Here is a 111,916-nt window from a genome sequence, read left to right as displayed (position 1 = left end):
CGCGCTCGACGACGACCCGGACCGGGTCGGTCGGGGCGAGGTTCCAGGAGGGTGGCAGCAGACGCGCGTCCTGCGCGACGGTGCCGGCCGAGACCGCGAAGGCGTCGGCGAGATCCTGGGCCTCCCGGAACGAGGCATAGCGTCCGCACATGGGCACAGCATGCCCCGCTGCCCCGACACCGAGCTCGCCCCGGCGGCGTCGCGGGCTGGGAAGGACATCCGATCGAAACGATCCGATGTCATACTCGTGCGGTGACCACGACGCCCGACCAGCAGCTCGCGCCGCACCGTGAGCGGACGGCGGGCTTCGTCCTCCTGGTCGGTCTGCTGAGCCTGCTGCCCGCGGTCACCACCGACATGTACCTGCCCTCGCTGCCGGATGTCGCACGCGACCTGGGCACCACCCAGGCGGGTGCACAGTTCACGATCACCGGCATGCTCATCGGGGGCGCGCTCGGACAGCTCGTCGCCGGGCCGTTGTCCGACCGGCTCGGCCGGCGCCTCCCGGTGCTCATCGGCGTGAGTCTGCACGTGGTCATCTCGCTGCTGTGCGTCGTCGCCGGCACGATCGACCAGCTCGCGACGCTGCGGGTGGCCCAGGGCCTGGCGAGCGCGGGGTCGACGGTCGTGGCGATGGCCGTGATCCGGGACCGCTACACCGGTGCCGAGGCCGCGCGGCTGATGTCCCGGCTGATGCTCGTGATCGCTGTCGCCCCGCTGCTCGCGCCGACGGTCGGCAGCGTCATCGCGCACCAGTGGGGCTGGCGTGCCGTCTTCGTCGCGCTCGCGCTGCTCGGTGCCGGCCTGCTGGCCGTCGTCGGTAGGTTCCTGCCCGAGACCCTGCCGGCCGAGCGGCGGATCGCGCACGGCGTCGTGGCTTCGCTGCGGGGGTACTCCGGGCTGCTCGCCGACCGGCGCTTCGTCGCGCTCGCGGTGATCCCCGGGCTCGGGATGGCGGTGATCATCAGCTACGTCGCCGGCTCGCCCTTCGTGCTCCAGCAGGAGTACGGGCTCTCGACCCAGGAGTTCGCCCTGGTCTTCGCGATCGGCGGGACGGCGATGCTGACCGGCTCCCAGGCGAACGCCGCGCTGGTCAGGCGGGCCGGACCGGTGCGCCTGCTGCGGGTCGCGCTGCCCGGGACGACCCTGCTCGGCGGGTGCCTCGTGTGGGTCGCGGCGACGCACGCGGGCGGCATCGTCGGCCTCGTCGGCGCGCTGTGGCTGATGATGGCGACCCTCGGCTTCGTCATGGCCAACGCCTCGGCGCTGGCGATGACCCGGCACGGTGAGCGGGCCGGCTCGGCGGCCGCGGTGATCGGCTTCCTCCAGGCGGGTCTGGCGGGCGCGGTCAGCCCACTGGTCGGGCTGCTCGGCGGCGACGCGGTGGCGATGACCGGCACGATGCTCGGCAGCATGGTGGTCGGTCTGCTCGTGCTCGCGTTCGGGACGCCCGCCTACCGTCGGGACGGCTGGCTGGCCATGGGCGGAGCCTGACCGCGCCGCCCTACCCTGGGGGCATGACGCCCCAGCGCACCGGCACCGGGTCCGAGGTCGGTCCCTGGTTCCAGGCGGGCCGCTGGCGTGACGTCGCGCGGGCCGCAGGTCTGGTCTCGGCCGACGGGGACGTCCGCCCGACGGTCTTCGCCGAGATGTCCGCGCTGGCCGCACGCACCGGCGCGGTCAACCTGGGCCAGGGCTTCCCCGACGTCGACGGCCCGGCGCACGTCGCGCAGGCCGCCGTCGCCGCGATCCTGGCGGGGCACAACCAGTACCCGCCCGGCGCCGGGACACCGGAGCTGCGCCGCGCCGTCGTCCTGCACCAGGAGCGGTACTACGGGCTGAGCCACGACCCGGAGACGGAGGTGCTGGTCACCGCCGGAGCGACCGAGGCGATCGCCGCCACGGTGCTTGCACTCGTCGGCCCGGGGGACGAGGTGCTGACCCTCGAGCCGTTCTACGACTCCTACGCGGCAGTGATCGCGATGGCCGGAGCCGAGCACGTCACCGTCGGGCTCACCGCGGGTGTCGACGGATTCCGGCTCGACCTCGACGCGCTCGCGGCGGCGTTCGGCGCCCGGACGCGCCTCGTGCTGCTCAACTCGCCGCACAACCCCACCGGAACCGTGCTGTCCAGGGCCGAGCTCGAGGCCGTCGCCCGGCTGGCGACGCAGTGGGACGCGGTGGTCGTCACCGACGAGGTCTACGAGCACCTGACCTATGACGGCGCCGAGCACGTCCCGGTCGCGACGCTGCCGGGGATGGCCGGCCGGACCCTGACGATCTCCTCGGCGGGCAAGACGTTGTCGTTCACCGGCTGGAAGATCGGCTGGGTCACCGGGCCCGCGGAGCTCGTCGCAGCGGTCCGGACGGTCAAGCAGTTCCTCACCTACGTCTCCGGTGCGCCGTTCCAGCCGGCGATCGCCGCGGCGCTGGTCGACGCGGACGGCGCGACGGGGGAGTACGTCCGTGGGCTCGCGGTGTCGCTGGCGGCCCGCCGCGACCTGCTGTGCGACGGTCTCGTCGCGGCGGGCTTCGGCGTCGTCGTGCCGCGGGGCACGTACTTCGTCGTGGCCGACGGAGCCGGCCTCGGCTTCGAGGACGGTGCGGACCTGTGCCGTCGACTGCCGGACCTGGCCGGGGTCGTCGGGGTGCCGGTGAGCGCGTTCTGCCGGGCCGGTTCGACGACGGCCGAGGCGCTGCGTCCGCGGGTCCGGTTCACCTTCGTCAAGCGGCAGGACGTGCTCGTCGAGGCGGTCACGCGGCTCGGTCGGTTGACCGGACGCGGCAGCCGGTAGCCCCGGGGCCGTGCCCGGGGGCCGATGTCCTGGGCGTCGACGGGTTCGCTGCGCAGATCGTGCTCCCCAGAGTTGTCCACGATGTGTGGACAGACGTCCGGTTCGTGGCTCTTGCCGTGATCGTCGGATGGTCGGATGGTCGGATGGTCGGATGGTCGGGTCGTCAGATGGTCTGACGGCCGATCGCCCGGGCGGGTGCGGGCCGCCGCCCGGCCAGCGGACAGCCGGCGCACCCGGGCGACCTCGCGGGTTCCGGCGGGCAGGCGCCGCACGACCGGGGCGCCGCAGACACGGCGCCGCAGCGCTCCAGCTCGGCGACCATGACGTCGACGAGGTCGGGCGCCACACCGAGCCGGGCAGCAGCGACGGTCGCCGTCGCACCGGTCGCCAGCTCGGCCAGGACCCGCTCGAGGGTGCTCACAGCAGGCGCCCGATCTGGAAGACGACGACCGCGAGCAGCCAGGCGACCACCAGCTGCGCGCCGACCGCCCCGGCGGTCCAGCGGCCGCCGAAGAGCCGCCGTTGCTCGGCCACTGTCGCGACGCACGGCGTGTAGCCCAGCACGAAGACCATGAACGCTGCGGCCGCCGCGGCAGGGTGTCCGCCCGACGTCGCGTCGAGGGTCGCACGCAGGTGATCGGCCAGCGCCGCGTCGGTGCCGTCACCGGTCGGCACGCTCGGCGCGCCGTCTCCGGGAGCGGGCTCCGTGACCGCGTACGACTGGGCGAGCGATCCCACCACGACCTCCTTGGCGACGAAGCCGGTCGCCAGGGCCGCCGTCAGGTGCCAGTCGTCGAAGCCCGCCGGGGCGAACACCGGGGTGATGCCGGCCGCGACGCGCCCGTAGACGCTCGCCTCGACCGGGACCTCGCCGACCGCGTACCCGGCGACGGCCGGCACAGCCATCAGCACCCACATGACCGTCAGGGTCACGACGATGATCCGGCCGGCCTTCGTCGCGAAGCCGGCGACCCGGCCCCAGACCGACCTCGCGATCGGCAGCAGCTGGGGCCGCTGGTACGCGGGCAGGACCAGGACCAGCGGCTCGCGCCGGACGTCGCGGAACGCGGTGCGACGCAGGGCCAGGCCCCCGGCGACCACGAGCACGATGCTCAGCACGTAGAGCGCGAAGATCACCGTGCCGGCGTGCTCAGGGAAGAAGATTCCGGCGAGCAGGACGTAGACGGTCAACCGCGCGGCGCAGGACGTCCAGGGGATCAGCAGCCCGGTGATCAGGCGCTGCCTGGCGTCCGGCAGGATCCTGGTCGCGGCCAGTGCCGGCACGTTGCAGCCGAACCCGATCATCAGCGGCAGCATGGCGCGACCGTCGAGGCCGATCGATCGCATCGCGCGATCGGCCAGGAGCGCCGCCCGCGCCATGTAGCCGCTGTCCTCGAGCAGGGCCAGCGCGGCGTAGATGATCGCGATCAGCGGCAGGAAGCTCAGGACGGTGCCGACCCCCGCCAGGACGCCGTCGACCAGCAGCCCGTCGAGCCAGCGCGGCGCCCATCCGCGGAGCGCGGCGTGGGCCGCGGCGGTCAGCGGTCCGGTGACGGCCGTCGAGACGAGACCCATCACGGGTGCGGCGGCACTGGTGGCGAGCTGGAACAGCCCCCACATCGTGAGCCCGAGCACCGGGATGCCGGACCACGGGTTGAGCAGCACGCGGTCGGCCAGGTCGGTCGCGGTGCGGTGCGCGGGCCGCTGCGGGTGCAGCTGGGACGTCACGTCCTCCACCCAGGCGAACAGCCGCTGCGCGCCGGCCAGCCGCGCCGGCAGGTCGTCGTCGGGCTGCTCCCCGGGGCCGGCGCCGGTCGGCACCAGCACCGGCAGACCGGCGACCGGCCGGCCGTCGTGGGAGTGCACCGCCTCGGCGAGCCGGTCGAGCCCGGCGCCGGTGCGTGGGTCGAGCGGGACGACCGGAACGCCCAGCAGCCCCGCCAGGACCGTGAGGTCGAGCCCGGTCCCGTGGGAGCGTGCGACGTCGAGCATGGTCACAGCGGCCACGACGGGCAGCCCGGTGCTCGCGACCTGGGCGAGCAGGTACAGCGACCGGGACACCGCGGTCGCGTCCAGCACGACGACGGCGACGCCGGCCCGGGCCGCGGTGATCGTGTCGGCGACGACCTGCTCGTCCGGAGACCTGGCGAACAGGCTGTAGGTGCCGGGCAGGTCGAGCACCCCGAGGTCGCCTGCAACCGTGCGCCAGGTGCCCGACTGCAGCTCGACGGTGGTGCCGGGGGCGTTCATGACCCGTTGCCGGGAGCCGGTCATCGCGTTGAACACCGTCGACTTGCCGACGTTCGGGTTCCCGACGAGCAGCACCGGGCCGACGGCGAGGTCGACGCCGGCCGGGGTGCCGTGGCACGAGCTCATGGTGCAGCCGTCGGCCGGCCCACCTCGACCAGGGCTGCTGTCGCCGCGTCGAGGGCGATGCGCGACGCACCGATGCCGACCACGCGCCCGCCGAAGGGGGAACGCTGGGTGACCCGCACGGTGGCCCCTGCGCGCAGGCCCACCTCGTGCATCCGCAGCCCGGCCGGTCCGGCCATCAGGACGGCCAGGACCTCGAGATCGGTCGCGAACGGGCACTCGCCGAGGTGCATGATCTGACGTTACGGGTGAGGTAAGGCAAGCCTTAGGGACATACGTCCTGCGAGTCGGGCGGTCGTGAACTACCCTCGGGCGGTGATCAACGAGGACACCTTCGTCGCCGGCATGACGTGGGGCTGGCGAGGCGAGCGGGGCACCTGGACCGGGCCGACGGCGCGGCGGTCGATGGAGCTGATGGTCGAGCGTCTTGCGACGAGCTGGACAGCCGTCACGTTCGCCGCCCTTCAGGACACCGCCCAGTCCACCGAGATCCACTTCCGCGACGCCCCGACGGTCACCGACGACGAGGTCCGGGCCGCGATCGGCCACGCCAAGGAGCTCGGGCTGAAGGTCTGCCTCAAGCCCGTGGTCAACTGCGCGGACGGCACCTGGCGTGCGCACATCAACTTCTTCGACGTCGACGTCCCGGGCGAGCCGACCTGGGCGCAGTGGTTCGCGTCGTACACCGCGTTCATCGTGCACCACGCCCGGATCGCCCAGGAGACCGGTGCTGAGATGCTCAGCATCGGCTGCGAGATGGTGCAGAGCGACCGGCGGGCCGACCAGTGGCGGGCGCTGGTCGCCGAGGTCCGGGCCGTGTACGAGGGCAGGCTGACCTACAACTGCGACAAGTACCAGGAGGACCGGCTGACCTGGTGGGACGCGGTCGACGTGATCTCCTCGAGCGGCTACTACCCGGTCGGGACCTGGGACGAGCAGCTCGACCGGATCGAGCGTGTGGTGGCCACCCACGGCAAGCCGTTCCTCTTCCTGGAGTCCGGGTGCCCCAGCCGCGAGGGCTCCCAGCACATGCCGAACGACTGGACGCTGCAGGGCGCTCCGAGCCAGGCCGCCCAGCGCGAGTTCTACGAGGAGATGTTCGCCGCGACGGCTCGGCGCCCGTGGGTCGGCGGCTTCATGCTCTGGGACTGGCCGGTGCGGCTCTACAACGAGGCCGACGCCGCCGCGGACACCGACTACAGCGTCTACGCCAAGGAGGCCGAGGTGACGGTCCGCGCGCACTACTCGGCGCGGACGGCGCGCTCGGACCGGGCCTGACCTCCCCGCAGCCGGCGGCCTCTCAGCAGCCGACCGTGCTGCTGCGGCGCTCCACGAGCACGACGTCGCGCCACTGCCCGTCGCGCTGACCGAGCCGTTCGCGCGTCCCGACGACCCGGAAGCCGTGCCGCGCGTGCAGCGTGAGGCTCGCGGTGTTCTCCGCGAAGATGCCGGCCTGCAGGGTCCAGACGCCCGCGGCCTCGGTCGAGCCGATCACGGCGGCCAGCAGCGCCGAGCCGACGCCACGGCCGCGGGCGTCCGGGGCGACGTACACGCTGAGCTCGAGCACCCCCGCGTAGACGCACCGGTCGCTCACGGTGCTGCACGCAGCCCAGCCGAGGAGACTCCCCGCCGCGTCGGTCAGGACCATGCGGTGCTCCGCCGTGTGCGCGGCGTCCCAGGACTCCCAGGACGGCACCTCGGTCTCGAAGGTCGCCTGGCCGGTCGCGATCCCGGCCGCGTAGACGGCACCGACCGACGGCCAGTCGGTGCCGGTCATCGGCCGGATCCGGGCTTCTGTCACGGTCATCGCTCCTCGTACGTCAGTCCCGCACCCAGCCCGAACAACGGTGAGCTGCCGTCGCCGTCGTTGACCGGTCGGTCGGTGGATCGCGGCCAGCTCACCGGCAGGGTCCCGCTCGGCCGGACCGCCCCGGTCAGCACGTCCGCGACCCCGGCTCCCTCGGTGCCGGGCAGCCAGGCTGCCACGAGTGCGTCGGTCCAGTCGAGCAGCGCTGTCACGTCCATCGGCCTGCCGCTGACGACGACCACCACCGTCGGCAGCCCGGCGGCGTGGAGCCGGTCGAGGAGGGCGAGGTCGGCCGGGGACAGGCGCACGCCGCCGGGTCGGTCGCCCTCGAACTCGGCGTACGGGGTCTCGCCGACGACGGCCACCGCGACGTCGTGGTCGCCGGCCGTGATCTCGGCATCCTCGGCGTCGGGCGCGTAGGTCACCCGGTCGTCGCCGAGGGCCTCCTGGAGCCCTTCGAGGATCGTGGTCCCGGGCACGATGTCGCCGCTCGCGCCCTGCCAGGTGAGCGTCCAGCCGCCGGACTGGTTGCCGACGTCGTCGGCGTTCGAGCCGGTCACCAGGACGCGTGCACCCTCGACGATCGGCAGGGCGCCGGAGTTCTGCAGCACGACGAGGGACTCGGCGACAGCCCGCCGGGCAAGGGCCCGGTGCTCGGAGCTGCCGACCTCGCCGGCCAGGCTCCGGTCGGTCATCGGCGCCTCGAACAGGCCGAGCTCGACCTTGGCCGTCAGGATCCGCCGCACGGCGTCGTCGATGCGCTCCCTCGGCACGTCGCCGTCCTCGACGACCGAGGTCAGGGTCGCGATGAAGGACTCGTACTCGTAGGGGACCATGACCATGTCGACGCCCGCGTTGACCGCCTGCACGACGTCCTGCCGGCTGGCGCCCTCGGCTCCGTCGAGCTGGTCGACGCCGGCCCAGTCGCTGACGACGAAGCCGTCGAAGCCCAGCTCGCCCTTGAGGACGTCGGTGATCAGGTACGCGTCACCGTGCAGCTTGTCGCCGTTCCAGCTGCTGAAGGACACCATCACCGAGCCGACGCCGCGCTCGATCGCCGCGAGGTACGGCGCGAGGTGGATCGCGCGCAGCTCGGCCTCGCTCAGCTCCGTGTCGCCCTGGTCCGTGCCACCGGTCGTCCCGCCGTCACCGACGTAGTGCTTGGCGGTCGCGAGGATCGAGGTCGGCTCCGAGCCGAGGGACTCGGTCTGGAGCCCGGTGACGACGGACGTCATCGCGCCGACGATCGCCGGGTCCTCGCCGAACGACTCGTACGACCGGCCCCAGCGGTCGTCCCGCACGACGCACAGGCACGGGGCGAAGGTCCAGTCCACGCCGGTTGCCGCGACCTCGACCGCCGTGGCCCGGCCGATCGCCTCGACGAGGTCCGGGTCGCGCGTGGCGCCGAGCCCGATGTTGTGCGGGAACACCGTCGCACCGGCCAGGTTGTTGTGGCCGTGCACGGCATCGACGCCGTAGAGGATCGGGATCCCCAGGGGAGTGCTCAGCGCACCCTGCTGCAGGCCGTCGACCAGGTCGGCCCAGCCCTCGACGGTGTTCGGCTCAGGGACGGAGCCGCCGCCGCTGAGGACCGAGCCCAGCCGGAGCTCGGCCACCGCCTCCGGCGAGACGACGGAGCGCTCGGCCTGGGTCATCTGGCCCACCTTGTCGGCCAGGTCCATCCGGCCGAGCAGGTCGGCGACGCGGGCGGCGGTCGGCAGCGAGGCGTCCAGGTACGGCAGCCCCGCGCGCTGCGCGGAGGTGCTGGGGTCCGGCTCCGGGGGCCCATCGGGTGTCGCGGCCGTGCAGCCCGCCAGGAACGCGACGGCGACGGCGACGAGCAGGGCGCAGGGCCGTGTCGGCTGGGTCACGTCGGAATCGTTCCACGGTCGGAGGTCCGGTGTACCGGCCGCGTCGGGGGCAATACGGTGGTGGCGACACCCAGCAGGAGGCTGCAACGTGACCACCCTACCGATCGATGCCACGACCACCCCCGCCTGGGGCGACCTGACGGCGCACCAGGCAGCACTCACCCCGGACCTGCGCGGCTGGTTCGCGGCCGACCCCGAGCGCGGCAGCCGGTTCACGCGCACCGCCGGTGACCTGCACGTGGACCTGTCCAAGAACCTCGTGACCGACGAGACCCTCGAGCTGCTCGTGCGTCTCGCGCAGGAGGTCGACCTGTCCGGTCGCATCGCGGCGATGTTCGCCGGCGAGCGGATCAACGTCACCGAGAACCGTGCCGTGCTGCACACCGCGCTGCGCCGTCCCGTCGGCGCGACGCCGGCCCTGGTCATCGACGGGCAGGACGTCGACGCCGACGTCCAGGCCGAGCTCAGCAAGGTCCTGGCCTTCGCCGACCAGGTCCGCAGCGGGCAGTGGACCGGGGTCACCGGCGCCGCGGTGCGCACGGTCGTCAACATCGGCATCGGCGGCTCCGACCTGGGACCGGTCATGGCGTACGAGGCCCTCAAGCCCTACGTCCAGGACGGCATCGAGCTGCGCTTCGTGTCGAACATCGACCCGGCCGACGTCGCCGAGACGCTCAAGGGCCTCGACCCGACCACGACGCTGTTCATCGTCGCGTCCAAGACCTTCGGCACCCTGGAGACCCTGACGAACGCCCGGCTGGCGCGGGCCTGGCTGTGGCACGAGCTCGCCGCGGCCGGCCTCATCGGCGACAGCGAGGAGGCGCGCATCGGGGCGGTGGCACGGCACTTCGTCGCCGTCTCCACAGCCCTGGACAAGGTCGAGGCGTTCGGCATCGACCCGGCCAACGCGTTCGGTTTCTGGGACTGGGTCGGTGGCCGGTACTCGATGGACTCCGCGATCGGCACCTCGCTCGCGATAGCCATCGGGCCGGACGGCTTCCGTGACCTGCTGGCCGGGTTTCACACGGTCGACGAGCACTTCCGCACGACCCCGTTCGCCCAGAACGTGCCGGTCCTGATGGGCCTGCTCAACGTCTGGTACGTGAACTTCCTCGGCGCCCACACGCACGCCGTCCTGCCGTACGCGCAGTACCTGCACCGCTTCGCGGCGTACCTGCAGCAGCTGACCATGGAGTCCAACGGCAAGTCGGTCCGCTGGGACGGCACCCCTGTCACGACCCAGACCGGCGAGGTGTTCTGGGGCGAGCCGGGCACCAACGGGCAGCACGCGTTCTACCAGCTCATCCACCAGGGCACCCGGCTGGTACCGGCCGACTTCATCGCGGTCGCGACCCCGGCGCACCCCCTGCGGGACGGTGAGTCGGACGTCCACGCCCTGTTCCTCGCGAACTTCTTCGCCCAGACCAAGGCGCTGGCCTTCGGCCGGACGGCCGAGGAGGTGCGGGCCGACGGGACCGCCGAGGACGTCATCCCGGCGCGCGTGTTCAGCGGCAACCGGCCGACGACGTCGATCATGGCGCCGGCGCTGACGCCGTCGGTGCTCGGTCAGCTGATCGCGCTGTACGAGCACATCACCTTCGTGCAGGGCATCGTCTGGGGCATCGACTCGTTCGACCAGTGGGGCGTCGAGCTCGGCAAGATGCTCGCGACCCAGGTGGCGCCGGCCGTCGCCGGCGACCCCACGGCCCTCGCGGGCCAGGACGCGTCGACGCGTGGGCTGATCGAGTACTACCTGGCACACCGCCGGTAGGCGGCACGCGGCTGCACCGCAGCACGCGGCGGCACCGCTGCAGCCGGTGGCACCACGTCACACGGCGGCAGGCGGGGTCGGGCGGCTGTCGTCGTCGGCCAGGGCGTGCAGCCGGTTGGTCGGGTCGAGGGTGCGCACGATCGCGGACGTGATCGCGGACAGCTGGGCGACCTGCTCGGCCGTGAGCGCGTCGAGCACGTGCCCGCGCACGGCGCCGACGTGGCCGGGTGCGCTCGCGACGACCTTGGCCCAGCCCTCGGCGGTCAGGCTCGCGAGGGTCGCGCGCCGATCCTCCGGGGACGGGGTCCGCGCCACGTAGCCGCGGGCCTCGAGCCGCGTCACGACGTGCGACAGGCGTGGCAGCGTCGCGTTGGTCGCCGAGGCGAGCTCCGACATGCGCAGCGTCCGTCCGGGTGCCTCGGAGAGCATCGCGAGCAGCAGGTACTCGTAGTGCGACAGGTTCGCGTCGCGCCGCAGCTGGCTGTCGAGGGCACCGGGCAGGAGCTCGACGACGGCCTGCAGGCGGACCCACGCACGCAGCTCGTCGGGGCTCAGCCAGCGGACGTCCTCGGTGCCCTGCGGTCGGTCGCTCATGGTGACGATGGTAGCCAACAGTTGACACGACAACCATTCAGGTCGATGATTTAGTTGTTGCTTCAATCAGGTGCGTGCGTCGCCACCGGCACACCGCACCGTCCACCACATCGCCAGGGAGAACGTCATGACTGTCACCATCATCGGCGCCGGGTCCATCGGTCAGGCCGTCGCGGGCATCGCCGTCGCGAGCGGCCACGCCGTCCAGATCCTGGCGCGCGACGCGGGCAAGGCGGCGCAGGCGGCGGCATCCAGCGGTGCTGCGTCCGGCACGATCGGCGACCCGATCGCGGGCGACGTCGTCGTGCTCGCGGTGCCCTACCCGGCGGTCGGCGAGGTGCTCGGGGTCTACGCCGGCACGCTGGCCGGCAAGGTCCTGGTCGACGTGACCAACCCGCTCGACTTCTCGACCTTCGACAGCCTCGTCGTCCCGGCGGACGGCTCGGCCGCCGCTGTGATCCAGGCGCTCGTGCCCGAGGCCCGCGTGGTCAAGGCGTTCAACACGACGTTCGCTGCGACCCTCGCGACCCGTGCGGTCGGCGGCACGACGACCACGGTGCTGATCGCCGGGGACGACGCCGATGCCAAGACCGCCGTCGCAGCCGTGGTCGAGGGTGGTGGGCTGATCGCGGTCGACGCCGGGTCCCTCAGGCGTGCGCGCGAGCTGGAGTCGCTCGGCTTCCTGCAGCTGACGCTGGCCGCGACCGAGAAGATCGGCTGGACCGGTGGTTTCGCGCTCGTGAAGTAGGCAGGGGAGGAGCGGTCGCGGCAGGGCTACCGTTGACGGTGGCCGCACGCCGCGACCGCTCGACCGGACGAGGGAGGTCGCGTGCCAGGAGCCGGCGCGACGCCGTCGTCGACCCGGGTGGACCGGTGGACCTGGGCCGCCCGCCTCTTCCGCACCCGGGCCGTCGGCGCAGCCGCCATCCGCTCCGGGCACGTGAAGGTCAACGGTGACCGCGCCAAGCCGGCCACCCAGGTCCGCGTGGGCGACGAGGTGCGGGTCCGTGCCGGCGGGCTCGAGCGGATCGTGGTGGTCTCCCGGGTGATCGAGAAGCGGGTCGGGGCCGCGCTGGTCGCCGAGGTGCTCGTGGACAACACGCCGCCGCCGCCACCGCGCACCGAGATCCCGGCGGTGCCGGTGCGGGACCGCGGCGCGGGGCGACCGACGAAGCGTGAGCGACGCGACATCGAGCGGTTCCGGGGCCACTGAGCTCGTCCGGGCACGCAGGCACGTGTCCGCCGGCCCAGCCGTCGGTCAGCCCGCGTGTCGGCCAGCCCGGGTGTCGGTCAGCCCAGCCGTCGGTCAGCCCGCCGCGGTCGCGGTCGCCGTCGCCGTCGCGGTGAGGAACTGCTCGAGCAGCGGTCCTGCGGTGGTCGACCCGTACTCACCGCTCTCGACGAACACCGCGACGGCGAGGTCTCCGTGCACGGCGATCATCCAGGCGTGGTTGTGCAGCTCCGCACCGGAGCCCGTCTGGGCGGTGCCGGTCTTGGCCAGCACCTCGGGTCCGGGGACGTCCTGCAGGAAGGTCGCGCCACCCTCCGTGACGACCGCGCGCATCAGCGCCTGCAGGGCCTCGGTCTCGGCCGCCGTCAGCGGGGTGGCCGCGGCGGCGGCGGCGGGTGGTGCCGACCCGACCAGCCAGGGCACGACCGTCCGACCGCTCGCGACCGACGCCGCGACCGCAGCCATCGCCAGCGGTGAGACCTGGATGCGGCCCTGTCCGATCATCGACGCCGCATGTTCGGTCCCGGTCGAGTCCGCCGGGACCGACCCGAGGAACGACGGGAAGCCGAGGGACTGCTCGACGCCCAGCCCGAGCGAAGCCGCGGCGTCGACCAGGGCCTGCTGCGGTGCCAGGTCACGCGACCCGATGAAGGCCGTGTTGCACGACTGCGCGACTGCGGTGCGCAGCGGGATGGTCCCGTTCGCAGCCGCCGGGTAGTCGGGGAAGTTGCTGAAGGTCCGCCCGTCGACGGTCGTGCTCGTGGGGCACTCCACGGCGGTGTCCGGCGTCAGGCCTGCGCGGAGCAGGGCGAGCGAGCTGACCACCTTGAACACCGATCCGGGGGCGTAGGTGCCGAGGGTCGCGGTGGAGTAGCCCGCACCGCCCGGTCCGCTCGCCGCGGCGAGGACCTCACCGGTCGACGCACGGATCGCGACGATCCCGCTGGCCGGCACGACATTCTCCAGGACCGTCTCCGCAGCGTCCTGAAAGGTCGGGTTGAGGGTCGTCACCAGGGGTTCGCCCGGCACCGGGTCGATGTGGAAGAGCTCGCGCTCGGCCGCCGGCTCCTGCCGCGTCGCGAGGATCGTGAGCCCGGGCCGGCCACGCAGCTGCTCGTCGTACTGGCGCTGCAGGCCGGAGAGCCCCGCCGTGTCACCGGCGGCGATCGCGCCCGCGGACTCATCGATGATCTCGGCCGTCGCCGGGCCCGCTGCGCCGAGGATCGGGCGGGCGAACCTGCGACTGGGGCCCAGCGGCATCATGTCGTCGACGGCCAGCGCGCCCGGGATCGCGGCGAACGCGGTCAGGTCGACACCCGGGTTCTCGGTGCGCACGATGAGCGCCTCGACGAAGGCCTTCTCCCCGGCTGCGGCGACCTGCTCGGCGTAGGCGACCGGGTCGAGCCCGAGCAGCTCGGCCACCTGTCGTGCCGCCTCGGGCCGGCCGGCCGCGTCGACGCGCGTCTTGTCCACCCCGAGCCGCTGGATCGAGCGTGGCTCGACGAGCACGGCCGAGCCGCCCGCGCCGAGCACGTTCGCACGCTCGGCGGCCACCCGCCGGGTGGTCAGGACCTCCTCCGCGCCGAGATCAGGTGCGACGAGGAAGGTCGACCACTGGGCGAGCCACTCGTCCTCGACCAGCTCGAGCTGTGCGGTCGTCGTGTAGGTCCAGTCCAGGTCGCCCTCGTCGACGTCCCAGGTGAAGGTCAGCGGCGCGGCCGCCGTCGGAGTCTCACCCTCCTCGTCGACAGTGATCTCGCCGACCTCGATCGTGGGCCGCAGCGGGTCGAGCCCAGCGATCGCCGCCGTGAGCGCAGCGGTGGCGTCCGCCGGTGTCGTGCCGGTCAGGGGCACGTCCGTGAGGTCACCGCCTGCGATCCCGTCGGCCAGCGCCTGGGCGGCGGCCTCCGGCTCGGGGCGTCCCGGCGTGCACGCCGTCAGGCCGACGAGCACGAGCGCACCAGCGGCGCATGCTGCGACAAGCGATCGTGCGGGCCCTGCATGTGTGCGCTCGTGCACCGTTCCCCCTCGCTGCTGATGGGGTCCGCGCGGACCTGTCCATCACCCTGGACGACTGCAACGCCAAGATCGTTGCATGCCGCCCGGCCGACCCGCCGGACCATCGGCTCACATCGGGCCGGCGGGCAACGCTGCCCGGCCGAACCGGGCAGGGATGGCTCCCCCTGCGGGCCATCCCTGCCCGTCCCAGGGCGAGGTCTCAGGAGATCCCGCAGGTGTAGGCGCCGGACGAGGTGCCGCCCGACGTGCCACTGACCCGCAGGCAGGGCGAGGGGCTCTGGACGTCCCAGCCGCCGACCCGCAGGACGAACCGGTGCTGCGCGTAGGAGCGGCCCTGGTTGGACACCACGCCGGCGCCGCTCTTGACGACCCCGTCGTACCGCCAGCCCGGCGTGCTCGTCTCGCCGCCGGCCTCCGCGAGCCAGGCCCGGGTGACGGTGGACCCGGTCGAGCACCAGCCGCCGCTCGTGTAGTACGTGTAGAGCACGTTCCCGGCGGCCGATCGGGCGCTGCCGTTCCAGCGCTGGGTCCAGCACCCGGTCGACATCGGGCTCACGGCGGACCCGGTGTCCGCGGCGAGGCGCGCGCTGCGCTGGGCCGCGGCGTCGATCGGCAGCGGTGCGGACCGCGCGATGACCTGCTCGGCCGGCAGTCGGGTCCGGACGAACGTCAGCCGATCGGACTCGGACAGGGTGTCGAGGTACGCGAGGAGCTCAGGGCTCTCGGGTTCGTCGACGGGCGATGCCGAGAGGCCGGCCGACCCGGCGATGCCGGTCGCGTCGACGACCTGGAGCGGGTCCGGTTCCTCCGCATGGGCGGCGGGTGCGGTGGCCAGGACGAGTGCCGCGAAGGCGATGAGCGTCAGGGTCGGCTTCCGGAGTGTGTGCACGTCTCGATTGCCCCTTTGTGCGTAGCGAGTGTCCGTCGATCCCGGGCGTGCGGGGATCGACCGGACTCCCCCCACGGCGCCAGTGCGCCGAGCAAACCACGGAACCTATCGATGCGCACTACCTAGCGGTGCAAGAGACTGCTACCGTGTTGCGCATGGTACCCACGTCGGAGGGCGTGCTCACCCAGATGCGCAAGGGTGTGCTCGAGTTCTGCGTGCTCGCCTACCTGCGCACCGGAGCCGCCTACGGGCTGGAGATCGCCACCGAGCTCAGCCGGCACGAGCTGCTCTTCACCAGTGAGGGCACGCTGTACCCGCTGCTGGCCCGCCTCCGCAAGCAGGGTTGGGTCGAGACGTCGTGGCGTGAGTCCCGCTCGGGACCGCCCCGGCGCTACTACTCGCTGACCGCCGACGGCCGCGCGGCCGTGGAGTCCTTCGCGGCGATCTGGACGCCGTTCAGCCGGGGCGTCGACGAGATCCTGCAGGAGGCCCGCTGATGTCCGAGCCGCTCCGGGGACCCGTGTTCCTCAACCCGCTGGTCAGCGCCTACCTCGACGACCTGGCGCGTGCCCTGTCCGGCGTCGAGGAGTCCGAGCGTGGCGACGTCGTCGCCTCGGTGGGCGAGCACATCGAGGCCGCTCTCGGCGACGGCGAGCCGACCGCTGCCGACGTCCGGACGGTGCTGGAGCACCTGGGCCCCGTCGAACGCATCGCTGCCGCCGCCGAACCCGGTCTCACCGTGACAGTCGTGCGGGACCCAGCAGGCGGCAGGCCCGAGGCTGCACCGGGGTGGTCCGCCTGGGCCGGGCCGGTGCTCATCGCGCTCGCGGGCCTCTCGCTCGCCCTCGTCCCGGTCAACCCCTTCGTCGCCGTGCCGCTCGCCGTCGTCGTCGGCGCCGTCGCCGTGGCGGGGATGCGCCGGCACCGTGGCGTGACCGGCCTGTTCGTCGCGGCAGGTGCCGTGAGTGCCCTGACGCTCGTGCTCAGCATCGCCCTCGCGCTGACGCTGCTCAGCGCCGGCGCGGGCGAGCCGACACCCGGTGACCTCGTCGAGGTCACTCCGCCGGACGGGGGATGACCGTGGCGAAGAGCACGGCGGCCGACCGCGACGAGGTCACCGAGCGCGAGCTGCGACGCATGGTGCTGCTCCAGCAACGCGCGGCCCCGCGACACACACCCAGCCAGGTCATCGACCTCGCCCTGCGCATGAGGAGTCGCGAGGAGCCCCAGGACGGACCGCCGCGACGGTGACCCGCGCACCGACACACGTCGGCGGACCTTGGTCCTCTTGAGCGCGCGCAGGATCTGTCGATGGGTCGGGCATGACGACCTTTCTGACCGACCCTGTGGACGAAGACGACCTGCCGCCGTTCTGGGACTGACGTGTCCGGGCGGCGCCGGTCTCGGCCGTCGCGCCGTGGTGCGCCGCCGGGACCTTCGTCCCTCTGGGACCTAGGGCCCACATCCAACGATGGGAGGACATCTCTACAGGAGGGAACGACAATGACGTCGCTGTTCGAGGGCAACGTCGCGATCGTCACGGGTGGAGGCTCCGGCCTCGGTGAGGCCATCGGCAAGGAGCTCGCGGCCAAGGGTGCGAAGGTCGTGCTCAGCGACATCAACCTGCCGGGCGCGGAGCGGGTCGCGGACGAGATCACCGCGGCGGGCGGCACAGCGGTCGCCGTCCACCAGGACACCGCGAGGGCGAAGGACTCCGAGAAGGTCGTCCGGTTCACGGTCGAGACCTACGGCGCGCTGCACCTGGCGGTCAACAACGCAGGCATCGGCGGCAAGCACGCCCTCGTGGGCGAGACCGACCTGGCCGAGTGGGACAAGGTCATCGCGATCAACCTCAGCGGCGTGCTCTACGGCATGCGGTACCAGATCCCGCAGATGCTCAGGGCCGGTGGTCGGCACTGCGCCATCGTGAACATGGCCTCGATCCACGGCACTGTCGCTGCCCCCGGCAACGGCGCCTACACCGCGTCCAAGCACGCGGTCGTCGGGCTGACGAAGAATGCCGCGGCGGAGTACGGCCCGCTGGGGCTGCGCATCAACTGCGTCGGTCCGGGCTACATCACCACCCCGCTGCTGCTGGACAACGTCGGCCCGGAGGTGCTCACGGTGCTCGAGGGCAAGCACCCGCTCGGCCGGCTCGGCAGGGCCGAGGAGGTCGCGCACCTGGTGTGCTTCCTGCTCTCCGACGAGGCGTCCTTCATCACGGGCAGCTACCACCTCGTCGACGGTGGGTACACGACGGTCTGAGGGTCAGCCGGGCGCACGCAGCTGGGCGAGCAGGGCGGCGGCCGCCGGGCTCGGGACCTGCGGGACGGCGACCGCGACGTCCCAGGCCGGGACCTCGCGACCGGTCAGGCGCACAGCATGCAGCCGGTCGGGGCGCTTGGCGGCGATCGGCTCGGGCACGACGGCGACACCGAGCCCGGCCTCGACCAGGTCGAGCAGGCTGTGCACGTCGTTGACCTCGAGCTCGACCCGGTGCGCTCGACCGGCGGCGGCGAACGCGCGGGTCGCCAGCGCGCTCGCGCCCCAGTCCTGCTGGAAGCCGACGAAGGTCTCCTCGCCGAGCTGGTCGAGCGCCACCTCGGCCACGCCGGCCAGCGGATGCCCGGCGTGGCACAGCAGGACCAGCGGGCGGGTGGCCAGGGGGTGCAGGTCGACCCCGGGCGGCGGGGGAGCGCACACCGCGATCACGGCCAGGTCGAGGCGACCGCCCGCGACGTCGGCCACCAGTGCTGTCGAGCCGGCGAAGCCGAGGCGGATGCCGACCCCGGGGTGCTCGGCGCGGAACCGGGCGAGCTCCCGGGGGACGTCGAGCACCCCGAGGCACTGCTCCGAGCCGACCGCGAGCGTCCCGCCGACCACACCGCGCACCGCCAGGACGGCGTCCTTGGCAGCCGCGGCGCTCGCGAGCGTGCGGTGCGACTCCTCGAGCAGCGCCTGGCCCGCTGCCGTGAGCTCGACCCGGCGGGTGCTCCGCACGAACAGGGAGGCGCCCAGCTCGGTCTCCAGCGCGCGGATCGACGCCGACAGACCGGACTGGGAGATCTGCAGCAGCTCGGCGGCGTGCGTGAAGTGCCGCTCCTGGGCGACGGCGACGAAGTGCTCGAGCTGGCGAAGCTCCACGTGCCCCTCCGAGGGTGATTGTGCACCTGGATCGATGAGTTCCATCGGGGTGCGCTGTTGGACTCCTGAATGCGACAGGTGCACTGTAGACCTGAACCCGATGACGAGACGAGGTGTGCAGCGTGCAGACATCGCTGACGACGGTGCCCCTGGGGCGTACGGACATGGACATCACCCGCGTCGGGTTCGGTGCCTGGGCGATCGGTGGCGGTGGGTGGGCCTTCGCGTGGGGCGAGCAGGACGACTCCGCCTCGGTCGCCGCGATCCGGCACGCCGTCGAGCAGGGCGTGAACTGGATCGACACCGCCGCGGTGTACGGGCTGGGCCACTCCGAGGAGGTCGTGGCGCAGGCGCTGGCCGGCCTGCCGGAGGCCGACCGGCCGTACGTCTTCACCAAGGGCGGCCTGGTCTGGGACGAAGCCGCGCGCGACGAGCGGCCCCGCCGCGTGGGCGACCCCGCCAGCCTGCGCCGTGAGGTGGAGGCATCGTTGCGCCGCCTGCAGGTCGAGCGCATCGACCTCTACCAGATGCACTGGCCGGCCGAGGACGGCGCCCGCATCGAGGACTACTGGCCGGTCTTCCGCGCCCTGCTGGACGAGGGGAAGGTGCGGGCCGTCGGCCTGTCCAACCACGACGTCGCACGGCTTGGGACGGCCGAGCGGATCGGGCACGTCGACACCCTGCAGCCGAAGTTCAGCCTGGTTCACCGCGAGGTCGCGCAGGACCTCCTGCCGTGGTGCGCCGAGCATGGCACCGGCGCGATCGTCTACAGCCCGATGGCGTCCGGTCTGCTCACCGGGTCGTTCACCGCGCAGCGGGCCGCGACCCTCGGCTCGGACGACTGGCGCAGCACGAGCGACGACTTCGTCGGCGAGGGCCTGGCGCGCAACCTCGCCCTCGTCGAGGCGATCCGACCGGTCGCGGACCGGCACGGCGTCTCGGTCGGAGCGGTCGCGATCGCCTGGACGCTGGCCTTCGACGGCGTGACCGGCGCGATCGTCGGGGCACGCAGCCCCGAGCAGGTCGACGGCTGGCTGCCGGCCGCCGGCCTGACCCTCGACGACGTCGACATCACGGAGATCGCGGCCGCGCTGTCCGCCTGGGGAACCGGCTCCGGTCCGACGCGGCCGAGCGCCTGACGCTGTTCGCCCCGCCCGAGCCATCCGGCCACCCGGCCCGCACACTGCCCGACCAGCCCTGCCGTCCCGAAAGGACACCACGATGACCTACCTCGCCGACACGAGCCGCTACGACTCGATGACCTACCGGCGCACCGGACGCAGCGGGCTCGACCTGCCCGTGCTCTCGCTCGGCCTGTGGCACAACTTCGGTGACGACAAGCCGTTCGAGACCCAGCGGGCCACGGTCCGGCGTGCGTTCGACCTCGGTGTCACGCACTTCGACCTGGCCAACAACTACGGTCCGCCCTACGGCTCGGCCGAGATCAACTTCGGTCGGCTGATGCGTGAGGACCTGCACCCGTACCGCGACGAGCTCGTGATCTCGACCAAGGCCGGCTACGACATGTGGCCCGGCCCGTACGGCCGCGGTGGTGGCTCCCGGAAGTACGTCCTGGCGAGCCTCGACCAGTCGCTGACCCGGATGGGTCTCGACCACGTCGACATCTTCTACTCCCACCGCTTCGACCCGAGCACGCCGCTCGAGGAGACGATGGGCGCCCTCGACACGGCCGTCCGCTCGGGCAAGGCGCTGTACGCGGGCGTCTCGTCGTACAGCCCCGCCGACACCCGGCGCGCGGCGCAGATCCTCGCGGACCTCGGCACCCCGCTGCTGATCCACCAGCCCTCGTACTCGATGCTCAACCGCTGGATCGAGACCGAGGGGCTGCTCGACACCCTCGCCGACGTCGGTGCCGGCTGCATCGGCTTCTCCCCGCTCGCCCAGGGCATGCTCACCGACAAGTATCTCGGCGGCATCCCCGAGGGTTCCCGCGCGGACCAGAAGAAGTCCCTCGCCCCCACGCTGCTCACCGACGTGACGATCGAGCACGTGCGGGCGCTCAACGAGCTCGCTCGCGGCCGTGGGCAGTCGCTGGCGCAGATGGCGCTCGCCTGGGCGCTGCGCGACGAGCGTGTGACGTCCCTCGTCCTGGGCGCCAGCAGCGTCGCCCAGCTCGAGCAGAACCTCGCCGCGTTGGAGAACATGGCCTTCAGCGACGACGAGCTCGCCGCGATCGACCAGCACGCGGTCGACGCAGGCATCGACCTGTGGGCGACCTCGCGCGGGGCCTAGTCGACCGGCTGCGCGCCGTCGGGCGCCTGACCGGTCGGCCCGTCGGCGAGCGGTGCTCGTCGCCGGCCCCGGCTCACGGTGCCCAGTGCGCGGGGTGCCGGAGCGACGACGAGAGCCGGGTGCTCCGGTCGCCGCGCGCCGCGTCGAGCTGGGACTGGATCAGGTAGATCGCCCCGACGAGGTCGGCGCCGCGCAGGTCGGCGCCGCGCAGGTCGGCCCCGATGACGTCGGCCTGTCGCAGGTCGGCCTGTCGCAGGTCGGCGCCGATGAGCAGGGCGCCGCGCAGCGTGGCGCCGCGCAGGTCGGCGCCGCGCAGGTCCGCACCGACGAGGTCGGCCCCCCGGTGCTCCTTCGTCGGGTGCCGGACGCCGGTCCGGGCGAGCTCGCTCGCCGCCAGCAGCAGCCGGTTGACGGCGTCGCGGTGGGCTGCGACATCAAGGGTGACGAGACCGTCCGGGCCGAGGTCCGCGAGCTGCTGCGTCTGGGCACGCGCACGGCGCAGGCCCTCGTGCAGCGTCCGCGCGGAGTCGAGGGCCAGCGCCTCGGTCAGGTACCAGAGCAGCTCGTGCAGCGCCCGTACGACCGGGAAGACCTCGACCATCTCGCGTGCGGTCTGCGCGTCCTGCCGCCAGCTGCGCCCGCCGAAGGTGACCTGAGAGACCTTCTGGCCCGCGCCGAAGCAGTCGTACACGGTGCACCCGGCGAAGCCGCGCTCGCGCAGCGTCGCGTGGATGGTGCACCTGCTGTCCGCACCGAGGTTCGGGCACGCGTGCCCGGCGGGCTTGTCGATCGCGAAGTCCGCCGAGGCCGAGAACGCGGGGACGACGCAGCACAGCCCGAAGCAGCTCGCGCAGTCGGCGCGCAGTGCCGATCGGTCGTCGTCAGCCACTGGCGCAGCCTATCGACCGGGTCGTCCGGTCCCTGCGGCGTCAGCCGGGTGCTGACTCGCCGTCGAGTGCCGCGCGGCGGCGCTCGAAGAAGGCACGCTCGACGGCGTTCGGGTTACCCGCGATCGCCGCGTCGTAGGCCGCTGCGGCCTGCGCCGTGCGGCCCAGACGTCGCAGCAGGTCGGCCCGGACGGCATGGAGCACCCGGTGGTCGCCGGGGTCCAGGTGGTCGACGAGGGCCAACGCCGCCGCCGGGTCCTCGACCTCGGCGACCGCCACGGCACGGTTGAGCGCGACCACCGGGCTCGGCACCAGCACGTGCAGCTGGTCGTACAGCGCAAGGACCTGCCGCCAGTCGGTCGCCGCGGCCGTCGCAGCGTCGCTGTGCACGGCCTGGATCGCTGCCTGGAGCTGGTAGGGGCCGGGCTGGTTGCGGCGCAGGCACCGACGGACGATGGCCTGCCCCTCGTCGATCAGGTCGCGGTCCCAGGCGGCACGGTCCTGGTCGGCGAGCAGGACGAGGTCGCCGGCCGGCGTCGTGCGCGTCGCGCGGCGCGACTCGACGAGCAGCATGAGCGCCAGGAGCCCCATGACCTCGGGCTCGTCGGGCATGAGCTCGGCGAGGAGTCGACCGAGCCGGATCGCCTGGGCGCACAGGTCGGCGCGGACCAGCGCGTCGCCGGAGCTCGCCGCGTAGCCCTCGTTGAAGACGAGGTACACGACGGCCAGCACGGCGGGGAGCCGGTCGGGGAGCTCGGCGCCCTCCGGCACGCGGTAGGGGACCCGCGCGTCGCGGATCTTGCCCTTGGCCCGGACCAGGCGCTGGGCCATGGTCGGCTCGGGGACGAGGAACGCGGCCGCGATCTCGGCAGTGGTCAGCCCGCCGAGCAGCCGCAGGGTGAGCGCCACCTGTGCGACCGGGGAGAGCGCGGGGTGGCAGCAGGTGAAGACCAGGCGCAGCTGGTCGTCCTGCGGGCCGTCGTCGAGCACGGCATCCTCCGGACCCGGTCGGACGGGGGTGTGCAGCAGAGCCGCCTGGGCGTGGCGATCCGCCCGGGACGCCTCACGTCGCAGGGCGTCGATCGCACGGCGCCGGGCGGTGGTGATGATCCATCCCGCCGGGCTCGGCGGGAGTCCGGTCCGAGGCCAGTGCTGCACGGCCGCGACGAAGGCCTCCTGCACCGCGTCCTGCGCCAGGTCGAGGTCACCGAGCGTCCGCGCGAGGACGGCGACCGCGCGTCCGTACTCCTGACGGAACACGCGGTCGACGTCGGCGTGGGTCAGCACGGGCATCGACCTCAGCCCGCACCCTCCCGGAACGGCCGCACCTCGATCGGCAGACCGATCGCCGTGGCGTACCGGCGCCCCCACGCGAGGGCGGCGTCCAGGTCGGGGGCCCGGACGATCGTGAAGCCGCCGAGGTGTTCCTTGCCCTCGGCGTACGGTCCGTCGGTCATCAGCACCTCGGTGCCGTCGGCGTGCAGGACGGTCGCGGTCGTCGGCGGGTGCAGACCCCCGCCGAACACCCAGGCGCCGGCCGCACGGAGATCGGTGTTGACGGCCTCGACGGCCCGCATCACGGGCTCGAGGAGCTCCGGCGGTGGCGGCGGACCATCGGGCTCGATCACGCTGATCAGGTACTGCTGCATGGTGCACCTCCGGGTGGGCTCACGGCCGGCCCGGCGCCGACCGCTCACCTGCTACACGAACGGCGTCGGCTCGGATCGACATGCGTCGGCCTCGACTTCTCGCCCACGGTAGTCGGCCCGGCCGGACGCTCAGCCAGGGGGGACGAGCTCGGCGAAGACGACGGTGTTGTCCCGGTAGTGGCCCGCCTCGGCGTCCCACGAGCCGCCGCAGGTGATCAGACGCAGTCCGGCATGGTCGATGTCGCCGTAGACCAGGTCCGTCGGGAACGCGTCCTTGGCGTACTGCTCGACCGACGTCACTGCGAAGACCGCGACGCTCGCGTCGGTCCGGGTGACCCTGACCTCGTCGCCGACCGTGACCTCGCCCAGCCGGGCGAAGACCGCGGGACCCGTACGCCAGTCGATGTGGCCTGCGATGACGGCCGGTCCGAGCTCACCGGGTGTGGGTGCCCCGTCGTACCAGCCGGCGGGGAAGGCGTCGGGTGGCACCTCCATCGTGCCGTCGTCGCGCAGGCCGAGCTCCATGAGCTCGGAGTCCACGTCGATCGCGGGGATCTCCACGCGCACCGGAACGGATCGGGTCATGACCGTCGGTGTCGGTGCGGCGGCGGTCGGTGCGGCGGTCGGCGCCGCGGTGGGACCGGCGGTCGGTGCCGTGGTGGTCGCCGACCCCCGGACGTCGTCGAGGCCGGTGGCCGCACGCGGCGCGCTCGTGCCGACCTGCGGGGCGCAGCCGGTGGTGCCGACCGCGATCAGGACCAGCACAGCCGTGACCCCGAGCGCCGTCCGGACCCACGCCCGACGTGCGGGCGTGGGCCGGACGGTCGGAGCTCTGTCGATCACCGGTCGGATCGCGCCCGACCTGCCTTGACGGCCCTGGCCGGGAGCCAGGCGATCAGCGCCAGGCCGGCGATCAGCGCGGCGACGATCCCCGGGTTGACGCTGCTCGGGCCCGTGACACTGCTGCCGTCGCCGGTCGCGATGCCACCGGTGGGTACTGCCGTCACCTGGGGCGCGGCGGTCGCGGTGGCCGTCGGTGTCGCCGTCGGTGTCGGAGCCGGGGCCACGGTGCACGACGGGCGCGTGATCGTGTTGCTGTCCAGGGTGACCGCACCGTTGCGGGCGAGCGCCCGGCCCTCGATCGTGGCGCCGGTCTGGAGGGCGATGCTGGTCAGGGCCATGATCGTCCCGCTGAACGCCGACCGGACGCCGAGGGTCGCGGAGCTCGTCACCTGCCAGTAGACGTTGCAGGCCTGCGCGCCGTTGATCAGGCTGACGGAGCTGTCCGTCGCGGTGATCAGGTCGGAGGCGGACTGGAAGATGAAGACCGCATTCGGGTCGCCGGCGGCGTCGAGGGTCAGGGTCCCCGTCAGGCCGAGCGCGCCGCCGGAGGTGTACGCGCCCGCGGGCAGGACCAGGCCACCGAGCTCGACCGGGACGGCGACGGGCGTCTGGCCCGCGGCGTTGTCGTACGCAGCGACCAGGTCCGTCTTGGCGCCCTGGGTCACGGTGTCGCCGGCGTGGTTGGTCCCGTTGAGGGTGATCGTGCCCAGGTCCGTGATCGCCGAGCCCGGGAACAGGCCGATGTCACCGTTGAGCGTGGTCGGTCCGGTGTTCGTGATCGTGGAACCGGCGAGCACGACGAATGCGTCAGCGGTCGCGAGCGGGACGGGTGTCGCGGCCTGGGCGCCACCGGCGATCAGGGCGACGGACACAGCGGTCAGGACCGCGATGGCCGGCACGGCCACGCGGGCGGCGGTCCTTCGGCGGGCGGTTGTCGTGGAGTGCTGCATGGTGTGTCCTCCGTTCAGGTGCGCCGTCGGTGACGAGTCGTCGTACGACCCGGTGTACGCAGCGTTGGTGTCCTTGTGGGACCTACGGGATGAGGACCCGGTTCGGGCCGGACGCGTCGCTGCGCCGTCGTTGTGGTCGGTATTCATGATGTGCACCGGCTCCGTCGGCCGAGCGGGGCGTGACGCCGTCTCGGTTCATGCCTCGAGGTGGCCGCAGGAGGATGCCGGGAACGAGGGTCGTCGACGGATTCCCCACAATGAAGAACCCTGTGCGGCCTGGTCAGACCGATCGAGCCGGGGCGCCGTCATTGTTCAGTGTAGCCCCGTCCCCGGAAATGGCCTGGTGAGCACAATGGCCCGCAATGGTCGGAATTGGCTGTCACCGTCGTCCGATCGCCCGGCTCCGGGCTCATCCCAGATCGGGATCGACTGCGTGTGCGACCGGCCGCGCGGGCCGGGACAGGTCGCCGACGACGACGGACTCCGGCGACGCGGCGGCGCCGAGGTAGCGGTACGGCCGCGCGTCGGGTGACCCGCCCTCCTCGCAGCTGACGACATCGCTGACCGCGACCGAGATGTTGTCGCGCGAGTCCGCCGCGGTCGCCGCGGCGATCAGGGCGTCGGCGGCCGCGTCGGGGCCGGGTGCGGTGATCAGGGCGGCCAGGATCTCGGTCTCCGGGACGTAGTCCGTCAGGCCGTCGCTCGCCACCAGCCAGCGGTCGCCGACCTGCGCCGGGACGATCAGGACGGTGACGTCGTGGGCGTCGTCCGGTGCACCGGCCAGCGAGCGCACGATCACGTTGCGGTGCAGGTGGTGGTCGGCCTCGGCGTCACTGATGGCCCCCGAGTCGAGGAGCATCTGGACGAGCGAGTCGTCCCGCGTGACCTGCCGGCCCTGCCCGTCCCGGACGAGGTAGGCGCGGGAGTCCCCGATGTGCGCGACCCGCACCACATTGTCGGCGCAGAACACCCCGGTGAATGTCGTGGCCATTCCCGCGAGCGACGGTTCGCGCTGCACGCGCAGGGCGAGATCTGCATTGGCCCGGGCGATGGCTGTGCGCAGTCCCTCGACATCCAGCGCCCCGCTGCCGACGGGCGCAAGGAGGGACATCAGCCGGTGGGTCACCGTCCAGGAGGCGACGTCACCGCCGGCGTGACCGCCGACGCCGTCAGCGACGAACACGTACTCGCTCGAGCAGCCCACCGAGTCCTGGTTGGCGGATCGGTAGGGCCCGGTGACGGACCGCATGGCGGTTCGTAGCGTGGTGGGCACGGGCGCTCTCCGATCGGGCGGTCCCGGGTGGCGCCTCGCGACCGTGTGGAGCATCCGCCCGCCCCACCGGCGATGTCAACACGGCGGTCGACGCGCGACAATCGGTCGCGGTGCATGATCGTGTCGCCGGAGCCGGTGGACGCGCCGGCACGTGAGGAGGCTGTCATGGTGCGGACCCGCCAGTTCGGCGACACAGGGATCACCGTCAGCGAGATCGGGCTCGGGTCGTGGCAGCTGGGCCGCTCGGCGCACTGGCCGGACGGCCCGGACGAGCAGGAGGCCGTCCGGATCGTGCACGCCGCGCTCGACGCGGGGGTGACCTTCCTCGACACGGCGCCCGGCTACGCCGACGGCCGGACCGAGCTGAACATCGGCCGGGCGCTGCGCGGCGTGGACCGCGACCGGGTCGTGATCTGCACGAAGTTCGGACACCTGCCCGACGGTTCGTCGGACTGGCGCTCGTCGAGCATCGAGTCGTCGGTCAGGGCCAGCGCCGAGCGCATGGGCACCGACCACATCGACGTCGTCGTGCTGCACAGCCCGCCTCCGGAGGTCCTCGACGGGACCCGCGACGACCACTACAAGGTCCTCGAGCGGCTCCGGCAGCAGGGCCTGGTCGGGGCCTACGGCGCGTCCGTCGACTGGGCCGGCGACGTGGAGACCGTTCTGGCCACGAGCACCAGCACCGCTCTCGAGGTGCGGATGTCGGCGCTCTACCAGGAGCCGTGGGATGCCGTGGGTCGTGCTCACGACTGCGGTGTCGGCACGATCATCAAGGTCCCGCTCGAGTCGGGCTGGCTCGCCGGTCGCTACGGGCCCGATGCCGTCTTCACCGGCGTCCGGGCACGGTGGTCCCGGGCGGACGTCGCGCTCCGGGCAGCCCTCGTCGAGGAGTTCCGCGCGCTCCTGCCCGACGGCGTCCCGGTGCTGCAGGGCGCGTTGGGGTACCTGCTCGCCTCCGACGCGGTCTCGACGGTGATCCCGGGCATCAGGTCGGTCCGCCAGCTCGATGACGTGGTGGCCGCGGCGGCCGAGCCCCTGCCGCAGGCGTGCACGACGGCGATCCGGGACTGGTTCCTGCGGCGGCTGGGCGGTCACCCGCTCGACTGGTGAGTCGCGTGGTCAGTCGCGCGCGCGGTCAGGACGCCGGGCGCGTGCCGACCACCACGAGCGCGCCCAGCTCGTCGGACCTGACCACGCGAGGGACGAGGCCGCTGCGGGCGAACGCCTCGACGGCGAGGGACGCCTGGCGCTCGCTGGTCTCGACGAGCAGGTGGCCGCCCGGCGCGAGCCAGCCCGGCGCGAGGGTCGCGACCCGCCGCAGGACGTCGAGCCCGTCCGGACCGCCGTCGAGCGCCACGCGCGGCTCGTGCAGGCGCGCCTCGGGCGGCAACGTCGCGATCGCCCCGGTGGGTACGTAGGGCACGTTCGCGACCAGCACGTCCACCCGTCCGCGCAGTGCCGCAGGCAGCGGGTCGTCGAGGTCACCCTCGACCACCACGGCACCGGCAGCGGCGAGGTTCCGGCGGGCGCACCGCACGGCGGCGGGGTCGATGTCGGTGGCGTACAGCTCGATCCGGCCCACCGCCGCGGCCACAGCCGCGCCGACCGCACCCGAGCCGCAGCACAGGTCCACGACGACGGGGACCGGCCCGACAGCGCCACGCAGCAGCGCGATCGCCTCGTGGGCCATCAGCTCGGTGCGGCGGCGGGGGACGAAGACACCCGGGTCGACGGCGACCCGCAGACCGCAGAACTCCGCCCAGCCCAGGACCTGCTCGAGCGGCTCGCCGGCGACGCGGCGGACCACCATCGTCGCGAGCTCGGCCGGCGTGCCCGCCGCCGCGAGGAGCAGATCCGCCTCGTCCTCGGCGAAGACGCAGCCGGCGGCCCGGAGCCGCGCGACGACGCGTGGCAACGAGAGGTCGGACAGGTCCGTCGTCACGCGGGTCCTTCGGTCGGTTCGGTCGTCCAGCTCATGGGCGCGGCTCCTCGGGTCGCCGGAGGGAGGTCGGGGCAGCGGCCAGGTGGTCATCCTGCCCGCCCGGTGGCGGTTCGGCCAGGTCCACCACGTCAGGACTTTCTACGACATCGGGTGTTGTGGGCGGGCCCCGAGGGTGCGAGTCTCGAGTGCACGCGACGCTCGCGGTCGACGACGTCAAGGACGACGTCCGGCTGACCGCCACGTAGGACGTACGGGTCGGATCCACCCTCGCGCGACCGAGAGGAACGACGATGCCAGGTTGGTACGTGCACATGCAGGCCGCGCAGGACACGGCCGAACGACTTCGCTCGGGTTCGGTGCCGCCGAGCTTCCCGATCAGCGTCGCCGAGGCGCGGGACCTCGGTGAGATCTGTCGCACCTGGCGCAACTACCTCGCGATCGGGTCGCTCGGGCCCGATCTCTTCTACCTGCTGCCCGACTTCTCCAACACGAAGGGCTGTGTGATCCGACAGGTCGTGCAGTGGGCGCTGGACGTCTGGGAGGAGATCGACAGCGAGTTCGTCGAGAAGTGGGAGAAGTGGATCTCGCCGATCAGCACCAACTCCTCCCAGCTCGCCTCCCAGCTGACCGGCGGCCTGTCGAACCAGCTCGCGCAGATCCTCGACGAGCTGACCGCCGCCGTGATGTCGGCGTTCAAGGGCCTGCTGGCCCAGATGGGCGACTGGTTCGGTGTCCTGACCTCCGGGGTGCCGCAGGGCTACGGCAACGAGGCCTTCTACTGGTCGGACGTCTTCCACTACCGACGCACCTACCAGTTCCCGTTCGTCCTGTTCCAGCAGGCCACCGCCGCGCGTGCGGCCGCCTCGACCACCGCCGAGCGGCTCGACGCCGAGGCGCGGCTCGCCTTCGCGGTCGGCTGGATGTCGCACTGCGCGACCGATGTCACCGGGCACCCGTTCACCAACGCCAAGGCCGGTGGCCCCTACCGCGACCACTGGCAGCGGCACCACCTCGTCGAGAACCACATCGACGCCGAGAACTACTCGGCGCTGAACTCCGGCGCCTGCTACGGCGAGTACGGCACGAGCGCCCTGCACTTCCGGCTCGCCTTCCGCCGCCGCAGCGACGGGCCGTACGCGGGGCGCGACGACGGCCCGGCGTACGACTACTTCACCGGCTTCCCGGCCTACGACACCTCCGACGGCCCGACGCCGGCCGCCGCGAGACAGGCCCTGTTCGACCTCGACTCCGGTGGGCTGCCGGAGCACCTGACCGACGCGCTGCTGGAGGCGATGGCCGCCGTCCACCCGGACGGTCCGAAGATCCTCACGCAGGATCCGCAGTACTCGGCGACCGACGCCGGCGGCGAGGCCGACGGGCGCCCCGACGCCGACGCGATGGCTCAGATGTGGGACATCGTCTACACGTACCTGAAGATGACGAGCCGGGACGGCTTGAGCCCGACCCGGCCACAACCTCCTGAGGTCTTCACCGACCACTCGTTCCCCACACCACCGGGTGGCGGCGGGTACGGCGTCGACGACGACCCGTCGCGCGGCGCGGACGTCGATGACGACGACTCGTTCAGCCTGCTCGACCTGCTGCTCGCACTGTTCGCGTGGGCGGTGTACCTCGCCGAGGTGGCGATCTGGCTCGCGACGATCCTGCCGGGCCTCATCATCGACATCACGACGTTCCCTGCTCGCGAGGTCATCTACTACGCGCTCGTCGTGCCGGCCTGGAACCTGTTCATGCTGGCCCGGCGGGCACTGGTGATGTCGGGGTTCCTGATGCCGAAGCCCGAGGAGGTCGACCCGGGGCTGACCGTCCTGGGGACGGCCGGCGGCACGTTCTCGATCGCCTCGGCGCTCGACGACCCGCTGGGGCTCGGAGCGGCGGCCACTGTCATCACCGAGCCGTCGGGTCGCCTCGACGCCGGTGCCGCCTTCGGCCTCGACCCGGCCTACCCGCGCAACATCGTGCGGGACCGCCTCGCCGACGTCTCGGAGGTCGACCTGGTCAGCGCGCTCGGCCTGACCCACAACCTGCGGTACGCGGGCGACGGCCCGCCCGAGCTCAAGCCGAGCGAGTGGGTCGCCCCCTGGCGCTACCCGCTCAAGAACCAGGCCGGGCAGTGGGTGCCCCAGGAGGGCGCGCCTGCGCACGTGGGGCCGTACGTGGCGGGGCAGCCCAGCACTGTCCTGCTGGGCTCGGTCGCCGGCGCCGCCGCCGCCCGCAAGGGCCTCGAGGCGTGCACCACCCCGCAGCAGACCTTCGATGCACTCGAGGCGCTCCTGCCGATGGACGCCCACCTCGGCGGTCCGGTCGACTACGGCATCTACCTCGTCGGGCGGATGGCCGGCGAGGTAGGCGCCGCCGAGTTCGCTGTGCCCGACTTCAACCTCGACTCCGATCGCGGCTACGCCTGGCACTGCTGGGACTGGGACCGCCATCACCTCGGCCGCGACCCGGGCCACAAGGACGACCGCGGGGTGTGGGAGTGCGTCCCGGACATCGACGAGGTCGTCCTGTCCCCGACCCGCACGATCGACTTCAGCTACCCGCAGCCGTGCACCCCGCCGCAGTTCTTCAACGCGAGGACCGACAACCCCCGTCGGGTCTCGGGCGGCGTCCCGTTCGACTCGCAGTGGTACGACCCGCACCGTGACCTCAGGGTGCACTACCTCGGCCGCGACGTCGCACCGCCGCCCGCGCACGTCGGCGCCGACCCGTGCGACCGGCGGCCGGGTGACCCGCCCGACGAGCACGAGCTGAACCTCGGCCAGGAGTGGCAGCGCGGCACGTTCGGAGGCGACCGGTGAACGACGACGAGCGCCGCCCGCCCGAGCACCCGGAGCTCGGCGACGAGGAGCACAAGGAGCAGCGGGGCGAGGAGCCGAGGGACCCGGTCGGCCACACCCCGGACCGACCGGCGGACCCCGATCCCGATCCGGGATACGTCCCCGACCCCGGGCGCGGCGACCGGTGGCGGGAGATGGCCGGCGAGATCGGCCGCGAGCGTCGCCCACGCCGTGCGGACGTCTACCCCTACCTGCTGGTGCGCGCGTTCTCCCCGGGCGACCGCGGTCAACGCCCGGTGTGGCCCCCGGTCGTGTGCTGGGAGTCCCCGGACCTGCTGCTCATCGACGCCGCCTACACAGGGCCCTTCGACCAGGGCAGGCTCGTGGTGAGCCCGGTCGCCGGACGGACCTACCGGGTCTTCGTCCGGGTGTGGAACCTGGGCCTGCTCCCCGCGGTGGGCGTGCACGTGCAGGCGTGGGCGGTCGCCGCGGGCTTCTTCGGTACCGGCAACCAGAACGACCCCTACTACCAGCAGCACCACATCGGCGGTGCCTGGATCCCCGAGCTCGCCGACCGCCGCGACCCGGGCTGCGTCCGGCTCGTCGAGCTCGACGCGCCGTGGCGGATCGATCCCGGCGAGACGGGGCACGAGTGTCTCATCGCGTCGGTGAGCTGCCCGGCGGACCACTTCGCCGGTCCGTTGCTCGTCAACGAGCACCGGCACGTCGGTCAGCGGAACCTCACGATCGTCGGTCCGGGCCAGAGTGCGGCGCCGTTGATCACCACGTTGGCCGGGCTCGTGCCGAAGGGCTTCACCCTCGAGCTCACGCACGGCGGGCCGGCGGCCGTGCCGCTCCTGCAGGCCCTGAGCGGTGGCTTCCTCCCGATCGGTGAGAAGCGCCGGCCGCGGCCGATCGTCGCGCCCGCCCTCGAGGAGATCCGCGGGGGTGTCGACATCGGTGCGTCCGTGCACCTGCTGACGGCCTTCGAGTCCGAGGGTCGCACCGTCGTGGCCCGCAGCGACGCGTTGGCGAAGGTGGTGGGTCGGACCCGCTACGCCCTGCGCTCCGCACCCCGGGAGGGCCCTGCTGTGCACCCGTTCGCCGAGCCGGGCGGCACGCGTCGCCTGCTCGACACGCTCGGTCCGGAGCGCTGGGGCGACGTCGGCGAGGTCACCGACGAGCCGTTGGCGTACGCGTGGGTCCGGGGTCTCGAGCAGCTGCTCGACGCACGGGAGCTGCCCGGCAGCGAGATGGCCCGTGCGCTCGGCGGGCCGGACGGCGCCCAGCACCTGCTGCGCCTGACGCTCACGTCACCGGAGGGTGAGCTGGTCGGTGGCTACTCGATCGTCGTCGCGGGCTGAGCCGGCAGGTTCGGCGCCCTCGGACGAGCGTCCTGTGGCCGCAGCCGCTGCGGCTGCTTGGATCGACGGGTGATCCACGGCGTCCTGGTCCTGCTCCGGCACGGTGAGAGCACGGCAAACGCCGCCCAGGAGTTCACCGGGCTCCTGGACGTCGGCCTGACGTCGCGCGGGCGGCAGCAGGCGACCGGCGCCGCACGGATGATCGTCGCGGCCGACCTCCGGCCCGACGTCGTGGTGACCTCGCCGATGCTCAGGGCGAGGCTGACGACGGACCTGGTCCAGGCCGAGCTGGCCGCCGAGGGCGTCGCGGTGGTCGCCACCTGGCGTCTGGTGGAGCGGGACTACGGCTGCCTCACGGGCGTGTCGAAGGCGCAGGCCCTCGACCAGCTCGGCCCGGAGCGCTACTTCGCCCTGCGCCGAACCGTGGACGGCGTGCCCCCACCGGCCACCGCCGATCAGGTCGCCACCTGGGACAACGCCTTCACCGACCCGCGTTCGGGGCTGCTCGTCCCTGGGTCGGGGGAGTCGCTGCGGGACGTCGTCGCGCGGGTCACCCCGAGCTGGCACCTGATGCGTGCGCGCGCGCAGCGCGGCGAGACGGTGCTCGTGGTCGCGCACGGCAACTCGCTGCGTGCGCTGTGTGCGGTCATCGACGGGCTGAGCCCCACCGAGATCGAGGACCTCAACATCCCGTCCGGCCACCCGCTGCGCTACGACGTCTACCCGGACGGTCTGGTCGGACCACGGGGCGGGCGCTACCTCGACGTGTCGGCGGCTCAGGACGCCGCCGCACGGATCGCACGGGAGGGCGGGACCTGAGCACCTGTCGGCATCGAGAGCGTCGCGCTCAGGCCACCCGCCGGGGAGTCGCCCAGGTGGATGTCGCCGCCGTTCTCCCGGGCGATCTCGCGGGCGATCGCGAGGCCCAGGCCACTCCCGCCGGCCTCCCGCTCGCGCGCGTCGTCGAGCCGGACGAACCGCTCGAAGACGCGCTCGCGGTCGGCCACCGGGATGCCGCCGCCGTCGTCGTCCACCTGGACGGAGCCGTCCGCCAGCCCGACGGCGACCCGCGAGCTCGCATGCCGCAGCGCGTTGTCCAGCAGGTTGCGCACGACCCGCTGGACGGCCGCCCGGTCGCCCCAGCAGGTGCCCGTCCCGGTCACGTCCAGCTGCACGTCGGACGGACGCGTCGCGCCGATCGCCTCGTGGACGACGGCCACCAGGTCGATCCGGTCACGCACCACGGGGGCCGACCCGACGCGGGCGAGCAGGAGCAGGTCGTCCACGAGCGCCTGCATGCGCAACACCTCGACCTCCAGGTCGGCGGCGAGCTCGGCGCTCGTGTACGTCGCCGGATGGGCGCGGGCGACGTCGATCCCGGCCCGCAGCGAGGCGATGGGGGAGCGCAGCTCGTGCGCGGCGTCCGCGACGAAGGCGCGCTGGCGGGTAGCGGCGGTCTCCAGCCGGTCGAGCATCTCGTTGAGGGTCCGGGCGAGCGCGCCGAGCTCGTCGTCGCTGCGCGGGACGGGCAGGGCACCTGGGCCACCCTCCCCGGCGACCTGCGCGGCCGCCCGGCGGAGCTGCTCGACAGGTGCGAGGGCCCGGCCGACCACTGCCCAGATGGCGAACGCGAGCAGGGCGGTGAGCACCGGCACGACGCCGACGAGCGAGACCGCAAGGGCGCGCAGCAGACCCTGCACCTCGGCCAGCGGGACGGTCGCGACGACCGTCGCCGGCTCACCGCGGTAGGTGGTCGTCACGACAGCGACCCGGGCGCCAACGTCGTACGCGCTCACCTCCGTGGCCGTGACCAGGACAGCCGTGCCCACGGTGCCCGCTGTGCCCGGGGTGCCCGCGGTGCGCGCGGCTCGTGACCGCAGGTCGTCGAGCTCCCGGGCCGGGACCACCGGCAACGTCCGGCTCGCATTGGGCGAGGAGCTGATCACCCGGCCGTCGGCGTCGAGGAGCTGGACGATCTCGCCCGGCTCGGCGACCGGCAGGGCCGCCGGGACGCGGTCCTCGGTGACCAGCGCGGCGACCGTCGTGGCCCGGTCGCGGACGATGTCGTCGAGCGCGGCGACCCGGCCGCGGGACAGCACTGTCGTCAGCAGCACCGCACCGATCACCAGTGCCACGCACATCGACGCGGCCGTGAGCACGGTCAGCCGCACCCGGACCGACCAGCCGCGTGCCCGCGGGCCGGGTGACCGCGCCGGCGCGCCCTGACCGGCGCCGCCCGTGCCGACGGCGCTCATCCGGCCACGCGGTAGCCCGCGCCGCGGACCGTGGTGATCGCGGTGCGGCCGAGCTTGCGTCGCAGGTAGCCGACGTACACCTCGACGACGTTGAGGTCCTCGCCGGCGCCGTCCCAGACGTGGTCGCGCAGCTCGACCTTGCCGACCACCCGGTCCGCGTGGCGCATCAGGTACTCCAGCAGGGCGAGCTCCCGGCTCGTCAGCTCGACGAGCCAGCCCGCCTGGGTCACGGTGCGGGCGGAGGGGTCCAGCACGATGTCGCCGGTGGTCAGCACCGCGGGCCGCGCACCTGCCGGGCGCCGCAGCAGCGCCCGCAGCCGTGCCACGAGGACGACGAAGGCGAACGGCTTGGTCAGGTAGTCGTCCGCGCCGACGTCCAGACCGTCGGCGACGTCGTGCTCGCCGTCCTTGGCGCTGAGCATCAGCACCGGCGTCCACACGTCGCGCTCGCGCAGGGCCGTGACGACGTCGTAGCCGTTGCGCCTGGGCAGCATCACGTCCAGCACGATCGCGTCGTAGTCGGTGTCCGTCGCGAGCTCGAGGCCGGTCTCGCCGTCGTACGCGACGTCGACCGCGAAGCCCTCCGCGGTCAGTCCGCGCTGGAGCGCGCGCGTCAGTCCGCGCTCGTCGTCGACCACCAGCACCCGCACCCCCGCAGCATGCCACCGGGCCTGGCGGACCGGTGCGCACCCGCCTCCGGGCCCTCTCAGCATCCTCACAGCAAGGACGGCGCACAGTGGTGCCATGAGCGAGCTGACCGAGACCCGTCCCACCCCGTCGTCGCGCCGCTGGTCGCCGCGGTCCCGCTGGGCTGTGCCCGCCGCCGCTGTGATCGTCGTCGTCGGTGCCTTCGTCACCCCACCCCTGATCGCCTCGGCCGGCGACGAGGGCCTGCCGGACGTGACGCCCGAGCAGCTGGTCGCCTCGGTGATCGCCGCGGAGCCCTCGCCGCTCTCCGGCACCATCGTCTACACCGCACGCCTCGGCCTGCCCGACCTCCCGTTCGGTGAGATCGGCGGGGCGGACCCGATCGCCCTGCTCGGCGGGAGCTCGACCATGCGGGTCTGGTCGGACGGTGCGGAGAGCTCGCGGATCTCGCTGCTCGGTGCGATGTCGGAGTACTCGGTCGTCCGGGACGGCGCCGAGGCCTGGACGTACTCGAGCGCCGACGACGAGGTCGTCCACTACGCGCTGAGCCCGGCGGACCAGGCGCGGTACGACGCGCTCGCCGCCGAGCTCGAGGCCGGACCTTCCCCGGAGGTGGCCGGTGACCTGCCGACGCCGCAGGAGGCCGCCGCTGCCGCGCTCGAGCACGCGGACGAGACGTCCATCGTCTCGATCGACGGCCAGACCACGGTCGCCGGTCGCGGTGCGTACCTGCTCGTGGTGACCCCGCGGAGCACCGGGACCCTGATCGCGCGGATCGTGGTCGCTGTCGACGCCGAGACGTCCGCGCCGCTGCGCGTGCAGGTCTGGAGCACCCAGGACGCCGCGGCCCCGGCGCTCGAGGTCGGGTTCACCGACGTCGCGTTCACGGCCCCCGACCCGGCCGTGCTCGAGTTCTCCGTCCCGGCGGGGGCCACCGTGCGCGACGTCGTCGTGCCGCTGCCCGCCGAGTCCGAGCTGCCCGACGAGCAGGACCTGGCGGCCCTCGAGGACATGGCAGACCTCGAGGACATGGCGGACCTGAAGGACACGGACGCCGCTGCGCCGGAGGGCGTGACGGTCACCGGCACCGGCTGGGAGACGGTCGTGGAGCTCTCGGGTCTGGACATGATGTCGCTGATCGCCGGGGACCCGGCCGCCCTGGCCACCGTGCCGGGTGGCGAGCCGAGCTTCGGCTCGGAGAGCGCCCAGGACCTCATCGCGGAGTTCCGCGGCGACGAGGGCGACGGCTCGCACTCGATGGACCTGGACACCGTCGCCCTGTACACCGAGCTGACGACGCGCGTCCCCGAGGGGACCCTGCTCAGCTCGTCCCTGCTGAGCATCCTGGTGACCGATGACGGGCGGGTGCTGATCGGCGCCGTGCCGGCCGAGACCCTGCGCGCGATGGCGTGACGGGAGCCCGGCCGGCGGGCGTGGTCGGCAGGTCGGCCCAGGGGGCATGCTTGCTCCTGTGACGACCGACCAGCGGACCGCGACGCCCGAGCCGCTCGCGCACCCGGCGGACCCTGCGCCCGCCGTCCCGCTCGCGGTGCGGACCGAGGGTCTGACCAAGCAGTTCCGGTCCGGCCAGGTCGCTGTCGACCGGATCGACCTGGCGGTGCCGCGCGGCTCGGTCTACGGCTTCATCGGCCCGAACGGCTCGGGCAAGACGACGACGATCCGGATGCTCCTGGGCCTCGTCAGGCCGACCAGCGGACGCGCCTGGCTGCTGGGCCACCCGATGCCGCAGGCGGCCGGCCCGGTGCTCCCGCGGGTCGGCGTGCTGGTCGAGGGCCCGGCCTTCCAGCCGTACCTCAGCGGTGCCGCGAACCTCGCCCGGCTCGACGCCTGCGATGCGACAGCCGACCCGCGCACGGCACGTCTCCGCAGCGGCGAGGCGCTCGAGAGGGTCGGCCTGGGCGCCGCGGCCGGCAAGCCGTACCGGCAGTACTCCCTGGGCATGAAGCAGCGCCTCGGGCTGGCCGCGGCCCTGCTGCGCCCGCGTGAGCTGCTCGTGCTGGACGAGCCGACCAACGGGCTCGACCCTCAGGGCACCCGCGAGGTGCGGCACCTCGTGCGTCAGCTGGCGGACGGCGGGACCACGGTGCTCGTCTCCTCGCACCTGCTGACCGAGATCGAACAGGTGTGCTCGCACATCGGGATCATGGGCCAGGGGCGGCTGCTGCTGCAGGGTGATCGGCAGGTCCTGACCCGACGCGGTGCGGCCCGGGTGTCCGTGACGACCTCGGCCGAGCACGTCGGGACCGCGGCGCAGGTGCTGGCCGGTCTCGGGCTGGCCGAGGTCAGGGTCGACGGCGTGCTGCTCGATGCCCTGCTCGGTGCCGTCGAGCCGCAGCGGGTCGCGGCCGCGCTGGTCGGCGCGGGCATCGACCTGGTCGGCCTCGAGGTCCGGCGACCGAGCCTCGAGCAGCTCTTCGTCACGCTCACCGGGGAGGGCTTCGATGTCGCTCGCTGAGCTCGAGGCCGCGGTTCCCGCTGTGGCGGGCCTGAGCGTGCCACGACGCGGTGCGTGGGGTCGACTGGTGCGCAGCGAGCTGCGCCTGGTCTTCGGCCGGCGGCGCAACATCGCGCTCCTGGCGGGGCTGTCGTTCGTCCCGCTGCTGCTCGGCACCCTGCTCTTCGTCACCCAGGACTCCGCACTCGGCGGCCAGGGACCGGGTTTCATCGGGCGGGTCACCGGCAACGGGCTGTTCCTCGTGGTCGCGTCCCTGTTCATGTGCCTGCCCTTCCTGCTGCCGCTGACCACGGGGATCGCCTCGGGTGACGCCATCGCCGGCGAGGCGCAGGCGGGGACCCTGCGGTACCTGCTCGCGGTGCCGGTCTCCCGGGGCCGGCTGCTGGCGGTCAAGGCGCTCGCCACGATGACCTTCGTCGGCTCCGCGGTCGCCGCGATCGCGGTGGTCGCGCTCGTCGTGGGCGCGGCCTACTTCGGGCTGGGCGAGCTCACGCTGCTGTCCGGGTCGACGGTCCCGCTGTCCGACGGCGTGCTGCGGATCGCGGGTGTCGCGCTCTACGTCGTGCTCTCGCTGTCCGGGCTGGTCGCGGTCGGTCTGTTCCTGTCCTCGCTGACCGAGGTGCCGGTGGGGGCGATGGCCGCCACCGTCGTCGTCGCGATCGTCTCGGCAGTCCTCGACACGCTCCCGCAGCTCGCCGCGATCCAGCCGGCGCTGCTCACCCACCACTGGCTCAACTTCGCCGAGTTCCTGCGGATCCAGGTCGACTGGGGTGTGCTCGGCCGGGGACTCGCGGTGCAGGCCGCCTGGGTAGCGATCTTCGGCGCGCTGGCCTGGAGCCGCTTCACGACGGCCGACGTCACGTCCTGAGGCCTGCGGTCGTTCCCGCTCGGCCGACGGTCGGACGGGGCATTCGTCCGCGTCTGCCCGCCCGAGACGCTAGGGTCCTCGCGTGTCGATCGACGGGCTGCACGAGTACGTCACCCAGTGGCACGACGCGTGGTCGATCCTCGGCGCCGTCGCGACCACGGTGGCCGTGATCATCGCGCTGTGGTCCATCACCCACGAGCGCCAGGCGCGCCGGGCCGCCGAGATGCGCGCCCAGGTGGCGGAGCGGCAGCGGGAGGTCCAGCGCGTCGCGGACGAGACGCGCCGGATCGGCGAGGACAGCCGCAACCGGTGGCACCGGCGTCGCGACCAGGGTCTGCGGGTGATCGGCTGGATCGAGTGGCAGCCCGACCCGACCTCCTTCGTCAGCGCCGGCGGTGCCCTCCAGGAGCGCCGGTTCGGCAGGGTCGTCAACCTCTCGGACGCACCGGTGTACGACATGAGCTTCCAGGTCGTGAACGCGGAGCGGGACCAGACCCTGACCCTCGCCGAGCGCACCGTGTTGGTCGCCGGCGAGGAGCTGTCTGTCGCCCTCCCGCAGACCCACCAGGATCCCGGGGAACGGATGACGGCGTTCGTCCTGTTCCGGGACCTGCAGGGCGCGAGGTGGCGACGGCTCGAGAACGGGGAGCTGGCCGAGCTGGACCACAGCGGACAGCCGATCCACGACCCGGTCCCGGTCTGATCTGCTTCGCCGTCGGCGAACGCGGGCACGGACGGGCCGCTGCACCGGGTTGACCAGGCATGGGCACCGAGCAGCCGGACGACCTCCTGGACGCGTACTCGACCGCCGTGGTCCGCGTCGCGCGATCGGTCCTGCCCAGCGTCGCCAGCCTGGTCGTGCGCACGGAGCGAGGGCCCGCGGCGGGCAGCGCCAGTGTCCTGACGCCTGACGGGTTCCTGCTGACCAGCGCGCACGTCGTCGCGGGCGGCGACACGGCGGAGGCGTCGTTCACCGACGGCACCGAGGTCACGGCCGATGTCGTCGGGCGGGACCCGCTCTCGGACCTTGCGGTCCTGCGTGCGCGCGGAGGGGTGCCGCCACCGGTCGTGCTCGGCGACGCGTCGGCGCTGCAGGTGGGCCAGCTCGTGGTCGCGCTCGGCAACCCGCTCGGCCTGGCCGGGAGCGTGACCGCCGGCATCGTCTCCGCCCTCGGGCGTTCGCTGCCCACCCGGGCGGGACGGGTCGTGGACGAGGTGATCCAGACGGACGCCGCGCTCAACCCCGGCAACAGCGGCGGTGTGCTGGCGGACAGCTCGGGCCGGATGGTCGGCGTGAACACGGCGGTCGCCGGGATCGGCGTCGGGCTGGCCGTGCCGATCAACGACACGACCCGCGGTCTGATCACCACGCTGATGACCGAGGGGCGGGTCCGAAGGGCCTGGCTGGGGATCGTCGGGTCGCAGGCGCCGCTCCCGCCGGCCCTCGCGCAGAAGCTCGGCCGGCGCACCGGCCTGCACGTGTCCGACGTCGTCGGCGGCAGCCCTGCTGCGGTCGCGGGTCTGCGGCGCGGCGACGTCGTGGTGGCCGTCGACGGCCGGACCGTCGCGTCGACCACGCAGATCCAGCGGCTGATGGTCGAGGGCGCGATCGGCCGTCGGATGGAGGTCACCGTGTGGCGCAACGGTGCTCTCGTCGACGTCCTGGCCCTGCCGCGCGAGCTCAGTGACACCTGACCGGCCGGCGGCCGACCCGGCGACGGGCTCCCCGCCGCCGTGCCGCCGATCTCCTAGGGTGGGCGGGTGGAGCACCTCGGCGTCCCGGACGTCCCCGACGTGGCACCCGCTGCGCTCGTGCGGCTGCCGGACGGCACGATCAAGCAGGTCTCGCCGCTGACCGGGACGGTCGTCTGGACGGTGCCCGGCCGCGCGCACCGGCCCTTCGCGGCGCCGGCCGGGGAGCGCAACCTGCTCGGCCGCGCACGCGACAGGTACTGCGCGTTCTGCCCGGACCGCCCGCTGGACGTCCCGCCCGAGAAGGCGCGCCTCGTCCTGGGCGCGGACGGTGCGCCGACGGTGCTGCGGGACGTGCCCGCCGAGCAGCTCAAGGGCACTGTCGCGGAGCTCCGGCGCATCCCCAACCTCTTCGAGATCCTCGCTCCGGGCTACTGGCGCGCCAACCACGGCTACCAGGTCCCGGCGGAGCTGGTCGCGCGGGCCACGGCCTACACCGCGACGCCGCAGGGCCGCGACCACGTGCTGGCCATCCTCCGTCGGCGGTTGCCCGCCGACGGCCTGACCGAGCAGGAGTGGGCCGCGACGCCCGAGGAGACCCGGCTCGAGCGGGGTGTCGACCTGTTCGCCGGCACGCACGACGTCGTGGTGGCCCGACGGCACTTCGTCGACGGGGCGGTCTACGACGACGAGCTCGCCGGCTCGGGCACGCTCACCCCCGACGAGCACCATCGGTACGTCGCCTTCACGGCCCAGGCGGCGGCCGAGCTGTACGCCGCCCAGCCGTACGCGCGGTACGTCGCGGTCTTCCAGAACTGGCTCCGGCCGGCCGGCGCATCGTTCGACCACCTGCACAAGCAGCTGGTGGCGATCGACGAGCACGGCCCTCGAGGTGAGCAGATCCTGGCCCGGGAGCGCAGCCGGCCGGGGGTGTTCAACCTCGTCGTCGACCACGCCGTCGCGAACCGGCTGGTCGTCGCCGAGAACGAGCGCGCGGTCGCCGTGGCCGGCGTCGGGCACCGCTACCCCTCGCTGGAGGTCTACTCGACGAGCGATCGGCACCTGCCGTGGGAGCACACCGACGACGAGGTGCGCGCGGTGTCCGACCTGCTGCACGCCCTGCACGCGGCGACCGGCACGGCCGTGCCGACGAACGAGGAGTGGCAGCACCGTCCGCCCGACGTCGACGTGCCGATGCCCTGGCACATCGTGCTCAAGTGGCGGGTGTCGACCCTCGCCGGGTTCGAGGGCGGGACGAAGATCAACGTGAACACCCTCGACCCGTTCACGCTCCGCGACCGCGTGGTCGCCGCGCTGGTCCCGCTGCGCGATGCCGGTGCGGTCGAGCCGATGCGGGTCGGCGACGAGTGCACGGGCCGGCGGGGGCGGCTGCGGTACGTGCGCTGATCGCCCGCAGCGACAGTGCTCATCGGCCGGGGGCCGGCTCGCAGAGCTCGAGGATGGCGGCCCTCATCCGGGGGTCGACGTCGAAGTGCGCATCGAGGAAGACCAGGATGGCCTCCGCCGACTCCGGGGTGCGCTCGTAGCCCTGGACGAAGGTCGGCAGGTGCGCCGCCAGCCCGGGCAGTCTCTGCTCGACCCGACGATCGCTCATGAACGGGTCACGGTGCGCGGGCACCTCGGGCTCGATCGCGCCCGCCAGCTCCAGGACGCGGTCGACGGCGAGGCCCTGGACGAAGCGGGCCGCGGAGAGCTTCTCGCCGCGCCGGAAGCGCCCGAGCCCGATGTGGAGGTTGGTCAGCGCCTCCCCGAGCTGCCATCGGACGTCGAGGGCCGGCGGCTGCCGGGTCGCGGTCGGCTGCAGGAGCGTCGGGTCGACGTCGGCCCGTGCCCAGACCACCCGTCCGGGCGCGAACGCGATCTTCTCGAGCTCCGCGGGCTCGAACACCGCGAACTCGCAGAACACCCCGTCGGCGAAGAGCAGCTTGTGGCCGTCGGGAGTGTTCTGGAACGAGTACGCGACCGGGCCGACGGCGGTCAGCCAGTCGAGGTCGTCGATGTAGCGCTGCTTGGTGCCGGGTTCGACCACGGCGAAGAAGTCGAGGTCGGAGTACTCGTCCAGCCGGTCGAGCTCGACGCCCACCGAGCCGAGCGCGAGCAGGGCCACGCCGTGGCCGCTGCGCTCCAGGGCGCTGCCGATCTCGTCGAGGCGCGTGAGCAGCAGGGCGGTGCGGTCCATGCGGGTCTCCTCGGTGCCAGGTCGCCCGTCGGGGGCGCAGGTCCGAACCTATCCCCGGCCGTACCGATGACCTGCCGACGACCTGCCGATGACCTGCCGACGACGGGCCGACGACCTGCCGATGACCTGCCGGGCGCCGATGGTGTGCGTCCCCGGTGCGGACAGGGGAGGATGCGGTCATGACGATGATCGACAGCACCGAACCGGTTCGCCGCCTGCGATGTGCCCTGTTCGTGGACTTCGACAACGTGTACATCGGTCTGCAGCGGCTCGACCCGGCGGCCGCCGAGGCGTTCGCCGGCACCCCGGCGCACTGGCTCGCCGGCCTGGAGACCGGCAACGACGCCGACGGTGAGTTCTCCCGGCGGTTCCTCGTCCGTGCCTGCTACCTCAACCCGTCGGCCTTCTCGCAGTTCCGGCCGAACTTCACGCGCGCCGGCTTCAGCGTCGTCGACTGCCCGTCGTTGACCCAGCAGGGCAAGAGCAGCGCCGACATCAACCTGGTGCTCGACGCCGTGGACGCCCTGAGTGCGGAGACCCGGTACGACGAGTTCGTGATCCTCTCGGCCGATGCCGACTTCACGCCCCTCGCGCTCCGGTTCCGGGCTGCCGACCGGCGGGTCACGATCGTCACCGCCGGGCCGGCCGCGAGCGCCTACCGTGCCGTGGCGGACACCGTCGTCACCGCGGACGAGCTCGCCGAGCTGGTCAAGCACCCCGAGCCGGCGCTGGAGGAGACGGCGGTGCCGCCCGAGCCCGCAGCGGCGGTCGTCGAGCCGCGGCGTGCGACGTCCCGGGCCCAGGCGCCGAGCGCACCGGCCAAGGCACCCGCCGCGACCCCGAGCGGCCAGGCGCGCAAGGCAGTGCTCCGGCTGGTGCGGACGGCTGATCGGCCGATGACCGGTGGCGTGGTGGCACAGGCCGCCCAGCGGGCCGACCCGTCGGTCATCACGTCGGGCTGGGAGGGCATGGGGAGCTTCTTCCCGTGGCTGGCCCGCGTGGTCCCCGAGCTGGGAGCCGCGACGCGTCCCGCGCCGGGGTTCGTGTGGGACCCGAAGCGGTTCAGCGAGGCCGACCTCCCGAACGTCGGCGATGTCGCCCTGCCGCCTCTGCAGCGTCAGGTGGTGGACGTCACCGACATCCCGAACCTGCCGACCGAGCGCTACGGCATCCTGCTCACCGCGCTGGCGCAGGACGTCAACACCGTCCCGTTCGACCGGCCGGTCACCGCGAAGCGTGTGCGGGACGCCTGCCAGGCCGCGGGTGCGCCGATCGGCCGTGGCTCGGTCAACACGGTCATCGCCGGGATCCTCTACGCCGGGCTGGACCTGAACGCCAAGCCCACCGCGAAGAAGGTCGCCGAGACCTGGGCCGACAACGTCATCGGGCTGTGCCGCGGTGCCCGGATGGAGCTCAGCCCGCAGGACGTCGCCGCGATCCGCGCCTGGGTCGGCGGGGGACTGCTCAAGCGGTAGGCCGGCCGGTTCAGGGCGGCCGGTTCAGATCGCCCGGGCGAGACTGCGGCGGAGCAGCCACGCCCCGGCGAGGAGCAGCACCGAGGCGTACCCGGCGAGCACGCCGAGCTGGGGCAGGATGTCGGCGAGCGTGGCCTCGTGCCGCTGGATCTCGGCGAACGCCTCGTAGGCCCAGGCGTGCGGGGTGACGTGGGCGATGGTGCGCAGGCTGTCGGGGAAGAGCTCGAGCGGGAGCATGCTGCCGCCCAGGGCGGCCAGGACCAGACCGAGGCCGATGCCCACCCCGACCGCGGCGCTGTCGTTGTCCATCACGGAGCCGACGACCATCGCTGCGCCGGCCGCCACGAGCGCGAAGACGACCATGACCAGCAGCGACAGGGCCAGGTTGCCCCAGTCCACGTCGAAGAGCAGGGCGGTGGCCGCCATGATGTAGCCGCCCTGGAAGGTGGCGATCGCCAGCCGGCCGAGCCCCTGCCCGGCGATGGCCTGCGTGGTCGAGACCGGTGCGGCGAGCGTGCGGCTCATGACCCCCGAGCGTCGGGCCCGGATGAGGCTCTCCGAGCCGGCCAGCGAGATGAGGAAGACGAACAGCAGGAGCTGCGGTGCGGCGCTGACGCCGAACTGGCCGAGCCCGGCGAACTCCTGCGAGACCTCGTCGACGTCCGCGACCGCGAGCCGCGGGGGCGTCGCGGACCCGGCTGCGGCGAGCAGGGCGCTGCGCGCGGGGCTCTCCTCGACACCGGCGGCGGCGAGGGCAGCCAGCTGCCCCTGCTCGGTGACCACACCGCCCAGAGCCGTGCGCACCCGCTGAGCGACGGCCTGCGAGCCGGCCTGCGAGCTCGGGATCACGTCGAGCCGGAGGTCCGTGTGGTCCTCGAAGGCCGCGGCGGCGTCGACCGGGATGAGGATGCCCACGTCCGAGCGCCCTCGGGCCACCTGCTCACGGACCCCGCCCTCGTCGGTGCCGGTCACGTCGAGGCCGTCGGCCACCAGCGCGGTCGTGACAGCGGTGCGCAGGGCGCTGTCCGGCCCGGCGACAGCCACCTGTCCCCGGCTGCTGCCGCCGAACTGCGAGCCGATGAGCAGCACCAGCAGCAGCGGGAAGATGAAGGTGAAGAAGATGTTGGACCGGTCCTTGAGGAAGCGGCGCAGCTCGACGGCCGCGATGGCGAGCACGGCCCTCATCGGTCGCCTCCCCGATCGGGCACGAGCCGGGATGCCGCCCCGCAGACCACCGCGAAGCCCAGCATGATGAGCACCGGCGTGCCGATGGCGCCCAGGCCGCCGCCGCCGTAGGTGATGCCGAGGCCCCGGAGGAACGCCGCGATCGGGTTGAGGTCGAGCAGCAGGCCGGCCAGCCCCGAGCCGGTGATCGGGAAGAAGGAGCCGCCGGCCATGCCGAGGACCAGGGCCAGGATGGACTGGACGATGCTGGCCTGCTCCGCCGTCCGGGCCACCCGCGCGATGACGAACATCAACGAGACGGCACTGGCCACGACGCACAGCACGAGCACGGCCACCGCGGCCGGCGAACCGAAGGAGACGTCGAAGAGCCGGCTGCCGACCACCAGCAGGACGGTCGTGGCGACGACGCCGAGGATGTAGCTGCCCAGACCCTTGGCGGCGACGACCAGGCCGCGCCGCATCGGCATCGACCGCAGCCGTGCCAGCGTCCCCTGCTCGCGCTCTGCGACCAGGCCGAGGACGCCGAAGCCTGCGGTGAAGAGCAGGAAGAGCGCCGCCTGCCCGGCCACCAGCGACGCGGAGCCGCTGAGCTGTTCCGCGGAGGCGCGTCCTTCGGTGAGGGTGATCGCGGGTCCGGCGGTGGCCGCCGTCTGCGCGATCGCGGCGAGCTGCTCAGCCGGCAGACCGAGCTGTGCGCCGGCCGTGGCGGCCACCGTCCCGGCGGCGAGCTGGTCGAGGACGCTCTGCATGACCGAGATGACGACGGCGGTCTCGATGCCGCCGTCCTCGCCCTGGACGACCTCGACGACGACGGCCTCGCCGCTGGTGACCGCAGCCGTGAAGCCCTCGGGGACGACGACGCCGAGCGCCGCCTCGCCGGACTCCACCGCGGCGCGGACCTCGCCTGCGACCATCGGCATGCTCCGGACGAAGATCGCGTCCAGGCCCAGGGCGGCGTCGAGGACGTGGGCCGCGAGCTCGTCGTCGGCCGGCGCGCTCCAGGCGACGGTGATCTCGTCGAGCTCGACGTCCTGCGAGCCGACGAACGTCACGTTGAAGACGAGCATCAGGGCGAGCGGCACGATGAGCGCGAAGATGACGACGGACCTGTCGCGGACGTGCTGCCGCAGGTCGGACGCGGTCATGATCCACAGCGGGCGCATCGTCAGTCCCGCAGGGCCTTGCCGGTGAGCTGCAGGAAGACCGACTCCAGGTTCGGGCGGGTGATCTCGACGTCGGACAGCGTCATGCCCGCCGCTGTGGCGGCCGTGACGATCCCGGCCACCGCCGTCGGTGCGTCCCGCACGGTCAGGGCCAGGGTGCGGCGGTCGGCGTCGACCTGGTCGACGGCCGGCAGCGCCCGGATGGCCTCGGCCGCCGCCACGACCTGGCCCGAGCCCTGCAGGTGGATCCGGTCGACCTCGCCGGTCAGGCGGATGAGCTCGGCGCGGGTGCCCTCGGCCTGCAGACGTCCGGCGTCGATGATGCCGATGCGGTCGCAGAGCCGCTCGGCCTCTTCTATGTAGTGCGTGGTGTAGAGCACGGCCATGCCCTCGACCGACAGCGCCTCGACCGACTCGAGGATGGCGTTGCGTGACTGCGGGTCGACACCGACGGTCGGCTCGTCGAGGATCAGCAGGGTCGGGCGGTGCAGCAGCCCGATGCCGATGTTGAGCCGGCGCTTCATGCCGCCGGAGTACTCCTTGGTGGCGTCCTTCGCGCGGTCGGCGAGGCCGATCAGGTCGAGCACCTCGGCGACCCGGCCACCCAGGTCCTTCCCGCGCAGCCCCTGCAGGCGCCCGAAGAACATCAGGTTCTCCCGGCCGGAGAGCTCCGGGTAGATCGCGAGCTCCTGCGGGACCAGTCCGACGTGCGCCTTGACCGCCACCTGGCGCGGTCCCATCGGCCGTCCGACGACTGTCACGGTGCCCTCGTCGGCGGCGATCAGCCCGGCGACGACGGAGATCGTCGTGGTCTTGCCGGCGCCGTTGGGTCCGAGCAGTCCGTACGTCTCGCCGGGGGCGATGCGGAAGGAGACGCCGTCGACGGCGGTGAGGTCGCCGTACCGGCGGACGAGGTTCTTCACCACCAGGACGTCGTCGCCCAGGGTGTTCGCCGAGGGCGCTGCAGCGTGGCTCGTGCTCGTCGTCATCGCGTCACCGGCCCTCTTCTCGGGTGCCCATCGTGTCACCTCCGGTGGCACCGGTCCCAGGATTCGGCCGACGCCAGCTGTTCCCTTTTGTCCTGATATGGGGTACCACGGAGAGACGGCGTCGGCCGCGACCGGGGAGGTCCACATGGTTCGGCACATCGCACGCATCGTGACCGCAGGAGCCGCCGCCAGTGCGCTGGTCCTGACGGGGCTCGCGGCAGGAGCCCCGGTCCCGCAGGCGGTCGCCGGGGAGGCGACGCTCCGCTTCACCGCGGCGGGCGACTACGCCAGCAACCCGAACGCCAGAGCCGTGCTCGGCACCATCGGCCAGATCGACCCCGACCTCAACCTCGCGCTCGGTGACCTCTCGTACGCCGCGACCGGCACCGAGCAGGCCTGGTGCGACCTCGTCACCGGGTACGTGGGAGCCGGCTCCGCGTTCGAGCTGGTGGCGGGGAACCACGAGTCGGACGGGATCAACGGCAACATCAACGACTTCTCGGCCTGCCTGCCGAACCAGCTCCCCGGACTCGTGGGGACCTACGGCCGGCAGTGGTACGTCGACGTTCCGGCAACCGATCCGCTGGTGCGCTTCGTCATGGTCTCGCCGGGCCTGGACTTCCCGGACGGGACCTACCAGTACACCGCCGGGAGCTCGCGGTACACCTGGACGGCTGCAGCGATCGACGGTGCGCGGGCCGCGGCCATCCCGTGGGTCGTTGTCGGGATGCACAAGCCGTGCCTGTCGATCGGGCAGTACGGGTGCGACTCGGGTGCCGACCTGCTCAACCTCCTCGTGGCCAAGAAGGTCGACCTGGTGCTGAGCGGTCACGAGCACCTGTACCAGCGGACCAAGCAGCTTGCACAGGGCGCCGGGTGCGCCGCGCTGGTGCCTGGAGTCGCGGACCCGGACTGCATAGCCGACGCCGACACCGAGCTGGCCAAGGGTGCCGGCACGGTCTTCGCCACCGTAGGGACGGGGGGTATCGACCAGCGCCCGGTCTTCCCCGCGGACCCCGACGCGCCGTACTTCGCGGCGGCTTCAGGACTGGACACGGCCACCTGGGGGGTGCTGGACGTGCAGGTCACGGCGACCTCGCTGTCGGCCGAATTCGTTCGTGCATCCGGTGGGACCTTCACCGACGCCTTCACGATCGGTGCCGGCGGACCACCCCAGAACATCCCGCCCTCGGCGGCTCTCACAACGTCGTGCACCCAGCTCGACTGCGCCGTCGACGCGTCCGGGTCGAGCGATCCGGACGGCACGATCGCGTCCTACGGCTGGGACTTCGGTGACGGCACCACCGGTTCCGGCGTCACGGCGACGCACCAGTACGCGACCGGCGGCACCTACACCGTGACTCTCACCGTGATCGACGACGACGGCGCCTCGGCCAGCACCACGCGCACCGTGACGCCCACCGCGTCGGGCCCGGTGCCCTTCGCCGCCGACACGTTCAGCCGCACCGTGGCCACGGGACTGGGCACCGCCGAGACCGGTGGCGCCTGGCGCGCCACGGGCAGCGCCTCCAACTACGCCGTCACGGACGGCAAGGGGATCATCCGGCTGCCGACCCCGGGCTCCGGGCCGGACGTCTCGCTGCCGGCGGTCTCGTCGTCCGCCACGGACCTGACCTTCGCCCTGACCATCGACAAGGTCCCCACCGGCGGCGGCCTCTATCTGTGGGTGGGCGGCCGCCGCGTGGCCGGAGTGGGCGAGTACCGGGCCAACGTCCGGCTGCGGGCCGACGGCTCGGTCGCCCTCGCGCTTGCGCGCAAGACCGGCAGCACCGAGACGACACTGGTCCCGAGCGCCGTCCTGGCCGGGCTGACGTACGGCCCCGGGGATACGATCCGCGTCCGGATGCAGGTCAGCGGGACGAACCCGACGACGCTCCGCGCCCGGGTGTGGAAGGCCGGTCAGCCCGAGCCGAGCACCTGGCAGGCATCGACGACCGATGCGACCGCGGCGTTCCAGGTGGCCGGCTCGATCGGGATCAACAGCTACCTGTCGACCTCGGCGACGAACACGCCGATCACCCTGCGGCTGGACGATCTCCTCGCGGTGCCGCCGGCCGGCCCCTGAGACCGGGCGGCCGTCAGCGGGCGGTGCCGTCGATCTCGGCGACCGGGCTGCGGACGACGTCGCGCGACCGGGGACGGCGGACGCAGCCGCGGGGCCGGGTGCAGCGCATCGCGTCGCACCCGGCCCCGCGGGTCACCTGCCGGTGCCGTGCCGGTCAGCCGCCGATCACCCGGCGGCGTTGAACTCCTCGATGCCCAGCAGCGGCTTGATCACCTGCTGGATCGGGCCGCGGATGACGTACCGCTGGACCGCGTCGTGGCGCAGCTCGTTGCCGATGGCCGCCATCACCATGCCCTGGTCGAGGGACAGGTACCGCTCCGCGACCGTGCCGCTGCTGACCTCGACCGAGTCGTAGAAGCCACCCGGTCCGTACGCGCCGAGCTCGGTGTCCATCTTGTCCAGGTTGGCGAGCGCGTCGTCGTGCGCGTACGGCAGGGCGAGGAAGGAGGCGTGCGGCGTGACGACGCCTTCCCCGTAGGCAGCGGGCGTGCTCGGCGCACGGGTGCACGCCGGGTCGTCCCAGCCCGGGTCGACGACGGTGCGCTCCTGGTCGGAGGTGTAGCCGTTGGGCTCCATCCCGATCGCGTCGACGCCGTACTCGCGGTAGCCGCCGTCCGGGTTGCTCGCCGGGGAGAAGCCCCAGTAGCCGTAGCCGGCCTCATCCATGCCGTGCTCGATCTGGGCCCGGACCGTCAGCGGGTGGTTGACGCCCCAGCTGCGCGGGCCCCACTCGGCCTCCGGGACGAAGAGGTCCACCATCAGCGCCTCGAACATGCTGCCGCCCCAGGTCGGCACGATCTGCATGTCGCGGTAGCGGTAGGCGCCCTCGAACACGGGCACCCCGAGGTACTCCTCCCACTGGCCGACCGGCCGCTGCTCGGGCCAGCTCCAGTCGCAGGCGTCCGGGAAGGTCCGGAACATCGCGAAGTAGTGCTCGGGCGGGATCTGCCCCCACGCGATGCCGAGGTAGCTGGCCATCCGGGGCTCGGTGTTCAGGGTCCCGTAGTGGTGGCCGGTGTACCAGACGTCCGGTCCGCGATCCCGATAGTTGTCGAGCACGGCCGCCCCGTCGGCGGGCTGCTGGTCCCAGAACCCGCCACGCAGCTGGCGCACCTGCGGGTCGTAGTAGAAGCCGAAGTCCATGGTCGAGCGGATGGCCTCGGCCTCGTCGCGGAGCCGGGGCTCGGCGTTGCCCACGAGCACGAGGGCGGTCGCCAGCCACGCGTTGTCGACGCTGGACAGGAACGGGTAGACGGTGCTCCCGTCGGTGGGCCAGGTGGTGAGCTTGGCGCCTGTCCCCTCGTCGTACCAGTTGTAGAACATCCCGGAGTCCTCGTGCCGCTCGAGGGCGGCGACGGTCCCGAGGGTCTGCGTCATGCGGTCGCGCGCGTCCCTGCGCGTGATGATGCCGAGGTCGCGGGCGACGACGGTGCTCCACAGGTAGGCGCCGATGTTGGTGGGCGAGGTGTAGCCGCTCCGGCTCGCCGGGTCGAGGTCGCCCGAGACGTTGTCGGCGGGCAGCCCGGTGGCGGGATCCACCATGGCGTCGAACGAGGCCCAGGTGTCCGTGGCGTACTTGAGGAGCGTCGCGCGGTCGTCATGGTGCCCGCCTCCGCCTCCACGTCCGGCGACGGCCGGGGCCGACGGGGCGATGAGTGCGGTGCAGGCCAGCGCAGCGACGGCCAGTGCCGTCATGCGGGAACGCCGGGGTCTGGTCATGGGGGTGTCCCTTCGTCGAACGTCATCGGTCGATCGGTCCGTGTCAGGTGCTCTCCGCACCTCCCGCGAGCAGCTCGAAGGAGGTGGTGGTGCCGCCGCCGGCGTGCGGGGCGATCCGGATCGTGAAGGTCCCCGGCTCGCTGCACGGCCGGCCGTGCGCGTCGAGGTAGGCGAGATCTCCTGCGTCGAGGTCGAACGTGACGTCCTGGGCCTCGCCCGGGGCCAGCTCGACCCGTCGGACGCCCACCAGCTCGCTCACCGGTCGGGAGACCCGTGCCACGAGGTCGTGCACGTACAGCTGGGTCGTCTCGGCGACCGGTCGCGCCCCGACGTTCGCGACCCGGGCGCTGACCTGCAAGGTTCCTCCTGGCGCGAGCGTCGGCGACGAGAGCCCGACCGGGCCGTAGGTCACCTCCGAGTAGCCGGCCCCGAAGCCGAACGGGTGCAGCGGGGTGTCCCGGTGGTCGCGGTAGCGCCCGACCGGGCCGGCCGGGTCGAGGGGCCGGCCGGTCGGCAGGTGGTCGTGGTGCAGGGGGACCTGTCCGGTCGACCGTGGCAGCGTCACCGGCAGCCGGCCGCGCGGCGGCACGTCCCCGGCCAGCACGTCCACGATGCCGTGGCCGCCCTCGACACCGGGGTGGAAGACGAGCAGGAGCGCCGCGCCGACGTGCTCGAGGCGCTCCAGGGCCAGCGGGCGCCCCGACAGGACCACGACGACCAGGCGGCGACTCACCCGGGCGAGCGCCTCGAGGGCCTCGAGCTGGCCAGGTGGCAGGTCCACCGAGGTCACCGAGTTCGCCTCACCGCTGCGCATCGGGTGCTCGCCGACGCAGGCCACCACGACGTCGGCGACGCGTGCCGCGACGAGCGTCTCGTCGAGGAAGCGGCAGTCGTCGACGGTCACCGTCGTCCCGTCGCCGGCGAAGCGTTCGCGCACGGCGTCGGCGATCGTGACGGCGTCCTCGGGGCGTCCGTCGAGGGTCCAGGTGCCGAACAGCTCGGCGCGTGCCGTGGCGAGCGGTCCGGTCACGTGCAGGTGGCGTGCTCCGCCCGGGCCCACGACGAGCGGCAGCACGCCGTCGTTGCGCAGCAGCACCGTCGCGCCGGCCGCCGCCTCGCGTGCCAGAGCGCGGTGGTCGGGGGTGAGCTGGACGGTCGCGGCACGAGCCGGGTCGGTGTACGGGTCCTCGAAGAGCCCGAGCCTGAGCTTGACCGTCAGCACCCGAGCGACGGCGTCGTCCACGAGCCCCTGGGTCAGCCGGCCGTCCTGGACCAGTCCGGCCAGGTGGGCCCGGTACGCCCCGGTGACCATGTCGACGTCGACCCCGGCGAGGAGGGCGAGGGCGGCCGCCTCCCGGGTGTCCGCGGCGACGCCGTGCAGGACGAGCTCCCCGACGGCGTCCCAGTCGCTGACCACGACGCCCGCGAAGCCGAGGTCGGCCTTGAGGTGCCCGCGCACGAGCCCTGCGTGCGCCGTCATCGGCGTCCCGTCGAGCGTGTGGAAGGCGGTCATCACCGTGGCGACACCCGCGTCGACGGCTGCCGCGAAGGGGCGCAGGTGGCGGTTGTGCAGGGTCAACAGGCCGACGTCGACCTCGGCGTAGTCCCGGCCGCCCTGGACGAGGCCGTAGCCCACGTAGTGCTTGGCGCACGCGGCCAGGCTGTCCGGTTCGGCGAGCCCCGCCCCGCCAGGGCCACCCTGGAACCCCTCGACGGCGGCCGCGCCCAGGTGTGCGGACAGCCACGGGTCCTCGCCCCAGCTCTCGGCCACCCGACCCCACCGCGGGTCGTGCGCGATGTCGACCATGGGGGCGAACGTCCAGCGCACGCCGTCCGCGCTGGCCTCGCGTGCCGCGGCCCGCGCGCACCGCCGGACCAGGTCCGCGTCGAACGAGGCCGCCTGCCCGAGCGGGATGGGGAAGACCGTCCGGTGACCGTGGATCACGTCCCGCGCGACCAGCAGCGGGATGCCCAGGCGCGACGTCTCGACGGCGGCCCGCTGCAGCGCGTTGACGCCGTGCGCCTGGGCGCCGGCATCCCGCACGTTGCCGGCGTGCTCGCCGCTGGCCACGATGCAGGAGCCGAAGGAACCGGCGGCCAGGGCCGTGGCGTCGCGCACGGGGTCCGGGTTGACGACCTGGTGCAGCTGGCCGACCTTCTCCTCGAGGGTCATCGCCCCGAGCAGCGCGCTGACGCGTTCGGCGACCGGGCGGTCGGCGGCCGTCCACTGTCGGTCGCTCACGGCAGGTGGACCTCCAGCTCGGGACCACCCGGGCGCAGCGCCTCGGCGAGGTCGCCGAGGTCGACCACGAGGCCGCCCGGGCGGTACGGGTTCTCCGCCCGCGTCGCGGGCAGGGCTCGGCCGGCCAGGCGCACCTCGGTCGGCCCGTGCCCACGGTGCCCGACCAGGTAGCGCACCCGGAGCACGCCGCCGTCGAGCGGGACGTCAGCCGTCAGGCCGTCGAAGCGGGCCGGCAGGACGGGGTCGAGCAGGACTGTCGTCCCGCGGCGCCGGACCCCGAGCAGGGACTGGGTGATGATCCGCAGGAGCACGCCCGGACCGGACGAGTAGATGCGCCAGCCACCCTCGAGACCGGTCGCCCCGGTGAGCACCTCGTCGTACCGCAGGGCGAAGTCCTCGCGGTCCAGGACTGCGGCGTCGGAGCTGGACGGGTAGGCGTTCGCCTGGCGGCGGCGAGCACCGGGGACCACCTGGGCGGCGGCCGGGGCGAGCGCCTGCTGCAGCCCCAGCCACAGTGCCTCCGCGTCGCCCCAGTGCGCCATCGCCTCGCACCAGCGCAGGTGCGCGTGGACGTACATCAGGCCGATCTCGCGACCCACGAAGGTCGCCGTCTCCGCGCGCTGGAAGTGCCGCATCGTCCCGCCGTGGTACGCCGGTGGCCGGTCGAACAGCCGCACGCCGTCGACCCCCATGAGGTGCTCGCGCACCAGGGCGACGTGGTGCGCTGCCTGGTCCGGGTCGAACAGGCCGTCGCCGAGCGCGTGGATCATCTGCAGCGACCCGTGGCGCAGGCCGGTCTCGGTGTCCCGGGGGTGGACGAGCAGGCGCCGGACGGCGACCTCCCGGTCGGCGTCCGGGCGGTCGAGCTGGGCGTAGCCGGCGAGCTCGCCGTCGACCACGAGGTACCGGTGCAGGTCCGCGGCGATCCCGGCTGCCTCGTCGCGCAGCTCGACCACGAGGTCGCCGTAGCCGCTGACGGTCTGCAGGCCGTCAGCGAGCGTGCGCAGCGCCTGGTGGTGCAGCGTCACGGTCCACGCGCTGGTCATCGTCCGGGCCATCGCGGGGTCGGCGGGCTGCAGCGAGTCGTTCCAGTCGCCGTGGCCGTAGGCCACCAGCCGGGTGCCGGGCAGGACGTCGGCGCGGGCCTGGTCGAGCGCGCGCTCCAGGTGGGTGCGCACGGTCGAGACAGGCACCTCCGGCTCGCCGGCCGGGGTGTACCAGTGCACGGGCTCCTCGAGCAGGGAGGCGTCACCGGCCGCCTGGAGGAACCGGCCGACGGCCAGGACGGGCCAGTGCAGGACGTCGCCGTGCGGTGGCTCGAGGCGGAAGTGCTCGTCGCCGGGCAGGAAGCCGAACGCCTGCGGCCAGGTGCCGTCGGTGTTCTGCGCCGCGAACAGCCTGAGCAGCAGGTCACGGGCATCCGGCAGCCGGTCGAGGGCCAGGAGCAGCTCGAGCGGACCCTGGGCCACGTCACGGGTGCCCCAGGCACCACCGGTGAACTGCTCGAGACCCCGAGGGGCCAGGAAGTGCACGAAGGCGTCGTGGACCAGCCAGGGCAGGCTCACGGCGAGCGGCTCGACCTCGTCGCCGGCGGTGACCCGGAGCCGGGTGACGTCGGTCCACCAGGCTGCGCCCACGGTCGGGCCGGTCGGTTCCCGCCGAGCGCAGTGGTAGGGACCGGCAGACGGCAGCGCTGCGCCGTCGTCGGCCGTCTCGACCCGGAGCCGGGCGGTGACAGCCGTCGTGGTCCGGCTGACCAGCGTGACGACCGTGGAGCTGCGCCGGGTGCCGTCGTCGAACAGCAGCCGGTCGTCGCCGAGCGTCTCGACGTCCTGCGACTCCAGGACGAGCTCGCGGCCGGGGTCGTCGCCACCGGCGTCCAGCCGCACGACGACGCCGTCCGCGCGCTGCTCGGCCCCGACGGCGTCCGGCGGGGCGGGCAGGGGGTCGGCAGCGGCGGCCAGGTGCAGGGCCAGCAGGATGCGCCGGGCGGGACCCGACGTGACCCGTACCGACAGGTCGATCCGGTGGTCGTCCGCCGGTGCGTGGGTGGTGATCTCGAGCACGCCGACCGGGTCGCTCCCGTCGGGCTCGACGGCGTAGACCCACCGCGCCGAGTCCGGCGTCATCGCGAAGGCGGACGGCAGGTCGAGCAGCCGCCAGCCGCCGTCGACCTCGACGAGCACGCGCAGGCCGTAGGCGCGGTGCAGCCCGAGGTAGCCCCGGACCGTCGTGAGCACGGGATGGTTCGACGCGTGCCCGCGGGTCAGGTAGGACAACGGCGACCCGGTCATCCAGGCGGTGACCGTCAGCGCGCACGGGTCCGGGGTGGCGGTGTCACCCGTGCGCAGGATCGTGCCGTGCGGTCGGAGCGAGCCGAGCTCCTTGGCACGGGTGACCACGTGCAGGTCGTCGTCGGTGAAGAACGACAGGAGCGTGCCGTCGTCGTCGCGCTCGACCGCGCGCCACGGAGCCGGCCACCGGTCGTGCAGCTCGTCCTCGGTGAGCGGTCGGACCGGCAGCTCCCGGCCGCGGTCGTATCCTCCGGCCGGTGCGGGCGTGCCGGGCGTGCCGGCGACCGGCGGCGCGCCCGTGGTCGCACCGGACTCGGGCCAGGGCGCTGTCGCCCGGGCGAGCTCGAGCGCCTCGGCGACCCGGGGCAGGTCGGCGTCGGACGTCGCGGCCTGGTGGTCGTCGACCAGGAGCCCGGCGAACGACGTCCGCAGCGACTGACCGGGACGCAGGTGGACCCGACCGGTCTGCAGCGCGACCAGGGTGTGCTCGTGCTGGCGCCGTCGGGACGGGAGGTCCTGCGCCAGTCCTTCGGGTGGTCGGCCGGCCCGGGCGGACCAGCCGTGGACGTCGAGCGCGTCGCTGGCCCAGGCGACCACCGGGGAGCCGGCGGCCAGGACGCACCACGGGTGCAGCCCGGCCTGAGCGAGGTTCTGCCGCACGGCCAGGGCCGTGCCGAACCCCTCGCCGTGCAGCGGCGTGACGTCGAGGTACTGGCTGACGTAGAGCTCGTTGGCCCGCAGGGCACCCGGTGCGGCGAGGGCGACGTCGTGCGTGTGGACGAGGTCCACCTCACGCGTACCCGCCCCCTCGTTGGTGACCTCGACGTGCCACGCCCACGCGGGCCGGTCGGCGCTGAGGGTCAGGGTCGCCCGCCAGGCGAGCCGGCCGTCGGCATCGTCCGCCTGCCCGTGCACGACGAGCGCGCCGCCCGGGCCGTCCGGGGGCCCGACCCGCGAGCCGGAGCCCGCCCCGAGCATCGGCCAGGTGCGCGCGGTGGCGCGGTCGCGGACCCACAGCTGCAGCTGACCGGGCTCGAAGGCCGAGGCCGCGTGCTGGACGAGCTCGAGCCCGGCCGTCCCGAGGCTCGCGAGTGCTCCGCCGTCGACGACGACGGCACGCAGACCACCTGCCCCCTGGGACGCCGCTGCCCCCTGCAGCACCCACGGCGGTCCGTCGGCCGCAGCCATCACTTGATGCCCGTCATCGCGACGCCCTGCACGAAGTAGCGCTGCAGGAGCAGGAAGACGATGAGCACGGGTACGACGACGACCACGGCACCGGCGAGCAGCAGGCCGTAGTCGGTCTGGTTCTGCCCGGTGCTGTAGAGAGCCAGCGCCACGGGCAGCGTGTACTTGTCCTCGGTGGTGGCCACGACCAGCGGCCACAGGAAGTTGTTCCACGACCCCAGGAAGGTGAGGATCGCGAGGGTCGCCAGGGCGGGCTTGGCCAGGGGCATGACGACCTGGACGAAGATGCGGGCCTCGCTCGCACCGTCGACGCGCGCGGCGTCGATCAGCTCGTCCGGCATGGCGAGGAAGAACTGCCGCATGAGGAACACCCCGAACGGGGCGGCCAGGAACGGCAGGATGAGGCCCCCGTACGTGTTGACCAGGCCCATGTTCGCGACGAGCACGAACAGCGGCACCAGGGTGACCATCCCGGGGATCATCAGCGTGCCCAGCACGAGCCGGAAGAGCAGCGTCTTGCCCGCGAAGTCGAACTTGGCAAGGACGTAGCCGAGCATCGAGCAGAACACGAGGTTGCCGAGCGTCACGACGACCGCCACGAGGGTCGAGTTCGTGAAGAACTGCGGGAAGTCGAGGCGGTCGAAGAGCTCGCGGAAGTTGTCGAGCGTCGGCGCCTCGGGCCACCAGGTCGGGGGCACCCGGCGGATCTCGCCCTCGCCCTTGACCGAGCTGAGCGCCATCCACACGAAGGGGCTCATCACGATGATCAGGCCGAGCCCGAGGAACAGGTAGGCGAACAGGTTCGGGCGCGCCTCACCCAGAGGGTGCTCCTTGGTCCGGCGCTGCCGGGGGCCCGCCGGCTCGGCGGGGGGCAGGGACACGTGGTCGGTGTGTGTGCTCATCGTCCGATCTCCTGACTGGCGGCGGGCGTCGGCTTGCGTCGACGGCGCTTGGGCGTGTCCCGGTCACCGAGCAGTCGGAACTGCACGAGCGCCAGCACGACGACGGCGAGGAAGAGCACGTAGCTCATCGCGGCCGCGTACCCGTAGTTGCCGAAGCCGAACTGGTTGTACGTGTGGAACGCGACGGAGAGCGTGCTGTTGAGCGGCCCGCCCTGCGTCATGACGAAGGGCTCCTCGAAGAACTGCACGTAGCCGATGCCGGTGATCACGGCGCCGAAGAGCAGCGTCGGACGCATGGTCGGCAGCGTGATGAAGCGGAAGCGCTGCCAGGCGCCTGCGCCGTCGAGGGCGGCGGCCTCGTGCAGCGAGGTCGGTACGCCCTGCAGGCCGGCCAGGAAGATGATGATGAGCGTGCCGATCGACCGCCAGGTCGCCATCGCGATCATCGACGGCATGGCCCAGGTGGTGCTGCCGAGCCAGTTGGGGCCCTCGATGCCGACGAGGCGGAGCACCTCGTTGATGAGGCCGCTGTCCGGGTGCAGCAGGAAGCGCCAGACGACGGCGACGGCGACGATGCTGGTCACGACGGGCATGTAGTAGCCGACCCGGAAGAGGGTCTTCAGGCGGGTGATGCCCGAGTTGAGCACGACGGCGATCCCGAGCGAGAGCCCGAGGGTCAGCGGCACGCCCACCAGGACGAAGTACGCGGTGTTCACGGCGGCCTTGCGGAAGATCGGGTCCTGGAAGACCGCGACGAAGTTCTCCATGCCGACGAAGTTCACCGCGAACGGGTTGCGCAGGTCCTTGCTCCGGAGGTCGGTGACGGCCATCGCGAGCGACATGAGCACCGGACCCGCCGTGAACGCCGTGAAGAGCAGCACGAAGGGCAGTGCGAAGCCCCACGCCGCCCGGGTGTGGCGCCAGTAGAGCGGAGCGTGCCGGCGGGTCTTCGGGGGCCCCGCCCGGCCCGGGGCAGCAGCCTCGGGCCGGACGACGGTGTCCGCGGACATCTCAGAGACCAGTACCGATGGCCGCTGCCTGCTCCTGGATGGTGGTGGCGACCTCCTGCGGGTCGGCGCCGGACTTGGTCAGCCGCTCCAGCTCGGTGTCGATCACGCTCGCGACCTCCTCCCAGGTCGGGATCGAGGGCGGCGCGACGGCTGTCTCGAGCTGCTTGCCGAACACGCTGAGGTACTCGTCGTCGGCGATGGCCGGGTCGTCCCACGCGGAGGCGACCGACGGCAGGTCGGTGACTGTCGTGAACCACTCGACCTGCACCTCGGGCCGGCTCAGCCACTCGACGAACTTCCAGGCCGCGTCGCGGTTCTCGGCGTCCTTGAAGACGGCGAGGTTGGCGCCACCGATGAACGACGCCTCCTTGGCTCCGGCAGGCAGCGGGGCGAGGCCGACGTTCGCCATCCCGGCCGGGTCGGTCTCCTCGAGGATGCCGACGTGCCAGGGGCCGGAGACGAAGGAGCCGATGGTGCCGGCCATGAAGCCGGGCTCGAGCGAGCCCTGCGGCAGCTCGGTGGGTGCCAGGCCGTCGGTGAAGAAGGACTGGTACTTCGTGAGCGCCTCGACGAACTCGGGGGAGTCGATCGTGAACTCGGTGGCGTCCTCGTTGGTCATCTGCGCGCCGGCCTGCCAGGCGAACGGCATGAAGGTCTGCCAGGCGCCGGTCTGACCGGGCTGCAGGTTGATGCCCCACTCGGCGCCGGCGGCCTGCATGTCCTGCGCCATGGCCGTCAGGCCGTCCCAGTCGGTCGGCGGCTCGGGCACGAGGTCCGTGCGGTAGTACAGGACGCGGGTCTCGACGTACCACGGCACGCCGTAGTGCGTGCCACCCACGTCGGTGCTGCCCCAGGCGCCCTCGAAGAACTGCGAGCTGTCGATGAGATCGGGTGTGGGGTCGAACGCGCCGGTCGCGGCGAACTCGCCCATCCAGGTGGTGCCGATCATCGAGACGTCCGGCGTCTGACCGCCGGCGATCGCGGTGGCGATCTTGTCGTGGGCAGCATCCCAGGGGATGGCCGTGACGTTGATCTCCACGTCGGGGTTCTCCGCGACGAAGGCCGCGGCGAAGTCGCCCAGCTTCTCGCCCTCGGTCCCCATCGCCCACACCTCGACGCTGCCGGTCGCGGCGCCCTCGCTCACGGCTGCGGCCGGCTCCTCGGTGCCGCCGCCGTCGCCGGCGTCCCCGCGTCCACAGCCCGTGAGCCCGAGCGCGGCGATCGCGATCGTGGCCCCGCCGATGCGCATGGTTCTGTTCATGGTTGGTCCTCCCCGTTGAGTACGACGACCACCGTTGGCCGTCCTCGCCAGCGATCTATGCGCTTAAGCGACCCTTAAGGGGCACCTTAAGCGCATAGACTCAAGGTCGCAAGCCGAGCGGTGCGGGAGGTGCGGACGGGTGGCCGGTCAGGCCGTGGGTGCCCGGTCAGGCCGTGGGTGCCCGGTCAGGCCGCGGGTGCTCGGTCAGGCGGACGGGCAGCCGCAGCTGCGACGGACGACCATCCGCACCGGGAGGGTCCGGTCGAGCGCTGCAGCCCCCCGCTTCGCGAGGGACTCCATCAGGATGTCGACGGCCAGCCGGCCCATCGCCTCCATCGGCTGCCGCACGGTGGTCAGGGGTGGGTCGGACAGGCGGCCGGCGACGACACCGTCGAACCCGGTCACCGCCACCTGGCCCGGGACGTCGACCCCGAGCGACCTCAGGACCTCGATGAGGTCGAGCGCGTGCTGGTCGCTCGCGCACACCAGGGCACGCGGCAGCCGACCCGATGCGGCAAGGGTCCGGATCACGGCGAACGGGTTGTCGTCGACCAGGGCCGTCGGGTCGAGGACGGCGTCCGGGGCAGGCAGGCCGAGTCGCGTGAGGGCGCGACACATGCCGGTGAACCGTTCCGCGTAGTCGGGCATCTCCGGCGCCCCGACGAACGCGATGTCGGTGATGCCGTGCACTGTCACGAGGTGCTCGGTCAGCGCCTCGGTGCCACCCGCGTTGTCGACCTGCACGTGGTGCAGCTCGCCCTGACCGAACGGCATCGCGAACGCGACGACGGGCAGCCGACGCGACACCTGGGCGATGAGCTCGGCGGACCTCGCGCCCGGGAACACCGCCAGACCGTCGACCCGGCTCGCGATGTCGATGATCCCGGCCCTGTCGGTGGCCGTGCCCCTGCCGATCAGCAGCGCGCGGCCGCGTCGCGCGCACTCGAGCTCGAAGCCGCGCTGGACCTCGTCCACGTAGAGCGGGAACACCCGGAAGTCCTCGGCGTCCGCATCGTCGGCGAACGCCCGTTCGGACGCGTCCGCACCGAAGAACGGCCCGGGGTCCTCGCTCACGGGCCTCGCGCCCCCGGTCTCGACCGCTTCGAGGAACATGTCGAAGGAGTACAGGCCGAGCGCGCCGGTGCGTCCGTCGGCCAGCCCACGTGCGTTGGCGCTGGGCACGTAGTTCAGCGCACGGGCGGCCGCGAGGACCGTCTCCCGGGTGCTAGCGCGCACCCGTTCGGGCTGACGGAAGGCGAACGAGACAGTGGCGATCGAGACGCCCGCCGCTTGGGCCACGTCGTAGACGGTTGGACGCTTCGGCACGGTCACCTCCCTTCGACAGTGCCACCTTAAGCGCATCACAACCCGGCGGCTCACGGGCGAGCCAGGCTTCGGCGTGGTTCACGCGTCCGAGTGACGTGGTCGGCCCCGGTCGCGTCAGTCGCGGCTCGCCACGCCGGGGCCGGTGCGCACAGGGTCGACCGGGTCGAGCGCCCACCGGATCGTCGCGGTGACCGACCGGCCGCCGAGCACCCGCGCCCGGTCGAGGGCGGGGTGCGCCCGGAGCCCGAGCTCGAGTCGTGCCCACGGTGGCAGCAGGGCGAGCCCGGCCGAGGTGATCAGGCCGTACGCGGGCCGAGCGGGCCAGGGCAGCGGCGGGTCGTGCAGCAGGAACTGCGCGACACCGCGGGCCGCCTCGGTCCCCCTGAGCTCGGGGCGGAACGCGGCGAGCTGTGCCCGCAGCTGCGCGAGGGTCACGGGCGGGTCCTGCGCCCCCAGCGCCCGCGCGACGACGGCGGTCTGTGCCACGTACTCGTCGCAGCCGGCCCGGTCCAGGGGTCGCCGACCGAAGCGCTGGTGCGCGAGCAGGAAGCTCTCCGCCTCGGAGACGTGCACCCACGCCAGCTGGTGCGGGTCGGACGCGTCGTACGGCAGACCGTCGGGCGTGGTGCCGACCACGCGGCGGTGCACAGCCTGGACGATGGCGACCGCACGTGCCGCGGCCTCGTCGGTCCCGAAGGTCGTCGTCGCGACGAAGGTGGCCGTGTTCTGCAGGCGGCCCCACGGGTCGGCGCGGTACCGCGAGTGGTCCGCGACGGCGGTCATCACCTGCGGGTGCAGCGACTGCAGGAGCAGGGCCCGCACGCCCCCGACGAACATCGACGCGTCGCCGTGCACGCGCCCGATGGGACTGCGGGGGTCGAACCGGCGCGGCCCGGGCGTGTGGTGGATGCGCGCCCGGGTCGCGTCGGCCTCAGGCCCCGCGACCCGGGTGAGCAGGGCGCGGGCGACGGCAGCCCTCGGCTGGGAGAGTGGACTCACGCGGTCATCGTCACACGGACCGGCTCGGTCGGCGCCGTCCCCGTCCGCCTCGTCGTGCCCCCGGGCGTCAGCCGGCCGCGTGCTCCCGGTCGGCGAGCACCTCGTCGATCGCCCGTCGTGCGATGCCGGCAAGGACGGGGTTGCTGGTCCGGTAGTAGGGCAGCGCGATGAGTGCCGGGGAGAGCGCCCAGCCGCGGCCGCGTGCCCACATCGCGTCGTCCGGCTGTGCGGCGGCCCGGAACGTGTCGCGGGTCCCGGCGGAGCAGAACACCCAGGCGGCCGACACGTCGCCGGCCGGATCACCCACGCCGAGGCAGCCGAAGTCGATGACAGCGCTCAGCTCGCCCTGGCGTACCAGGAGGTTGGCGGCGTGCAGGTCCCCGTGGATCCAGGCCGGAGGCCCGTCCCAGACCGGTGCGCGCAGGGCCGCCTCCCAGGCCGCGGTCGCCGCGTCGGTGTCGATCATGCCCACCAGGGAGGTGATGGCCGCCCGCGTCGCCGTGTCGCGCGCCGCGAGCGGGACCCCTCGTCCGGAGTTGTGCTCGCCGGGCGGTGGACCACCGGTCGGGTCGACCCGACGCAGGGCTGCGACGAAGCCTCCCAGCTCGTCGGCTGCGCGGTGCAGGTCGGCGACCGGTTCGACGGTGGCGTCCACGCCGTCGAGCCACCGGTACACGGACCACGGCCAGTCGTACCCCGCACCGGGCGCGCCGGTGCCGAGCAGCTCCGGCACGGCCAACGGGAGGAGCGGTGCGAGCCGCGGCAACCACGTCTGCTCCTTCGCCACCTGCTCGACGGCCCAGGGGACCCGCGGCAGGCGCACGGCCATGTCGTCGCCGAGCCGGAACATGGCGTTGTCGGTGCCGGCCGAGCGGACCGGCGTCAGGGGCAGACCCGCCCACTGGGGGAGCTGTGCGGCGAGCAGCCGGCGGACGAGCCCGGCGTCGATGTCGCGCTCGTCGTCATGCATCGTCGTGCCGGTCATCGCCACCTCCTCGCCCGCCATCGTGCCCCATCCGGCGGCCGCGAGCGGGTCACAGGGTGTGTCCGGCATCCGCTCAGCCAGGGTCCAGGTTGGCGGGCGACGGTGGGTCTCGGGTCGGCACCGCGCCGGCCCGAAGGAGGCGTCCGATGAGCACTGCCCTGGCCGCGAGCCCTGCCGTAGCCGCGAGCCCTGCCCGGTCCGCGAGCGCTCACCCGCTCGACCAGGTCGACGTGCCGTGGCTCACCGCGACGGTCCGGCCGGCCGGCTCGTTCGGCCGGGCCGACGTCGGTCGGCTGTACGCGCTCATGGACGCCCTGTCGGGGAGCGCGTCCCTCGTGGTCCTCGACCTGGAGGCCGCGCGGCTGCGCAGCCCGCGGGCCGGGGCCGTGATCGACGAGGCCGCGCGCCGGCTCGAGCTGCACGGGGGCTGCCTGCTGTGCGTCAACGCGGACGCCGAGTCCCGGGCGTGCCTCGCGTCAGCCGGTGCGCACTCCGTCGTGCTCGGCGAGTAGCCGAACGGGCTGCCGAGGCCGGGTGCCCGCTCGTAGACTCGAGAGTGCGAGAGCGGAGGCGTCCGATGGCGTTGCTCAGCATCCTCGACCGGTTCCGCCCAGCCGGGGCACCGGGGCCTGCGGCCGTGGGCGTCCCCGCCGTCGACCGCCAGGGTCCTGCCGGCGAGCTGGCACCCGTGTTCGCCGCTCTGGCGGATGACGTCATCTCCTGCGAGCAGCTCGTCGCGGACGCGCGGGCGGCCGCCGAGAGCACCGTCTCCGCAGCACGTGAGCAGGCGTCGGCCCTGCTCGCGCAGGCGCGGCTCGACGCCGGTGTCGAGCGGGCGCGCGCGGCGGCCCAGGTGCAGCAGGACGCAGCCGACCGGGACACCGAGGCGCAGCAGGAGGCAGCTGCCCGCGCGGCGGAGCTGGCGGCTGTCGGCGCCGCCCGGATCCCGGTCCTCGTCCGCGAGGTCGTCGCGGACCTGCTCACCGGGCAGTCGACGCGGTAGGGGGTGCCGGCGAGCATGAACGCTGACTGGGTGGGAGCGTCCGTCAGGGCACGCTCGATGGCGCGCCGTCGGGTCGGTGCCGGTGCGGCTCGCGAGATCGCCGCCCAGCCCAGCCTCGGGTCGGCGCTCGCCCTGCTCGCGGACTCGGTCCACGCCGGACGGCTGGCCGGGTGCACCACGCTCGCCGATGCGCAGCGGGCGACCCGGGAGACGGTGCTGTGGCAGCTGCGCGTCCTGGCCGGCTGGTTGTCGGCCGGTGGCACGCGCCTGCTCCGAGCGGTGGCCGGCGGCTTCGAGCGCGACAACATCCTGGCGCTGGCCCGTCGGCTCGACGGTCACCCGACGCCGGCCGACTTCGAGCTCGGTGCGCTCGCGACGGCCTGGCCGCGCCTGCGGACGGCCTCGTCGGTCGAGGACCTCGTCGCCGCCGTGCGCAGGTCGGCCTGGGGCGATCCCGGGGCCGAGGGCAGCACGACCCTGCCGGACGTCCTGACCCTCGTGTGGCTGCGCACCGTGGCCGGTGCCGCGCCCGAGGCCCGGAGGTGGACGGCGGCCGCGAGTGCCCTGACCGTCGGCCGGTCGCTCCTGGTCGAGCGGGTCGTCCCGTCGGTCCGGCTGCGGGAGGTGGCTCGACCTCTCCTGGGCCGCACCTGGGAGGAGACCCGTGACCTCGCAGCCTTCCGTGCCGCGCTGCCGTCGTCGGTGCGTCCGGCGCTGGACGGGGTCGAGGACGCGAGCCGGCTCTGGCGAGCGGAGGCCGCCCTGCGTGCCCGGGTCGAGTCCGATGCCCATGGACTGCTGCACGGCCCACGTCCAGGGCCCTCGATCGTGCTCGGTGCGATCGCCGTGCTCGACGTCGACGCGTGGCGGGTGCGCGCAGCGCTTGCCGCCGCCGCGGTCGGCGCCGGATCGAGCGAGGTCCTCGATGCGGCCGCGTGAGCTGCGCCGGTCCCTCGGCCCGGTCCGGATGGAGCGGGTGGCGGTGATCGCGCCGGCCGCCGACCGCCATGAGGTGCTGGCCGTCGTTGCGCGCAGCGCCGTCGTCGAGCTGGACCTGCCCTACCAGCCGGGCACCGGGCCGGAGGAGGTCACGCGTGCCGCGGAGTCGGCCGTCGTCTCGGGGCAGCTCGCGGGGCTCGTGGGCTGGGCGCCGGCACGGGAGGTCGCTCCCCTGACCGCTTCGCTCGCCCCGCTGGGCGGGGCCGTCGTCCCGCTCACGCGTCCTTGGGGCGCCCAGCCGCCGACGTTCTTCGCCGGTCCGCGTCCCGTTCCGGTCTCGCGCACGCTCGTCGACACGTACGGCACGGTGCCGTACGACGACGTCGACCCGTCCCGCTGGGCAGGCCTGGCCTACGTGGTGATGTTCGGGATGATGTTCGGCGACGTCGGCCACGGTGCGATCCTGCTCGGCGTCGGCCTGCTCCTGCGTACCGGGCGCGTCCGCCGGCTGGCCGCGTTGCGGCGAGCCTGGGCGTTCGTGGCCGGGGCCGGCCTCGCCGCGATCGGCTTCGGGGCGCTGTACGGCGAGGCGTTCGGACCCACCGGGCTGCTGCCCGTGCTGTGGGTCGATCCGTTGGCCGACCCGATCCCGGTGCTCGTCGGTGGCGTCGTCCTGGGCGCCGTCCTGCTGCTGTGCGCGTACGTCTTCGGCACGGTGAACCGGGTGCGTGAGGGCGGTTGGGGCTACGCGCTGTACGCCCGTACCGGGCTCGGTGGCTCGCTGCTCTTCGTGGCCGTCGCGCTCCTGGCCCTCGGCCTGGTGGCGCAGCTCGGACCGGTCCTCCTCGTCGTCGCCGCCGGTCTCGTCGTCGCAGCGCTCGCGGTCGTCTACGTCGGGCTCCTGGTCGAGGCAGGGGGTGGCGGCGCCGGTGCGGTGCAGGCAGCCGTCGAGCTGGTCGACACGGTCATCAGGCTGGGCTCGAACCTCGTCTCCTTCGCGCGGCTCGCCGCGTTCGGGCTGACGCACGCGGCGCTGCTGTCGATCGTCTGGGACGGCACGGCGGCGCTGTGGGTGCCGGGGTGGCGGATGGCCGCGGCCGTCCTGCTCTTCGTCGTCGGCAACGTCGTCACGTTCGCCCTCGAGGCGCTGGTCGCGGGCGTCCAGGCACTTCGGCTCGAGTACTACGAGCTCTTCTCGCGCATCTTCCAGTCCGAGGGGCGGGAGTTCCGTCCCTGGGCGCCGGTGCTGCCGTCGCCCCCCGTCGGGCCGGCGGGTGTGGCGCCGGTCCTCGTCGTTCCGTCGCACGGTCCATCCCTCGGCACCTCACGCAAAGGACACAGCTCATGACGCCCTGGCTGGTCGCTCTTCCCGTGGTCCTGGTCGTCACCGTCGGGTCCTTCCTCCTGCTGCGCACCCGACGGACGGGCGGTCTGCGGATCCTGGTCGCGATCGACGTCGCGGTCCTCGTGGCTGCGGCGGTGCTCGTCGCGACCACCCTCACCTCCGGACCCGCGGCCGCCGAGGTGACCGCGACGGGTGTGGTCGCGGCCGACCAGGCCTCGGCCGGCATCGGTGGGACCGCGCTGATCGCGGCGGCGATCGCCGTCGCCGGCTCGTCACTCGGTGCCGCCTTCGCCGTCGCGTACACCGGTTCCGCGGCCCTGGCGGCCATGAGCGAGCGGCCGGAGATCTTCGGCCGCGCCATGGTGGTCGTCGGTCTGGCCGAGGGCATCGCGATCTACGGGCTGGTGATCGCCGTCATCCTCATCGGCAGAGCCTGATGCCGACGCCGCTGACCGTCGCCGCCGTGGGGGAGCGCGCGCTGCTCGAGGGCTACCCCCTGGCCGGGGTGCTCCTGGTCGCGGCCGAGACGGCCGACGCGGTCCGCCTCGCCTGGAGCTCGCTGCCGTCCGCCGTCGGCGTCGTGGTCCTGACGCCGCGGGCGGCGGCTGCGCTGGGCGAGGCGACGACGGACCCGCGCTCGCCGATGACTGTGGTGCTGCCGTCATGACCGGGCTCCCTTCCGGGTCCGCACCGGCCCTCGAACCCGTCCGCCGGTGGCTGCGCGACACGGCGGAGGAGGCGGCGGCGGAGCTCGGGGCCGCGGCGGTCGACGAGGTCGCTGCGGTGGTTGCGGCGGCCCGCGAGGAGGCCGAGCGGATCCGGCGGGACGCAGCGGCGCAGGGAGCGGCCGAGGCCCGGTCCGCTGCCGCGCTGCGCTCGGCGCAGGTGCGACGCAGGGCCGGCGAGTCGGTCCTCGCCCAGCAGGAGGCGCTGCGCCTGGCGCTGCGGCGGGACGTCGCGCACGCGGCGACAGCGCTGCTGACCGACCCGCGCTACCCGGATCTCGTCGACCGGCTTACCGCGCACGCTCGCGCGGTCCTCGGCGCGGACGCCACAGTGGTGCAGAGCGTGGACGGCGGGGTGGTGGCCGAGCGCGGTTCGCGGCGGCTGGACCTGTCCCTCCCGGTCCTCGCCGCTCAGGCGCTCGACGCGCGGCAGCAGGAGGTCGAGCGACTGTGGGCGCCGTGACCCAGGGGCGCGCCGGGACCGTGCGCCTGGTCAACGGCCCGCTCGTCGAGGTCCAGGGCCTGCCCGATGCCTCGATGCTCGAGGTCGTCGCGCTCGGCCCCCTGGCTGTCCACGCCGAGGTGGTCGGGATCGCCGGCGGACGCGTCACGCTGCAGGCCTACGAGTACACCGGAGGACTTCGGCCGGGCGACACCGCCGTGGCCACCGGCGACCAGCTCTCGGGCCTGCTGGGCCCCGGCCTGCTCGGTCAGGTCTTCGACGGACTGCTGCGGCCCCTGTCCGTCGCACCGCTGTGGCTGACCCCGGACCGGTCGGGGGCCGTCGAGGACCACACGACGGCGCGCCGCTGGACCTTCGTGCCGACCGCCTCGGCCGGTGAGCTCGTCGTGGCGGGCGACGTCCTGGGCACCGTGCCGGGGGCCGGGTCGGTGGAGCACCGGGTGCTCGTGCCCTGGGGCGTGCGGGGCGAGCTGGTGTGGCTGGCACCGGAGGGCGAGACCGGGGCGCTCGACGTCGTCGCGCGGATCGGCGACGGGGCCGTCGTGCGGCTGTCCGAACGGTGGCCGGTGCGTCGCCCGCGCCCGTTCCAGGAGCGCCTGACCGACGTCGTGCCGCTGCACACCGGCCAGCGGGTGCTGGACCTGCTGTACCCCGTGGCGCGCGGTGCGGCGGCCGCGGTGCCCGGCGGCTTCGGCACGGGCAAGACCCTGCTGCTGCAGCAGATCGCCAAGTGGAGCGACGCGGACGTGATCGTCTACGTCGGCTGCGGCGAGCGCGGCAACGAGATGGCCGAGGTCCTCGACGAGCTGACGCGGCTGCCGGACCCCCGGACCGGCGGTCGGCTGATCGACCGCACGATCATCATCGCGAACACCTCGAACATGCCCATGATGGCTCGCGAGACGAGCATCCACAGCGGCATCACGGCCGCCGAGTTCTACCGAGACATGGGGTACGACGTCGTCGTCATCGCGGACTCCACGTCCCGCTGGGCCGAGGCGCTGCGCGAGTTCGCGAACCGCAACGGCGACCTCCCCGCCGAGGAGGGCTACCCGGCCGACCTCGCCTCGGAGCTGGCCGCCTTCTACGAGCGCGCCGGCCGGGTGCGGACCCTCGGCGGCCGGGTCGCCTCGACGACAGTCGTCGGCGCCGTGTCGCCGCCCGGGGGCGACCTGAGCGAGCCGGTCACCACCGGGACGCAGCGGTTCGTCCGGTCGTGGTGGGTGCTCGACCGTGACCTGGCCTACTCGCGCCACTACCCGGCGGTCAGCTGGCGGGGTTCCTTCGCGCGGGACCTGGCGGCGGTCGGCCAGTGGCACGCCGTGCACGGGAACGAGGGCTGGACCGAGCGGCGGGCCCGCGCCGCAGCCCTGCTGGCCGAGGCGGACCGCCTCGGTGAGCTGGCTGAGGTCATCGGTACCGGCTCGCTGCCCGGACCGGAGCGCATGGTGCTGCTCGGCGGGCGCCTGCTGCGCGACGGCGTGCTGCAGCAGAGCGCGCTGAGTGCCAACGACGGCTTCTGCTCGGCGGAGAAGGGCGCCGCCCTGCTCGACCTCGTCCTGGAGGTCGTGGACGCCTGCCGGCGGCTGGTGGACCGGGGGGTGGCCGCCACGACGATCGAGGAGATGGATCTCACGCGGGTCGTGCGTGCGCGCGAGGAGATCGGTCCGCAGGATGCGGCAGGTGTGGCCGACCGGTGCCGGTCCGTCCTGCGCGAGCTGGAGGAGCTGACGTGAGCGACGTCCGGACGAGGTCGGCCGACGAGCCGGGAGTCCCGACGCCCGGGCGGCTCGGCTGGGTCTCCCACACCGACGTCCGCGAGCTGCGCGGCCCGCTGCTGGTGCTCGGCGGCGTCGACGGCGTGGGGTGGGACGAGTTCGCCACGGTGGACCTGCCGAACGGGCAGGAGCGTCACGGGCTGGTGCTGGAGGTCGACCGCGACCTGGTCACGCTGCAGGTCTTCGAGGGGACCGACGGGATGCAGCCGGGCGCGATCGGCGTGCGCTTCGAGGGGCGGCCGCTGCACGTGTCCGTCGGCCCCGGCTGGTACGGCCGGGTGTGCAACGGGCGCGGGGAGCCGCTGGACGGGGGACCACCGATCACGGGCACCGCTGTCGTGCCGGTCAACGGCTGGCCGCTGAACCCCGTCATGCGGGAGCCCCCGCGGGACCCGGTGCTCACCGGCGTCTCGGTCATCGACACCCTGGCCACACTGGTGCGCGGGCAGAAGCTGCCCATCTTCTCGGTCCCGGGCCTGCCGCACCTGACGCTCGCGACCCAGATCGCAGCGCAGGCCACCGCCCGGGGAGCCACGTTCCGGGTGGTGTTCGCCGGCATGGGCCTGACCCACGCGGACATCGCCTACGTCCGGGATCGTCTGGAGGAGCGGTCGGCGGCGGGGGAGCTCGTGCTGCTGCTCAACGCGGCCGACGACCCGGTGATCGAACGGATCCTGACACCCCGGATCGCGCTGTGCGTCGCCGAGCACCTCGCGTTCCAGGCGGGGCACGACGTCCTGGTCGTGATGTCGGACATGACGAGCTACGCCGAGGCCGTGCGCGAGGTCTCCGCGGCCCGGCGCGAGATCCCCGCGCGGCGGGGGTACCCGGGCTACCTGTACAGCGACCTTGCGAGCCTGTACGAACGCTGCGGTCGGGTCCGCGGCCGCGAGGGCTCCGTCACGATCGTCCCGGTCCTGACGATGCCGGCCGGTGACATCACGCACCCGGTCCCCGACCTCACGGGGTACATCACGGAGGGACAGGTCGTGCTGTCGCCCGAGGTGGAGGCCCGTGGCGTGTACCCCCCGGTGGACGTGCTGTCCTCGCTGTCCCGCCTGATGCGCAGCGGTGCGGGCGGCGGACGGACCCGGGAGGACCACCTGGACGTCGCGGCGCAGGTGCTCGCCGCCCTGGCCCGGGCCCGCCAGGCCGCCGAGCTCGGTGAGCTGGTCGGGTTCTCCGCCCTGAGCGAGACGGACCGCCGGTACATCGCGTGCCGCGAGCTGGTCGAGCGGGACCTGTTCGACCAGGGAGCCGACGAGCTCCGGCCGCTCGCCGACTCCCTCGACCGCGCATGGGCTGCGCTCGCCGCACTTCCCCGGCAGGAGCTGACCATGGTTCCGGCGGCCTTCCTCGACCGGTACCTGCCGGCAGCAGGTTCGCCATGAGCGACACCGGCCGCGCGGCGAGGGTCCGGCTGGAGCGGCGGCTCGCGACCGCCCGGCACGGTGCCGAGCTCTTGGACCGCAAGCGGCGCATCCTGGCGGACGAGGTCGAGCGGCTCGAGCTCCAGACCGCTCGGAGCCGTCAGGTCTGGGAGCAGCAGGCCAGGGAGGCAGCGCTGTGGCTGCGGCGCGCTGCCGCCCTGGACGGCAGCGAGCGGATCGAGGCTGCCGCGGCCGGCCGGCCCGCGACGGCCGAGATCCGGTGGGGTGGCGTGATGGGCGTCGCCTACCCGGAGGACACCCGGTGCCACCTCCCGCCCGTGACCCGACCGGGCGGCGGCTCGGCGCTGGCCCTCGCGGCGGCGGCGCACCGGGACGCCCTCGTCGCTGCGGTCGCCTGCGCAGCCGCCCAGCGCGCCGAGCAGCTCGTCGCGGCCGAGCTCGTCGTGACCCGCACCCGGCAGCGTGCTGTCGAGCACAGGTGGGTCCCGCGCCTCGAGGAGCGACTGGGGCGGGTCCGGCGTGCGCTCGCCGAGCTCGAGCTGGAGGAGAGCCTGCGGCTCCGGTGGGCCGCCGGCGCCGCGAGCAGGCCAGGAGCAGGGCCGGCCCGGGCCGCAGGTGGATCGGAGGGGAGATGACGGGTGTCGTCCTGGTCGCGGTGAACGACTCCGAGCAGGCGTTCGCCGCCGCCCGGGTGGCCGTCGAGTACGCCAGGGTCCTCGGTGCCACGCTGCACGCTGTGACCGTCATCGAGCCGTGGGAGCCGTCCGGTGCCCTGCGGGACGCCGATCCGGCGCTCCTCGCCCGCGCCCGTGAGCGGTCCGCCGCGGCCGCGTTGCGGCATGTGGCCGCCGTGGGTGCCGCGGCCGACGTCGAGGTGTCCGGGGTGACGCGCAAGGGCCACGTCGGTGCGGTGATCCTCGCCGAGGCCGATGCGGTGCATGCGACGCTGATCGTGATGGCGCGCGTCTCCCGACCCGGCCATGCCCTGCCGTACGTGGGGAGCCAGACGCTGCGGGTCCTGGAGTTCGCAGCCGTGCCGGTGCTCGTCGTGCCGACCAGGCCGCGGTGAGTCCGCCGGCGCGGGTCGATCGGCCCGCGCCGGTGGGTCCGCTGGAGCCGCTGACGACCTGGTGTCGCCCCGTCCACGCGTGATCGCGCTCAACACTCCGGGGATCCGTACCGATGGGTGGGTGTGAGCCTCCCGAACGACGTGCCCCGGTCACCCACCGGGCGCATCCCGCGGTGGGTGCGCGACGAGGCGCTGAGTCGGACGGGACCGCCGCCCGGGTGGACGCCGGGCGGGGCGCCGACCGAGTGGTCTCCCGGTGAGCCGCCGCCGACGGGGCCGTCCGATCGCCCCTGGGTCGGGCAGGGCGCCCCACCCGGACCGGAGCAGGACCGACGTCGCGCCCCCGCCGGCGGACGACCGGCTCAGCTGCGCGCACCGGAGCCGCGGTGGCACCTGTTCGGGCAGCCGTGGTACGTGTCGGTCCTCGTCGTGGTCGTGCTCGTGCTCACGGTGGGCGAGGGCGTCGATCGGTACTGGGACCACTCCGGGGACCTCGGACCGGACTTCTCGGTCGTCGTCCAGACGCGCTCCGCGGCCGAGCTCCCGCCGTCCTTCGAGACGACGAGCAAGCGCCCCACCCCCGGCTTCGAGGAGATCGGTGCGCCCCTCGCGATGGCCCCGGTCCTCACGACGACGAGCACCGCGTACGCCTTCATGGGCACGCAGCTCGGGCCGACCGGTGAGACGGTCCCCGTCGCGTGGTCGCCGTGCCGACCGATCCACTTCGTGGTGGACCCCACCGGTGCCCCGGACGACTTCGTCGACCAGGTCGTTGCCTCCTTCGGCGCGGTCTCGATGGCGACCGGTCTCATCTTCGTCTACGACGGCCTCACGCAGGAGCCCACGACCCCCGAGCGGGCAGCGTTCCAGCCGACCGTGTACGGCGACCGATGGGCGCCGGTGCTCGTGCAGCTCGCTGACGAGACCACCTACCCGGAGCTCGAGGGGAACGTGGCCGGTCTGGCGAGCACCCAGTCGGTGGAGGAGCGCCCGGGCCTGACGTACTTCATCACGGGCGCGATCCACATCGACACGACGCTCCTGGACCAGCCGGGTCAGCGCGGGATCCCGCCGTACGTCCCGGTGCTGCGGCACGAGCTCGGGCACCTGGTCGGGCTGGACCACATCGGCGACTCGTCCCAGCTGATGCATCCGAGCTCGGGCGGGGTCGCGACCTTCCAGACCGGCGACCTGACGGGACTGGCGGAACTCGGACAAGGGGCGTGCGCGCCCTCCCTCTGAGGCCCTGGTGCCCGCTGAGGCCCTGCGTCCGCTGAGAACCTGGGCCGTGACGTGCCGTGCGGCCTCGGCGGCGCGACAATCGTCAGTAGGCAGGTGAGTGTCATGCCATCGCTGATCGTGACCCCCGGTCCCGCCCGTCGGTGGGACGGCCCGCCGTGTCGGGCGGGTGCCGCATGAGTGCCGAGGACGAGCGATGGCTCCGTACGGCGATCTCCCTCGCGACGGCGAACGTCGCCGAGGGCGGCGGACCGTTCGGAGCCGTGGTGGTCGGCGACGGCGTGGTCCTGGGCATCGGCCAGAACCGGGTCACCAGGGACAACGACCCGACGGCCCACGCCGAGGTGATGGCGATCCGGGCGGCGTGCCACGCGATCAGCAGCTACTCGCTCGCCGGGGCGACGGTCTTCAGCTCGTGCGAGCCGTGCCCGCTGTGCCTGGTCGCGGTGCTGTGGTCCCGGGCCGATCGGGTCGTCTACGCCGCGGACCGCGACGACGCGGCGCGCGCAGGCTTCGACGACCGGACGTTCTACGAGCTCCTCGGCCGGGACCGGGCGACCTGGCCCGTACCGATCGTCCAGCACCGCGTGGACGGTGCCGACGCACCGATGAAGGCATGGCTGGCCCTGGAGACCAGGGTCGAGTACTGACCGGCCCGTCGCACCGCGGCTCCGGTGACGACCACCCGGTCACCGGTCACCGGTGCGTGCGCGGGCAGGCGGTCAGGCACCGGCGACAGCTCGCAGCTCGGCCTTCAGGGCTGCTGCGAGCTCCTCGATCTCGGGCACCACGTCGGGGTCGACGATGACCGTCACGGTGAGCCTCGCGTCGTAGGACAGCGCGGCGAAGGCGACCCCGACGTTCCCGGCGGTGATCGTGACGGGCACGATCTGCAGGATCGGGGCACCGACCAGGGCCAGCCGTTCGGTAGGCCCTGGCATGTTGGTGAGGAACGAGTTGACCAGGCGCTGCCGGTCGACGAACCACCGGAAGAGCCCGAGGGCCGCCAGCAGCCGGAAGGCGGGTCCGATCAGCGCGGCCGAGGCTCCCCGGGCCTGCGTCTTGCGGCGGCGGGTGATCTCGGCGACGGCGGCCAGCCGCTCCGGCACGGATCCGCCGATCGGGGTCCGGACCGGCATCACGCCGACCTGGTTGCCCAGGTCGCCGCTCGTCGTGGCGAGCCGGGCCGAGACCGGGACCGACACCACCAGCTCGTCCACGTCCTCCCCGCGCGCTCGCAGGATCCGCGCCATCGCACCCGTCACGGCGACCAGCAGGACGTCGTTGACTGTCGCGCCGTGACGTCGTCCAGCAGCCCGGAGCGGGTCGAGAGCGACCTCGACCGTCGCCACCCGGCGTCGGGGGCCGGTCGGTGCGTTCAGGGAGCACCGGGGAGCACCGCCACCCCGTCCGAGCTCGGTGCGGCCGCGGTGCGCCCGTCGCATCGCCTGGGGGAGTCGCCGCAGCGTACGCATCCGTTCGGCCGTGCAGTCGGCGAGGAGGGCTCGCACGCCCGGTGCCGGACGCGCCGTGCCTGTGGACCGGAGAGCCACCGGTCCGGCCTCGTCGACGAGCTGCGCGAGCACGGCGAGGCCGCCGATCCCGTCGGCGAGCACGTGGTGCAGCACCAGGACCAGCGCTGCCTGCCCGTCGGCCAGCCCGTCGACGACCACCGCGCGCCACATCGGTCGCGACCGCGGCAGCGGACGCGTGACGGCGTCGACGGCGACGGCCAGGAGGGCATCGTGGTCGCCGGGCGCCGCGCAGGTCACCCGGGAGACGTGAGCGCCGACGTCGAAGACGGTGTCGTCCACCCAGTACGGCCGGCCGAGGCCCCAGGGTGACGTCGCCAGCCGCTGCCGCAGACGAGGGAGGGTCGCGATCCGCTCGGCGATCAGCGTCTCCGCCCGGGCGGCGTCCCAGCCGGGGCCACCGGCCAGCAGCAGCACGGCGCCGACGTTCATCGGGACCGGTCCGACGTCTGTCGCCAGCTCGACCAGGTCACCGGGACCGATCCGGTCCACGGTGCGGTTGTCGGTCACGTCAGCAGGATGGCAGAGGGTCCCGGGCCGGACGTGCGTCCGCCACGCGGGGCGGCGCTCAGTCGAAGACGCAGTCGGTGACCTGCGCGTCGCTCAGCGTCGTGGAGTTGAGCGCCGCCCCGAGGAAGCTCGACCCGGAGATCGTCGCGCCGGTGAAGCTGGCTCCCTTCAGCTTGGCGTCGTCGAACGACGTGGCCGAGATGGTGGCGCCGTCGAGCTTGGCCCCGTCGAGCTTGGCGCCGCTCAGGTCGAGGCCGTTCAGGGTGGCCCCGGACAGGTCCGCGCCGCTGAGGTCCGCGCCGGAGTAGTCCCCGGTGAGGGTGACGCCCGCGAGATCGCATCCGGCCAGGTCCGCTCCGGGCAGAGCCGTGGCGCCGGCGACGGCCTGGGCGCACGGTGAGGCGGCCGGCTCCGCTGCCGGTGGGGCGGGTGGCTGGGTGGTCGTCGGTGTGGCTGGTGCGGGCGGTGCGGCTGGTGCGGGCGGTGTGGCTGGTGCGGGCGGTGTGGCTGGTGCGGGCGGTGTGGCTGGTGCGGGCGGTGCCACTGGTGCGGGCGAGGCCTCCGCCGGGGTGGCTGGTGCCGTCTCCGCCGGCGGCTGCGGCTGCGGGCCGGCCGGCTCGGTGGCCGACGCCGTGGGGCTCGCGGCGGGTGCGGGCGTCGGGCGTGCTGCGGGCGTGGCCGCGGGGTCGGCCCTGCGATCGACGACGCGGTCGGTGCCGCCGGCCGTGGATCCGACGGAGCTGTCGTCGGCCGCCAGGCTGCTCGCCGGCGCGACGCGGTCGGCCGCTGAGGCGGGTCCGATCACCGAGAGCACCACACCGACGACACCGGCCACAGCGACGGCCCCGGTGGTCGTCACGGCGGTCATCGCCCCCGACGCGAGCGAGGTCAGGTCCGGTTGCGGCAGCGATCGGAGCACGGGCAGCCCGGCGAGCAGCGATGCCGGCCCGGCGATCGTCTGGAGTCTCCCGAGACCCACCGCGAGGAACGCCCGGACGACCTTCGGGTCGAACTGCCGGCCCGAGCACCGAGCGAGCTCGGCACGGGCCGCCGACGCGGAGAGCGGCTTCTTGTACGACCGGGCGGAGGTGATCGCGTCGAACGCGTCGGCGACGGCGACGATGCGGGCACCGAGGTTGATGTCGGCGCCCGCGAGGCCCTGGGGGTATCCGTCACCGTCCCATCGCTCGTGATGCTGGCCGACGACCTCGAGCCATGGCCCGAGCCATCCCGCCAGCGGCCGGGCGATCTCCATCCCTTCCGCAGGGTGCGCGGCGAGGACCCGCCACTCCTCGTCGGTGGGGCGGCCGGTCTTGTTGAGGATCTCCGGTGGCGTCCGCAGCTTGCCGGCGTCGTGCAGGAGAGCGGCCCAGCTCAGCTTGGCCGCGTCCCGCTCGGAGAGTCCGAGCTCCCGGCCGATCAGGGCGGAGTAGGCCTGGACGCGCTCGGAGTGCCCCTTGGTGTTGTCGTCGTGCTCGCTGATGGCGGCGACCAGGTCGAGGAGGCGGGCGGCCTGGTGGTGCTCCTCGTCGAGCGGCTGGTGCCGGCCACGCACCGTCTCGACGCGCTCGCGGAGGACGTCGGGGGAGTGGCGCCGCAGCGCCACCGCGAACCGGGGCGGGGCACGGTCGGGGAAGTAGAGCGTCAGGCGCAGCAGGGCACTCAGGGGCAGCAGGCGCCGCGTCACCCGGCTCATGGCAAGGAGCAGCGCCGTCGCGATCACGATCTCGACGCCGAGCCACGCCCACGGGTCGACGCCGAGGCGCTCCGCGGAGGCCCAGCGCATCGCGGCGAGCCCGAAGGCGACGGCGACGAACGAGGGGAAGACGACGAGCGTCACCCGGACGCACCTCGCGAGGACCGGGTGCGGCTTCCATCGGCCCAAGGCGGCGTCCTCGTAGTTCTGGGTGGGTCCGGCCGCCATGACCATCCATCGGCTGATCGCGGCCCGTGTTGAGCCGTGCCTCGGGTGAACAGGTCGCCGCCGCGGCAGCCCTGACGACGTCCTAAGGTGTCGTCGTGACCGGGTGGTCGTCGCGCTGACCAGAGGGGTCGACAGAGTGGATCCGGAGGCTCCAGGGCTGCAGGGCGACCGCCCGAGAGGCAGCCGCGGCCGGTTGCTCCGCTCCTGGGCCCTGGCCTGGAGCGCGCTGCTGGTCCCGCTGTTCCTCGGGGTCACGGCCCTGACCGTCGCGCTCTGGGCCACCGATCCGCAGTACACGGAGACGACCCCGGTCACCGACCTCACCTTCCTGGTCCTCGGCGCAATGATCGCGGTGGGTTTCGTGAGCCAGGTGCGTCGTCGGTCTCCGCGGATCGCCGGCCCCGTGCAGTCGGTCCTCGCGTCGCTCGCCCTGTCCCTCACGGGTGCGGCCGGCGGCCGCGTGGAGCCTGCGGTGGGTGGGCAGATGCTGCTGCTCGCCTCCCTCGTGCTCGTCGCGCTCCACCGATCACGATTCCGTTCCGCGCACCTGGTCGGCCGGCCCGATCTGCCGTCGGCGCTCCTCGTCCTGATCGCCGCGGGCCCCCTGACCGTCTACGCCACCCACCTCATCGGCCTGGCCCGGGCTGCGGGACCGTCGTGCTTCCTCGGGCAGTGCGCGCGCGGCGACCGTTTCGCGGAGATGGCTGCGACCAGCGTCGCCGTCCTCGTGCTCGGGGCCCTCAGTGCCGCGCGGCCGCTCGGTTGGCGGTTGCCGGCGTGGAGCGCCGCGGTCGCGGCGCTCGTGCTGGGGAGCTCGTCGCTGGTGATCGCCGATGCGCCCGGTGCACTCGGGACGGTGGGGGCTGTCCTGACGATGCTCTGGGGCCTGGCCTTCGTCGTGGCGACGATGCGACAGCCTCGGGTGCCGCGGGTCCGGGTCCCCGGGCCATGACTGCGTGACGGGGTGTCACCAGGGCGGTGGCGATGTCAGGATCGGTCGAGGCGGGTCAGTCGGTCACTGTGCCGCCTCAGCCGGTCGGCCTGCTCGCGCTGCTGGGGGTCACCGGAGTTGACCAGGTCCGCGTAGACCAGCGGCGTCGGCACGAGCGACGACGCGTCATCGGGCAGGTGCCAGAAGCGCCGCCGGACGAGGACGGTCCCGTGCTGCTCGTCGCGGGTCATCTGATGGCGGGCGAGCACCTCCTCAGGGATCGCATCGACGTAGAGGGTCGCCGTGGTCGGCCGGCAGTCGGGCTCGAGGAGGCTCGCGGCGACCTCACCGCCGAGCTGTGCTCCCGCGTCGTCCAGCTCGACGTCCGCACCGTCCCACCAGCGGGGATCGTCGACGGCGAAGGCCGCGAGGTGGAGCCTGGGGGAGAGCCACAGGGCGTACGACTCCACCCACCTGCTCAGCAGCTCACCACCTCGCGCGAGGGTGCGTCCGTGCGGACCGTCGTACAGGTAGCCGGCTGAGGTCAGCTCCTCGACGACGATCTGGGCGGTCCCCAGGGAGACACCGCTCGCCCGCGCGATCTCGCGCAGGGGCCGGACCGTCACCCGCGGCCAGCTGAGCAGCACGAAGACGACCTGGGCTCCCGACCGGGTGAAGGCCCGCGAGGCTGCGGTCGAGCGGCGGCGCGCGGTCTCGACGGCCCGGCGCCGCCCACGGACCTCGACCAGCAGGCCCGGCCACGCGAGGTGCGCGTTCCCGGCCGCGTCCACGAAGTCGATGTCGCGGGAGCGCAGCACCTCGGCGATCGCATCGCCGACGTACGGGGCGATGACGAGCAGCGGAACGTCCTGCGGGGCGTCGATCGCGGCAGCGACGGCGGGGGTGATGCGCTCGCGAACCGCCACCGAGTACGTGCGGTGGCTGCCCTGACCTGCATCGATGGTGGCCGTTGGCGCTGGCCCGGCGTTGAGGGTGGCGTGCAGACCGTGCCGCTGCAGTGATTCGATCGCAGAAGTGAGCGTGGGCAGCAGCGTGTTCATCTGGAGCGTTCACCAAAAATGAACATGCTGCCAATAATGAACACAGGCTTCTGTCTGCGCAAGCGACGCGCTCACGAGGGTCCTGCCACGGTCGGGACCGTCGGCGGACGCGGGGCGCCCGTGCGAACGCAGCAGGCCGGCCCGGCGGATGCGGGCGGTAGGTCGACTCACCGGCGGTTGGTGCGGAGCCATCCGCTCCGACCGCACCGTCCACACCGTCCACGGAGGCAGCGAACCTCCGGCTCGGCGGTCGCTGGATTCGTGTTGTCGCTGGATCGGTCTCGCGCCGTTGGCCCTCGGATCCTCGATCGTCGGGTTGTTCCGGACCCGTCACGAATCGGTGGGTGGCCGGCTCTTCGTTGTCACCGGCGCTGTCCTCGGCGCATTCTTCGACATTCCGCTTCTCGCGTGGTGCTTCATTCTTCGCGACGGACGCGCTATTGCCGCGGAAGACGTGCGACGGTGGTCCGATCGCACGCCGTCATGAGACGGGACTCCGTATTCCGTCCCTTTGTCGGCTCTTCGCAGATGAGGGGACTTCCACCCGACCAACAGGCATGCGTGCGGGGAGGAACCAGGGTTGCGCGACGGGGACGACCATCGGATGGATGCAGTACCGTGAGCCCAACCCAGAGATCTTTGGCTACACCTGGCCGTACTCGAACCGGGGCAACTACGTAGTGGTGGCATGGCACCTACTGAATCCCGCTCCAGGCGAGCAGCGCTCTTGTGGGCAGCTACGGCGATTGCCGTGATCACTTTCGCGTTCGCAGGCTTCTTCCTCTACGTCAAGTTCGTAGGGCAGCCGCAAGCAGGCGATGTCCCGTCGGGCGTCGCCTGCAGCGAACGGCCGTCCCTGGCTGAGGTCGAGCGGGCCCTGCACGACCAAGCCGCTCTCGTGGAGCGACTGGAGGCCCTGGGGGATGTCACGGTCATACCGACGTCCTGCGGTGAGGCGGCTGATAGTGGGAGCGAGATCCTCATCCTCGTGCCGAGCAAGTCGATGAGCGACGCGGTGCGGGATGTGCTGGAATCCGAACCGTTCCACGTCCCGGTGAGCATCCGAAACGTCTGAGGTCCGGTCTCAGGCCAGGTGGCACCAATCCGTGCAGCAGACGCTCCCCGTTCACCCGGGGAATTGCACGGGTGCGAGATCTGGCGTTCGCAATGGTGTGACCATCGAGCGGGAATGAGGTCCCTTGATCGGTCCTCGCGCCAAGGACCGGGTCAGACCGGCGTCGGGCGGCTGCTGATCACCGTGACGTTGCCGGACACGCGCACGGGACCGACGCCGGCCGGCACGATGAGGTGGTCGCCCGCAGCCAGGTGCACGTCGTGGTCGGCGTAGCTCAGGCGACCCTCGCCGTCGACCACTGTGACCAGCTCGTAGGTCGGGAACTCGACCGTGTACCCCGGTCCGTCGACCTCGTGCCGGTCGACCTCGAAGTGCTCGCCTCGCACGAGCTCTGTCCGGTGCCCGCCCGGCACCCGCTCGGGCGACCGAGCGGTGTCGGTGCTCGCCGGGTCGAAGGGGACCACGCTGACCTGCTTGGACTTCTGCAGGTGCAGGTCCCGTGCTCTGCCGTCACGATCCCGACGGTCGAAGTCGTACACCCGGTAGGTCGTGTCGCAGTTCTGCTGGACCTCGCAGATGAGCAGGCCCGGTCCGACGGCGTGGATGGTCCCGCTCGGGATGTAGACGAAGTCGCCCGGCCTGACCCGGCGCCGGAGCAGCAGGTCGTCCCACTGGCCGACGTCGATCATGCGGGCCAGCTCGTCGGAGTCCCGGGCGCGGTGACCGAGGATGAGCTCGGCGTCGGGGACGGCGGCGACGACGTACCAGCACTCGCTCTTCCCCAGCGGGACGCCCTCGAGCTGCAGCGCCTCGGCGTCATCGGGATGGACCTGGACCGAGAGCCAGTCCGCGGTGTCGAGGAACTTCACAAGCAACGGGAAGGTGGGCCGCGGGTCGTCCCCGAAGAAAGACCGGTCCTTCTCCCACACGGAGAGCAGGGTCTGCGCGTCGTGCGGGCCGCCGACGACGATCGACTCGCTGTCCGGTCGCGCGCTCACGCCCCAGCACTCGCCCACGTCGGCGCCGGGGATGTCATACCCGAAGGCCGAGGCCATCGCGTGGCCGGCCCACAGCCGCTCCTTGAACACGGGGCGCAGCCGGAGGGGTGGGGGTAGGTGCACGGCAACGATCCTAGGGCGCTCGTCGCCCGGAGCGACCCGACGCGGGCCCCCGCAGGTCCCGACCGGGCCGGCGAGACACGACTTTGTCCATCGGCCGAAGAAACCCCTCCTGACGCGATGTTCTGTGTCTACACTGGCGGCGCCGACGCGGGCGGCGAGACTCGAGCCGCCCGCATGACTCGGTCACCACTCATTCGAAGGAGAAGGCCGCCCCATGGCGACGCACATCATCGGGGGCGCGCTCCCCACCATGCCGTGGCAGGACAAGCCCGCGGACTGCGTCGGGCCCCTGTGGCGCGATGACCGCAACCCGATCATCGGGTGGAACCCCACACCGAAGATGGCGCGCGTGTTCAACAGCGCTGTCGTGCCATGGGGCGAGGGCTTCATCGGCGTCTTCCGTGCGGACCACCGGGACGGCAAGCCGCTGCTGCACGTCGGCCGCTCGCAGAACGCCCTGGACTGGGAGTTCGAGAACGAGGAGATCCACTTCGTCGACGAGCCCGGTGCGGACTACCAGCCGAACTACGCCTACGACCCGCGCGTGGTGAAGATCGAGGACACCTACTACGTGACCTGGTGCACCGACTTCGGCGGCCCGGCCCTGGGCCTGGCCAGCACCACGGACTTCGTCACGTTCGTGCGGATGGAGAACATCTGCACGCCGTACAACCGCAACGGCGTGCTCTTCCCGCGAAAGATCGACGGCAAGTTCGTGCTCCTGACCCGACCGTCCGACGCCGGTCACACGGCCTTCGGGGACATCTTCATCTCGCAGAGCCCGGACCTCGTGCACTGGGGTCGTCACCGTCGGGTGATGAGCACCGGCGACACCTGGTGGCAGGCGCTCAAGATCGGTGCAGGTGCCCCGCCGATCGAGACGGACGAGGGATGGCTGCTCTTCTACCACGGTGTGACGAACACCTGTAACGGCTACGTCTACAGCTATGGCGCCGTGCTGCTCGACCTCGAGAACCCGGACCGGGTGCTGCATCGCACGTACAACTACCTGCTCACCCCGGAGAAGGACTACGAGACCAACGGCTTCGTGCCGAACGTCGCGTTCCCGTGCTCTGTCCTGGTCGACGCCCCGACCGGCCGGATCGCGATCTACTACGGCGCCGCGGACACGTACACCGCTGTGGCGTACGCCCAGGTCGACGAGCTCATCGCGCACATCAAGGCGGACTCCAGGCTCGTCCCCGGGGACGCCGACGAGTTCCGCTGAGCCCGACATTCTTTTCGAGCGGATTCAACGTGAGCATGGCTTCCCGTTGATGATCGTGAAAGACACGTGCGCGGGCTGCGGCTCGACGCATGGGTTGTGTCCTAGCCGAGGTGGTGAAGCTCGCTCACCTCGGCCGTGGCGTCCCGGTGCTTGCGGACCGCCTGGATCGCAGCCCAGGCCGCAACCGCCACCACTGCCGTCCCAAGGACGATCAGCACGACGAGGACCAGCTCGAACTGTCGCATCGCGTCAGGGCTCCCTTGCCGTTGAACGTGTAGGTCGCACGATACGACAGCCGGGAGCACGCCGGTAGGGTTGCCGTCCGGGTCGTTCGCCGGACGCTACGCCCGCTCCAGCAGCACGAGCACCTCGTAGTGCGACGTCTGCGGGAACATGTCGAGGAGCTGCGCCCGCCGCGGTCGCAGGGACGGCATGGCCAGGAGATCACGCGCCAGCGACTCGGCGTTGCAGCTGGAGTAGATCACCTGCTGGACGGACGACGACTCGAGCCAGCGGCCCAGCCGGTCGCCGATACCGCGTCGTGGCGGGTTGACGATGACGAGCTCAGGCGCCGACGCCGCACCGACGGCGAACGCCGTGGCGTCGCCGACCTGGAAGCGCACGCGGCCCAGGCCGGCCTGATGCCTGCTCAGGTCGGCGCTGGCGACCGCCTCGCCGCTGACCTCGATACCTGTCACGTCCCGTGCCGGGTCGGCGCAGTGCAGGGCGAACCCGCCGACGCCGCAGTAGAGGTCCCAGAGCGACGCGGGCCCGCGCTCGTCGACCCAGTCCCGGGCCTGGCGGTACAGGGCGGCGGCGACCTCGGTGTTCGTCTGGAAGAAGCTCTGCGGTCGCAGGTAGAGGTCGATGCCGTTGACGCTCATGCGCAGCGTCGCCTCGTCGGTCAGCAGGATCTCGCGATCGCCCTCCACGACGGCCTTGTGCTCGGGCAGGAGGTTGACGGACACCACGACCAGCTGGGGCAGCGCCCGCAGCAGCGCGGGCAGGTGCTTGCGGATCCGCGCCACCGGCTCCTGCGACCGCAGGACGAAGCGCAGCATGAGCTCGGCGTCGGGCGACTCGGTGACGAGCAGGTACTTGAGCTCACCGGAACGCCGCGAGACGTCGTAGGGCGTGAGGTCGGCCTGCCCGACGAACGCGGCCAGCACCGGGAAGCAGGCCTGGAGACTCGGGGGGTACAGACCGCAGTCGCTCAGGTCGACGCCCGTGCCCTCGGCGTCGAGGATGCCCAACGTGGGGCGCTGCGCGGTGCCGCCGACCACCATCTTCGCCTTGTTGCGGAAGCCTGACTCCCGGCTCGCCGCCGGCGAGATCCACTGCAGGTCCGCACGCTCGCCGAGCACGTCGGCGCAGTGCCCGGCCTTGGCGGCGAGCTGCTCGGCGTAGGGCCGGCCGAGGAGGGTGCACGAACGGCACCGCGCCGCATCGAAGTGGGGGCACTGCATGGGTGGGACTCTACGTCGCAGGTGAGCACCGCCATCCCGCCCCGGGTCGACCCGGGGCGACCAGGACACTGCGATCCGCGGTTGATTGACGCGCGTCATGGTCGCGGCAGGGGCGGGTACCTAACGTCGGCCTCAGCACCCCAGCGGGTGACCGGACCGACGACAGGACGATCATGAGCACCACCGCTCCCACGGCCACGACCCACACCACCCTGCGTGCCGAGGGCTTCACCTGCCCCTCGTGCGTCGCCAAGATCGAGAAGCGGGTCGGTGCCCTGCCCGGTGTCAGCGCGGTCCGGGTCCAGTTCGCCTCGTCCCGGATCGAGGTCGACCACGACCCGGGCGTCGCCGGCGTCGACCGGCTCGTCGCCGAGGTGGCCAAGGCGGGCTACACCGCCCACGCGACGGCCTTCTGATGCCGGGGACGATCGACAGGGCCAGGTTCCATCAGTGGTTGCACGGCCGGTGGCGTGTTCCGGCCGTCTCCGGGGTGCTGATCCTGGCGTCCTTCGTCGTCGCCCGCTTCCCAGGGGTCGACTCCGCTGCCGAGGTCCTGATGACCTCGGCAGCCGTGGTCGCCGGTGCGCCGATCGTGGTCAAGGCCGCACGTGGGCTCGCGGTCAGGGTCGTCGGGATCGACCTGCTCGTCTCGGTCGCGACGATCGGCGCCCTGGTCATCGGCCAGTACTGGGAAGCAGCGGCCGTGACCTTCCTCTTCGCGGTGGGTCACGCCCTGGAGAACGCCACGCTGAACAAGACCCGCTCCGCGTTGGCCGAGCTGATCGCCGTCGCCCCGGACGTGGCGATCGTGCTGCGCGACGGTCACCAGGTCGAGATCCCGGCGGCATCGGTGCTGCTCGGGGAGACCGTGCTGGTCAAGAACGGCGCGAAGGTCCCGGTCGACGGCGCGGTGACCGGGGGTACCGGCGCGCTGGACGAGGCGTCGATCACCGGTGAGTCGATCCCGGTGGAGAAGCTGGCCGGCGACCGGGTCTTCGCCGGCACGATCTCGCGCGGCGGGTTCCTCCAGGTCGAGGCGACCGGTGTGGGTGCCGACACGACGCTCGCCCGCATCATCCACCGGGTCGAGGAGGCCCAGGACGCCAAGGCCGCGACGCAGGCCATCATGGACCGGTTCTCCGCCTGGTACACCCCGGCAATCATCGTGCTGGCCCTGGTCGTGGGCCTGGTCACCGGGGACGTGGTCCTCGCCCTGACCCTGCTGGTCATCGGCTGCCCCGGGGCGCTGGTCATCTCCATCCCGGTCGCGGTCGTGGCCGGCATCGGTCGCGGCGCACGGGACGGCATCCTGATCAAGGGCGGGGAGTTCCTCGAGACCTCGGCGAGGATCACCGCTGTCGCGCTCGACAAGACCGGCACCCTCACGAAGGGGCGTCCGGTGCTGACCGACGTCGTCGTGCTCGACCCGACACTGACCCGCGGCGACGTGCTGATGTGGGCGGCGCGCGCCGAGGCAGGCTCCGAGCACCCCCTGGCCCGGCCGATCGTGCAGGCGGCCCGGGCCGAGGGGCTGCCCGTCGCGGGTGTGCCCGATGCGACCGAGCCGGTGCCGGGCAAGGGGATCGTGGCCGTCGTGGACGGTCACCGGATCGTGGTGGGGAACCTGACCCTGCTGACCGCCGAGGGCATCACCGACACCACGGCTCCGGCCGGCACGGTCGAGCGGCTCGCTGCGACCGGCCGCACCCCGATGGTCGTCGCCATCGACGGGCGGGTGGCCGGCGTGGTCGCGGTCGCCGACTCGATCCGGCCCGACGCCGCAGCGATGGTGGCGAACCTGCACGCGGCCGGTGTGCGCAGGGTCGTCATGCTCACCGGCGACACCGCGGCGATCGCCGGCGCGGTCGGCGCCCAGGTGGGCGTCGACGAGGTCCGCGCCGGTCTGCTGCCCGAGGACAAGCTCGACGCGGTGCGCGAGCTGCAGGCCCAGGGCCACACCGTGGCGATGGTCGGCGACGGCGTCAACGACGCCCCGGCCCTCGCGACCGCGGACATCGGGGTCGCGATGGGTGCGGCCGGCAGCGGGGTGGCGATCGAGACCGCCGACATCGCCCTCATGGGTGACGACCTGCTCAAGCTCCCGCAGGCGATCGCCCTGGCCCGGCGCACCGTCCGCACGATGCGCCAGAACATCGTCGTCGCGCTGGTCACGGTCGGCCTGCTGCTGGCCGGGGTGCTCGGCGGTGGTGTGACGATGTCCGCCGGGATGCTCGTCCACGAGGTCTCGGTGCTCGTCGTGATCATCAATGCCATGCGACTGCTGCGCCGCCGGCAGGTCCGGGCGGCGACCGACGCGCAGGTGTCAGCGGTACCGGCGGCGGACGTTCGCCCTCGTCGACGGGCCGGGCGACGGGGCGGAGATCCACGGCCCGGTGCCCTCGGAGGCGTCGATGACGCCGTCCTCCAGCCAACGCACGTCACCCTTGAGCACGGCCCTGGCCAGGGCGCGGTCCGGCCGGTCGGTGTTGTTCCGGAGCTGTCGGAAGAGCTCGTCCACCCGGTGCCGGGACTGCTCGCAGAAGACGTCGGCGAGCCGGACGGCGGAGCTGCCGTCGGCAGGGTTCTGCGCTCGCAGGGACTCGGCACGCGCGCAGACCGCTGACATCGCGAAGAGCTCGGCGCCGATGTCGACGATGCGGCCGAGGAGCACCTGCTTGCGGTCCAGACCCGCCTGCCAGCGGGCCATCGCGTAGAACGTACGGCGGGCCAGGGTCCGCGAGGACCGCTCGACGTAGCGGACGTGGCGCGCCAGCCGCCCGAGCTCGCCGTACGCCCCGGGCCGTGCGCCCTTGCCGACGGCGAGCTTCGGCAGCCACCGGGCGTAGAAGCCGCTGGCGTGGGCCGCCGCCCTCGCCTTGGCGCGGAGGTCGGCGTCCCGGGAGGCGAGCTCACCGGCGGCCGCCAGGTGCGCGTCGACCGCCTCGCGCGCGATGAGGAGTCGCATGATCTCGGACGACCCCTCGAAGATGCGGTTGATCCGCATGTCCCGCAGGAGCTGCTCGGCGGGCACCGCACGCTCACCACGGGCGGCGAGCGAGTCGGCCGTCTCGTAGCCGCGACCGCCCCGGATCTGCACGAGCTCGTCGGCGACCCGGTAGGCCATCTCGCTCGACCAGAGCTTGGCCAGCGCGGCCTCGATCCGGACGTCCTTCTGCCCGGCGTCCGCCAGGGCTGCCGAGAGCTCGAACACGGACTCCAGGGCGAACGTCGTCGCGGCGATGAACGCGACCTTCGTGCCGACCGCCTCGTGCTCGCCGACGGGCCGGCCCCACTGGACCCGTTCGGTCGACCACTGGCGCGCGATCGTCAGCGCCCACTTGGAGCCGCCCGCGCAGATCGCCGGGATCGACAGTCGCCCGGTGTTGAGCGTCGTCAGTGCGATCTTGAGCCCTTGCCCCTCCCGGCCGATCCGGTTCGCGGCCGGCACCCGGACCTGGTGGAAGTGGGTGACGCCGTTCTCCATGCCCTTGAGGCCCATGAAGGCGTTGCGGTTCTCGACCGTGATCCCCGGCGCGTCCGCCTCGACGACGAAGGCGGTGATCCCGCCCCGACCGCCGTCGTGCGGGGGCACGGTGGCCATGACCACCAGCAGCTCGGCGATGGGGCCGTTCGTCGTCCAGAGCTTCACGCCGTCGAGGAGGTAGGCGTCGCCGTCGGCCGCGGGCGTCGCGGTCGAACCCATCCGCGCCGGGTCGGAGCCGACGTCGGGCTCGGTCAGCAGGAAGGCCGAGATGGCGCCCTGCGCGCACCGGGGCAGGTACTCCTGCTTCTGCTCCTCGGTGCCGAACATGCGCACCGGCTCGGGCACGCCGATCGACTGGTGCGCGGAGAGCAGCGCGCCGAGGCTCGGGTGCGCCGTGCTGACCAGCATGAGGGCCCTGCCGTAGTGGACGAGCGAGAGCCCGAGCCCGCCGTACCGGCGCGGGATCTTCATGCCGAAGGCGCCGAGCTCGCGCAGACCGGCGAGGTACTCGTCGGGGATGTGGTCCTCGCGCTCGATCCGGCTGCCGTCGAGCGTCCGGCAGTAGTCGCCGAGCGTCCTGAGGAACGCGTCGCCGCGGGCGACCTCGTCAGGGTCCGGCAGCGGATACGGATGGATGAGCGAGAGGTCGAACTCACCGAGGTACAGCCCCTTGGCGAAGCTGGGCCGGCTCCACTCGGTCTCCCTGGCCGCCTCGGCGACCTCCCGGGCCTTGCGCTCGCCCGACGTCGCGGGCTGGTGCACGGTGCTGCTGCCCATCAGAACCCCTCCCGGCAGGCCCTGCGCAGAACGGGCGGGCCGCTCCCTTCGATGCTACTCAGGGGTGATGAGCCTCACCCGCTGCCGGGTGTTCAGGCCCGTCGTCGAGATGTCGATAGACACCGTACGACGCGGGAGGGACCAGGCTGCCGCGAGATCGCCGAGGTGATGTGCGAACCATGGGCGCAACGGACGACGGGCGCAGCGGAGACCCCGCGGTCCTCGGCGTGCCCACGGACGCCGAGCACGCCCCCGCCGACGAGCGCACCCCCGCCGACGAGCACGCCGACCACGCCGAGGTCGTCCGGGTGCAGGCGGAGCGCCTCGCCCAGCTCGAGGCGATCATCGAGCTCGCCCCGCTGGGCATCGGGATCGTCGACCTCGAGGGACGCACCCCGCTGACCAACCAGACCCTGCGCCGGCTCCTGGGCTACACCGCCGAGGAGTTCGCGCGGATGCCCTTCAGCGAGTTCTCCCACCCGGCCGACAACCCGGAGAACATGCGCCTCTTCGCGCGGCTCACGGCCGGGGAGATCGAGCGGTTCGGCCTGGAGAAGCGCTTCGTGCGCAAGGACGGCACGCACCTGTGGACCTATCTCACCGTCTCGCTGGTGCGGGACGGCAGCGGGCGCCCGGAATACGCCATCGGCATGACGCAGGACATCAGCGACCGCAAGACGCTCGAGGAGCAGCTGCGCGCTGCGGAGGCGCACTACCGGCTCCTGGTCGAGCGCGTGCCGGCGGTCGTCTACACGGCCGAGGTGGGCGCCGCGGGACGTTGGCACTACGTGAGCCCGCAGATCGAGCAGCTGCTCGGCTTCACCGTGGAGGAGTGGACTGCCGTCGAGGGCCTGTGGTTCGACCGCATCGTCGACGAGGACCGCGCGGAGGCGCTCGCGGCCGAGGAGCGGATCGACCCGTCCGAGAACCCGCCGCACGGCGTCACCTACCGGCTGCGCCACCGGGACGGCCACATCGTGTGGGTCCATGACGTGGCGGTCGCGAGAGCCGGACGTGGCGGCGGCAGCGTGCTCAACGGCGTCCTCCTCGACGTCACCTACGAGAAGGTGCTGGAGGAGGCGCTCGCTCAGCAGGCGATCCTCGACCCGCTGACCGGACTGGTGAACCGGGCCCACTTCCGTGAGCGCGTCGACCAGGCACTGGCCGCCTCGCGTGAGGACGGATCGCCGGTGGCGATGCTCTTCATCGACCTCGACGGGTTCAAGACCGTCAACGACACGCTGGGACACGGCTCGGGCGACGACGTGCTCGCGATCGTGGCCGGGCGCCTGGCTTCCGCCGCTCCCGACGAGTGCATGCTCGCGCGACTCGGGGGTGACGAGTTCGCGATGCTCGTCGAGGGTGCCTGGACAGGACGCCTCCCGGAGCTCGCCGACCGGCTGCTCGAGGCTCTCGTCGAACCGGTCCGGGTCCGGGACCGGGCGGTCCGCGTCGGCGCGAGCATCGGCGGCACGCTGGCCGGGCCGGCGGACACCACCGACACGCTCCTGCACAACGCCGACCAGGCGATGTACCGGGCGAAGTCCGCGGGTGGCAGCCGATTCCTCCGACACGAGGAGTGACCCCGCGGGGCACTGCCCGCCTCACCAGGCGGAGCGGGCCACAGCACTCGAGGTCGAGACCGCCAAGGTGCGGTCCATCGGGCGCGCAACGACGACGGCGTCGCGGCCGGTCGCCTTCGCCTCACCCAGGGCGTCGTTCGCCAGGCTCGCGGCGCCCGCGCTGATCGTGACCCCGACGGGACCGGCCGCGCTGCTGCGGGTCTCAAACGGGCTGGACGGTGTACACGACCGTCTGCACCCGGATCATGCCGTCGGCGAAGATGAACGTGTCGACGCCGTTGTCGACCTTGCGGCCGCCGCCGGCCGCCTTCCAGCCCAGGTAGAGCACGTCGTCGGCGAAAGCGGTCTCGAGCTCCCACTGCGCCTGCGGGACATCGCTGAGCAGCTGGGTGAAGACCTGGCGGGCGCCGTCCTTGCCGCGGTACACCTTCGCCTGGACGATGAGGATCGCGTCGTCCGCGTAGTCGGAGATGATGCCCTCGAGGTCTTCGGCGCCCAGAGTCTGACCGTGGTGCGCGAAGACCTCTTCGGGGGTCCTTGTGGTGGTCATGGTGTTCCCTTCGATCGACGATCCGGGATCGGAGCCCGACAGGCGAGCTGCCGGTCGTCCCCAGTGTGCTCGTTCTGCGGCGCCTGTCCACGCGAGTCGGCACCGGGGATTGGGTAGGGTCCGAAGCACGGACGGCGATGAGGCGGTCCAGGTGTCAGGAGGCGTCATGAAGGCGGTTCGGCTGCATCGGTACGAGGTGCGACCTGTGGTCGAGGACGTCGCGGAGCCCGTGGTCACCCACCCCCTCGACGTGGTGGTCAGGGTCGGCGGCGCCGGTCTGTGCCGCACCGACCTGCACATCGTCGAGGGGCAGTGGGCGCCCAAGAGCAACGTGGCGCTGCCGTACACGCTCGGGCACGAGAATGCGGGCTGGGTGCACGCCGTCGGCTCGGCGGTCGAGCACCTGAAGCCCGGCGACGCGGTGATCCTGCACCCGCTGGTGACCTGCGGCTTCTGCCGGGCGTGCCGGGCCGGGGACGACGTGCACTGCGAGGCGCAGGCGTTCCCGGGCATCGACTCGGACGGCGGCATGGCCGAGCTGATCAAGACGTCCGCGCGTTCGGTGGTCAAGCTGCGTCCTGGTGTCGAACCCGCGGCGGTCGCCGCACTGGCCGATGCCGGACTCACCGCGTACCACGCGGTCAAGAAGGCTCTACCGCTGCTGCATCCGGGCAGCACGTGCGTCGTGACCGGAGCCGGTGGCCTCGGTCACCTCGGGATCCAGTGCCTGCGGGCGATGAGCGCCACGCGGATCGTGGTGCTCGACCGGAACGAGGAGGCGCTGGCCCTCGCGCGTGGCTGGGGTGCGGACGAGACCGTCGTGGTGGACGGCTCGCACGTCGACCGGGTGCTCGAGCTGACCGACGGCAAGGGGGCCGAGGTCGTGCTCGACTTCGTCGGGGAGCGCGGGGCCGAACGTGACGCGTGGACGATGACGCGACGCGCAGGTAGCGACTTCGTGATCGGGTACGGCGGGACCGTGGACGTCCCGACGATCGACGTGATCTCGACCGAGCGCAACGTGATCGGCAACCTCGTCGGCAGCTACAACGACCTCGTCGAGCTGATGGCTCTCGCCGCCGACGGCCGGGTCGAGATGCTCACGCACACCTATCCGCTCGACGCGGTCAACGATGCGATGGACGACCTCGAGGCGGGGCGGCTGCGCGGCCGCGGAATCCTGGTCCCGGCGACGTCCGGTGGCTGACACGGGGTGCCGATCTGCGGGCGGGCCTTCTGCCCGGTCGGCCATGGTCCGACGAGGTGCAACGTCGACGTCCGTCACGGTGCTCGGGTGACCGGGCCACCACGTCAGAGCCCCGAGTAGCCTCTCGCCATGTCCGCGGAGCAGGCAGGGGGCGGTTCTTGGCGCCCGGCAGAGGGGGATGACCCACGCCGCGCGAGCGTTCCGTTGCGCCTGCAGGTCCTCGAACCGCTGACCGGCCTGGCGCTCGCCGGGCACGGGCTCGCCGTCCAGGTCGTGGCCGACGGCCGATCCGTCTCACCCATCACCGGGGCGGCGGCCCTGCTCGTCGTGCTGGGCGTGGCGGGCCTGCTCGGCTGGCGCGGATCGTGGGCGGTCGCCGCCCGCGCGGGTGCTGTCCTCGTGCTCGGCTACGTCCTGATGGCCCTGCGCCAGGAGGGCAGCGGCTACTTCCTGCTGTGGTACTTCGTGATCGTCGCGGTGTACCCGCTGGTCCTGCCACGCCAGGTCAGCCGCCTGGTCGCGGTCGTCGTCCCGGTCGCCTACCTCACCCTCGTGCCCCTCGGGGCGTCCGACGGCCCGCTCCCGGTCGCCCTCCTGCGTGCGGTCTCGCTCGCAGGCATCGCGGTGTTCGTGCACACGGCGGCCACCGCCTACCGGGACGCCGTCGGGGACCGGGACAGAGCGCTCGCACTGCTCGACACCTACACCGAGGCCACGCCGGTGGGCCTGGGGTTCTGGGACGTCGACCTGAGGTACCGCAGGCTCAACACGGCCCTCGCCGGGCTCTCCGGGCTGCCGGCTGCGCTGCACCTCGGTCAGCTCGCGGCCGACATCCCGACCGGCGTGCCGGCACTGGCGCTCAATCTGCGACGGGTGCTCCGGTCGGGCACCCCGGTCCAGGACGTCGAGCTGACCTCCGGTGATCGGGTGTGGACGTCGAGCTACTTCCCGGTGCGCGTCGGCGGCACGCTCCTCGGCGTCGGCGGGGTCGTCACCGAGATCTCCGAGCGGCGTCAGGCTGCGCGTGCTCTGGCCCACTCGACGACGCACGACGCCCTGACGGGCCTGCCCAACCGGGTGCTCTTCAGCGACCGGCTCGGGGTCGCCCTGGCGCACGCCGCGCGCGACCGGGAGCTGGTCGCGGTCCTGTTCTGCGACGTCGACCGGTTCAAGGTCGTCAACGACTCGCTCGGCCACGCAGCCGGGGACGACCTGCTGCGCGTGGTGGCCGAGCGGCTGGCCGGAGTGATCCGCAGGGGCGACACGGTGGCGCGGCTCGGCGGGGACGAGTTCGCCCTCCTGTGCACCGAGATCGCCGACGTCGAGGCGGCAAGGGCCGTCGGAGAGCAGGTCTGCGCGGCCCTGCGCGAGCCGATGCGGGTCGGCGACCGGCTCATCGTCTCGACGATGTCGGTGGGAGTGATGGTCGGCGAGGTCGGCGACATCGATGCCGCCGGTCTGCTGCGCGACGCCGACGTCGCGATGTACCAGGCGAAGGACGCCGGGCGTGACCAGGTGGCGGTCTTCGACCCGCGGCTGCGCAGCAGCGCGAGCGAGCGGTTCGAGTTCCACGGCGCCCTGCGTCGCGCCGTCGAGGGGGGCGAGATCACCGTGGCCTACCAGCCGGTCCTGCGCCTGGACGGCCCGCGGCTCGGTCCGGGTGGCCGATCGCGGGACGTCGTCGGCGTGGAGGCCCTGGCGCGGTGGAGCCGGCCGGGGTACGGCGACGTGGCCCCCGCGATCTTCATCCCACTGGCCGAGGAGCTCGGACTGATCCACTCCCTCGGTGAGCAGGTGCTGCGCACGGCCTGCACCACGATCCTGCGATGGCGGGCGGAGACCGGGCGGCCGCTGACCGTGGCGGTGAACCTCTCGGCCCTCCAGCTGGCGGGCACGGGGTGCCTCGACCTCGTCGGGGCCGTGCTGGACGACGTGGGTCTGCCGGCCTCGGCCCTCCAGCTGGAGATCACCGAGAGCGTGCTGATGGTCGACGTCGAGCACAGCCTGGGACGGCTCGGCGAGCTGCGTGACCTCGGGGTGAGGCTGGCGATCGACGACTTCGGCACCGGGTACAGCTCGCTGGCGTACCTGCGTGACCTGCCTGTCGACATCCTGAAGATCGACCGGTCGTTCACCAGCCGGCTGCCCGAGGACGCGGCGATGTTCGCGTTCATCGTCGACCTGGCACGGGCCATCGGTGCGACGACGGTGGTGGAGGGCGTCGAGACCAGCGAGCAGCTCGACCTCGTCACGCGGGCGGGGTGCGACCAGGCGCAGGGCTTCTACCTCAGCCGGCCGTTGTCGCCCGACGCGGCGGCGCACTACCTGCGCAGCTCGGGGTCCTGACCGCAGCCCGGGGTCCTGACCGCAGACCGGTGCCACGCGATGCGGAGCGTCCGCGGCCGACCGGTCCTCAGTGGACCGGCTGGGGATCCTGGAGGTCGGCCAGGGCTCGTGTCGCCCACGCGACGGCGGCGAGGTAGGCGTCGGTCAGGTCCGGTGTGGACGGGATCGCCGGGGACGTGGACCCGGCCTCGTAGGACCGTACGGCGGTGAGCAGGTCCCCGAGCGGTCCGGACGAGCGCAGGAGGGCGTCGCCCAGCTCGTCGGACAGGGACAGGCTGCCCAGGACGTCGGGGAGCGGGACCCCGAGGACGACGTCCAGGCGGCTGAGCAGTCCCGCGGTGAACGCCACGTCGGCGCTCAGTCGGAGCGTGGGGGCGAGGATCTCGCAGGTCCGGGCGCGGACGACGGCGGCGGTCAGCTGTTCGGGGCTGCCTCCGCCCGCGTCTGCGGCGACCAGGAGGATCACCCAGGCCCGCAGCCGCTGGGTGCCGAGCATGACCAGGGCGTCACGGACGGACGTCAGCCTGCGGCGCAGGCCGGTGGCGGCCGCATTCGCAGCATGCAGGACCCGGTAGGTGAGCGCGGCGTCCCGCTGCACCAGCAGCTCGATGCCCTCGACGGTCATCGCCGGGTCCGCGAGCTTCTGCAACAGCTTGATGCAGGCCAGGTGCTCAGGGTTCAGGGTGACGGCCGAGAGGGTCTCCGGACGCAGCAGGTAGTAGCCCTGGAAGAGGTCGAATCCCAGGTCCTGGCACATCCGCAGGTCCTCGGCAGTCTCCACGCGTTCAGCGACGAGCAGAGCGTCGTAGGCACCCAGGCGGGCGACCGTCGGTCCCAGCTCGTCGGGCGCGACCTGGCTGATGTCGACCTTGACGTACGAGGCGTACGGGAGAAGCGGCACCCGGTCGTGCTGGTCCCAGAGGAAGTCGTCCAGCGCGAAGGCGAACCCGTCGGCCGCGAGCTGCAGGACGCCGGCGTGGACCTCCGCGTCGATGGCCACGTTCTCGACGACCTCGAGGACGACGACCGACGGCGAGAACGGCATGGGCATGGTGCCGAGGATGAACGGTCGCGTGACGTTGACGAACGCCAACCGGTCGCCGACCAGCTGGTCGAGCCCGAAGGCGGTGAACGTGTTGAGGATGACTGTCGTGGTGGCGGCGTCGCCCATGCCGGGGCCGGCCTCCTGGCTCGACTCCTCGGCCCGGAAGAGCAGCTCATGACCCATGACGTCGAGCGAGGTGTCGTAGATCGGCTGACGACCCACGTGCACCCACCCGGCCGAGGGGCGCGGCGATGATCCCGTTCGCTCCACGTCACTCCCATCGCTCAGCAGCATGAGTCCCATCGGTCAGCAGCGTCCGGGGATGAGGACTAGCAGGGCGCCGCGGCAGCTGCGTCGGTGCCACCAGTGCGTCGGTGGCGCTGACCCGGGGCCCGACCGACCGGGCCCGCGTCCGCTGTCCGGTCACGTGGTTCACCCGGACGTCGACAGTGCCCGGCGTACTGTCGATGAGAACTGGTTTCCACGAGCGACGGAGATGACGGAACGATGAGAGCAGCCCGGTTCCACGGCCAACGCAACATCACGATCGACGAGATCCCGGAGCCCGCCCTCCGGCCGGGCGCCGTGGCGATCGATGTCGCGTGGTGCGGAATCTGCGGCAGCGACCTGCACGAGTTCCTCGAGGGACCGATCTTCATCCCGGCGAAGGGCCACCCGCACCCGCTCTCGGGTGAGCAGGAGCCGGTGACGATGGGGCACGAGTTCTCCGGCACGATCAGCGCCCTCGGCGAGGGTGTCACCGACCTCGAGGTCGGTCAGAACGTCGTCGTCGAGCCGTACTTCGTCTGCAGCGCGTGCGACATGTGTCAGGCCGGGAGCTACAACCTGTGCCGGTCGATGGGCTTCATCGGACTGTCGGGTGGCGGGGGCGGGCTCAGCGAGAAGGTCGTCGTCGAGCGCCGCTGGGTGCACCCGATCGGTGACATCCCGCTCGACGAGGCCGCCCTGCTCGAGCCGCTCGCGGTCGGACACCACGCCTTCGTGCGGTCCGGCGCCCAGGCCGGCGACGTCGCTCTGATCGGCGGGGCCGGGCCGATCGGCCTGCTCACGGCGGCTGTTCTCCGGGCCAAGGGCCTGACGGTGCTGGTGTCCGAGCTGAGCGACGCGCGGAAGGCCAAGGCGCTCGACACCGGAGTGGCCGACCACGTGATCGACCCCAGTCAGGAGGACCTGCAGGCCCGGGTCCTCGAGCTGACCGACGGGCGCGGCGCCGACGTCTGCTTCGAGTGCAGCTCAGTGAACGCGGTGCTGGACCAGCTGATCGACGCGGTCAAGCCGGGCGGCGTCGTGGTGAACGTCTCGATCTGGGGTCACCCAGCGATGATCGACATGCAGAAGATCGTGCTCAAGGAGATCGACCTCCGCGGCACGATCGCCTACGTCAACGACCACCCGGAGACCATCCGGCTCGTCCAGGAGGGCAAGGTGGACCTCAAGCCGTTCATCACCGGGCGGATCGACCTCGGCGACGTCGTCGACGAGGGACTCGACACGCTCATCAACCGCAACGACACAGCGGTGAAGATCCTCGTGCACCCGTGAGCCAGACCCGGGACGCCCCGGGGACCACCGTGGTACGAGGGCCGTGAGCAGCCCGTCGTGCGTCGACCCGGCGGGCCGTGCCAGGTCTCTGGACACTCACATCAAGTGGCTGGATGCTGAGGGAGCGGTGCGCGTCGGCGGCCGCGACGCGCACGACGAGCAGGGGATGCCATGACGAGCTCGACGCCGGAGATGGTGATCTCAGGAGTGCCGTACACGGTGCTCGAGGTCGAGGGCCGTGTGCCCGGTGACCTCGAGGACTTCGTGGGAGAGCGGCAGTTCGTGCTCGATGGTCCGACCGGTCGACACGTGGTGAGCGGCGACGGTTTCGTGGACGACGACGACGGCGCCGTCCGCTTCCATCAGAAGGCGCCGGACGGTGGCAAGGACGTGCGCGTGTGGCGGGTCTCACCTACCCCGGAGGGAACCTTCGTCGCGGCGGCCACCTGACGACCGTCGCGTCCGAGGACGCCGGAGCTCGCCGCGCGGGTTCATGGCGCGACGAGCACCTCGGTGCCGTGTATCCCTGCGACCATGGGGGGTGTCGGGAGTCGGCACAGGGACCACAGGAGGAACCATGACCACCAACGTGAGCACGACCGACCGGATCATCCGTCTGATCATCGCGCCGCGGCACTGGTCGGCGCCTTCGCCCTCGGCCTGGGCAGCATCCTCGGGATTCTCCTGATCGTTCTCGCCGTGGTCATGGCTGCAACGGCGGCGGTCGGCTTCTGCCCGCTGTACCGCCTGTTCGGCATCTCGACTGTCAGGGCCGCCGAACCCCGCCGGTGACCACTACCGTCGGACGGGTGGAGACAGCGGAGCTTGCTGCTGACCTTCCGGGCCTCGTCCCCGGCCTGATGCGGTTCGCGATGACCCTCACGCGTGACCAGCACCAGGCCGAGGACCTCACCCAGGAGGTCCTGGCGCGTGCCCTCGAGCGTGCGGCCACCTTCCGCGGCGACTCGAGCCTTGCGACGTGGCTGCACCGGATCGCCCACAACCTGGCGGTCGACCAGACCCGTCGCAGGCGCGAGCTGCCCGTCGACGACATCGGGGAGCTGGTCGAGGCCCGCTGGCGCGAGGACACCTGGACGGTGGATGCCGTCGAGGTCGTGTCCCGGGCCGAGACCCGTGCCGAGCTCGAGGACTCGCTGATCCGCCTGCCGGTGGCCTACCGCGCCGCGGTGGTGCTTCACGATGCCGAGGGCCTGACGGTCGCCGAGATTGCTGAGATCGCCGACGTGAGCCTTCCCGCCGCCAAGCAACGGCTGCGTCGCGGTCGGATGATGCTCGTGACCGCCTTGGCCCGCGGGGCTGAGCGGACCCGGGCCGGACGAGGAGTACCGATGCGGTGCTGGGACGCGCGCATCCTGGTCGGCGACTACCTGGACGGCGTGCTCCCGCAGCCCGACGTCGAGAGGGTCGAGCGGCATCTGGCCGCCTGTCCCACCTGCCCGCCGCTGTATGCGTCGCTGGTGGGTGCCACCGAGGCCCTGGCGCGCGCCGGCGGGACGCTGCGCGACCCGGACTCGGTCGTCCAGCGCGAGCAGACCGCTCGAATCCACGAGCGGACTGCCGTGCTTCCGCTCGGTGCACCTCCACGGTGACGCTGCCGGACGAGCGGCTCAGCCGGCGGGTCCTGGTCGACGACGCTGCGACCTGGAACGCGGGGGAGTCCGCTCTGGACGACGCCTGAGCCGTCGCGCTCACGCGCATGGTCGGGGTGTGCGCGGTCGTCGAGCGAGGGTCCGGGGTCAGCCGACGATCCGGAAGACGGGGTAGGAGCCGGCGACGCGTTCGAAGTCGCCGAGCGGGGCGTGCCGGTCGACCGGGATGTGCGGCCGGCCACCAGGAGCCAGTGCGAGATAGCGGCGAAGGATCGGGGCGCGGTCGGCCGGTGGCACCTCGTCGAGCCGGACGGGCCGCCGTCGACCGCGACGGATGACCGCCTCCCCGTCGGCCGCGCGGACGTTGCGCACCCAGTTGACGTCCTCGCCGAGCATGGAGACGAGGTACTGCTGCCCGTCGTGGTCGGCAACCACCACGGGGAAGGAGATGGTCCGGCCGCTGACCCTCCCGCGCACCTCCAGGGTGACCGCGCGGCGAGGTGACAGGAGCCCGGCGGAGTACTGGCGCTCGGCGCTCCGGTTCATCAGCCGGGCGAGGCGGTTGGGGTGCCCCCCGCGGTACATCCAGCGCGCCAGGGTCGCGCCCGGGTGCCGCAGGACGCGGTCTCGCCGGTGCGCCGGGTCCGCAGTCATCCGCGTCCCCACGTCCTCTCGGACGGGCGCCCGGGTCGCGGTGCTACGGTCGCCACGGATAGTTTGGTACTTGGAACACCGTGTCTCCTCGGAAGGTAGCCGGATGCCGGAGGTCAGTCAATCGCCCGTCCGTCGGTCACCGACCGGCGCCCGGCGCCGGGGCAGGCTGAGTGACGCCGAGACGGAGCGCAGGATGCTCGACGCGGCCCTGAGCCTGATGGGCGAGCGGGGGATGAGCGTCAGCCTCGAGCACCTCAGCCTCGAGGAGGTGATCCGTGCGGCGGGGGTCTCCAGGACGTCGGCGTACCGGCGCTGGCCGTACAAGGACCTGTTCCTGAGCGACCTGCTGCTCGAGCTGGCCCGGGGCAACGACCTGGGCGAGGTCAGCCTGCCGCTGGCGGACGCGGTGAGCGACCTCCTGGCGGACCGCGCGACCGAGCTGCACACCGAGGCCGGTCGTCGTGACTTCGGCGTCGAGCTGTTGCGGACCGCATCCCAGTCGGATCTCGAGCGGATCTCGACCTCGGTGCACTTCCGTACCTACATCGCCCTCCGGGCGACGTTCCTCGGCCTGCCCGACGGCGAGCTGCGGGGTGCTGTCGGCGCGGCGCTCAGCGAGACCGAGCGCCGTTTCACCGCGGGCCGGGCCGCGGTCTTCGCCGAGACGGCCGGGCTGCTGGGCTACCGGATCGCGCCGCCCCTGACCGGTCGGGACGGGTTCGAGCTGGTGGCCCGCGCGGTCGGCGCGACCATGACCGGGATGGTCGTCGCCGCGCTGGCCGACCCCGATCTCGTCAGCGAGACGCGGACCCTCCGGGCCTTCGGTTCGAGCCGGTTCGCGGAGTGGTCGACGCCGGCGTTCGTGCTCACCGGAATCGTCGTCGCGCACCTCGAACCCGATCCGGACGTCCAGTGGGACAGCTTCCGCGTCCAGCACCTGGGTGGCGTGCTCCGCGGTCGGCTGATGGCCCTTGCGACGTCGGACGGCGACCGACGGCGGGGTCGATCGGCCTGAGTCGGCGGTGTCCGGCGGGTCGCGCAGGCACGGCGCGCCCGCTCCGGCCGCGAGTCAGGCCTGCGGGCACTGCACCGCCGGGCCACCGTGCTCGGCCACGGTCCGGGACCGCAGGGTCAGACCGTGCCACGTGCGGCGGGGAACGACGCGTCGGGCATCCCGAGCGGGGGAAGGGGTGCCGGCGGCCCGCTCGCGCGCGGCCTGGCGGACGTGGTGCTCCTGCTCGATCTCGCGGAGCCTCTCGTGGTAGATGATCATTCCGATCTCTGGGTGCATGTGTCCTTCTCCCTCGGCTCTTCCCTCGGCTGCGGTGCCCGTGCCGGCGGCGATCGCGCGTCAGAACTCGATTGTCGGGTGGGCCACTGACACGACCGCACCGTGATCGTCGGAGCCTTGGCGCCCTGTCGGGGGCCCGCGCTAGCCTCGGCCGATGACACGAGAGACCCTCACCATCGGTGACCGGACGACGTCGCTCCACCTGTCGCCCCAGCGCGGGACGCCTCCGGCCGGCGTCGTCGTCCTGCACGCGTGGTGGGGCCTGAACGACGACGTCGTCGCGTATGCCGATCGGCTCGCTGACGCCGGGTTCGCCGTCGCCGCTCCGGACCTGTTCGAGGGTCGCCTGGCGACGACGATCGAGGAGGCTGAACGGCTCTCCGAGTCGCTCGAGGAGGACGTGGCCGACGCCTTCGTCCTCGCGTCGGTCGACGCCCTGGTCGCCGCGATCGGTGATCCGACGGCCAGGGTGGCGGCGATCGGCTTCTCGATGGGCGCGCCGTGGGCCCTCTGGCTCCCCGCCCGCCGGCCCGAGGTCGTCGCCTCGGTCGTCTACTACGGCACGATGCAGGGCCCGACCCTGAGCCAGGCCCGGACGCCGGTCCTCGGTCACTTCGCCGAGAACGACGAGTACGAGCCGGAGGAGGGCGTCACGGCCCTCGACTCGACGCTCCGCACGGCTGGCCGCGAGGTCGGGCTGCATCGCTATCCGGGCACGGGTCACTGGTTCGCCGAGCCGTCGCGCGACGCCTACGTCCCGGCGGCGGCCGGGCTCGCCTTCGACCGGACGGTCGCCTTCCTGCGCCGCGAGCTCCTCGAGAAGGGCTAGCTCAGCCTGGCTGCCGTCGGCATGCTCAGCGGGATGACCGTGCTCGGGCGGCGATCACCGCGCCGTCGACGGCGTCCGGCAGGGAGACCACCTCCACGTCGATGCCCAGGTCATGCAGCGCCTGGCCCTGCCACGAGCCACCCTTGAGGTGACTCACCGCGGCCGCATCGCTGAGGCAGAGGATGAGCCGCGGATCGTTGGGCAGCGTCGCCCCGATCCAGTAGAGCTTGAGCGCGTCGTTCATCAGCTTGTGCTTCTGGGCGGACGTCGCCGGGCCGTGATGCGCCCAGCACTCGACGAGGACAGTACGGTCGACGTCCGTCCCGTCGACCTCGACCCGCAGGCCGTCGTCAAGGTGGAGGCGGCACGGATCGAGCGCCAGGCCGAGCCGCTCCCCGAGCGTGTCGAGCATGTACCGCTCGGCAGTCCGCTGCTCCGCCGACATCCCCGGGAGTGCCGGTGCTGCGGTGGCAGCCGGTGCCGGGGCGGGAGTCGCGGGCTGGTGCCGGTGCGCCAGTCCGAGGGAGTTCACGATCTTCCCGTTCGGACCCATCACGCGCGCGAGAAAGCCCTCGCTCTCAAGCAACCGGCAGACCTGGTTCACGGTCTGTCGCGGGCTGATCTCGGTCCGTCTCGCCAGCTCGTCGTCGTCCAGCGGGTGGGTTGCGAGTCGCAGGACCCGCAAGATCGTCTCGCGTTGGGTCATGGGACTGCGCGCTCCGTCGGTCGGGTTCCGGTCACACGGACAATCATCGACCTCTGCGGCGGCAGCGGTGGCCTGATTCGGCAGGACGGGATGCGCCTGGTCAGGCGGTCGGGACCGTCCCGTCCCAGGTGCGGGGGCCGTGGTCCGGCCGCTGGCCCTCGTACGCGCTCGCGAGGAGCGGGCTGGAGATCATGAGGTCGGCCGACGCGACGTTGCACGCCATCGGCACGTTCCAGACGGTGCCGATGCGCAGCAGCGCCTTGACGTCGGGGTCGTGGGGCTGGGGTTCGAGCGGATCCCAGAAGAAGATCAGCATGGTGATGAGGCCCTCGGCGATCCGCGCGCCGATCTGCTGGTCACCGCCCACGGGTCCGGACAGGAACCGATGGACCTTCAGCCCGAGCTCGTACTCGAGCATCGTCCCGGTGGTGCCGGTCGCGTAGAGCACGTGCTGGGCCAACGTCCCGCGGTTGTACTCGGCCCACCGGAGCAGATCGACCTTCATGTTGTCGTGCGCGACGAGTGCGATGTGCCGAGGGGTCGTCCGCGGCGTCAGGGCAGCGGCGTCCGAGACGGGTGGAGCGGGGTTCGAGGCGCTGATCGATGCCATGACTGCCTCCGAGCTCTACGGGTTGCCGGCAGCGTCGACGGAGGGCACGTCGCCGGAGCGACGTGCCCATCATGCACGGGTCGCCACCGGTTCGGAAAGCCGCGGCCTACGCTGGCACGATGGGCCGCGGACGGGTCGAGACGATCTTCCCCGGCGTCGGTGTGGCCCGACGCTACGAGAGGTCGTGGCTCCGGCCCGATCTGACCGCGGGGGCCGTCCTCGTGGCGCTGCTGATCCCGGCCGGGATGGCCTATGCCGAGGCCGCCGGGTTGCCTCCTGTCACGGGTCTGTACGCGACGATCGTGCCGCTGCTCGCCTACGCGGTCTTCGGGCCGTCACGGGTCCTGGTGCTGGGACCGGACTCGTCGCTGGCACCCATGATCGCCGCGGCCGTCCTGCCGCTGGCCCTCGGCAGCTCCGGACGCGCCGTGTCGCTGGCCGGGATGCTGGCCCTGCTCATGGGCCTGATCCTGATGGCCGGTCGGGCGCTCCGGCTCGGTTTCGTCACCCGACTGCTCTCCAAACCCATCCGGGTCGGCTACCTCAACGGCATCGCGCTGGTCGTGATCGCCGCCCAGCTGCCCAAGCTGCTGGGGATCTCCGTCCGGGGAGGCTCGGTGTGGGACTACCTCGGGCAGACGATCCGTGGCCTGGCCGACGGCGAGGCCAACGGCGCGGCCGTGGTGATCGGCATCGGCTCGTTGGGCGCGATCGTCGTTCCGAGGCTGCTCCGCTCGACGCTGCCGGGGGTCGTGCTGGCGGTCGTCGGATCAGCGACCGCGACGGCCGTCCTCGGCCTCGGGGGAAGGCTTCCGGTGGTCGGCGCCCTGCCCCCGGGGCTCCCGGCGCCGGCCCTGTCGGGACTGCAGCTGAGCGATGTCATGGACCTCCTGGGGCCTGCCGCAGGGATCGCCCTCATCGCCTTCGCGGACACCAGCGTCCTCTCCCGGGCCCTGGCGAGCCGTCACGGTTACACCGCCGACGGCAACCAGGAGATGGGTGCTCTGGGTGTCGCGAACGCTGCGAGCGGGCTGCTCGGCGGATTCCCGGTGTCCGGCAGCGCGTCGCGGACGCCCGTGGCCGTCCAGGCCGGGGCACGCACCCAGCTGGTCGGGGTCGTGGCGGCAGCGCTGCTGGTCGCGTTCATGGCCCTGGCACCCGGTCTACCCGCCTACCTGCCGTCCAGCACGCTCGCCGCCGTCGTCATCGTCGCCGCTGCCTCGATGGTGGACGTCACGACCCTGGTGCGCCTCGCGCGGATGAGCCGCATCGAGACCGCGCTGCTCATCGCGGCCTTCCTCGGAGTCGCCTTCATCGGGGTGCTCCAGGGCATCGTCGTGGCGATCGGCCTGTCGTTGATGGCATTCGTGCGGCAGGCGTGGGACCCGTACCGCACGGAGCTGGTCAGCATCGAGGACGTGCCCGGGTACCACGACCTGAGTCGGCATCCCGAGGGCCGGCGCATCCCCGGTCTGGTGATCGCCCGCTTCGACGCTCCGCTGTTCTTCGCCAACGGTGACGTGTTCGACGCCCACGTCCGCCGGCTCGTCGCGGAGGCACCCGGACCGGTGCGGTGGGTGGTCGTCGCCGCAGAGCCCATCACCGGGGTCGACACCACGGCGATCGATGATCTCGTCGAGCTCGACGACCACCTCGACCGCGCCGGGATCAGTCTGGTCTTCGCGGAGATGAAGGGCCCGATCAAGGACCGTCTGGTCAGGTTCGGTGTCGGCAGCAGGTTCGGTCCGGACCACTTCTTCCCCACCGTGAACAGCGCGGTCAAGGCCTATCGCCGGACCTACGACATCTGAGTCGACGAGTGCCGGAGGCAGGGTCGACGGACGGGCGACGGATTCACCCGTGTGGTCGCTCACACGATCATGCGTCCGCACGATGGGCTCTGCATGGAACACGTCGGCGGCGATGGCGAGGTCCTGCCGAACCCGGGACTCACCCGGGGGCCGGACTGTCGAGTCGGTGTGCCGTGTGCCGCCCGCCCGTCGACGGAGTACCGCCACTACGACGGGCCCTGCGAGTGCTTCTTCGGCGGCCCGCCGCCCGAGTACCCACCGACGCAGCTTGCCCCGCGCTGGGACTTCTGTGCAGCGGCGGCGAGGCTCCTGGCGGGCTGAGCGCCGTCGGCGTCAGGCAGGCGGCTGACCGCCGGCCGCCAGCAGTCGCTGCCCGAGCAGTCGCGCGGCCTCCTGGACCGCCGGGGACCTGACGATCCGGTAGGACGCGGGGATCGCCGTGAGCTCCTGGGCGTACCACTGCGGGTTGCTGGTGCTGCCGACCAGTCGCGTGGTGCCGGCGTCGAGGGGATCGAGCACCCCGAGGGAGCGGGGGAGGCACCGTGCCACGGTGTCGACGGGCGCGTCGATGACGACCTCGGCGTCGTGCTCCCATCCCACGGCGAGATGCTCCTCGAGCAGGGCGACCGGGTCCAGGCCCGAGGGTGGGCTGAACGTGTCGCCGAGCACCTCGGCGCCGCGGACCCGGTCGACCCGGTAGGCGCGCAGGGCGTCACTGCGCAGGGATCGGCACAGCAGGTACCACCGGCCGTGGCGGACGACGACAGCCCAGGGCTCGACGTCGGCGACCCAGTCGGAGCCGGCCTCGGAGCGGTACCCGAGCCGCACCCGCCGGTGGTCCGAGCAGGCCTGGACGAGCACGGCCGTGATCCCGGGGTCGGGCCGAGCCGCGGCGCGGTCGGGCGCCGGTGCCGCGGTCCGGCGGACGGCCTCGGCCTGCGCGGCGACCGGCTCGGGCAGTGCTCGCATGATCTTGCCGAGGGCGCTGCCGACCGGGTCGACGGGATCGCCTGCGTCGTGGTGGCCGTCGAGCACGGCCATGACCAGGCCCAGGGCTTCGGCGGCGCTGAACACCAGGGGTGGGAGCCGCAGTCCGCGGCCGACGCGGTAGCCGCCGTAGCGGCCACGTACCGAGTCGATCGGGATGCCGGCCTCACGCAGGATGGCGACGTACCGCCGGGCCGCCCGCTCCGAGACGCCGAGCTTGTCCGCCAGCCGGTCCGCGGTGATGCCTGGGCTGCCCTGGACCAGATCGAGGGCGAGCAGCACCCGCGCCGTCGGGCTCTCGTCGAGCTTCACCGAATTCTCTTCCAATCCGGTAGTAGAACGTCCGGAATGCACCCTAGCGTCTCGGCCATGACCGAGAACACCGAGCTGGACACCACGATCCACGAACCCTCGATGACTGCCGGCGAGGTCGAGATGCTGCTCTTCGCCCTGGAGCGCTCGCGTGCGCAGTTCGCCTGGAAGGTCGGCGGGCTCGACGCGGCCGCCCTGCACGCGCCGCACCCACCGTCGGCCATGACCCTGGCCGGCCTGATCAAGCACCTGGCCCTGGTCGAGGACCAGCGCACCGCCGAGGACCTCGGCGGGCCGCCGTACGGACGGCAGTGGTCCGGCTACGACGGACCCGACTGGGAGTGGCGCTCGGCAGCCGACGACTCTCCTGAGGAGCTCTACGCGCTCTGGCGCGATGCCGTCGAGCGGTCCCGGGCGGCGTGGGCCACGGTGCTCGCCGACGGAGGTCTCGACCAGCCGTCGAAGCGTGACGCCGGCACCGGCGAGACACCGAATTTCCGGCGGGTCCTGGTGGACGTGCACGACGAGTACGCCCGGCACACCGGCCACGCCGACCTCTTCCGAGAGGCGACCGACGGCCTGGTGGGCGAGGACCCGCCGCAGCCATGACCACCGACGCCGAGGTGACGACCATGACCGGGCAGATCACGGCGAGGCAGTTCCACGACTCCGACGGCGTGCAGGACTGGCGGGTGCTGGCGTTCGGCGCCTGCGCGTACTTCCGCACCGGGTCGTTCGCGACCGGCGTCGCCCTGGTCGACCGGATCGGCGAGCAGGCCGACGCCGCGAACCACCACCCGGACGTCGACCTGCGGTACTCCGGTGTGACGGTGCGGTTGTTCACGCACGACGTCCTGGGCCTGACCGAGGAGGGCGGCCACCTGGTGACCGACGCCCACGCGCCCGCGTGGTGGACCCTGCCGACGCGGAGGGCAACGAGGTCGACGTGGCCACCTGGATGGGCCGTGACTGAACCGGGGCCGTGACTGAACCAGGGCCGTGACGGACCGTGGCCGAGGCGACTCACGTTCATCCCGCGTTATCGCTCACATGACCATGCTTGCCCGCCGATGGACATACATGGCGCACATCGACGGTGACTGGGAGGTCCTGACCAACCCGAGCTTCGACCGGGGGTCGGACCGTCGAGTCGGTGTGCCGTGCGCCGCCCGCCCGTCGACGGAGTACCGCCACTACGACGGGCCCTGCGAGTGCTTCTTCGGCGGTCCGCCGCCCGAGTACCCTCCGGCGCAGCTTGCCCCGCGCTGGGACGTCTGCGCCGAGCCGGCGAGGCTCCTGGCGAGCTGAGCGCCAGGGACCAGGCGGTTGAGAAGGGCCGCCATCCGCGGCGAGACGGATGACGGCCTTCGGGACATGATCGCACGCATGCGGCGAGCCCGCCCGCCTCAGCCGCACGCGCCCGCCTCAGCCGAGGTCGGCCAGGAGCGGCACCGCGGGGGCCACCTGCGTCCGCACCCAGGCGGCGAGGCTGCCCTCCGGCGGCATCACGATGACGCTCTCCACGCCGAGCGCCGCGAAGGGCGCCATCCGTCCGGCGAACCCGGCGGCATCCCCGCGCGCGAGCTCCGGCCCCGGGTCCAGCAGGGTGACCCGGATCTCGGCCGGGTCGCGGCCGACGTCGTCGCAGTGCCGGTGGAGCACGTCGATCTTGTGCGCGACCTGTTCGGGGGAGGACGGGAAGAAGTTGCACGCGTCGCCGTACTGCGCGACCAGGCGCAGCGTCTTGCGTTCGCCGGAGCCGCCGATCAGGACCTCCGGATGCGGCCTGCTGAGCGGCAGCGGCGAGCAGAGGGTCTCCGCCAGCCGGTAGTGCGTGCCCTCGAAGGGGCCGTCGTCGTCCGGGTCCCACATCTGCAGGCAGATCCGGAGGGTCTCCGCCAAGCGCTCGAACCGCTCCGCCAGGGGCGGGTACGGCACGCCGAGTGCGAGGTGCTCGCGCTCGTACCAGGCCGCACCGATGCCGAGGGTCGCGCGGCCGCCGGACAGCACGTCGAGCGTCGCCGCGATCTTGGCGAGCAGACCCGGGTGGCGGTAGGTCACGCCCGTGACCAGGACGCCGAGCTGGGTGGTCGACGTGTGCCCGGCCAGGAAGCCCAGGGTCGTGTACGCCTCGAGCATCGGGTCGTCCGCCGGGTAGCCCGGCATCTGGAACCAGTGGTCCATCACGGACAGCCAGCTGATCCCGCCGGCCTCCACGGCCTCGCAGGTGTCGGCCAGCTCGCGCCGCAGCTGGTCGGGCCGGACGGCGTCGAACCGGAAGACGTGCACACCCACCCGCATGGCGGCTCCCTTCGCCAGATGCCGGCGGACGCCGACCGGTCGAGTCTCTCCCTTCGAGCGTGCTCGAAGTCAACCCGTCAGACGGCCCGGGCCGCGTGCCGTTCCAGCCGCTCGATGAGCGTCGCGGCGTCGTACGCGTCGACGTGCCGGTCCGCCATGACGAAGAACGTCGGGGTGCTCCGGGCGCCGCTGGCCTCGGCCCCGGCCACGTCCTCGCGGATGCGTGCGGCGAGGCGCTCGTCGGACAGGTCCTCGACGAACCGGTCGACGTCCAGGCCGAGCTTCTCGGCGTAGCGGACGAGGTGCTCCGGCTCGAGCCGGTCCTGGTGGGCGAAGAGCAGGTCGTGCATCTCCCAGAACCGGCCCTGGGCCCCCGCGGCCTCGGCTGCCATCGCCGCCTGTTCGGCGTGCGGATGCACATCGGGCAGCGGGAGGTGCCGGACGACGTAGCGAAGCCGGTCCCCGAAGTGCTCCCGCAGCTCCCGTCCGACGCCGGTCGCCTTCGCGCAGAACGGGCACTCGAAGTCCAGGTACTCCACGAGCGTGAGCGGTGCGGTCTCCGGTCCCCGGATGTGGTCGCGGTCGGGTGCCACCGGGTCGGCCAGCACCCGCGGGAGCTCGGCGGTGCGCTCGCCGAGGAGCACGGCGGCGAGCCGGAAGGCCACCCAGCCGAGCCCCGTCGCGAGCACGGCGGCGATGAGCACACCCACCGCTGCCTCCTCGCGCAGACCGTCGCCGAAGGCGAGACCGGCGATGAGGAGCGAGACCGTGAAGCCGATCCCGGACAGTGCCGCGCCGCCGGTCACCTGGCCCGGGCCGACGCCCTGCGGCAGCCGTCCCCAGCCGGCCCGCAGCGCGAGGAACGTGCCGCCGCTGATCCCGATGAGCTTTCCCAGGACGAGACCGGCCACCACGCCCCAGGTCACCGGCGAGCGCAGCGCGTCCTGGAGGGCGCCGTCGCGCAGGTCGATCCCGGCGTTGGCCAGGGCGAAGACCGGGACCACGACGTAGCTCGTCCACGGGTGGAGGACGGCCTGGAGCCTCTCGTTGACCGAGATCGCGCGCACGATGCCGCGCTGGGCCGTGCGGCCGACGCTCGGCAGGGGCGACTGGCGGAACGCCCGCGCGAGCGACGCCGCACCTTCGACGACCTCGCGTCGCGGCGCCAGCGCCGGCACCAGCAGCCCGGACAGCATCCCGGCGATCGACGGGTGCACGCCGGACTCGAGCGTGGCGAACCAGAGCACCACCAGCACGACGACGTACGGGGATGCCTGCCAGACGCCTCGTCGGGCGAGCACCACCAGAGCGACGAGGCAGGCGACGGCGGCGGCGAGCGGCATGGGTGCCACGCCGTCGGAGTACGCCACCCCGATCACCGTGACGGCGAGGATGTCGTCGATCACCGTCATCGTCAGCAGGAAGAGCCGCAGCTGTGTGGACAGACGCGGTCCGACGACGGCGAGCGCGCCGAGCAGGAACGCGGTGTCGGTGCCGATGACGACGCCCCACCCGCGGGCCGCCTCCCCGGCCGGGTTGACGGCGAGGTAGAGCAGCGCCGGGACGACCATGCCGACGAGTCCGGCGACCGTCGGCACGACGATCCGCCGCCGGTCGGTGAGCTCGCCCAGGGAGAGCTCGCGACGGACCTCCAGGCCGATGACGAAGAAGAAGGCGGTCATGAGGCCGTCGTTGACCCAGTGGTGGGCGCTCATCGACAGGGTGGCCTCGCCGATGCTCAGCGAGACCGGCAGGCCGAGGATCTCCTCGTACGCGCCGGACGCCGGCGAGTTCGCCCACGCCAGCGCGACCGCCGCGGCGGCCACCAGGAGGGCCGCGCCGGCCGACTCGGTCCCGAGGAAGCGCCGCAGCGGCGCGGACAGCTGCGCGTGCAGCGTCGTGCGTCCACGGGGCCGGCGAGCCATCGGCTCAGGCTAGCTGACCACCATGACCCGGCCGTCTCGGCTGCCGTGGGCGGCCGACGAGGCGGCGAGGCCGGAGGTCAGACGTCGAGCAGGCTGAGCCGGACGTGGGCGGTGCCGCCCGCCTCGAGGTGCTCCGCCCGGCGGACCGCGCGCTTGATCGGCAGCGCGTAGGTGCGGCGCGTGCTGTCCGGGAAGATCGACGTCCGCCAGGTCGTGCGGCCCACGGTGACCTCCACGCGCACCGATCCGAACCCGCGGGCGACAGGTGCGGCCACCTCGAGGATCTCGTCGGCGGTGTCCTCGGGCAGGCTGGCGAAGGTCCAGCTGTCGGTCGCGCGGGCGTCCCAGAGCCAGAGCGGGGCGTCGAACTCGTAGGTCATGACCGCATCGTCGCAGCGTGCTCGGACATCGGGCTGCTCGGACATCGGGGTGGACTCGGACATCGGACCATGAGGCTGTTCGTGCCGCCGGCACCGGCCGGTGGACCGGAGGCGGTGCACAATACGTGCGTGCTGCACGTGCGGATCTCGGTCACTGCCGATCTCAGCGATCGCGTCGTCGCGCTGCTGACCGAGGACCCGGCGGTGAGCAGCCTCTCCCGTATCCGTGGCGCCTCGGTCCGGCCGATCGGTGACCTGGTGCTGGCCGACGTCGCTCGCGAGGCGGCCAACGACGTGGTCGAGCGGTTGCGGTCGCTCGGCGTGCACAAGACCGGCAGCCTGCAGATCGAGCCGGTGCAGGCGTGGATGTCGCAGGCCGGCTACGAGGCGGACCGGCTGGCGCCGGGCAGCAGCGCCGACTCCGTGGTCTGGGCGGACGTCACGCAGCAGGCCTACGACGACTCCGAGCTGAACTGGACGTACGTCATCTTCATGTGCCTGGCGACGCTCATCGCAGGGATCGCGATCGTGCTGGACTCCCAGATCCTCGTGATCGGCGCGATGGTGCTCGGCCCCGAGTTCGGTGCCGTGGCCGCCCTGGGCGTCGCCCTGGTGCGTCGTCGGTTCGGGCTCGCCAAGCGGGCCGCGCGCACCCTCGTGGTCGGGTTCGCCGTCGCGATCCTCGTCACCGGCGCGGCAGCGCTCCTTGCCCGGGCCCTCGGGTGGGTCACGGTGCAGGACGTGGTCGGTCCGCGACCCGGAACGGCGTTCATCTACACCCCGGACAAGTGGTCCTTCATCGTGGCCGTGGTCGCTGCGGCCGCCGGTGTCCTATCGCTGACCTCCGCGCGGGTCGGCGGCCTGTCGGGCGTGTTCATCTCGGTCACGACGATCCCCGCAGCAGGGAACGTCGCGCTGGGACTCGCCTTCGGCGTCGGGGAGGAGATCTGGGGCAGCTCGCTCCAGCTGGTCATCAACCTCACAGGCATGGCGCTCGCCGGGTGGCTGACCCTGCTCGTCCAGAAGGCGCTGTGGTCGCGCGCCGCGCGGCGTCGGGTCGAGCGCTCGGCGCGGTCACCGCACGACTGATCCGTCGCGCTTCCCGAGCGGTGTCAGGTGATCGACGCCGCGTAGATGCCGGCGATCGACGCGTCGAGCACGGCGTCGAACTCCTCGGCGCTCTGCTGGGCGGTCAGCCCTTCGGTCAGCGCCCGGGAGAAGCTCGCGATGACGCCGGGCTGGCGTGCGAGTCGCGCTGTCGCCTCGGCGCGGCTGTACCCGCCGGACAGCGCCGCGACCCGCAGCACCCGAGGGTGCTCGACGAGCGGCGTGAGCAGACCGTCCTGCTCCGGGAGCGTCAGCTTGAGCATGACGCGCTGGTCGTCGGCGAGCAGGTCGAGCTCGGCGAGCAGGGCCGACCGGAGCAGCTCCTCGGCCTCGGCCTTCTCCGGGCTGTGGATGTCGATCTCCGGCTCGACGATCGGGACGAGCCCCGCCGCCAGGATCTGTCGGGCGATCTCGAGCTGCTGGCCGACCACCGCGGCGATGCCGGTCCTGTCCGCGAGCGTGATGACCGAGCGCATCTTGGTGCCGAACACGCCGTGCCCGACGGCGCGGGCCAGGAGGTCGTCCAGGTCCGGGATCGGCTTCATCACCCGGGTGCCGTCAGCCTCGTCGGCCAGGCCCTTGTCCACCTTGAGGAAGGGCACGACCCCCTTCGTCT

Annotated in this window: 106 protein-coding genes and 1 pseudogene (2 of these 107 cut by a window edge); 57 read left to right on the top strand and 50 right to left on the bottom strand. The window is 72.8% G+C overall.

The features are described from left to right. On the bottom strand, positions 1 to 151 hold the beginning of the coding sequence (locus tag K415_RS0100865) for an SOS response-associated peptidase (RefSeq protein WP_024285237.1). 641 nt of this gene lie to the left of the window's left edge; only the first 151 of its 792 coding nucleotides appear in the window; it begins with the start codon at positions 149 to 151; its stop codon lies beyond the left edge, outside the window. A 101-nt stretch (positions 152 to 252) separates the two neighbouring features. Here K415_RS0100865 and K415_RS0100860 point away from each other — a divergent pair, with 101 nt between their 5' ends. Together K415_RS0100860 and K415_RS0100855 are read left to right on the top strand one after the other, a co-directional pair. Continuing rightward, positions 253 to 1,494: a multidrug effflux MFS transporter gene (locus K415_RS0100860; RefSeq protein ID WP_024285236.1), complete on the top strand. Its 1,242-nt coding sequence runs from the start codon at positions 253 to 255 to the stop codon at positions 1,492 to 1,494. Between the two features lie 23 nt (positions 1,495 to 1,517). Next, entirely contained in the window at positions 1,518 to 2,795 is a 1,278-nt protein-coding gene (locus tag K415_RS0100855) for a pyridoxal phosphate-dependent aminotransferase (RefSeq protein WP_024285235.1), read from the top strand. A 163-nt stretch (positions 2,796 to 2,958) separates the two neighbouring features. Here the strand turns inward: K415_RS0100855 and K415_RS0100850 are convergent, their stop codons facing one another. Genes K415_RS0100850 through K415_RS0100840 form a run of 3 tightly spaced genes read right to left on the bottom strand, consistent with a single transcriptional unit; the run spans position 2,959 to position 5,401 of the window. Continuing rightward, entirely contained in the window at positions 2,959 to 3,216 is a 258-nt protein-coding gene (locus K415_RS0100850) for a hypothetical protein (protein ID WP_024285234.1), read from the bottom strand. Further along, positions 3,213 to 5,171 (bottom strand): ferrous iron transporter B, encoded by a 1,959-nt coding sequence (locus K415_RS0100845; RefSeq protein WP_024285233.1) that lies wholly within the window; start codon positions 5,169 to 5,171, stop codon positions 3,213 to 3,215. The genes K415_RS0100850 and K415_RS0100845 overlap by 4 nt, the downstream gene beginning before the upstream one ends. Continuing rightward, on the bottom strand, positions 5,168 to 5,401 hold the full coding sequence (locus K415_RS0100840; protein WP_024285232.1) for a FeoA family protein: 234 nt from the start codon (positions 5,399 to 5,401) through the stop codon (positions 5,168 to 5,170). The genes K415_RS0100845 and K415_RS0100840 overlap by 4 nt, the downstream gene beginning before the upstream one ends. A 112-nt stretch (positions 5,402 to 5,513) precedes the next feature. Between K415_RS0100840 and K415_RS0100835 the strand changes: the two genes are divergently transcribed. Further along, the gene (locus K415_RS0100835; RefSeq protein WP_051480721.1) at positions 5,514 to 6,446 is read left to right on the top strand and encodes a hypothetical protein; all 933 of its coding nucleotides are present in this window, start codon (positions 5,514 to 5,516) and stop codon (positions 6,444 to 6,446) included. Positions 6,447 to 6,468: 22 nt separating this feature from the next. Here the strand turns inward: K415_RS0100835 and K415_RS0100830 are convergent, their stop codons facing one another. Together K415_RS0100830 and K415_RS0100825 are read right to left on the bottom strand one after the other, a co-directional pair. After that, the gene (locus tag K415_RS0100830; protein WP_024285230.1) at positions 6,469 to 6,975 is read right to left on the bottom strand and encodes a GNAT family N-acetyltransferase; all 507 of its coding nucleotides are present in this window, start codon (positions 6,973 to 6,975) and stop codon (positions 6,469 to 6,471) included. Next, positions 6,972 to 8,846 carry a glycoside hydrolase family 3 protein gene (locus K415_RS0100825; protein WP_024285229.1) on the bottom strand — a complete coding sequence of 625 codons (1,875 nt, stop codon included), beginning with the start codon at positions 8,844 to 8,846 and terminating at the stop codon, positions 6,972 to 6,974. The genes K415_RS0100830 and K415_RS0100825 overlap by 4 nt, the downstream gene beginning before the upstream one ends. An 88-nt stretch (positions 8,847 to 8,934) precedes the next feature. Between K415_RS0100825 and pgi the strand changes: the two genes are divergently transcribed. After that, positions 8,935 to 10,617: a glucose-6-phosphate isomerase gene (pgi, locus tag K415_RS0100820; RefSeq protein ID WP_024285228.1), complete on the top strand. Its 1,683-nt coding sequence runs from the start codon at positions 8,935 to 8,937 to the stop codon at positions 10,615 to 10,617. A gap of 57 nt (positions 10,618 to 10,674) precedes the next feature. Here pgi and K415_RS0100815 read toward each other — a convergent pair whose 3' ends face one another. Beyond that, complete coding sequence (locus tag K415_RS0100815) at positions 10,675 to 11,211, bottom strand: MarR family winged helix-turn-helix transcriptional regulator (protein ID WP_024285227.1); 537 nt, start codon at positions 11,209 to 11,211, stop codon at positions 10,675 to 10,677. Positions 11,212 to 11,338: 127 nt separating this feature from the next. On the opposite strand from K415_RS0100815, the gene K415_RS0100810 reads away from it, so the two are divergent. Both K415_RS0100810 and K415_RS0100805 read left to right on the top strand, forming a co-directional pair. Next, positions 11,339 to 11,959: an NADPH-dependent F420 reductase gene (locus K415_RS0100810; RefSeq protein ID WP_029662898.1), complete on the top strand. Its 621-nt coding sequence runs from the start codon at positions 11,339 to 11,341 to the stop codon at positions 11,957 to 11,959. Between the two features lie 81 nt (positions 11,960 to 12,040). Continuing rightward, complete coding sequence (locus K415_RS0100805) at positions 12,041 to 12,424, top strand: RNA-binding S4 domain-containing protein (protein ID WP_029662897.1); 384 nt, start codon at positions 12,041 to 12,043, stop codon at positions 12,422 to 12,424. Between the two features lie 93 nt (positions 12,425 to 12,517). On the opposite strand, the gene K415_RS0100800 is transcribed toward K415_RS0100805, so the two are convergent. Both K415_RS0100800 and K415_RS0100795 read right to left on the bottom strand, forming a co-directional pair. Beyond that, positions 12,518 to 14,395 carry a penicillin-binding transpeptidase domain-containing protein gene (locus tag K415_RS0100800; RefSeq protein WP_024285224.1) on the bottom strand — a complete coding sequence of 626 codons (1,878 nt, stop codon included), beginning with the start codon at positions 14,393 to 14,395 and terminating at the stop codon, positions 12,518 to 12,520. 265 nt (positions 14,396 to 14,660) lie between these two features. Beyond that, entirely contained in the window at positions 14,661 to 15,350 is a 690-nt protein-coding gene (locus K415_RS0100795; RefSeq protein ID WP_024285223.1) for a hypothetical protein, read from the bottom strand. A gap of 155 nt (positions 15,351 to 15,505) precedes the next feature. Here K415_RS0100795 and K415_RS0100790 point away from each other — a divergent pair, with 155 nt between their 5' ends. From K415_RS0100790 to K415_RS0100775, 4 genes are all read left to right on the top strand, one after another. Continuing rightward, entirely contained in the window at positions 15,506 to 15,847 is a 342-nt protein-coding gene (locus K415_RS0100790) for a PadR family transcriptional regulator (RefSeq protein ID WP_024285222.1), read from the top strand. Next, entirely contained in the window at positions 15,847 to 16,428 is a 582-nt protein-coding gene (locus K415_RS0100785) for a hypothetical protein (RefSeq protein ID WP_024285221.1), read from the top strand. The genes K415_RS0100790 and K415_RS0100785 overlap by 1 nt, the downstream gene beginning before the upstream one ends. After that, entirely contained in the window at positions 16,425 to 16,601 is a 177-nt protein-coding gene (locus K415_RS23720) for a hypothetical protein (protein ID WP_155859307.1), read from the top strand. The genes K415_RS0100785 and K415_RS23720 overlap by 4 nt, the downstream gene beginning before the upstream one ends. Positions 16,602 to 16,853: 252 nt before the next feature. Further along, a complete protein-coding gene (locus tag K415_RS0100775) occupies positions 16,854 to 17,615 on the top strand; it encodes an SDR family NAD(P)-dependent oxidoreductase (protein ID WP_024285220.1) in 762 nt (253 codons plus the stop codon). Between the two features lie 3 nt (positions 17,616 to 17,618). Here K415_RS0100775 and K415_RS0100770 read toward each other — a convergent pair whose 3' ends face one another. Next, positions 17,619 to 18,494, bottom strand: coding sequence for a LysR family transcriptional regulator (locus K415_RS0100770; protein WP_024285219.1), 876 nt, complete (start codon positions 18,492 to 18,494; stop codon positions 17,619 to 17,621). 122 nt (positions 18,495 to 18,616) lie between these two features. On the opposite strand from K415_RS0100770, the gene K415_RS0100765 reads away from it, so the two are divergent. Beyond that, on the top strand, positions 18,617 to 19,633 hold the full coding sequence (locus tag K415_RS0100765; RefSeq protein WP_034660945.1) for an aldo/keto reductase: 1,017 nt from the start codon (positions 18,617 to 18,619) through the stop codon (positions 19,631 to 19,633). Between the two features lie 82 nt (positions 19,634 to 19,715). Beyond that, on the top strand, positions 19,716 to 20,747 hold the full coding sequence (mgrA, locus tag K415_RS0100760) for an L-glyceraldehyde 3-phosphate reductase (RefSeq protein WP_024285217.1): 1,032 nt from the start codon (positions 19,716 to 19,718) through the stop codon (positions 20,745 to 20,747). A gap of 73 nt (positions 20,748 to 20,820) precedes the next feature. Here the strand turns inward: mgrA and K415_RS0100755 are convergent, their stop codons facing one another. The 6 genes from K415_RS0100755 to K415_RS21230 all read right to left on the bottom strand — a co-directional run bounded on the left by K415_RS0100755 (position 20,821) and on the right by K415_RS21230 (position 26,325). Next, positions 20,821 to 21,636 (bottom strand): pentapeptide repeat-containing protein, encoded by an 816-nt coding sequence (locus K415_RS0100755; protein ID WP_024285216.1) that lies wholly within the window; start codon positions 21,634 to 21,636, stop codon positions 20,821 to 20,823. A gap of 40 nt (positions 21,637 to 21,676) precedes the next feature. Beyond that, complete coding sequence (locus K415_RS0100750; RefSeq protein WP_024285215.1) at positions 21,677 to 22,927, bottom strand: RNA polymerase sigma factor; 1,251 nt, start codon at positions 22,925 to 22,927, stop codon at positions 21,677 to 21,679. Between the two features lie 5 nt (positions 22,928 to 22,932). Beyond that, positions 22,933 to 23,283, bottom strand: a complete 351-nt coding sequence (locus tag K415_RS0100745) for a YciI family protein (RefSeq protein ID WP_024285214.1) — start codon at positions 23,281 to 23,283, stop codon at positions 22,933 to 22,935. 129 nt (positions 23,284 to 23,412) lie between these two features. Next, complete coding sequence (locus K415_RS24425) at positions 23,413 to 24,126, bottom strand: class F sortase (protein WP_024285213.1); 714 nt, start codon at positions 24,124 to 24,126, stop codon at positions 23,413 to 23,415. Beyond that, positions 24,123 to 25,076 (bottom strand): ice-binding family protein, encoded by a 954-nt coding sequence (locus K415_RS0100735; RefSeq protein WP_155859306.1) that lies wholly within the window; start codon positions 25,074 to 25,076, stop codon positions 24,123 to 24,125. The genes K415_RS24425 and K415_RS0100735 overlap by 4 nt, the downstream gene beginning before the upstream one ends. Before the next feature lie 409 nt (positions 25,077 to 25,485). Further along, the gene (locus K415_RS21230; protein ID WP_051480360.1) at positions 25,486 to 26,325 is read right to left on the bottom strand and encodes a PP2C family serine/threonine-protein phosphatase; all 840 of its coding nucleotides are present in this window, start codon (positions 26,323 to 26,325) and stop codon (positions 25,486 to 25,488) included. Between the two features lie 138 nt (positions 26,326 to 26,463). On the opposite strand from K415_RS21230, the gene K415_RS0100725 reads away from it, so the two are divergent. Beyond that, a complete protein-coding gene (locus K415_RS0100725) occupies positions 26,464 to 27,462 on the top strand; it encodes an aldo/keto reductase (protein ID WP_051480359.1) in 999 nt (332 codons plus the stop codon). A 25-nt stretch (positions 27,463 to 27,487) separates the two neighbouring features. On the opposite strand, the gene K415_RS0100720 is transcribed toward K415_RS0100725, so the two are convergent. Next, positions 27,488 to 28,294, bottom strand: a complete 807-nt coding sequence (locus tag K415_RS0100720; protein ID WP_024285209.1) for a putative protein N(5)-glutamine methyltransferase — start codon at positions 28,292 to 28,294, stop codon at positions 27,488 to 27,490. 290 nt (positions 28,295 to 28,584) lie between these two features. Between K415_RS0100720 and K415_RS0100710 the strand changes: the two genes are divergently transcribed. The 3 genes from K415_RS0100710 (at position 28,585) to K415_RS0100700 (ending at position 33,278) form a co-directional block, all read left to right on the top strand. Continuing rightward, positions 28,585 to 31,116, top strand: coding sequence for a hypothetical protein (locus K415_RS0100710; protein ID WP_024285208.1), 2,532 nt, complete (start codon positions 28,585 to 28,587; stop codon positions 31,114 to 31,116). Then, positions 31,113 to 32,459: a hypothetical protein gene (locus K415_RS0100705; protein WP_024285207.1), complete on the top strand. Its 1,347-nt coding sequence runs from the start codon at positions 31,113 to 31,115 to the stop codon at positions 32,457 to 32,459. The genes K415_RS0100710 and K415_RS0100705 overlap by 4 nt, the downstream gene beginning before the upstream one ends. A gap of 69 nt (positions 32,460 to 32,528) precedes the next feature. Further along, entirely contained in the window at positions 32,529 to 33,278 is a 750-nt protein-coding gene (locus K415_RS0100700; protein WP_024285206.1) for a 2,3-bisphosphoglycerate-dependent phosphoglycerate mutase, read from the top strand. On the opposite strand, the gene K415_RS0100695 is transcribed toward K415_RS0100700, so the two are convergent. Together K415_RS0100695 and K415_RS0100690 are read right to left on the bottom strand one after the other, a co-directional pair. Next, positions 33,236 to 34,714 carry an ATP-binding protein gene (locus K415_RS0100695; RefSeq protein ID WP_024285205.1) on the bottom strand — a complete coding sequence of 493 codons (1,479 nt, stop codon included), beginning with the start codon at positions 34,712 to 34,714 and terminating at the stop codon, positions 33,236 to 33,238. The two genes, K415_RS0100700 and K415_RS0100695, sit on opposite strands and share 43 nt — an antisense overlap. Continuing rightward, complete coding sequence (locus K415_RS0100690) at positions 34,711 to 35,364, bottom strand: response regulator transcription factor (protein ID WP_024285204.1); 654 nt, start codon at positions 35,362 to 35,364, stop codon at positions 34,711 to 34,713. The genes K415_RS0100695 and K415_RS0100690 overlap by 4 nt, the downstream gene beginning before the upstream one ends. Before the next feature lie 94 nt (positions 35,365 to 35,458). Between K415_RS0100690 and K415_RS0100685 the strand changes: the two genes are divergently transcribed. From K415_RS0100685 to K415_RS0100660, 6 genes are all read left to right on the top strand, one after another. Further along, positions 35,459 to 36,775, top strand: coding sequence for a hypothetical protein (locus K415_RS0100685; protein WP_231494791.1), 1,317 nt, complete (start codon positions 35,459 to 35,461; stop codon positions 36,773 to 36,775). 58 nt (positions 36,776 to 36,833) lie between these two features. Continuing rightward, positions 36,834 to 37,838 (top strand): ABC transporter ATP-binding protein, encoded by a 1,005-nt coding sequence (locus K415_RS0100680; protein ID WP_369795158.1) that lies wholly within the window; start codon positions 36,834 to 36,836, stop codon positions 37,836 to 37,838. Then, a complete protein-coding gene (locus K415_RS0100675; RefSeq protein WP_024285201.1) occupies positions 37,825 to 38,706 on the top strand; it encodes an ABC transporter permease in 882 nt (293 codons plus the stop codon). Before K415_RS0100680 ends, K415_RS0100675 begins: the two co-directional genes overlap by 14 nt. A gap of 82 nt (positions 38,707 to 38,788) precedes the next feature. Then, positions 38,789 to 39,409 carry a hypothetical protein gene (locus K415_RS0100670; protein ID WP_024285200.1) on the top strand — a complete coding sequence of 207 codons (621 nt, stop codon included), beginning with the start codon at positions 38,789 to 38,791 and terminating at the stop codon, positions 39,407 to 39,409. A gap of 59 nt (positions 39,410 to 39,468) precedes the next feature. Next, positions 39,469 to 40,401 (top strand): S1C family serine protease, encoded by a 933-nt coding sequence (locus K415_RS0100665; protein ID WP_024285199.1) that lies wholly within the window; start codon positions 39,469 to 39,471, stop codon positions 40,399 to 40,401. A 66-nt stretch (positions 40,402 to 40,467) separates the two neighbouring features. Further along, positions 40,468 to 41,805 carry a DUF4921 family protein gene (locus K415_RS0100660; protein ID WP_024285198.1) on the top strand — a complete coding sequence of 446 codons (1,338 nt, stop codon included), beginning with the start codon at positions 40,468 to 40,470 and terminating at the stop codon, positions 41,803 to 41,805. Between the two features lie 19 nt (positions 41,806 to 41,824). On the opposite strand, the gene K415_RS0100655 is transcribed toward K415_RS0100660, so the two are convergent. Then, positions 41,825 to 42,598, bottom strand: coding sequence for a hypothetical protein (locus K415_RS0100655; protein WP_024285197.1), 774 nt, complete (start codon positions 42,596 to 42,598; stop codon positions 41,825 to 41,827). Positions 42,599 to 42,777: 179 nt separating this feature from the next. Here K415_RS0100655 and K415_RS0100650 point away from each other — a divergent pair, with 179 nt between their 5' ends. Continuing rightward, positions 42,778 to 44,073 (top strand): NYN domain-containing protein, encoded by a 1,296-nt coding sequence (locus K415_RS0100650; protein ID WP_024285196.1) that lies wholly within the window; start codon positions 42,778 to 42,780, stop codon positions 44,071 to 44,073. Positions 44,074 to 44,097: 24 nt separating this feature from the next. On the opposite strand, the gene K415_RS0100645 is transcribed toward K415_RS0100650, so the two are convergent. From K415_RS0100645 to K415_RS0100635, 3 genes are read right to left on the bottom strand one after another with little or no spacing between them, the layout of a single operon-like run. Further along, positions 44,098 to 45,258 (bottom strand): ABC transporter permease, encoded by a 1,161-nt coding sequence (locus K415_RS0100645; protein WP_029662888.1) that lies wholly within the window; start codon positions 45,256 to 45,258, stop codon positions 44,098 to 44,100. Beyond that, on the bottom strand, positions 45,255 to 46,421 hold the full coding sequence (locus tag K415_RS0100640; RefSeq protein ID WP_029662887.1) for an ABC transporter permease: 1,167 nt from the start codon (positions 46,419 to 46,421) through the stop codon (positions 45,255 to 45,257). Before K415_RS0100640 ends, K415_RS0100645 begins: the two co-directional genes overlap by 4 nt. Positions 46,422 to 46,423: 2 nt before the next feature. Further along, positions 46,424 to 47,410: an ABC transporter ATP-binding protein gene (locus tag K415_RS0100635; protein WP_024285193.1), complete on the bottom strand. Its 987-nt coding sequence runs from the start codon at positions 47,408 to 47,410 to the stop codon at positions 46,424 to 46,426. Between the two features lie 145 nt (positions 47,411 to 47,555). On the opposite strand from K415_RS0100635, the gene K415_RS0100630 reads away from it, so the two are divergent. Then, positions 47,556 to 49,496, top strand: a complete 1,941-nt coding sequence (locus tag K415_RS0100630; RefSeq protein ID WP_024285192.1) for a PKD domain-containing protein — start codon at positions 47,556 to 47,558, stop codon at positions 49,494 to 49,496. A 165-nt stretch (positions 49,497 to 49,661) separates the two neighbouring features. On the opposite strand, the gene K415_RS0100620 is transcribed toward K415_RS0100630, so the two are convergent. The 9 genes from K415_RS0100620 to K415_RS0100580 all read right to left on the bottom strand — a co-directional run bounded on the left by K415_RS0100620 (position 49,662) and on the right by K415_RS0100580 (position 63,491). Continuing rightward, positions 49,662 to 51,215, bottom strand: a complete 1,554-nt coding sequence (locus tag K415_RS0100620) for a glucoamylase family protein (protein WP_024285191.1) — start codon at positions 51,213 to 51,215, stop codon at positions 49,662 to 49,664. Positions 51,216 to 51,258: 43 nt separating this feature from the next. Continuing rightward, entirely contained in the window at positions 51,259 to 53,457 is a 2,199-nt protein-coding gene (locus K415_RS0100615; RefSeq protein ID WP_024285190.1) for a glycoside hydrolase family 3 N-terminal domain-containing protein, read from the bottom strand. Continuing rightward, entirely contained in the window at positions 53,454 to 56,939 is a 3,486-nt protein-coding gene (locus K415_RS0100610; protein ID WP_024285189.1) for a hypothetical protein, read from the bottom strand. Before K415_RS0100610 ends, K415_RS0100615 begins: the two co-directional genes overlap by 4 nt. Beyond that, positions 56,939 to 57,841, bottom strand: coding sequence for a carbohydrate ABC transporter permease (locus K415_RS0100605; protein WP_024285188.1), 903 nt, complete (start codon positions 57,839 to 57,841; stop codon positions 56,939 to 56,941). The genes K415_RS0100610 and K415_RS0100605 overlap by 1 nt, the downstream gene beginning before the upstream one ends. After that, entirely contained in the window at positions 57,838 to 58,851 is a 1,014-nt protein-coding gene (locus K415_RS0100600) for a carbohydrate ABC transporter permease (protein ID WP_024285187.1), read from the bottom strand. The genes K415_RS0100605 and K415_RS0100600 overlap by 4 nt, the downstream gene beginning before the upstream one ends. Position 58,852: 1 nt before the next feature. Beyond that, on the bottom strand, positions 58,853 to 60,112 hold the full coding sequence (locus tag K415_RS0100595) for a sugar ABC transporter substrate-binding protein (RefSeq protein ID WP_024285186.1): 1,260 nt from the start codon (positions 60,110 to 60,112) through the stop codon (positions 58,853 to 58,855). A 204-nt stretch (positions 60,113 to 60,316) separates the two neighbouring features. Continuing rightward, positions 60,317 to 61,438 (bottom strand): LacI family DNA-binding transcriptional regulator, encoded by a 1,122-nt coding sequence (locus tag K415_RS0100590; RefSeq protein ID WP_024285185.1) that lies wholly within the window; start codon positions 61,436 to 61,438, stop codon positions 60,317 to 60,319. A gap of 114 nt (positions 61,439 to 61,552) precedes the next feature. Beyond that, positions 61,553 to 62,437, bottom strand: a complete 885-nt coding sequence (locus K415_RS0100585) for an oxygenase MpaB family protein (protein WP_024285184.1) — start codon at positions 62,435 to 62,437, stop codon at positions 61,553 to 61,555. A gap of 67 nt (positions 62,438 to 62,504) precedes the next feature. Next, positions 62,505 to 63,491 carry an aminoglycoside phosphotransferase family protein gene (locus K415_RS0100580; protein WP_231494790.1) on the bottom strand — a complete coding sequence of 329 codons (987 nt, stop codon included), beginning with the start codon at positions 63,489 to 63,491 and terminating at the stop codon, positions 62,505 to 62,507. Between the two features lie 77 nt (positions 63,492 to 63,568). Here K415_RS0100580 and K415_RS0100575 point away from each other — a divergent pair, with 77 nt between their 5' ends. The 13 genes from K415_RS0100575 (at position 63,569) to K415_RS0100510 (ending at position 74,024) form a co-directional block, all read left to right on the top strand. Further along, positions 63,569 to 63,934, top strand: coding sequence for a hypothetical protein (locus tag K415_RS0100575; RefSeq protein ID WP_024285182.1), 366 nt, complete (start codon positions 63,569 to 63,571; stop codon positions 63,932 to 63,934). Positions 63,935 to 63,999: 65 nt separating this feature from the next. Beyond that, positions 64,000 to 64,425, top strand: coding sequence for a hypothetical protein (locus K415_RS0100570; protein WP_024285181.1), 426 nt, complete (start codon positions 64,000 to 64,002; stop codon positions 64,423 to 64,425). 15 nt (positions 64,426 to 64,440) lie between these two features. After that, positions 64,441 to 65,364: a hypothetical protein gene (locus tag K415_RS0100565; protein WP_024285180.1), complete on the top strand. Its 924-nt coding sequence runs from the start codon at positions 64,441 to 64,443 to the stop codon at positions 65,362 to 65,364. Further along, on the top strand, positions 65,351 to 66,712 hold the full coding sequence (locus tag K415_RS21225; RefSeq protein ID WP_024285179.1) for a V-type ATPase 116kDa subunit family protein: 1,362 nt from the start codon (positions 65,351 to 65,353) through the stop codon (positions 66,710 to 66,712). The genes K415_RS0100565 and K415_RS21225 overlap by 14 nt, the downstream gene beginning before the upstream one ends. Beyond that, positions 66,709 to 67,146 carry an ATP synthase subunit C gene (locus K415_RS0100555; RefSeq protein ID WP_024285178.1) on the top strand — a complete coding sequence of 146 codons (438 nt, stop codon included), beginning with the start codon at positions 66,709 to 66,711 and terminating at the stop codon, positions 67,144 to 67,146. The genes K415_RS21225 and K415_RS0100555 overlap by 4 nt, the downstream gene beginning before the upstream one ends. Next, positions 67,146 to 67,376 carry a hypothetical protein gene (locus tag K415_RS0100550; RefSeq protein WP_024285177.1) on the top strand — a complete coding sequence of 77 codons (231 nt, stop codon included), beginning with the start codon at positions 67,146 to 67,148 and terminating at the stop codon, positions 67,374 to 67,376. Before K415_RS0100555 ends, K415_RS0100550 begins: the two co-directional genes overlap by 1 nt. Continuing rightward, positions 67,373 to 67,897 (top strand): hypothetical protein, encoded by a 525-nt coding sequence (locus K415_RS0100545; RefSeq protein WP_024285176.1) that lies wholly within the window; start codon positions 67,373 to 67,375, stop codon positions 67,895 to 67,897. The genes K415_RS0100550 and K415_RS0100545 overlap by 4 nt, the downstream gene beginning before the upstream one ends. Then, entirely contained in the window at positions 67,894 to 69,633 is a 1,740-nt protein-coding gene (locus K415_RS0100540) for a V-type ATP synthase subunit A (RefSeq protein ID WP_029662881.1), read from the top strand. The genes K415_RS0100545 and K415_RS0100540 overlap by 4 nt, the downstream gene beginning before the upstream one ends. Beyond that, positions 69,630 to 71,066, top strand: coding sequence for a V-type ATP synthase subunit B (locus K415_RS0100535; protein WP_024285174.1), 1,437 nt, complete (start codon positions 69,630 to 69,632; stop codon positions 71,064 to 71,066). Before K415_RS0100540 ends, K415_RS0100535 begins: the two co-directional genes overlap by 4 nt. Further along, positions 71,063 to 71,701: a V-type ATP synthase subunit D gene (locus K415_RS22360; RefSeq protein WP_024285173.1), complete on the top strand. Its 639-nt coding sequence runs from the start codon at positions 71,063 to 71,065 to the stop codon at positions 71,699 to 71,701. The genes K415_RS0100535 and K415_RS22360 overlap by 4 nt, the downstream gene beginning before the upstream one ends. Further along, entirely contained in the window at positions 71,698 to 72,135 is a 438-nt protein-coding gene (locus K415_RS0100525; RefSeq protein ID WP_024285172.1) for a universal stress protein, read from the top strand. Before K415_RS22360 ends, K415_RS0100525 begins: the two co-directional genes overlap by 4 nt. A 414-nt stretch (positions 72,136 to 72,549) precedes the next feature. Beyond that, the gene (locus K415_RS22355) at positions 72,550 to 73,377 is read left to right on the top strand and encodes a peptidase (RefSeq protein ID WP_155859302.1); all 828 of its coding nucleotides are present in this window, start codon (positions 72,550 to 72,552) and stop codon (positions 73,375 to 73,377) included. Positions 73,378 to 73,550: 173 nt separating this feature from the next. After that, the gene (locus tag K415_RS0100510) at positions 73,551 to 74,024 is read left to right on the top strand and encodes a nucleoside deaminase (RefSeq protein WP_024285170.1); all 474 of its coding nucleotides are present in this window, start codon (positions 73,551 to 73,553) and stop codon (positions 74,022 to 74,024) included. Positions 74,025 to 74,096: 72 nt separating this feature from the next. On the opposite strand, the gene K415_RS0100505 is transcribed toward K415_RS0100510, so the two are convergent. Further along, complete coding sequence (locus K415_RS0100505) at positions 74,097 to 75,416, bottom strand: wax ester/triacylglycerol synthase domain-containing protein (protein ID WP_024285169.1); 1,320 nt, start codon at positions 75,414 to 75,416, stop codon at positions 74,097 to 74,099. Between the two features lie 58 nt (positions 75,417 to 75,474). After that, positions 75,475 to 77,340, bottom strand: a complete 1,866-nt coding sequence (locus K415_RS22350) for an HD domain-containing phosphohydrolase (RefSeq protein WP_024285168.1) — start codon at positions 77,338 to 77,340, stop codon at positions 75,475 to 75,477. A gap of 193 nt (positions 77,341 to 77,533) precedes the next feature. Here K415_RS22350 and K415_RS0100495 point away from each other — a divergent pair, with 193 nt between their 5' ends. Then, positions 77,534 to 78,292 carry a hypothetical protein gene (locus tag K415_RS0100495; protein WP_034660937.1) on the top strand — a complete coding sequence of 253 codons (759 nt, stop codon included), beginning with the start codon at positions 77,534 to 77,536 and terminating at the stop codon, positions 78,290 to 78,292. Between the two features lie 35 nt (positions 78,293 to 78,327). On the opposite strand, the gene K415_RS0100490 is transcribed toward K415_RS0100495, so the two are convergent. Further along, the gene (locus tag K415_RS0100490) at positions 78,328 to 79,332 is read right to left on the bottom strand and encodes a type IV toxin-antitoxin system AbiEi family antitoxin (RefSeq protein ID WP_024285166.1); all 1,005 of its coding nucleotides are present in this window, start codon (positions 79,330 to 79,332) and stop codon (positions 78,328 to 78,330) included. Positions 79,333 to 80,083: 751 nt separating this feature from the next. Between K415_RS0100490 and K415_RS0100485 the strand changes: the two genes are divergently transcribed. Next, positions 80,084 to 80,407, top strand: a complete 324-nt coding sequence (locus K415_RS0100485) for a hypothetical protein (RefSeq protein WP_024285165.1) — start codon at positions 80,084 to 80,086, stop codon at positions 80,405 to 80,407. Positions 80,408 to 80,559: 152 nt separating this feature from the next. Here K415_RS0100485 and K415_RS0100480 read toward each other — a convergent pair whose 3' ends face one another. Further along, positions 80,560 to 81,528: a type I phosphomannose isomerase catalytic subunit gene (locus tag K415_RS0100480; protein ID WP_024285164.1), complete on the bottom strand. Its 969-nt coding sequence runs from the start codon at positions 81,526 to 81,528 to the stop codon at positions 80,560 to 80,562. A gap of 214 nt (positions 81,529 to 81,742) precedes the next feature. On the opposite strand from K415_RS0100480, the gene K415_RS0100475 reads away from it, so the two are divergent. Continuing rightward, positions 81,743 to 82,756 carry a glycoside hydrolase family 130 protein gene (locus tag K415_RS0100475; RefSeq protein WP_024285163.1) on the top strand — a complete coding sequence of 338 codons (1,014 nt, stop codon included), beginning with the start codon at positions 81,743 to 81,745 and terminating at the stop codon, positions 82,754 to 82,756. A 101-nt stretch (positions 82,757 to 82,857) separates the two neighbouring features. Here K415_RS0100475 and K415_RS23710 read toward each other — a convergent pair whose 3' ends face one another. Together K415_RS23710 and rlmC are read right to left on the bottom strand one after the other, a co-directional pair. Beyond that, positions 82,858 to 83,001 carry a hypothetical protein gene (locus tag K415_RS23710; RefSeq protein ID WP_155859301.1) on the bottom strand — a complete coding sequence of 48 codons (144 nt, stop codon included), beginning with the start codon at positions 82,999 to 83,001 and terminating at the stop codon, positions 82,858 to 82,860. Positions 83,002 to 83,097: 96 nt separating this feature from the next. Beyond that, the gene (rlmC, locus tag K415_RS0100465; RefSeq protein ID WP_024285162.1) at positions 83,098 to 84,222 is read right to left on the bottom strand and encodes a 23S rRNA (uracil(747)-C(5))-methyltransferase RlmC; all 1,125 of its coding nucleotides are present in this window, start codon (positions 84,220 to 84,222) and stop codon (positions 83,098 to 83,100) included. A 173-nt stretch (positions 84,223 to 84,395) separates the two neighbouring features. Between rlmC and K415_RS0100460 the strand changes: the two genes are divergently transcribed. Together K415_RS0100460 and K415_RS23185 are read left to right on the top strand one after the other, a co-directional pair. Further along, positions 84,396 to 84,638, top strand: a complete 243-nt coding sequence (locus K415_RS0100460; protein ID WP_024285161.1) for a heavy-metal-associated domain-containing protein — start codon at positions 84,396 to 84,398, stop codon at positions 84,636 to 84,638. Then, a pseudogene (locus K415_RS23185) lies at positions 84,638 to 86,563 on the top strand (heavy metal translocating P-type ATPase); the annotation flags it as partial. The gene K415_RS0100460 and the pseudogene K415_RS23185, both read left to right, overlap by 1 nt. On the opposite strand, the gene K415_RS0100440 reads toward K415_RS23185, so the two are convergent. Then, positions 86,546 to 88,483, bottom strand: coding sequence for an acyl-CoA dehydrogenase family protein (locus K415_RS0100440; RefSeq protein ID WP_024285157.1), 1,938 nt, complete (start codon positions 88,481 to 88,483; stop codon positions 86,546 to 86,548). The pseudogene K415_RS23185 and the gene K415_RS0100440 overlap by 18 nt on opposite strands. Before the next feature lie 179 nt (positions 88,484 to 88,662). Here K415_RS0100440 and K415_RS0100435 point away from each other — a divergent pair, with 179 nt between their 5' ends. Continuing rightward, positions 88,663 to 90,066, top strand: coding sequence for a sensor domain-containing diguanylate cyclase (locus K415_RS0100435; RefSeq protein WP_024285156.1), 1,404 nt, complete (start codon positions 88,663 to 88,665; stop codon positions 90,064 to 90,066). A 202-nt stretch (positions 90,067 to 90,268) separates the two neighbouring features. On the opposite strand, the gene K415_RS0100430 is transcribed toward K415_RS0100435, so the two are convergent. Then, positions 90,269 to 90,616 (bottom strand): nuclear transport factor 2 family protein, encoded by a 348-nt coding sequence (locus K415_RS0100430; protein WP_024285155.1) that lies wholly within the window; start codon positions 90,614 to 90,616, stop codon positions 90,269 to 90,271. Between the two features lie 166 nt (positions 90,617 to 90,782). Here K415_RS0100430 and K415_RS0100425 point away from each other — a divergent pair, with 166 nt between their 5' ends. Next, positions 90,783 to 91,823, top strand: coding sequence for an NAD(P)-dependent alcohol dehydrogenase (locus K415_RS0100425; protein ID WP_024285154.1), 1,041 nt, complete (start codon positions 90,783 to 90,785; stop codon positions 91,821 to 91,823). Positions 91,824 to 91,952: 129 nt separating this feature from the next. Beyond that, positions 91,953 to 94,169 (top strand): bifunctional diguanylate cyclase/phosphodiesterase, encoded by a 2,217-nt coding sequence (locus K415_RS0100420; protein WP_155859300.1) that lies wholly within the window; start codon positions 91,953 to 91,955, stop codon positions 94,167 to 94,169. Between the two features lie 67 nt (positions 94,170 to 94,236). Here the strand turns inward: K415_RS0100420 and K415_RS0100415 are convergent, their stop codons facing one another. After that, positions 94,237 to 95,436: an EAL and HDOD domain-containing protein gene (locus tag K415_RS0100415; RefSeq protein WP_197024616.1), complete on the bottom strand. Its 1,200-nt coding sequence runs from the start codon at positions 95,434 to 95,436 to the stop codon at positions 94,237 to 94,239. Between the two features lie 285 nt (positions 95,437 to 95,721). Here K415_RS0100415 and K415_RS0100410 point away from each other — a divergent pair, with 285 nt between their 5' ends. The 5 genes from K415_RS0100410 (at position 95,722) to K415_RS22345 (ending at position 98,387) form a co-directional block, all read left to right on the top strand. Further along, on the top strand, positions 95,722 to 96,777 hold the full coding sequence (locus K415_RS0100410; RefSeq protein WP_024285151.1) for a 2,3-butanediol dehydrogenase: 1,056 nt from the start codon (positions 95,722 to 95,724) through the stop codon (positions 96,775 to 96,777). A gap of 171 nt (positions 96,778 to 96,948) precedes the next feature. Next, positions 96,949 to 97,227 (top strand): hypothetical protein, encoded by a 279-nt coding sequence (locus K415_RS0100405; RefSeq protein ID WP_024285150.1) that lies wholly within the window; start codon positions 96,949 to 96,951, stop codon positions 97,225 to 97,227. A gap of 127 nt (positions 97,228 to 97,354) precedes the next feature. Then, positions 97,355 to 97,465, top strand: coding sequence for a DUF2892 domain-containing protein (locus K415_RS24420; protein WP_231495023.1), 111 nt, complete (start codon positions 97,355 to 97,357; stop codon positions 97,463 to 97,465). Next, positions 97,414 to 97,569: a YgaP-like transmembrane domain gene (locus K415_RS24415; RefSeq protein ID WP_231494954.1), complete on the top strand. Its 156-nt coding sequence runs from the start codon at positions 97,414 to 97,416 to the stop codon at positions 97,567 to 97,569. Before K415_RS24420 ends, K415_RS24415 begins: the two co-directional genes overlap by 52 nt. Positions 97,570 to 97,586: 17 nt before the next feature. Then, positions 97,587 to 98,387 (top strand): sigma-70 family RNA polymerase sigma factor, encoded by an 801-nt coding sequence (locus tag K415_RS22345; protein WP_051480353.1) that lies wholly within the window; start codon positions 97,587 to 97,589, stop codon positions 98,385 to 98,387. A gap of 147 nt (positions 98,388 to 98,534) precedes the next feature. Here K415_RS22345 and K415_RS0100385 read toward each other — a convergent pair whose 3' ends face one another. Further along, positions 98,535 to 99,041, bottom strand: a complete 507-nt coding sequence (locus tag K415_RS0100385; RefSeq protein ID WP_197024612.1) for a nitroreductase/quinone reductase family protein — start codon at positions 99,039 to 99,041, stop codon at positions 98,535 to 98,537. 193 nt (positions 99,042 to 99,234) lie between these two features. Between K415_RS0100385 and K415_RS0100380 the strand changes: the two genes are divergently transcribed. Continuing rightward, the gene (locus K415_RS0100380) at positions 99,235 to 100,056 is read left to right on the top strand and encodes a helix-turn-helix domain-containing protein (RefSeq protein ID WP_024285147.1); all 822 of its coding nucleotides are present in this window, start codon (positions 99,235 to 99,237) and stop codon (positions 100,054 to 100,056) included. Between the two features lie 54 nt (positions 100,057 to 100,110). On the opposite strand, the gene K415_RS0100375 is transcribed toward K415_RS0100380, so the two are convergent. Further along, complete coding sequence (locus tag K415_RS0100375; protein ID WP_155859299.1) at positions 100,111 to 100,332, bottom strand: hypothetical protein; 222 nt, start codon at positions 100,330 to 100,332, stop codon at positions 100,111 to 100,113. Positions 100,333 to 100,486: 154 nt separating this feature from the next. Here K415_RS0100375 and K415_RS0100370 point away from each other — a divergent pair, with 154 nt between their 5' ends. Next, complete coding sequence (locus K415_RS0100370) at positions 100,487 to 101,161, top strand: dienelactone hydrolase family protein (protein ID WP_024285145.1); 675 nt, start codon at positions 100,487 to 100,489, stop codon at positions 101,159 to 101,161. A 25-nt stretch (positions 101,162 to 101,186) separates the two neighbouring features. Here the strand turns inward: K415_RS0100370 and K415_RS0100365 are convergent, their stop codons facing one another. Beyond that, a complete protein-coding gene (locus K415_RS0100365) occupies positions 101,187 to 101,867 on the bottom strand; it encodes a hypothetical protein (protein ID WP_024285144.1) in 681 nt (226 codons plus the stop codon). A gap of 100 nt (positions 101,868 to 101,967) precedes the next feature. Beyond that, entirely contained in the window at positions 101,968 to 102,477 is a 510-nt protein-coding gene (locus K415_RS0100360) for a methylglyoxal synthase (protein WP_081784812.1), read from the bottom strand. A gap of 119 nt (positions 102,478 to 102,596) precedes the next feature. Between K415_RS0100360 and K415_RS0100355 the strand changes: the two genes are divergently transcribed. Further along, a complete protein-coding gene (locus K415_RS0100355) occupies positions 102,597 to 104,288 on the top strand; it encodes a SulP family inorganic anion transporter (RefSeq protein ID WP_024285142.1) in 1,692 nt (563 codons plus the stop codon). A 333-nt stretch (positions 104,289 to 104,621) separates the two neighbouring features. On the opposite strand, the gene K415_RS0100350 is transcribed toward K415_RS0100355, so the two are convergent. Further along, positions 104,622 to 105,587, bottom strand: a complete 966-nt coding sequence (locus K415_RS0100350; RefSeq protein WP_024285141.1) for a YafY family protein — start codon at positions 105,585 to 105,587, stop codon at positions 104,622 to 104,624. Positions 105,588 to 105,644: 57 nt separating this feature from the next. Here K415_RS0100350 and K415_RS0100345 point away from each other — a divergent pair, with 57 nt between their 5' ends. From K415_RS0100345 to K415_RS0100335, 3 genes are all read left to right on the top strand, one after another. Continuing rightward, positions 105,645 to 106,196: a DUF664 domain-containing protein gene (locus tag K415_RS0100345; RefSeq protein WP_024285140.1), complete on the top strand. Its 552-nt coding sequence runs from the start codon at positions 105,645 to 105,647 to the stop codon at positions 106,194 to 106,196. After that, entirely contained in the window at positions 106,193 to 106,573 is a 381-nt protein-coding gene (locus tag K415_RS22340) for a 4a-hydroxytetrahydrobiopterin dehydratase (RefSeq protein WP_024285139.1), read from the top strand. The genes K415_RS0100345 and K415_RS22340 overlap by 4 nt, the downstream gene beginning before the upstream one ends. 94 nt (positions 106,574 to 106,667) lie before the next feature. After that, positions 106,668 to 106,895: a hypothetical protein gene (locus K415_RS0100335; protein ID WP_024285138.1), complete on the top strand. Its 228-nt coding sequence runs from the start codon at positions 106,668 to 106,670 to the stop codon at positions 106,893 to 106,895. A 117-nt stretch (positions 106,896 to 107,012) separates the two neighbouring features. Here the strand turns inward: K415_RS0100335 and K415_RS0100330 are convergent, their stop codons facing one another. From K415_RS0100330 to K415_RS0100320, 3 genes are all read right to left on the bottom strand, one after another. Beyond that, positions 107,013 to 107,888, bottom strand: a complete 876-nt coding sequence (locus K415_RS0100330; RefSeq protein WP_024285137.1) for an LLM class F420-dependent oxidoreductase — start codon at positions 107,886 to 107,888, stop codon at positions 107,013 to 107,015. A 77-nt stretch (positions 107,889 to 107,965) separates the two neighbouring features. Continuing rightward, a complete protein-coding gene (gene nhaA / locus K415_RS0100325) occupies positions 107,966 to 109,813 on the bottom strand; it encodes a Na+/H+ antiporter NhaA (protein WP_024285136.1) in 1,848 nt (615 codons plus the stop codon). A gap of 77 nt (positions 109,814 to 109,890) precedes the next feature. Further along, positions 109,891 to 110,193, bottom strand: coding sequence for a DUF1905 domain-containing protein (locus K415_RS0100320; RefSeq protein WP_024285135.1), 303 nt, complete (start codon positions 110,191 to 110,193; stop codon positions 109,891 to 109,893). Positions 110,194 to 110,322: 129 nt separating this feature from the next. Between K415_RS0100320 and K415_RS0100315 the strand changes: the two genes are divergently transcribed. Then, complete coding sequence (locus K415_RS0100315) at positions 110,323 to 111,282, top strand: DUF389 domain-containing protein (protein WP_024285134.1); 960 nt, start codon at positions 110,323 to 110,325, stop codon at positions 111,280 to 111,282. A 23-nt stretch (positions 111,283 to 111,305) separates the two neighbouring features. Here the strand turns inward: K415_RS0100315 and K415_RS0100310 are convergent, their stop codons facing one another. Then, positions 111,306 to 111,916, bottom strand: partial view of a fructose bisphosphate aldolase gene (locus tag K415_RS0100310; protein ID WP_024285133.1) — the 3' portion only. It continues 277 nt past the right edge of the window; the window shows 611 of its 888 coding nt (coding positions 278–888); its start codon lies beyond the right edge, outside the window; its stop codon occupies positions 111,306 to 111,308.

This window comes from Cellulomonas sp. KRMCY2, assembly GCF_000526515.1.
Taxonomy (GTDB): domain Bacteria; phylum Actinomycetota; class Actinomycetes; order Actinomycetales; family Cellulomonadaceae; genus Actinotalea.
Note: the sequence above shows the minus strand (reverse complement) of the source record. Positions and strands in the feature narration are given on the sequence as shown.

What these genes read in the sequence shown, in the direction of transcription:
- K415_RS0100855 (WP_024285235.1), top strand. Translation starts at nt 1,518, where the DNA reads ATGACGCCCCAGCGCACCGGCACCGGGTCCGAGGTCGGTCCCTGGTTC.
- K415_RS0100845 (WP_024285233.1), bottom strand. Translation starts at nt 5,171, where the DNA reads ATGAGCTCGTGCCACGGCACCCCGGCCGGCGTCGACCTCGCCGTCGGC.
- K415_RS0100840 (WP_024285232.1), bottom strand. Translation starts at nt 5,401, where the DNA reads ATGCACCTCGGCGAGTGCCCGTTCGCGACCGATCTCGAGGTCCTGGCC.
- K415_RS0100835 (WP_051480721.1), top strand. Translation starts at nt 5,514, where the DNA reads ATGACGTGGGGCTGGCGAGGCGAGCGGGGCACCTGGACCGGGCCGACG.
- K415_RS0100830 (WP_024285230.1), bottom strand. Translation starts at nt 6,975, where the DNA reads ATGACCGTGACAGAAGCCCGGATCCGGCCGATGACCGGCACCGACTGG.
- K415_RS0100815 (WP_024285227.1), bottom strand. Translation starts at nt 11,211, where the DNA reads ATGAGCGACCGACCGCAGGGCACCGAGGACGTCCGCTGGCTGAGCCCC.
- K415_RS0100810 (WP_029662898.1), top strand. Translation starts at nt 11,339, where the DNA reads ATGACTGTCACCATCATCGGCGCCGGGTCCATCGGTCAGGCCGTCGCG.
- K415_RS0100790 (WP_024285222.1), top strand. Translation starts at nt 15,506, where the DNA reads ATGGTACCCACGTCGGAGGGCGTGCTCACCCAGATGCGCAAGGGTGTG.
- K415_RS0100785 (WP_024285221.1), top strand. Translation starts at nt 15,847, where the DNA reads ATGTCCGAGCCGCTCCGGGGACCCGTGTTCCTCAACCCGCTGGTCAGC.
- K415_RS23720 (WP_155859307.1), top strand. Translation starts at nt 16,425, where the DNA reads ATGACCGTGGCGAAGAGCACGGCGGCCGACCGCGACGAGGTCACCGAG.
- K415_RS0100775 (WP_024285220.1), top strand. Translation starts at nt 16,854, where the DNA reads ATGACGTCGCTGTTCGAGGGCAACGTCGCGATCGTCACGGGTGGAGGC.
- mgrA (WP_024285217.1), top strand. Translation starts at nt 19,716, where the DNA reads ATGACCTACCTCGCCGACACGAGCCGCTACGACTCGATGACCTACCGG.
- K415_RS0100750 (WP_024285215.1), bottom strand. Translation starts at nt 22,927, where the DNA reads ATGCCCGTGCTGACCCACGCCGACGTCGACCGCGTGTTCCGTCAGGAG.
- K415_RS0100745 (WP_024285214.1), bottom strand. Translation starts at nt 23,283, where the DNA reads ATGCAGCAGTACCTGATCAGCGTGATCGAGCCCGATGGTCCGCCGCCA.
- K415_RS0100735 (WP_155859306.1), bottom strand. Translation starts at nt 25,076, where the DNA reads ATGCAGCACTCCACGACAACCGCCCGCCGAAGGACCGCCGCCCGCGTG.
- K415_RS21230 (WP_051480360.1), bottom strand. Translation starts at nt 26,325, where the DNA reads ATGCGGTCCGTCACCGGGCCCTACCGATCCGCCAACCAGGACTCGGTG.
- K415_RS0100725 (WP_051480359.1), top strand. Translation starts at nt 26,464, where the DNA reads ATGATCGTGTCGCCGGAGCCGGTGGACGCGCCGGCACGTGAGGAGGCT.
- K415_RS0100710 (WP_024285208.1), top strand. Translation starts at nt 28,585, where the DNA reads ATGCCAGGTTGGTACGTGCACATGCAGGCCGCGCAGGACACGGCCGAA.
- K415_RS0100695 (WP_024285205.1), bottom strand. Translation starts at nt 34,714, where the DNA reads ATGAGCGCCGTCGGCACGGGCGGCGCCGGTCAGGGCGCGCCGGCGCGG.
- K415_RS0100685 (WP_231494791.1), top strand. Translation starts at nt 35,459, where the DNA reads ATGAGCGAGCTGACCGAGACCCGTCCCACCCCGTCGTCGCGCCGCTGG.
- K415_RS0100675 (WP_024285201.1), top strand. Translation starts at nt 37,825, where the DNA reads ATGTCGCTCGCTGAGCTCGAGGCCGCGGTTCCCGCTGTGGCGGGCCTG.
- K415_RS0100665 (WP_024285199.1), top strand. Translation starts at nt 39,469, where the DNA reads ATGGGCACCGAGCAGCCGGACGACCTCCTGGACGCGTACTCGACCGCC.
- K415_RS0100655 (WP_024285197.1), bottom strand. Translation starts at nt 42,598, where the DNA reads ATGGACCGCACCGCCCTGCTGCTCACGCGCCTCGACGAGATCGGCAGC.
- K415_RS0100650 (WP_024285196.1), top strand. Translation starts at nt 42,778, where the DNA reads ATGACGATGATCGACAGCACCGAACCGGTTCGCCGCCTGCGATGTGCC.
- K415_RS0100645 (WP_029662888.1), bottom strand. Translation starts at nt 45,258, where the DNA reads ATGAGGGCCGTGCTCGCCATCGCGGCCGTCGAGCTGCGCCGCTTCCTC.
- K415_RS0100640 (WP_029662887.1), bottom strand. Translation starts at nt 46,421, where the DNA reads ATGCGCCCGCTGTGGATCATGACCGCGTCCGACCTGCGGCAGCACGTC.
- K415_RS0100635 (WP_024285193.1), bottom strand. Translation starts at nt 47,410, where the DNA reads ATGACGACGAGCACGAGCCACGCTGCAGCGCCCTCGGCGAACACCCTG.
- K415_RS0100630 (WP_024285192.1), top strand. Translation starts at nt 47,556, where the DNA reads ATGGTTCGGCACATCGCACGCATCGTGACCGCAGGAGCCGCCGCCAGT.
- K415_RS0100620 (WP_024285191.1), bottom strand. Translation starts at nt 51,215, where the DNA reads ATGACCAGACCCCGGCGTTCCCGCATGACGGCACTGGCCGTCGCTGCG.
- K415_RS0100610 (WP_024285189.1), bottom strand. Translation starts at nt 56,939, where the DNA reads ATGGCTGCGGCCGACGGACCGCCGTGGGTGCTGCAGGGGGCAGCGGCG.
- K415_RS0100605 (WP_024285188.1), bottom strand. Translation starts at nt 57,841, where the DNA reads ATGAGCACACACACCGACCACGTGTCCCTGCCCCCCGCCGAGCCGGCG.
- K415_RS0100600 (WP_024285187.1), bottom strand. Translation starts at nt 58,851, where the DNA reads ATGTCCGCGGACACCGTCGTCCGGCCCGAGGCTGCTGCCCCGGGCCGG.
- K415_RS0100595 (WP_024285186.1), bottom strand. Translation starts at nt 60,112, where the DNA reads ATGAACAGAACCATGCGCATCGGCGGGGCCACGATCGCGATCGCCGCG.
- K415_RS0100580 (WP_231494790.1), bottom strand. Translation starts at nt 63,491, where the DNA reads ATGCCGGACACACCCTGTGACCCGCTCGCGGCCGCCGGATGGGGCACG.
- K415_RS0100575 (WP_024285182.1), top strand. Translation starts at nt 63,569, where the DNA reads ATGAGCACTGCCCTGGCCGCGAGCCCTGCCGTAGCCGCGAGCCCTGCC.
- K415_RS0100570 (WP_024285181.1), top strand. Translation starts at nt 64,000, where the DNA reads ATGGCGTTGCTCAGCATCCTCGACCGGTTCCGCCCAGCCGGGGCACCG.
- K415_RS0100565 (WP_024285180.1), top strand. Translation starts at nt 64,441, where the DNA reads ATGAACGCTGACTGGGTGGGAGCGTCCGTCAGGGCACGCTCGATGGCG.
- K415_RS21225 (WP_024285179.1), top strand. Translation starts at nt 65,351, where the DNA reads ATGCGGCCGCGTGAGCTGCGCCGGTCCCTCGGCCCGGTCCGGATGGAG.
- K415_RS0100555 (WP_024285178.1), top strand. Translation starts at nt 66,709, where the DNA reads ATGACGCCCTGGCTGGTCGCTCTTCCCGTGGTCCTGGTCGTCACCGTC.
- K415_RS0100550 (WP_024285177.1), top strand. Translation starts at nt 67,146, where the DNA reads ATGCCGACGCCGCTGACCGTCGCCGCCGTGGGGGAGCGCGCGCTGCTC.
- K415_RS0100545 (WP_024285176.1), top strand. Translation starts at nt 67,373, where the DNA reads ATGACCGGGCTCCCTTCCGGGTCCGCACCGGCCCTCGAACCCGTCCGC.
- K415_RS22360 (WP_024285173.1), top strand. Translation starts at nt 71,063, where the DNA reads ATGAGCGACACCGGCCGCGCGGCGAGGGTCCGGCTGGAGCGGCGGCTC.
- K415_RS0100525 (WP_024285172.1), top strand. Translation starts at nt 71,698, where the DNA reads ATGACGGGTGTCGTCCTGGTCGCGGTGAACGACTCCGAGCAGGCGTTC.
- K415_RS0100510 (WP_024285170.1), top strand. Translation starts at nt 73,551, where the DNA reads ATGAGTGCCGAGGACGAGCGATGGCTCCGTACGGCGATCTCCCTCGCG.
- K415_RS22350 (WP_024285168.1), bottom strand. Translation starts at nt 77,340, where the DNA reads ATGGCGGCCGGACCCACCCAGAACTACGAGGACGCCGCCTTGGGCCGA.
- K415_RS0100490 (WP_024285166.1), bottom strand. Translation starts at nt 79,332, where the DNA reads ATGAACACGCTGCTGCCCACGCTCACTTCTGCGATCGAATCACTGCAG.
- K415_RS0100475 (WP_024285163.1), top strand. Translation starts at nt 81,743, where the DNA reads ATGGCGACGCACATCATCGGGGGCGCGCTCCCCACCATGCCGTGGCAG.
- K415_RS23710 (WP_155859301.1), bottom strand. Translation starts at nt 83,001, where the DNA reads ATGCGACAGTTCGAGCTGGTCCTCGTCGTGCTGATCGTCCTTGGGACG.
- rlmC (WP_024285162.1), bottom strand. Translation starts at nt 84,222, where the DNA reads ATGCAGTGCCCCCACTTCGATGCGGCGCGGTGCCGTTCGTGCACCCTC.
- K415_RS0100460 (WP_024285161.1), top strand. Translation starts at nt 84,396, where the DNA reads ATGAGCACCACCGCTCCCACGGCCACGACCCACACCACCCTGCGTGCC.
- K415_RS0100440 (WP_024285157.1), bottom strand. Translation starts at nt 88,483, where the DNA reads ATGGGCAGCAGCACCGTGCACCAGCCCGCGACGTCGGGCGAGCGCAAG.
- K415_RS0100435 (WP_024285156.1), top strand. Translation starts at nt 88,663, where the DNA reads ATGGGCGCAACGGACGACGGGCGCAGCGGAGACCCCGCGGTCCTCGGC.
- K415_RS0100430 (WP_024285155.1), bottom strand. Translation starts at nt 90,616, where the DNA reads ATGACCACCACAAGGACCCCCGAAGAGGTCTTCGCGCACCACGGTCAG.
- K415_RS0100425 (WP_024285154.1), top strand. Translation starts at nt 90,783, where the DNA reads ATGAAGGCGGTTCGGCTGCATCGGTACGAGGTGCGACCTGTGGTCGAG.
- K415_RS0100420 (WP_155859300.1), top strand. Translation starts at nt 91,953, where the DNA reads ATGTCCGCGGAGCAGGCAGGGGGCGGTTCTTGGCGCCCGGCAGAGGGG.
- K415_RS0100410 (WP_024285151.1), top strand. Translation starts at nt 95,722, where the DNA reads ATGAGAGCAGCCCGGTTCCACGGCCAACGCAACATCACGATCGACGAG.
- K415_RS0100405 (WP_024285150.1), top strand. Translation starts at nt 96,949, where the DNA reads ATGACGAGCTCGACGCCGGAGATGGTGATCTCAGGAGTGCCGTACACG.
- K415_RS24420 (WP_231495023.1), top strand. Translation starts at nt 97,355, where the DNA reads ATGACCACCAACGTGAGCACGACCGACCGGATCATCCGTCTGATCATC.
- K415_RS0100385 (WP_197024612.1), bottom strand. Translation starts at nt 99,041, where the DNA reads ATGACTGCGGACCCGGCGCACCGGCGAGACCGCGTCCTGCGGCACCCG.
- K415_RS0100380 (WP_024285147.1), top strand. Translation starts at nt 99,235, where the DNA reads ATGCTCGACGCGGCCCTGAGCCTGATGGGCGAGCGGGGGATGAGCGTC.
- K415_RS0100375 (WP_155859299.1), bottom strand. Translation starts at nt 100,332, where the DNA reads ATGCACCCAGAGATCGGAATGATCATCTACCACGAGAGGCTCCGCGAG.
- K415_RS0100370 (WP_024285145.1), top strand. Translation starts at nt 100,487, where the DNA reads ATGACACGAGAGACCCTCACCATCGGTGACCGGACGACGTCGCTCCAC.
- K415_RS0100365 (WP_024285144.1), bottom strand. Translation starts at nt 101,867, where the DNA reads ATGACCCAACGCGAGACGATCTTGCGGGTCCTGCGACTCGCAACCCAC.
- K415_RS0100360 (WP_081784812.1), bottom strand. Translation starts at nt 102,477, where the DNA reads ATGGCATCGATCAGCGCCTCGAACCCCGCTCCACCCGTCTCGGACGCC.
- K415_RS0100355 (WP_024285142.1), top strand. Translation starts at nt 102,597, where the DNA reads ATGGGCCGCGGACGGGTCGAGACGATCTTCCCCGGCGTCGGTGTGGCC.
- K415_RS0100345 (WP_024285140.1), top strand. Translation starts at nt 105,645, where the DNA reads ATGACCGAGAACACCGAGCTGGACACCACGATCCACGAACCCTCGATG.
- K415_RS22340 (WP_024285139.1), top strand. Translation starts at nt 106,193, where the DNA reads ATGACCACCGACGCCGAGGTGACGACCATGACCGGGCAGATCACGGCG.
- K415_RS0100335 (WP_024285138.1), top strand. Translation starts at nt 106,668, where the DNA reads ATGGCGCACATCGACGGTGACTGGGAGGTCCTGACCAACCCGAGCTTC.
- K415_RS0100330 (WP_024285137.1), bottom strand. Translation starts at nt 107,888, where the DNA reads ATGCGGGTGGGTGTGCACGTCTTCCGGTTCGACGCCGTCCGGCCCGAC.
- nhaA (WP_024285136.1), bottom strand. Translation starts at nt 109,813, where the DNA reads ATGGCTCGCCGGCCCCGTGGACGCACGACGCTGCACGCGCAGCTGTCC.
- K415_RS0100320 (WP_024285135.1), bottom strand. Translation starts at nt 110,193, where the DNA reads ATGACCTACGAGTTCGACGCCCCGCTCTGGCTCTGGGACGCCCGCGCG.